The following is a 114,959-nucleotide window of genomic DNA, read 5'->3' on the forward strand; positions in this document are numbered from 1 at the left end:
ACGGCTCCTCGTGCCGGTTGCTGGACATCCAGGAGCTGCTGTCGGACACCGGCATGGGCCGCGAGATGCATGTCATCGTCGGCCAGGGCCAGCTGGACGCGGTGCTGCGCGCCACGCCGGACGACCGCCGCGGCTTCATCGAGGAGGCGGCGGGGGTCCTCAAGCACCGGCGCCGCAAGGAGAAGGCGGTGCGCAAGCTCGAGGCGATGCAGGCCAACCTCACCCGGTTGACCGACCTGACCTCGGAGATCCGCCGCCAGCTCGGGCCCCTGGGGCGCCAGGCGGAGATCGCTCGCAAGGCGGCGACCATCCAGTCCGACGTGCGTGACGCGCGGGCCCGGCTGCTCGCCGACGACCTGGCGCAGCTCACGGCGGCCCTCGAGCAGGAGATCGCGGACGAGACCGCGGTGCGCGAGCGCCGCGAGCAGGTCGAGACGGAGCTGGCGCAGGCCAGGGCTGCTCTCGCGGACCTCGAGGCCGCGGCGGCAGCCGCTGCCCCTGAGCTGTCCGCGGCGAACGACGTGTACTACCGGATGTCCGCTGTGCGTGAGCGGCTGCGCGGCCTGGCCACCCTGGCCGACGAGCGCACCCGGCTCCTGGCCGCGTCGCAGACCGACGCCCCCTCGGGTACGGACCCGGACGACCTGGACGCCCAGGCGGCCAGGGCCCGCGCGGCCGAGGGCGAGCTGGCCGGTGAGGTCGACCTGGCCAAGGCGGCGCTGGAGGAGGCGGTGGCTCGTCGCAGCGAGCTCGAGGGTGCGGCGGCCGGGGCCGAGCGCCGGGTCGCCGAGCTGCAGCGCGCTGCCGCCGACCGTCGCGAGGGCCTGGCACGGCTCGCCGGCCAGGTCGCGGCTCGCCGGACCCGGCTGGAGGCGACCGAGGCAGAGATCGGCCGGCTCCAGGAGACGGTGGCCGAGGCCGAACGCCGCGGGCACGCCGCGGGTGTCGAGTTCAGTGCGCTGGAGTCCACGGTCGCGGGGGCGGAGCAGGGCGAGGAGGGCCTGGACGCCGAGCACGAGGAGGCCGTCGCCGCGCTCGAGGACGCGACCGCCGCCGTCGCCGAGCTCGAGCGCACCGAGCAGACCGCCGAGCGGGATCGGGCCACCTGGCACGCCCGGGTCGAGGCGCTGGAGCTCAGCCTGCAGCGCAAGGACGGCGCTGGGGCGCTGCTCGCCACGGACACGCTGTCCGGGGTGCTGGGCTCGGTGGCCGCGCTGCTGGGCGTGGAGCCCGGCTACGAGGACGCGATCACCGCGGCGCTCGGGCCCCTGGCGGACGCGGTGGCGGTCGAGTCGGTGGACACCGCGGTCGATGCGCTGCGGCACCTGCGCGCTGAGGACGCCGGGCGCGCGACGCTCCTGGTGGGCGGTGCCCGACCCGGGCCGGCCGACGCGTCGGTCGACCTGCCCCAGGGCGCGGTCAGGGCCCTGGACCTGGTGCGCCCCGCCTCCGCGCTCGGAACCTCCGTCGCAGCGACGCTCGCCGGCGTGGTCGTGGTCGAGGACCTGGCGCGGGCCCGCGCGCTCGTCGCGGCGCGCCCCGAGCTGGTAGCGGTCACCCGGGCGGGGGACCTGCTGGGTGCCGGCCGCGCCTGGGGCGGCTCCAGTGGCGGCCCCGGCAGCCTCGAGCTCCAGGCCGCGCTGGACGACGCCCGGACGAAGGTCGACGAGGCGGCCGCGACCGGGGAGCGCACCCGGTTCGCGCTGGTCGCCGCGCGCCGCGCGCAGGAGGAGGCGCAGGCCCGGCACGACGCGACGCTCGAGAGGCTGCACGAGTCCGATGCGGCGCTGGCTGCGGTCGCCGAGCAGCTGGGTCACCTCGGCTCCGTGGCCCGTGCCGCGCGTGCCGAGGCGGAACGGGCGGCCACCGCCCTCGCGGCGGCCCACGAGCGGCTCGCGTCGGACCAGGCCGAGCTGACCGAGCTGGCCGACCGGCTGCAGCGCGCCGAGGCCGACCCGGCCGAGTCGGAGGCGGACCTGGTCGAGGCGGTCACGGTCCGTGATGCGGCGGCCGCCGAGGCGTCCTCCGCCCGGTCCCGCGAGACCGAGGCGCGGCTGACCCTGCGCACGGGCGAGGAGCGCATGCGCGCCGTCGCCGGGCGGGCCGAGTCGCTGGAACGTGCGGCGGCCGCGGAGCGCCAGGCCCGGGAGGTCGCGCAGCGCCGCGCCGAGCAGCGCGCCGTGCAGGCACACCGCGCCCGGCAGGTCGCGGCCTCGGCCCGCCACGTGCTGACCCTGGTGGAGGCGTCGCTCACGGAGGCGGACGACGCCCGGCACGCGGCGGAGACCGCACGCGCGGAGCGGGACGCGGCGCTGGTCGCGCGCCGGGGGGACGCCGACCGGTGGAGCGGCGAGCTCGCCCGCCTCACCGACGCTGCCCACCGTGACGAGGTCGCCCGGGCGCAGCAGGTGCTCCGCATCGAGCAGCTCCAGGCCCGCGCCGTCGAGGAGCTCGGGCTCGAGCCGGAGGCGCTCGTCGAAGAGTACGGCCCGCACCGGCCCGTACCGGTGCCCGTCGAGGACGACGACGAGCCGACCGCCGTGCCGTACGTCCGTGCGGAGCAGGAGAAGCGGCTGCGTCGGGCCGAGCGTGCGCTGGCCCAGCTCGGCCGGGTCAACCCGCTCGCGCTCGAGGAGTACTCCGCGCTCGAGGAGCGCCACTCCTTCCTGACCGGGCAGCTCGCCGACCTGACCAAGTCCAGGACCGACCTGCTCCAGATCGTCAAGGACATCGACGAGAAGGTCGAGCAGGTGTTCGCCGAGGCTTTCGCCGACACCGCCGTGCAGTTCGAACGAGTCTTCGCCCGGCTGTTCCCCGGCGGTGAGGGTCGGCTGGTGCTCACCGACTCCGCCGACCTGCTGACCTCCGGCGTCGAGGTCGAGGCACGTCCGGCCGGGAAGAAGGTGAAGCGGCTGTCCCTGCTGTCCGGCGGGGAGCGCTCGCTGACCGCCGTGGCGCTGCTCGTGGCGATCTTCAAGGCCCGGCCCAGCCCGTTCTACGTCATGGACGAGGTCGAGGCAGCGCTGGACGACACGAACCTGGGCCGGTTGCTGGAGATCTTCACCGAGCTGCAGGAGGACTCCCAGCTCATCGTGGTCACGCACCAGAAGCGCACCATGGAGATCGCCGACGCCCTGTACGGCGTCACGATGCGCGGTGACGGCGTGACCACGGTCGTGAGCCAGCGGTTGCACGCCGAGGACTGACGCGGCCGCGACCGGCGTGTGGAGGTTTGGTGGCGATCAGGGGTGGAGGCTGGTTAGCCCGTCCGGGTGACGCGGCGCGCACGCCGATACTCGCCGTATGGGACCTGTGCTGACCGCCCTCGTGCTCGCCGTCGTCGCTGCCGCCGTGGTGCTCGTCGTCGCGTCCCGGGCGGCCTCGGACGAGACGGGAGAGTCCTTCGTGTCAGCGCTGCGCGCCGGCCTGCACCACGAGGACGGGGTCGCCAGGGTCGGGGTGTTCGCCGCCGCCCGGCGTGAGCTCGCCGAGTCCGCCGACGCCGACGGCAGCGGGCTCGAGGACCTGTTCCGCTCGGCGAGCACCGAGCACCCGGCCTACGTCGCCCCGACGGACCTGATCGCCCGGGTCCGGCCGCGCGCGCACGGCTGACGTCGCGCTCCGGGCCGCGGTGCGCACCGCGGCGGGCCCGACTGGCAGACTGCTCGGGTGAACGAGCTCCAGGACATCCTGTTCATCGGGCTGCCCACCCTTGCGTTGGTCGCCGCGGGCGTGGGCGTCGCCGTGCGCTCCCGGCGCCGGGCCGCTCCGTCCGACACCACCCCTGGTGCCCAGACCTCCACGCCGCAGGCTCCGGCCACGGCCGAGCCCCCGGCCAGCGCGGCTCCCGAGGCGCCGGCGCCCGCGGCCGGGCGGATGGTGCGGCTGCGCGAACGGCTCGCCCGGTCCGGTTCACCCCTCGGCGCCAGGCTCCTGGCGGTGCTGTCCCGCGACCACCTCACGGAGGCGGACTGGGAGGAGATCGAGGAGACCCTGCTCGTCGCCGACGTGGGTGCTGGGCCCAGTGCCGAGCTCGTCGACGCGCTGCGCGAGCGGGTCCGGGTGCTCGGTGTCCGCGAGCCCGGCGCGGTCCGCGAGCTGCTGCGCGAGCAGCTGCTGGCCCTGGTCGACCCGACGATGGACCGCAGCCTCGCCACCGAGCCGGTGATGCTCACCGGGGAGGGGCAGACCGGTGTCCAACCCGCCGTGCTGCTCGTGGTGGGCGTCAACGGGACCGGCAAGACCACGACCATCGGCAAGTTGGCCCGGCTGCTGGTCGCCGAGGGCCGCAGCGTGCTGCTGGGCGCCGCGGACACGTTCCGCGCGGCTGCCGCCGACCAGCTCGCGACCTGGGGTGGCCGCGTCGGCGTCCCGGTGGTGCGGTCCGACAAGGACGGCGCCGACCCCGCGTCGGTGGCCTTCGAGGCGCTGGCCGCCGGGCGCGAGCACGGGGTCGACGTCGTGGTGGTCGACACGGCGGGCCGCCTGCAGAACAAGGCCGGGCTGATGGACGAGCTCGGCAAGATCGGCCGGGTGCTGTCGCGGCAGGCCCCGATCAGCGAGGTGCTGCTCGTCCTGGACGCGACCACCGGGCAGAACGGGCTCACCCAGGCCCGGGTGTTCGCGGAGGTCGCGGGCGTGACCGGGATCGTGCTCACCAAGCTGGACGGGACCGCCAAGGGCGGGATCGTCGTGGCCGTGCAGCGCGAGTTGGGAGTGCCCGTCAAGCTGGTCGGGCTCGGCGAAGGCCCCGACGACCTGGCCGAGTTCGACCCCGAGGCCTTCGTCGACGGGATCCTCGGCTAGGAGCCGCGTCCCGGGCGGCCGAGCGGCCAGCCGCCGGCTGGGGCGTGTCCCAGCCGGGCGTCGTGCACCGCGCGAAACCGGACGTTCACATCGGCGCAGCGCTCGTCACCACGTCGTAACGGTGCACGAGCCGAGCGGAAACCTGCTCCCGAGATCGTGGTCCCCTTCCAGCCGCCCGGCTGGCGAGGGGAGAGGCGAGCTCTATGGTTCAAGCAGACGCCACGTCGGACATCGCTGCGGCGCTGTCGGCGGGCAACACCGCGTGGATCCTGACGGCCTCCGCGCTCGTGCTGCTGATGACGCCGGGTCTGGCGTTCTTCTACGGCGGCATGGTGCGGGGCAAGACGGTCCTCAACATGATGATGATGAGCTTCATCTCGATGGGCGTGGTCGGCGTCATCTGGGTCCTGTGGGGATTCCCGATGGCGTTCGGCACGGACGTCGGCGGGTTCATGGGCAACCCCTTCGACGGGTTCGGCCTGGGCAACATGATGACGACGGACGGGTCGGCGCCCCTGACGAACATGGCGTTCGTGGCCTTCCAGGCGACGTTCGCGATCATCACGGTGGCGCTGATCTCCGGTGCGATCGCGGACCGCACGAAGTTCGGTGCGTGGGTCGCGTTCACCGGGATCTGGATCACCCTGGTGTACTTCCCGGTCGCGCACTGGGTCTGGGCCGCCGAGGGCTGGATCTACCGGCTCGGGGCCATCGACTTCGCGGGTGGCACCGTCGTGCACATCAACGCGGGCATCGCCGGTCTCGCGCTGGCGCTCGTCATCGGCAAGCGGAAGGGATGGGGCAAGGACCCCATGCGCCCCCACAACCTCCCGTTCGTGATGCTGGGCGCTGGGCTCCTGTGGTTCGGGTGGTTCGGCTTCAACGCCGGCTCGGCGCTCGCGGCGGACAACACCGCGAGCGTGGTCTGGGTCAACACGATGGCCGCAACCTGCGCGGCGATGCTCGGCTGGCTGATCACGGAGAAGATCCGCGACGGCAAGGCCACCTCGCTGGGCGCGGCCTCGGGCGTCGTCGCCGGCCTCGTGGCGATCACCCCCGCGTGCTCGTCCGTGAGCCCGGTCGGAGCCGTGGTGCTCGGCCTGGTCGCGGGCGTGGTGTGCGCCCTCGCCGTAGGCCTGAAGTGGAAGCTCGGCTTCGACGACTCACTCGACGTGGTCGGCGTGCACCTGGTCGGCGGTCTGACTGGCACGCTGCTGATCGGTCTCCTCGCCACGTCCGCGGCCCCCGCCGGGGTGGACGGCCTGTTCTACGGCGGAGGCCTCAGGCAGCTCGGCATCCAGGCGGCAGCGGCGTTCGCCGTGCTCGGCTACTCGCTCGTGCTCACGCTGATCATCGGCTTCGCGATCAGGCTGACACGTGGGTTCCGGGTCCCCGACGAGGTCGAGTCGACGGGGGTCGACCTGGCCATCCACGGTGAGACCGCGTACGAGGCGCTCGGCACCGGTCGGGTCGCTCAGGAGGTGAAGGCATGAAGCTCGTGTGCGCAGTGATCCAGCCCCACCGGCTCGACGACGTGAAGTCCGCCCTGGAGGCGGCCGGCGTGCGGGGCATGACCGTGAGCGAGGCGAGCGGCTACGGCCGCCAGCGAGGTCACACCGAGGTCTACCGCGGCGCGGAGTACCAGGTCGACCTGGTTCCCAAGGTCCGGATCGAGATCCTCGTCGCCGACGAGGACGCGGTGAGCGTCACGTCGGTCGTGGTGGGCGCCGCCCGGACCGGCAAGATCGGAGACGGGAAGGTCTGGACCCTCCCGGTCGAGGACGTGGCCCGGGTGCGGACCGGTGAGCACGGTCCTGACGCCCTGTGAGCACGGGTGGAGGTCCCGCGCGTGGACGCGGGACCTCCACCTGACGCCGGGCCGGTAGGGTCCGCAGCCGGGTCGCCGGCCCTGCGCCGCCCGGCCCGTCCCCGACGGCGCGACAGGACAGGGCGGCACGGATGGACACCTTCGTCATCGACCCGGCGAACACCGCATGGGTGCTGCTCAGCGCGGCCCTGGTGCTCCTGATGACTCCGGCTCTCGCCCTGTTCTACGGCGGGATGGTCCGCTCGAAGTCCGTGCTCAACATGATGCTGATGAGCTTCTCCGCGCTCGGTGTGGTCGGGGTGGTCTACCTGTTGTGGGGGTACTCGATGAGCTTCGGCTCCGACGTCGGCGGCCTCGTGGGGAACCCGCTGCAGCTGTTCGGCGTCGCGAACCTCGCCGACGGCGACCCGTCCGACCTCATGGCGGGGCACGGCGTGCCGGCGTACGCGTTCCTGGCGTTCCAGGCCACCTTCGCGATCATCACGGTCGCACTCCTGTCCGGCGCCGTCGCCGACCGGCTCCGGTTCTCCGCGTGGCTCCTGCTGACCCTGGTGTGGAGCACCCTCGTCTACTTCCCGCTGGCGCACATGGTCTGGGGCGGCGGGCTGCTGTCCGGGGCGGGGCCGATCGGGCACCTGGCCACCCCGATGGACTTCGCCGGTGGATCCGTGGTGGAGATCGGCGCCGGTGTCGCGGGTCTCGTCCTGGCCGTCGTGCTGGGCGCCCGCAAGGGCTTCGGCAAGGACCCGATGCGGCCGCACAACCTGCCGTTCACCATGCTGGGCGCCGGTCTGCTGTGGTTCGGGTGGCTCGGGTTCAACGCCGGCTCCGCCGGGGCGGCGGACCACCAGGCGGCGATCGCCTGGGTCAACACCACGGCCGCGGCCTGCACCGGGCTCCTCGGGTGGCTCGTGGTGGAGCGGGTGCGCGACGGCAAGGCGACCTCGTTGGGCGCGGTCTCCGGTGCGGTGGCGGGCCTCGTCGCCGCGACGCCGTCGTCCGGGTACGTCGCGCCGCCCGGCGCGCTCGTGCTGGGACTGGTCGCGGGGATGCTGGGCGCGGGCGCCGTCGGCCTGAAGTTCCGCCTCGGGTACGACGACTCCCTGGACCTGGTGGCGGTGCACCTGGTCGGGGGCCTCGTGGGCACGATCGGCATCGGCCTGTTCGCTACCGGGCCGGACCTGCTCGACGGGGCCCGGCGGGGGCTGTTCTACGGAGGCGGGCTCGCCCAGCTGGGTGCGCAGACGGCGCTAGCGCTGGCAGCCCTCGCGTTCTCCGCGGTGGTCACCGCGGCGATCGCGGTCGCGCTGCGGCGCGTGATGGCCCTGCGGGTGCCGGCGGAGCACGAGATCGGCGGCGTGGACCTGGCGCTGCACGGCGAGACCGCGTACGAAGGGATCGCATCCGGCCGGCTGGCTTCGGGTGCCTGAGCCGCATCGCGGCGGAGTGGAGGAGACATGAAGCTGGTCACGGCGGTCATCCAGCCCCACCGGCTCGAGGACGTGAAGAACGCCCTGCAGGGCGCGGGGATCCGCGGTCTCACGGTGAGCGAGGCAAGCGGCTACGGTCGTCAGAAGGGCCACACCGAGGTCTACCGTGGCGCCGAGTACGTGGTGGACCTCGTTCCGAAGCTACGGCTGGAGGTCCTCGTCGCGGACGAGGACGCGGAGACGGTCACGGACGTGATCGTGCGCACCGCGTCGACCGGTTCGATCGGCGACGGCAAGGTCTGGACGGTGCCGGTCGAGGACGTGGTCCGGGTCCGCACCGGCGAGCACGGAACCGACGCGGTCTGAGCGTGTCCACGGAGGGCGGCGGGTCGGCGGCCGTCGCGCTGCGCGCCCTGAAGGCGGACCGGCTGGACCTCGCGGCGCGGATGACGGGGCCGGGGGCGGACGGCGCCGTCCGACGCGCCGCAGGAACCACGCTCGTCGCCGGCCGCCTCGCGGCGCTGTGGGAGGAAGCCGTCGCGTCCCTGGAGTCTCGCGAGGGCGTCGCCCTGGGTGCCGTGGGAAGCCTGGGCCGTGGGGACGCGAGCCCGGCCAGCGACCTGGACCTGCTGCTCGTGCACGACGGGCGCAGCCACTCCACCGACGAGGTCGCCGCACTCGCCGAGCGGCTGTGGTACCCGATCTGGGACGCCGGGCTCCAGCTCGACCACTCGGTGCGCTCGCTCGCCCAGTGCCGGCAGGTCGCCTCGCACGACCTGCCCGCCGCCGTCGGCCTTCTCGACCTGCGCCCGGTCGCCGGGGACCGCGCGGTCATCGCGAAGGCGACGTCAGCCCTGCTGACGGACTGGCGGTCGGCCGCACGGCGCCGTCTGCCGGAGCTCCTGTCCTCCACGCGGGCCCGGGCCGAGCGCTCCGGTGAGCTCGCCTACCTGGCCGAGCCGGACCTCAAGGAGGCTCGGGGCGGGATCCGGGACGCGGTCGTGGTGTTCGCACTCGCGGCGACATGGCTGACGGACCGGCCGCACGGCGCCGTCGACGCGGCCTACGGCCACCTGCTCGACGTCCGTGACGCCCTGCACGTCGCGACCCGCCGGACGACCAACCGACTGCTCCGCGTGGACCAGGACGCGGTCGCACAGATGGTGGGAGCCGAGGACGCGGACGACCTGCTCGCGGGCCTGGCGGAGGCCGGGCGCACCATCACGCACGCGCTGGACACGACGGTGCGCCACGCCCGGCAGGCGCTCGAGCGCCCGTCGCTGCGTCGCCCCGTTCTGGTCCGGGGCCGTCGGATGGCGCCGCGACTGCGCTCGGTCGGGGACGGCCTCGTCGAGCACGACGGTGAGCTGGTGCTGGCCGCCGGTGCCCGGCCGGAGGACGACGCCCTGCTCGGGCTGCGGGCGGCGGCGACGTCGGCACGCACGGGACTGCCGCTGTCCCCGGTGACCGTGAGCTCGCTGGCCCGGACTCCCGACCTGCCCGAACCCTGGCCCGCCGTGGCCCGTCAGCACCTGCTCGCGCTGCTCGGCTCCGGCCAGGCTCAGGTGCCGGTGTGGGAGACGCTCGACCTTGCCGGGGTCGTCACCCGGTGGATCCCGGAGTGGGCGGCGGTGCGCAACCGCCCGCAGCGGTCGCCGATCCACCGGCACACGGTGGACCGGCACCTGGTCGAGACCGCAGTGCGCGCCGGGCGGCACACGAGCGGACCCGAGCTGCGGCGCGACCTGCTCCTGGTCACGGCGATCCTGCACGACATCGGCAAGGTCAGGGGAGCCGCCGACCACAGCGCCACGGGGTCGCAGATCGCCCCGGTCGTGGTGCGCAGGATGGGGTTCGCGCCGCAGGAGGCCGACGACGTCGCGCTCCTGGTGCGCCACCACCTCACGCTCGCCGGCCTCGCCACCCGGGCCGACCCGGAGGATCCTGCGACCGTGGCCGCGCTCCTGGACGCCGTCGACCACCGTCGGGATCTGCTCGAGGTGCTGCGCGCCCTGACCGAGGCGGACGCGTCCGCGGCCGGGCCGACCACCTGGACGCCGTGGCGGGCCCGGCTGGTCGACGACCTCACCGCCCGTGCGAGATCGGTGCTGTCGGCCTCCTGACAGGGGCCGGCCGGGCCGCCGCCGCGTCCCCGGGCCGCGACGGCGTGCGTGCCGCGGGTACCCTGTGGGGGCCCGTGCCCCGCACCAACGGTGAGGTCTGAGTGTTCGCCACCCTGTCCGACCGCCTGTCCGCGACGTTCAAGAACCTGCGGAGCAAGGGTCGGCTGTCCGAGGCCGACATCGACGCGACGATCCGCGAGATCCGTCGCGCGCTGCTCGACGCGGACGTCGCCGTGCCGGTGGTCAGGGAGTTCGCCGGCACCGTGCGCGAACGTGCGTTGTCCGCCGAGGTCTCGCAGGCGCTGAACCCGGCCCAGCAGGTCGTCAGCATCGTGCACGAGGAGCTCATCGCGATCCTCGGCGGCCAGCAGCGCCCGTTGCACCTGGCCAAGAACCCGCCGACGGTCGTCCTCCTCGCGGGCCTGCAGGGCGCCGGCAAGACGACGCTCGCGGGCAAGCTGGCCAGGCACCTTCGCGAGGAGGGCCACACCCCGCTGCTCGTGGCTGCGGACCTGCAGCGCCCCAACGCGGTGACCCAGCTCCAGGTGGTCGGCGAGCGTGCCGGGGTGCCGGTGTTCGCCCCTCATCCGGGGGCGTCCGACGACGGCACGGTCCCCGAGGAGGGGCGGCGCTGGTGGGAGCGGTCGAAGAAGGCCGACCCCGTCGCGGTCGCGCGGGACGGTGTCGAGGAGGCCCGCGCCAAGCAGTACGACGTCGTCATCGTCGACACCGCGGGTCGGCTCGGCGTGGACGCGGAGATGATGCAGCAGGCCGCGGACATCCGCGACGCCGTGCACCCGGACGAGACGCTGTTCGTGGTCGACGCGATGATCGGCCAGGATGCGGTGACCACCGCGCAGGCCTTCTCCGACGGTGTCGGGTTCACCGGCGTGGTGCTGTCCAAGCTCGACGGCGACGCGCGCGGTGGCGCCGCGCTGTCCGTCGCGTCGGTCACCGGACGGCCGATCCTGTACGCGTCCACCGGCGAGAAGCTCACCGACTTCGAGGTCTTCCACCCGGACCGGATGGCGTCGCGCATCCTCGACATGGGCGACGTCATGACGCTCATCGAGCAGGCGCAGAAGGCGTGGGACGCCGAGCAGGCCGAGCAGATGGCCGGCAAGCTCGCGGCGGGCGAGGACTTCACCCTCGAGGACTTCCTGGTGCAGATGCAGCAGCTGCGCCAGATGGGTTCGATGAAGAAGATGCTCGGCATGCTGCCCGGCATGGGCCAGATGCGGGACGCGATCGAGAACTTCGACGAGCGCGAGGTGGATCGCATCGAGGCGATCGTGCGATCGATGACCCCCACCGAGCGCCGCACGCCGAAGATCATCAACGGCTCGCGCCGGGCCCGCATCGCGCGCGGGTCGGGCACCACGACCACAGAGGTCAACCAGCTGCTCGAACGCTTCGCCGGTGCGCAGAAGATGATGAAGCAGATGGCCAAGGGTGCTGGGATGCCGGTGCCCGGGATGGGCAACCTCCCCGGCATGGGCGGCAAGAAGTCCAAGGGCCGCCAGCAGCCGCAGCGCAAGGTCAAGGGCCGCTCGGGCAACCCCGCGAAGCGTGCGCAGCAGGAGCGCGAGGCCGCGCAGCGCAAGCCGTCGGCGCCTGCCGGGTCGGCCTTCGGGCTCGGCGGCGGGCCGGACGGTGCCGAGCAGGAGCCCGTGGAGCTGCCGCCCGGCCTCGACAAGTTCCTGGGCCGCTGAGGCCCGAGGCCCGAGCCGGCGTGATGTCTGCGCCCGCGTCTGGCACAATGACCCGCTGTACTCGATCCGGTCGGCCCCTCTACCCGCCCGTGGTCGCGTCCCCGGTCCGCTCGGCGCCCTCGCCCCACGGGGAGGCCGTCCGGACCACCACGCCAGAACCAGGAGAGACCACTCAGTGGCCGTCAAGATCCGTCTCAAGCGCCTCGGCAAGATCCGGGCGCCGTACTACCGCGTCGTCGTCGCCGACTCCCGCACCAAGCGGGACGGTCGGGTGATCGAGGAGATCGGCAAGTACCACCCCACCGAGGAGCCCTCGTTCGTCGAGATCCGTTCCGAGCGGGCGCAGTACTGGCTCGGCGTCGGCGCGCAGCCGACCGAGCAGGTCCTCGCCCTGCTCAAGCTCACGGGCGACTGGCAGAAGTTCAAGGGCCTGCCCGGCGCCGAAGGCACCCTCAAGGGCCGCTCCGCCGAGGTGAACGCCGCCGAGGCCGTCAAGGCCGCCGCGGACGCCGCGGAGAAGGCCAAGGCGAAGGCTGCCGAGAAGGCGGCCAAGGCCGAGTCTCCCGCCCAGGAGCCTGAGGCCGCCGCCGAGGAGACCGAGGCCTGATGCTCGCCGACGCGCTCGAGCACCTGGTGCGCGGGATCGTCGACCACCCCGACGACGTGCGGGTCGCTTCGCGGTCCGTGCGTCGCGGCGAGGTGCTCGAGGTGCACGTGCACCCCGATGACCTCGGACGCGTCATCGGCCGGTCGGGCCGCACCGCTCGTGCACTGCGCACGGTGGTCGGCGCACTGGCCACCGGGTCGGTGCGGGTGGACGTCGTCGACGTCGACCGGCGCTGACGCCACCAGCCTCCGGGCCCGGCCCCTGCCCTGGGGCCGGGCCCGATCCACATCGGGAGGGTGCAGTGCAGCTCGCAGTCGCAACGGTGGGGCGTGCACACGGTCTGCGGGGCGAGGTCGCCGTGGACGTGCGCACGGATCAGCCCGAGGCGCGGTTCACCGCCGGCAGGACGCTCAGCTCGGAGCGTGGCGCGCTCGTGGTCTCGGGAGCGCGACGCCAGGGCGAGCGCTGGTACCTGACGTTCGAGGGCGTGACGGACCGGACCGCCGCCGAGTCCCTGCGCGGCACGGAGCTGCGCGTCGAGGTCGACGAGGACGAGGAGCCGGACGCCTGGTACCCGCACGAGCTGGCCGGGCTGCGCGCCGAGCTGGCCGACGGGACGGTGGTGGGCGCGGTCGTCGGCCTCGAGCACCTGCCTGCCCAGGACGCCCTGGTCGTGCGAGAGCCCGACGGCACCCGTTCGCTGGTGCCGTTCGTCACCGCGATCGTCCCGGTCGTCGACGTGCCTGGCGGTCGCGTCGTGCTCGACCCCCCGGCCGGCCTGCTGGCCGCGGTCGGGGAGGCCGACGTGGATCTCCCGGAGGACTGAGGTGCGGGTCGACGTCGTCACCATCTTCCCCGAGTACCTCGCGCCACTGGGCCTGTCGCTCGTGGGCAGGGCGCGCGAGCAGGGCCTGCTCGACGTCGCGGTGCACGACCTGCGGGACTGGACCTCCGACCGGCACCGGACCGTGGACGACGCGCCCATGGGGGGCGGCGCCGGCATGGTGATGCGGCCCGACGTGTGGGGGCGGGCCCTGGACGACCTGCTCACCGACGGCAGCGAGCTGGTCATGCCCACGCCCTCCGGAGAGGTCTTCACGCAGCGGACCGCCGAGCGGCTGGCCGGCGTCGACCACCTGGTGATCGCCTGCGGACGCTATGAGGGCATCGACGCCCGGGTGGCCGAGCACTACCGGACGCGGGGTGTGCGGGTGTCCGAGCTGTCGATCGGCGACTACGTCCTGGGCGGCGGCGAGGTGGCGGCGCTCGTGGTCGTCGAGGCCGTCGCGAGGCTGCAGCCCGGGGTGCTGGGCAACCCGGAGTCGCTGGTCGAGGAGTCCCACGGCAGCGCCGGTCTGCTCGAGTACCCGGTGTACACCCGTCCGCCGTCCTGGCGGGGCCTGGACGTGCCGGAGGTGCTGCTCTCCGGCCACCACGCGCGCATCGCCCGGTGGCGGCGGGACATGGCGTTGGAGCGCACGGCGCGGCGACGTCCGGACCTGGTGGCCGGCCTGGAGCCGGACGCGTTGGACGCCGCGGACCGGGCCGTGCTGTCGTCCGTCGACGAGGCCGCGCGGGACGGCGAGGCCGGCCGGGCCTGACGGGGACGTCGCAGCCGCCCGCGCGGCTGTGGCAGACTTGTGGGTCGGTGTGCGCCTGCCGTGCCTCTGCCACAGGGGAGGCGGCCTGCTTCGGCGCCACCACACCGCACGAGCCGGGGCGATCCCGGCCTGACACGCGCGTCTGACCTGTGGCAGGGGTGCAAGGAGAGCCATGAACATCCTCGACGCCGTCGACGCGGCCTCGCTGCGCGACGACATCCCCGCCTTCCGGCCCGGCGACACCGTCAAGGTGAACGTCAAGGTCGTCGAGGGCAACCGCTCCCGGATCCAGGCCTTCCAGGGCGTCGTGATCCGTCGTTCGGGTGGTGGCGTCCGCGAGACCTTCACCGTCCGCAAGATCAGCTTCGGCGTGGGCGTCGAGCGCACGTTCCCCGTGCACTCCCCGTCGATCGACTCGGTCGAGGTCGTCACCCGCGGTGACGTGCGCCGTGCGAAGCTCTACTACTTGCGCAAGCTGCGCGGCAAGAAGGCCAAGATCAAGGAGAAGCGCGAGACCACGTCGCGCTGAGTCCTGGACGGGCGGCCACCTCGACGGTGGCCGCCCGTCGTCGTACCGGGGCGCGCGTCGCACCGCGCCGCGGGACCGGTCGGCTGGCGGGTGCACGTAGGTCGGCATGGCAGAGTGGGCGCGTGACCGACGAGCCCACGCGTGAGCATGCTGCGGCCCACCGGACGAAGAGCGCCCCGAGCGGGTGGTGGCTCGTGGTGCGCGAGACGGCGATCATCCTGGTCAGCGCGATCGTGCTGTCCCTGGTCGTCAAGACCTACCTCGCCCAGGCGTTCTACATCCCCAGCGGCTCGATGGAGCAGACCCTCGAGATCGGCGACCGGGTCATGGTGACGAAGCTCGCCCCGGGCCCGCTCCAGGTGCACCGCGGGGACATCGTCGTCTTCAAGGACCCGGGCGGGTGGCTCCCTCCGCCCCCGCCGCCGTCCGGTTCCGCACCCGTGCGCACGGTGCGGACGCTGCTCACCTACATCGGCCTGCTCCCTCAGGACTCCGGTGAGCACCTCATCAAGCGGGTGATCGGCGTCGGTGGGGACCACGTGACGTGCTGTGACGACCGGGGTCGGCTCACCGTGAACGGCACCGCGATCGACGAGCCGTACCTGGCCGCGGGCGACGTGCCGAGCGAGATCCAGTTCGACGTCACGGTCCCCCAGGGTTACCTGTGGGTCATGGGGGACAACCGGCAGAACTCCGAGGACTCGCGCTACCACCAGGGCAACCCGGGCGGGGGGGCCGTTCCGATGTCCGACGTGGTCGGCGTGGCGTTCGTCACGTTGTGGCCCCTGGACCGCGTCAGGTTGCTGCGCAACCCAGGCCCGACCTTCGCGGACGTCCCGAGCCCGACGGGACCATGACGCCCCCTCGCCCCGACCTGCGCGTCGAGCGCGGGCTGCTGCGCACCGGCGCCCGGGTGGTCGTCGGGATGGACGAGGTCGGCCGCGGGGCGCTCGCCGGTCCCGTGAGCGTCGGCGCCGTCGCCGTGGACCTCACGACGCGGACGGGACCACGCGGTGTGGCGGACTCCAAGCTGCTCACGCACGCGGCGCGCGAGGCGCTCCTGCCGGCGCTGGGACGGTGGGGTCTCGCCCGTGCCGTGGGGCACGCCTCGGCGCGCGAGATCGACGCCGTCGGGATCGTCGCCGCCCTGCGGCTGGCGGGCCTGCGGGCCCTGGCCGCGCTCGAGCTGGACGTGGACGTCGTGCTCCTGGACGGTTCGCACGACTGGCTGACCGGGGCAGGTCAGCTCGACCTGTGGCAGGCGCCTCCGGTGCCCGCGGTCCGGACCCGGGTCAAGGCCGACCTGGCGTGCTCCTCGGTCGCTGCCGCGAGTGTCCTGGCCAAGTGCGAACGAGATGCCCTCATGGTGGCGTACGCCGTCGACCACCCCGGGTACGGGTGGGCCGAGAACAAGGGCTACGGCGCCCCGGGGCACCTGGCGGCGCTGCGCGAGCTCGGCCCGAGCCCGCTGCACCGCCGTAGCTGGCGCCTGCCGTGCGCCGAGCCGGCAGGCGCCGACGAGGCGGGGGAGCTACCCGCCGCGCGAGAGGACCGCGCGTCATGGTCCATCATGGAGCCGTGAGCGCAGAGGACCTGGAGAACTACGAGACCGAGATGGAGCTCGCGCTCTACCGCGAGTACCGCGACGTCGTGGGGTTGTTCTCCTACGTGGTGGAGACCGAGCGCCGGTTCTACCTGGCCAACCAGGTGGACCTGCAGGTGAGGTCCGCGGCGGGCGAGGTGTACTTCGAGCTCACCCTCGGCGACGCCTGGGTCTGGGACGTGTACCGCTCGGCTCGCTTCGTGCGTGCGGTGCGCGTGGTGACGTTCAAGGACGTCAACGTCGAGGAGCTCGCCAAGGCCGACCTCGACGTCCCGGACGGTGGGTTCCGCCGGTAGGGCCAGTTCTCCCCAGGCCGCCGGCACCTGGTCGGGTCCCCAGGTTCGACGGACCCGCCCGCGGGGCCCCGCCGATCCCCGGCACGGTGGGGGCGGAGGTGGTGGTCCGTGGCAGCGAAGGACGATCTGGGGCGGTACGGAGAGGAGCTGGTCGCACGGCGGCTGGCCGCCGCGGGCTGGCAGGTGCTGGACCGCAACTGGCGCGGGACCCGTGGTGAGCTCGACCTGGTGGCGATGGACGGCTCGGAGCTGGTCGTCGTCGAGGTCAAGACCCGCAGCGGCCCCGGCTACGGCCACCCGGCCGAGGCGGTCACCGCGGCGAAGCTGGCCCGCCTGCGCCGCCTGACGGGCCAGTGGCTCGCCGAGCACGACGTGCGTCCGGCGTCGGTGCGGGTGGACGTCGTGGCCGTGCGCACCGACCGCGACGACGCGCGCGTCGAGCACCTACGGGGCGTGCTGTGACGCTCGGACGCGCGCTGTCCGTCTCGCTCGTCGGGCTCACCGGCCACCTGGTGGAGGTCGAGGCCCAGCTCGCCGGAGGCATCCCCGGGCTGAGCCTGGTCGGTCTGCCGGACGCGGCGCTGAGCGAGGCGCGGGACCGGGTCCGGGCCGCGGTGACGTCGTGCGGGCTGGACTGGCCGAGCCGCCGCATCACCGTCAACCTGACACCCGCCGCGCTCCCCAAGGCCGGATCGGGCTTCGACCTGGCGATCGCCGTCGCCACGATGGTCGGGGCGCGCGCGTGCCCGGCGCAGTCGGCCGCGCGCACGGTGCACCTCGGGGAGCTGGGGCTGGACGGCCGGCTGCGTCCGGTCCGCGGTGTGCTGCCGGCCGTCGCTGCTGCCGTCGCCGCGGGGTACCCGCGCGTCGTCGTCGCGGCCGCCGACGCCCCCGAGGCGGCCCTCGTGCCGGGCGCGGACGTGGTGGCCGCCGTGTCGCTCGCCCAGGTCCTGCGGGAGTACGGGGCGGACGTCGCGGTCCCCGGCGCCACCGCCGTCGCGCGCCTCGAGCCGGACCGGGGTCGCGACACGGCCCGTGGTGACCTGTCCGACGTGGTGGGACAGCATGCGGCACGGCACGCCCTCGAGGTGGCCGCGGCCGGCGGCCACCATCTGCTCATGACGGGACCGCCGGGGACCGGGAAGACCATGCTCGCCTCCCGGCTGCCCGGGCTGCTGCCGGACCTGGACGACGCGGACGCGGTCGAGGTGACGGCGATCCACTCCGTGGCCGGGACCTTCCGGCCCGGTGACGGGCTCCTGCGGCGCCCCCCGTTCGAGGATCCGCACCACACCGCCACGCCGGCGGCGGTGATCGGCGGTGGTTCCGGACTGCCCCGGCCGGGCGCGGCGTCCCGGGCGCACCGAGGTGTGCTGTTCATGGACGAGGCTCCGCAGTTCGCCCCCCGCGTCATGCAGACCCTGCGGCAGCCGCTCGAGCACGGCGAGCTGGTGCTGCACCGCGCCGGCGGGACGGCCCGCTACCCGGCGCGGTTCCAGCTCGTGATGGCCGCCAACCCGTGCCCGTGCGGCAACGCGGTGGGCAAGGGACTGGACTGCACGTGCCGTCCCGTGGAGCGACGCCGCTACTTCGCCAGGCTCTCCGGGCCGCTGCTGGACAGGGTGGACCTCCAGGTCGACGTGCTGCCCGTGACGAGGCTCGACCGCCGGTCGGGGCCGGGCGAGTCGACGGCTGAGGTGGCCGCGCGCGTCGCCGAGGCCAGGGCCAGGGCGGCGCGACGCCTGGCCGGGACGGGTTGGCGCAGCAACGCGGAGGTCTCCGGACGGTGGCTGCGCGGCCCGGGCGCGCCGGGGGACACCCGCGCGGTCGACCAGGGGTTGGACCGTGGCACGCTCAGCCTGCGGGGGGCGGACCGGGTGCTGCGGGTCGCGTGGACGCTCGCCGACCTTGCCGGCATCGCCGCTCCCCGCGACCGGGAGATCACCCGTGCGGTCTCGTTGCGCACCCGCGGACAGGCGCTGTGAGCGTGGGCGAGGTCCCCCAGGACCGTCTCGCACGGGCGGCGTGGAGCGGGCTCGCCGAGCCCGGCGACCCCGTGGCCGGTGCGCTGGTCGAGGTACTGGGACCCTCGGAGGCGCTGGCCCTCGTCGCGGACGTCGCGGCCGATCCCGGCGCCATGCCCGCGCTGCCTCCTCTCGGGTCCGCGAACCAGGACCGGGTCAGGCGCAGCCTGCTCGGCTGGGCCGCACGGTGGCAGCCCGGCGCCGCCCGGGACTGGGCGGACTGGGTCACGAGGCTGGGTGGCAAGCTCGTGGTGCCGGGGGACCCGGGGTGGGCGACGCGCCTGGACGATCTGGGCCACGCCCGCCCGATGTGCCTGTGGGCGCAGGGCGACGACTCCGCAGAGCTGTGGGACAGGACCGTCTCCGTGGTCGGGGCACGCGCGGCCACGGGTTACGGCGAACACGTCACGGCCGAGCTGGTCGCGGGCCTGGTGGACGCCGGCGTGACCGTGGTCAGCGGCGGTGCGTTCGGGATCGACGCCGTGGCGCACCGGGCCGCCGTCGCGGCCGGTGGGCGCACCGCCGCGGTCCTGGCCGGAGGCCTGGACCGCCCCTACCCGGCGGGCAACGCGCGGCTGCTGTCCGCGGTCGCCGCCTCGGGTACCGTGGTCTGCGAGGTCCCGCCGGGCCGGCACCCCACCCGGCACCGGTTCCTGCTTCGCAACCGGGTGATCGCCGCGGCGGGCGCGGTCACCGTCGTCGTGGAGGCTGCGTGGCGGTCCGGTGCGCTGAGCACCGCTGGGCACGCGGTCGGTCTGCTGCGGCCGGTGGCGGCCGTGCCCGGGCCCGTGACCTCCGCGGCATCCGCAGGCTGCCATCGTCTCCTGCGGGACGGGGCCGTGTGCGTCAGCGATGCGGCCGAGGTCCTCGAGCTGCTGGACGGCACGCCGTCGTGCGCGCCGCCCACCGGGCCGCCGCCGGGACCTCACGAGCGCATGGTGCACGACGCGCTGCCACTGCGCGGTGAACGGTCCGTCGAGGCACTCGGCCGGGAGTGCGGCCTGGCCGCCCCGGACGTGCTCGAGGCGCTCGGTTCGCTGGAGCTGGCCGGGCGGGCGACGTGTCGGGCAGGCCGCTGGCGACGGGCCTGACCTGCGCCGACCCAGGCCGTCACCTTGTGACACGGCGTCGGACACGCCACGGTAGGGGCATGCAGAACGCAGCGTCGGCCGGCAGCAGGGCGGACCACGCCCTCGCGCGCTTCGCGGAGCACCTCTCCGCCGGGCGTGGCCTGTCGCCGCACACCGTGCGGGCCTACTGCGGCGACGTCCGCCACCTGACGGCCTTCGCGTCCCGCCGTGGGGTGGCCTGGGACGAGGTCGACCTGGCCCTGCTGCGCTCGTGGTTGTCCTCGATGGTCGGTGCGGGGACCAGCCGCTCGACGATCGCGCGCCGTGGCGCGGCCATCCGGAGCTTCTACGCATGGGCGGTCGACGAGCGGCTGGTCGACCACGACCCCGCCACCCGACTGGTGACGGCCCAGCCCAGGCCCGCTCTTCCGGGCGCCCTGGCCGTGGGGCCGGCGGTCCGGCTCGTCGAGGCCGCGCGGGACGCGGCCGGGGACGGCGACCCCGTCACGGTGCGCGACTGGGCCCTGGTCGAGCTGCTCTACGCCAGCGGCATGCGCGTCGGCGAGGCCGCGGGGCTCGACGTGGACGACGTGGACCTGGCCCAGCGCCTCGTGCGTGTGATGGGCAAGGGTGCCAAGGAGCGCGTGATCCCGATCGGGGCGCCGGCGGCACGGGCCGTGCACGCCTGGCTCACCACCGGCCGCCCGGCCCTCGCCGGTCCGGACTCCGGGCCGGCGCTGCTGCTCGGCGCTCGAGGGCGCCGTGCGGACCCGCGCCAGCTGCGCTCGGCCGTGCACGCTGCAGCGGCGCGGGCCGGTGTCGACGACGTCGCACCGCACGGGTTGCGGCACACCGCCGCCACCCACCTGCTGGCGGGCGGCTCGGACCTGAGGTCCGTGCAGGAGCTGCTCGGGCACGCGAGCCTGGCGACCACCCAGCGGTACACGCACGTGACGGCGGACCGTCTCCGCGCGTCCTACCAGCAAGCACACCCCCGAGCCTGACAGGATCAACGCATGTCGAGCGAGGCCCGCGCCGGACGCGGCGAGCCGCCGTCCCCGGACGGCGCGTCGCCGGACGTCGTCGACGACGCGCGCCAGGACCCGATCGCGGCGACCTGGGAGACCTTCAAGGCCACCGGGGACCGCGGGGCCCGCGAGGAGCTGATCCTGCACTACGCCCCGCTGGTCACCATGGTCGCCAACCGGGTGGGAGCCGGGCTCCCGACGTCGGTCGAGCAGTCCGATCTCGTCTCCTACGGCATGTTCGGCCTCATCGATGCCATCGAGAAGTACGAGACCGGCCGGGCGGTGAAGTTCGAGACCTACGCGAGCTCGCGGATCCGCGGCGCCATCATCGACGAGCTGCGTGCGATCGACTGGATCCCTCGGTCGGTGCGGACCAAGGCCCGCGCGGTCGACCGGGCGTTCGCCGAGCTCGAGTCCCAGCTGCACCGGGCGCCCACCGAGGACGAGGTGGCCGAGCGGCTCGCCATCAGCGTGCACGAGCTGCGCGGGGTGTTCTCCCAGCTCGCCACCGTCAACGTGGCAGCCCTCGACGAGCTCCTCGGCGCAGGGGCGGAGCGCGGTGAGTCGCTCTCCCTGCTCGACACCCTGGAGGACACCGGCGCGGTGGACCCGCAGGGCAGCGTCGAGGCACAGGAGACCAAGCTCCTGCTGGCCCGGTCGATCGAACGGCTGGGCGAGCGCGAGAAGATCGTCCTGGTGCTCTACTACTACGAGAACATGACCTTGGCGGAGATCGGACGGGTACTCGGGGTGACCGAGTCCAGGATCTCCCAGATGCACACCGCTGCCATGCTCCGCCTGCGCACCTACCTCCAGGAGGCGGAGCGCGCCTGAGGCGGCGTCAGGCGGCGTCCACGGGCAGCAGGACGACCGCGCGGCCCGGCAGCAGGTCGAGCGGGTCGAGGTACCGGGTCCCGACCCGGACGCCCCAGTGCACGCCGCGGTGACCGGGCCGGCTCTGCAGCGTTCCCAGCACGGCGCCGGCGCCGACCACGTCCCCGACCCGCACGGAGGGCTCGACCGGCTCCACGCTCGAGCGCAGGCCATCCGTGTGGCGCACGGTCACCACGCCGCGTCCGGCGACCGCGCCCGCGTACGTCACCACGCCGTCGGCCGGCGACCGGATGGTGTCTCCGACGGCTGCGGCGAGGTCGACGCCCCGATGTCCCCGGGCCCACGGGACCTCCGGGGGGTCGAACAGCGCGGTCACCGGGCCGGGGGTCGGCGGCCGGCAGCACGACGACGTCGGGGCAGGCACCGCTCCCGGCGTGGGGGCACCGGCCTGGATCGTGCAGGCGGCAGCAAGCGCGACCGCAACGGCCGCTCGTCGTGTCACGACCACGATCCTTGCGGCAGGCGACCGGTGGCGGGCCGGCCGCCCTCAGGCCCTGTGGGTGGGGCCGTGCCGGGGCGGGCTGTGGGTGCACACCGGGTGGGCTACCATGGTCCACGCACCCGGTCCATCCCGGGTGACATCGCGTGCCCTCATCCCGCCACCACGCCGGACCCCGGCGGTGGGAGCGAGCGCCGGCAGCGGTCCGCCTCACGGCGGCGCCGTCCTCGCGGGGCACCAGGGGCGTTCGATCACCGGATCGCGCGCCGACAACCCGGTTCGGGTCGCCCAGGCGGCCCCTGGCACTGCGCGGCCCGTGGCCGCGCCGGAAGGACGCGTCATGGCCGTCGTGACCATGCGCCAGCTGCTCGAGAGCGGCGTCCACTTCGGGCACCAGACCCGTCGGTGGAACCCGAAGATGAAGCGGTTCATCCTCACCGAGCGCAACGGCATCTACATCGTCGACCTCGAGTCGACCCTCCACCACATCGATCGCGCGTACTCCTTCGTCAAGGAGACCGTGGCCCGCGGCGGCACCGTCCTGTTCGTCGGCACGAAGAAGCAGGCGCAGGAGCCGGTCGCCGAGCAGGCTGCGCGCGTCGGCATGCCGTACGTGAACCAGCGGTGGCTGGGCGGCATGCTCACCAACTTCGCCACGGTCAACAAGCGGCTCCAGCGGCTCAAGGAGCTCGAGGAGATCGACTTCGACGACGTGGCGGGCAGCGGCTTCACCAAGAAGGAGCTGCTCATCATGCGTCGCGAGAAGGACAAGCTCGCCAAGACGCTGGGCGGCATCCGTGACATGGCCAAGGTCCCGTCGGCCGTGTGGATCGTCGACACCAACAAGGAGCACCTCGCCGTCGACGAGGCCCGCAAGCTCGGCGTCCCGGTGGTCGCGATCCTCGACACGAACTGCGACCCGGACCTGGTCGACTACGCCATCCCGGGCAACGACGACGCGATCCGCGCCGTGACGCTGCTGACGCGCGTGGTGGCCGATGCCGTGGCCGAGGGCCTGATCGCCCGGCACAGCGCGCGGACCGCCGCGGCTGAGGGCGAGACGACGGCGGAGGCGGAGCCGCTCGCCGAGTGGGAGCGGGAGCTCCTCGCCGGTGCCGGGGACGCCGCCGCCCAGACCGAGCCCAGCGCGCCGGCCACTGCGGCCGACGACACCGCGGCCGCCCCGGCTGCGACCGACCCGATCGAGGCCATCGGCACCGACACCGCCACCGCGACCGCCCCGGGCGCGCAGCCCGCCGGCGCCGAGGCGGCCCCGGCGTCCGAGGCCCAGCCGGAGACCGTCGAGCCCGCGCCGGCCGACGACGCCACGCCGGCCACGCAGGCCCCGGACGCCGAGGCCGAGCCCACCGAGAGCTGACCACCGACAGACAGGAAAGAACCCACTCATGGCGAACTACACCGCCGCCGACATCAAGGCCCTGCGCGAGCGCACGGGCGCCGGGATGCTCGACGTCAAGAAGGCGCTCGACGAGGCCGAGGGTGACGCAGAGAAGGCCCTCGAGATCATCCGGGTCAAGGGTCTCAAGGGCGTCGCCAAGCGCGAGGGCCGAGCCGCGTCGGACGGCCTCGTGGCTGCCCACGTCTCCGACGACGCTTCCGGCCAGACCGGCGTGCTCATCGAGCTGAACTGCGAGACCGACTTCGTCACCAAGAACGCCGCGTTCGTCGAGCTGGCGGACTCGGTGCTGGCCGCAGTCGTCGCGGCCGGGGCCGCGGACGCGGAGTCGGCGCTGACGGCCGACCTCGACGGTCGCACGGTGGCGGACGCGATCACGGAGACCGCGGCCACCATCGGCGAGAAGCTGGTCCTGCGCCGGGTCGCCCGGGTCAGCGCTCCTGCCGTCTCGGTCTACCTGCACAAGGTCAACAAGGACCTGCCTCCGCAGGTCGGCGTCCTGGTCGGCACGGACCCGGCGGGTGCCGCGGTGGCGCACGACGTCGCCATGCACATCGCGGCGTTCTCGCCGGCCTACCTCACGCGCGACGACGTGCCCGCTGACGTCGTCGCCGACGAGCGCCGGATCGCTGAGGAGACCTCGCGCAACGAGGGCAAGCCCGAGGCGGCCCTGCCCAAGATCGTCGAGGGTCGGATGAACGGCTTCTTCAAGGAGAACGTCCTGCTCGACCAGGCGTTCGCCAAGGACCCGAAGACGACGGTCGGCAAGGTCGTCGCGAGCGCGGGCGGGACCGTGACCGGTTTCGCCAGGTTCCGCGTCGGGGCCTGAGTTCTCGCCGGTGGCGGCCCTGCGGGGCCGCCACCGGTCTGTCCGGACGGTGTGGCACCCTGAACCCCGGCGGGTCGGGGGACGAGCGAGGAGGGCGCAGTGAGCGACGAGCGCAGACGGGTGCTGCTGAAGCTGTCGGGGGAGACCTTCGGTGGCGGTGGTGTCGGGGTCGACCCCGTCGTCGTGCGCCGGGTCGCCGAGGAGATCGCCGTCGCGGTCCGTGAGGGCGTCCAGGTGTCGATCGTCGTCGGCGGCGGGAACTTCTTCCGGGGTGCGGAGCTCGCGCAGGCCGGGATGGACCGGGCACGCGCCGACTACATGGGCATGCTCGGCACCGTGATGAACTGCCTGGCCCTCCAGGACTTCCTCGTCCAGGCCGGGGTCGACACCCGCGTCCAGACCGCTATCACGATGGGCCAGGTGGCCGAGCCCTACATCCCGCTGCGCGCGATCCGGCACATGGAGAAGGGTCGGGTCGTGATCTTCGGGGCCGGCGCCGGGTTGCCGTACTTCTCCACCGACACCGTCTCCGTGCAGCGGGCCCTGGAGACGCACTGCGACGAGGTGCTCATGGCGAAGAACGGGGTGGACGGCGTCTACACCGCCGACCCCCGGTCCGACGGCTCGGCCCGCTTCCTGTCGCACCTGACCTTCACGCGGGCCATCGTCGACGACCTCGGCGTCATGGACACCACTGCGCTGTCGCTGTGCCGGGACAACGAGATCGTGATGCGGGTGTTCGGCATGGGTGAGGCGGGCAACGTCACGCGAGCCCTGCGGGGTGAGAAGATCGGCACGTTGCTCACCGCCGCGGAGGCCGACGGTGAGCTGGCCAGGGCGTGACCACGACGAAGGAGCAACGGTGATCGACGAGACCCTCCTCGAGGCCGAGGAGAAGATGGACAAGGCCGTCGACGTGGCCAAGGAGGAGTTCGCCGCGATCCGCACCGGCCGGGCGAACCCGGCGATGTTCACCAAGCTGATGGTGGACTACTACGGGTCGCCCACCCCGATGCAGCAGCTCGCGTCCTTCGCGACGCCCGAGGCACGCACCGTGCTGATCTCGCCGTTCGACATGTCGGCGATGCAGAACATCGAACGCGCCATCCGCGACTCCGACCTGGGTGTGAACCCCACCGACGACGGCAAGGTGATCCGCGTCGTGCTCCCCGAGCTGACCACGGAGCGTCGCAAGGAGTACGTCAAGCTCGCCAAGCACAAGGCCGAGGAGGCGCGCGTCTCGGTGCGCAACATCCGTCGGCACGCCAAGGAGACCCTCGACCATCTCGCGCGGGACGGCGAGGCGGGCGAGGACGAGGTCGCCCGGGCCGAGAAGGAGCTCGAGGCCCTGACCAAGAGGCACGTCGACCTCATCGACCAGCTGCTCTCGCACAAGGAGAGCGAGCTCCTCGAGGTCTGATGGCTGAGACCGCCGGGACGAGCGTCGCCGTGCTCACGCCGAGGGCAGGCCGGGACCTGCCGATCGCCATCGGAGTGGGTCTCGGCCTGCTCGCGCTCGCGGTCGGGTCGTTGGTGTGGCGCAAGGAGATCTTCATCGCCTTCGCCGCGCTGGCGTGCGGCGCGGCGCTGTGGGAGCTCGGGCACGCGTTCGGCCGTCGGCAGATCCACCTGCCTCTGGTGCCGATGCTCGTGGGCACCGTGGGGATCCTCGTGTCGGCCTACACGGCGGGCGCCGAGGCCATGCTCGTCGCGTTCCTGCTCACCGCCGGCGGATCGGTGATCTGGCGCGTGCTGGACGGCGCCGGGCCGGCGGCGCTGCGGGACGCGTCGGCCGCGACCTTCGCACTGGCGTACGTGCCGTTCCTGGCCGGGTTCGTGATGCTGATGCTCGCGCAGCCCGACGGCGCCATGCGGGTGGGACTCTTCGTGCTGCTGGCGGTCGCGAACGACACCGGGGGCTATGTGGCGGGAGTGCTGATCGGGCGTCACCCGATGGCGCCGAGCGTCAGCCCCAAGAAGTCCTGGGAGGGGCTCGGAGGCTCGCTCCTGCTGGCCGGGGCGGTCGGCGCGGTCGGTATCCGATGGGGCTTCGGCGGCGCGTGGGAGATCGGCGTCCTGCTCGGGGTGGCCGCAGTGGCTACCTCCACCCTGGGAGACCTGTCGGAGTCCCTGCTCAAGCGCGATCTGGAGCTCAAGGACATGGGGCGTCTGCTCCCGGGTCACGGTGGGGTGATGGACCGGCTCGACTCCCTGCTGCTCAGCGCGCCGCTCGTGTACAGCCTGCTGCTCGTGCTCGTGCCCGGAGGTGCCGGATGAGCCTGCCACTGACGTTCACCGCGCCCCGGCGCGGCAAGCCACCGCGCCACCTTGCCGACCTGACGCCCGGGGAGGCCGCCGACGTCGTGACCGGGCTCGGTGAGCCCGCGTTCCGTGCGCGGCAGATCGCCACGCACTACTTCCGCCACCTGGAGGCCGACCCGGCCGCGATGAGCGACCTGCCGGCCTCGACCAAGGAGGTCCTGGCCGGTGCGCTGCTGCCTGAGCTGCTGCGCCCTGTGCGGGCCCTGACCGCCGACCGAGGCACCACGGTCAAGACGCTGTGGGCGTTGCACGACGGGGTCAAGGTCGAGTCCGTGCTGATGCGCTACCCGGACCGCGCCACGCTGTGCGTGTCCTCCCAGGCCGGCTGCGGCATGGCGTGCCCGTTCTGCGCGACCGGACAGCAGGGCTTGACCCGGAACCTCTCGGCCGGTGAGATCGTCGAGCAGGTCCGTAGGGCGGCGCGTGCGATGGCGTCCGGCGAGATCGCCGGCGGACCCGCCCGGCTGACCAACCTGGTGTTCATGGGCATGGGGGAGCCGCTCGCGAACTACAAGGCGGTGCTCGCCGCGGTGCGGCGATTCGTCCAGCCGCCCCCGGACGGGTTCGGCGTCTCTGCGCGCAACGTCACGGTGTCCACCGTCGGTCTCGTCCCGGCGATCGACAAGCTCGCAGCGGAGGGGCTCCCGGTGACCCTGGCCCTGTCCCTGCACGCGCCGGACGACGAGCTCCGCGGAGAGCTGGTGCCCGTCAACACCCGGTGGAGCGTGGATGAGGCGCTGGATGCCGCGCGACGGTACTTCGAGGCCACGGGGCGCCGGGTGAGCATCGAGTACGCGCTGATCCGGGACATGAACGACCACGCGTGGCGCGCCGACCTGCTGGCCCGCAAGCTCAACGAGCGGGGCCGCGGTTGGGTGCACGTCAACCCGATCCCCCTGAACCCGACCCCCGGGTCGATCTGGACCGCGAGCGATCCACGGGTCGAGGCAGAATTCGTCTCCCGGCTCCGGGTCGCGGGCATCCCCACCACGATCCGGGACACTCGGGGCAGCGACATCGACGGCGCCTGCGGGCAGCTGGCAGCGGAGGAGGCTTCATGACCGGGATGTTCCGGACCGCCGGGCGACTGCGCACCGGGTACGACCCCGACCAGGTCGACGAGTTCTTCACGCACGCCCGCAAGGTGTACGAGGGTGAGGTCAACGAGCCGTTGTCCGGCTACGACGTCCGCCGGGTCGCCTTCGACCTGGTGCGTGGCGGGTACCGTCCGGCCGCGGTGGACGCCGCGCTGGACCGCCTCGAGCGCGCGTTCGTCAGCCGGCAGCGCTCGGAGTACGTCGGCACGCACGGGCAGCAGGCGTGGCTGGAGCATCTCGCCGGCCAGGCGCGCACGCTCTACGGGCGTCTGGCGCGGCCGGACGGGGAACGCTTCGCGCGCGCCAAGCGCGGCGAGGAGGCCTACGACGTCGACGACGTCGACGACCTGTGCCACCGGCTGATCGAGTACTTCGACCAGGGGCAGCCGCTCACCTCGGAGGAGCTTCGTCAGGTGACGTTCGCCCGCCGCCGGGGTGCCGACGGGTACGCCGAAGGTCCGGTCGACGCGTTCGTGGATCGTGCCGTCGAGGTGCTGCTCGGGGTGGAGTGAGCGAGGCCGGTGCGGCGACGCTGCGGGCGGACTGCTCGCGGTGCGTGGCGTTGTGCTGCGTGGCCCCCGCCTTCGAGCGCTCCGCCCAGTTCGCGATCACCAAGGCGGCGGGCGTGCCCTGCCCTCACCTGACCGGTCGGCTCTGCTCGATCCACGGCGAGCTGAGGGCCCGGGGCTTCTCCGGCTGCGCGGTGTACGACTGCTTCGGCGCCGGCCAGCGCCTGACGGCGGAGCTCGTCGACGGTGACGCGGGCTCGTTCTCCGCGGCGGGCGCGTTGCTCGCCTCGGCCCGGGCCTGGCACGAGATGGCGTGGTACCTGGACGCCGCGGCCCGCCTGCCCGAGGCGGACGTCCTGCGTGCGGACCTGCGGGCCGCTCGGGACGACGCCCTGGCCGTGGCGGTGCAGCGCCTCGACCCCGGTGCAGCCGCCGACCGGCGTGCCGCGATGACGGCACTGCTGCGTCGAGCCTCCGAGCGGGCCCGGCAGGGATACCCCGGGCGACGAGCCCTGCGGGCTGGGGTGGGTGCCCGGCTGCGGGACGCGGACCTGCGCGGTGCGGACCTGCGCGGGGCGGTGCTCGTCGGTGCGGACCTGGGTGGGGCGTGCCTGGCCGGGGCAGACCTCACCGGTGCCGACCTGCGCGGTGCGGACCTGGGCGGTGCGGACCTGCGCGATGCGCTGTTCGTCCACCAGACCCAGCTCGAGTCAGCGCGGGGTGACGGTGCGACCACCCTCCCACCGGGGACGACGCGGCCCCGTCACTGGCGTGGGCCCGCGATGGCGAGCGGCGGTTAGGGCGCATCCCGTCCGGTGTCGTCGCCGCCGTCAGTGCCTGCCTCGTCGGACACCGGTGGGTTGCCCTCCGCGGGGATCTCCTCGCGCAGCAGGAGCTCCTGGACCTGCAGGATGCGACGCTCGAGGTGCGCGACGTCCGTCAGCTCGACGTCGCTGGTCTCGCCGGCGGTCTGCACGATGAGCGTCCCGCAGCCCAGCATCCGCTCCAGCAGCGTGCGACGGTAGGTGACGGACTGCACGCGCTCGATAGGGATCTCGCGCCCCTCCCGGGACAGCACTCCCCGGCGGCTGATCAGGCGTCGGGTGGTCAGCGTGTCCGTCGACGCGAACCACGCCAGGGCGGGCCACAGCCCGAAGGCCACGGCGAGGGCGGTCGCCAGGACCGCCACGGTCCACCGCTGCCATGCCTGGGTCGCGGGGTCGGGCAGCCACACGAGCAGGGCGAGCAGCAGCACCGCGAGGGCGAGGAGCGTCACCAGCACCGGCACCACCAGGTTCTTCCAGTGCGCGTGTGCGGTGAAGATGACCTTCTCGCCGCGTGCCAGCATCGACTCCTTGACCATGGTTCCGATCCTTGCACCGGCACTGCCGGGTCGCCACGGGGTGACGCGTCCGCGGCGCGACGCTGGCAGGATGCGTGCGTGAGCCCCCGAACCGTGACCCTGCTCGGCTCGACCGGATCGATCGGCACCCAGGCGCTGGACGTCGTGGCCCACCACCCGGACCGGTTCCAGGTGGTGGGGCTCGCCGCGCACGGCTCCGACCCGGAGCTCCTCGCCCGCCAGGTGCTCGCCACGGGGGCGACGACGGTCGCCGTGGCCGATCAGCACGCCGCGGCGGCGGTGCGAGCGGCCACCGAGACCCGTGCGGCCACCCGGGGGTTGCCCGTGCCCGCTCTGGACGTCCTCTCCGGGCCGGACGCGGCGCGGCGGCTGGCGGGGATGGGTGCCGACGTCGTCCTGAACGGCATCACCGGGTCGGTCGGGCTGGGTCCGACGCTCGCGGCGTTGCGCGCGGGTTCAACCCTGGCGTTGGCCAACAAGGAGTCACTGGTCGTGGGCGGGCCCCTGGTGCGCGCCGCCCAGGTGCGCCCCGACCAGATCGTCCCCGTCGACTCCGAGCACTCGGCGATCGCCCAGTGCCTGCGCGGAGGGACCCGGCCCGAGGTCCGGCGGATCGTGCTGACGGCCTCGGGCGGCCCGTTCCGGGGCCGGACCCGTGTGGACCTCGTGGACGTGACGGCCGAGCAGGCGCTCGCGCACCCGACCTGGTCCATGGGGCCCGTGGTGACGGTGAACTCCGCGACGCTCGTCAACAAGGGGCTCGAGCTCATCGAGGCGCACCTGCTGTTCGACGTCCCCGTCGAGGACATCACGGTGGTGGTGCACCCGCAGTCCGTCGTGCACTCCATGGTCGAGTTCGTCGACGGCTCGACCCTGGCTCAGGCGTCGCCCCCCGACATGCGGCTGCCGATCGCCCTGGGGCTGTCCTGGCCCGAGCGGCTCGACCCCGTCACGCCGCCCTGCACCTGGGCGTCGCCGACGGTCTGGACGTTCGAGCCGCTGGACGAGGACGTGTTCGCGGCGGTGCGGCTGGCTCGGGCGGCCGTCGCGGCCTCGGCGACGCATCCGGCGGTCTACAACGCGGCGAACGAGCAGGGGGTCGCAGCGTTCCTCGCCGGGCGCATCGGCTTCTGCGACATCGTGGACACCGTCGAGCGCGTGCTGGAGGAGCACCGTGGGACGGCCGCCGAGGCCGTGACGCTGGACGACGTGCTGGCGGCGGAGCGATGGGCGCGCGGGCGGGCGGACGCGCTGCTCTCCGACCGCTGAGGGCCGCCTTCACCGTCGCTGCACGCGTCGTCCTGCCGATCTCCAGGTTGTCGGGGGATGATTGAGCCGGAGAGGAGCGTGGTATGGCGTATGTGGTGGGCCTGGTGGTCCTGCTCGTCGGGCTACTGGTGTCGATCGCGCTGCACGAGGTCGGTCACATGGTGCCCGCCAAGCGCTTCGGCGTGCGGGTCAGCCAGTACATGGTGGGCTTCGGGCCAACCGTCTGGTCGCGGGTGCGCGGTGAGACCGAGTACGGCGTCAAGGGCATCCCGCTGGGCGGTTACGTCCGGCTCATCGGGATGTACCCGCCCAAGGAGGCGCTCGGCCGTCCCCCGCGCGCCGGCCGCTTCGCGGAGCTCGTGGACGGGGCACGCCAGGCCAGCGCCGAGGAGATCCGTCCGGGCGAGGACACCCGGGCCTTCTACCGCCTCAGCGCGCCCAAGAAGATCGTGGTGATGCTGGGCGGCCCGATGATGAACCTCGTCATCGCGGCGGTTCTGCTCACCGTGATCATGGCGGGCATCGGGCTGCCCGGATCGCAGGCCACGACGACCGTCGGCTCGGTCGGCCAGTGCGTCACGACTCAGCCCACCGACTCGTGCACCGCCGCCGACCCGCGCTCGCCCGCCGTGCAGGCGGGGCTGCGGCCCGGGGACCGCATCGTGTCCTGGGGCCCCCGGCAGATCTCGTCCTGGTCCGACGTGCAGACCGCGATCAAGGACGTCCCCGGCGAGAACATCCCGGTCGTCGTCGAGCGGGACGGCCGGACGGTCACGCTGCACGTGAGCCCGGTGGTCGCGAACCGACCGGTGTTCGGTCCGGACGGTACCCCCAAGACGGACGCCAACGGCACGCTCGTCGTCGAGCCCACCCGCTACGTCGGGTTCAGCCCGACGGCGGCGATCGAGCGGCAGCCGCTCACGGCCGTGCCCGCCGCGCTCGGCAACGCGCTCGGCCAGACCGTGGCCATCGTGGCGACGCTGCCCGGCCGGTTGGTCGACGTGACCAAGGCCGCGCTGGGGATGCAGGCCCGTAGCCCGTCCTCCGTCGTGGGAGTCGTGGGCGTGGCCCGGCTCGCCGGCGAGATCGGTGAGGCGCCGATCGGGCTGAGCCAGCGCATCGCGGGATGGCTGTCCATCCTCGCCTCCCTGAACATCGCACTGTTCGTGTTCAACCTCATCCCGCTGGTGCCCCTGGACGGCGGCCACGTGGCCGGCGCGATCTGGGAGGGTGCGCGGCGGGCGTTCGCTCGCTGGCGCGGCCTGCCTCGGCCGGCGCCGTCCGACGTCGCCCGGATGGTGCCCGTCGCCTACGGGGTGTTCCTGGTGCTCGTGGCCATGAGCCTGGTCCTCGTCGTGGCCGACCTGGTGGCGCCCGTCAGGATCTGACGTGGCCGCTGAGGGCTGCTCACCGTCTGCGGCCGCCGGCCGCCCAGTCCTGTGCGACCGCATGCACGAAGCTGGTCTCCCCGGACAGCGCCCAGGGCCACACGTCGAGGTGCTCGAGCGTGCGCGCGAGGTGGGGGAGCGCCGCCTGCCTGTCGCCTGCCAGCCAGGAGAAGTACGCCAACGTGTTGTGGGCACGTTCGCGGTTCACGGGTGAGGGGCCCTGTGGTCCGGACCGCCACCGTCGCACGGCGTCCGCAACCTCCTGCCGCACGGTCTCGGAGGCCAGGTAGCGGCGCGCCTGCCGGGCGGACCCGGTGGCCAGGGTCAGGTAGTGCTCGAGGTGGGCCGTCACGACGAGCAGCGCCAGAGCGTTGCCGGGCGGTGCCGACGCGGCGGCCGCCCTGGCTCGGGCGAACATGGCCTCGGTGCTCCCGCACCACTTCGCGGAGAGGTACTGCAGCTCAGCCTCGTGGCCGCCGTGGTGGTGGGGTGCCAACGCGTAGAGCGCTCGCGTGCGGGCACGGAGCTCGGCAAGGTCGACCTGCTGGCCGCGCGCCAGCTCCACGAGCACCGCGCGCGGTGTCGGGTCGGTCGGATCGTTGTCGATGGCTGCACGCGTCAGCTCCTCGGCCTCCTCGAGCGCCGCGAGGAACGCGAGCCGGTCGCGGGGTTCTGCGTCCGGTCCGCGCAGCTCCCAGGCGCGCCGTACCTCGAGCATCGCCCGGGTGGCCAGGGCGTGGGGGTCCGTGGGGCGTCGTCGCACCCACTCCTCGAGCCATCGGCCGCGCTGCAGGGCGTGGATCGCGAGCTGAGTGGTTCTCGCGTAGCGCTGGTCGTGGTCGGGGGACGACGCCAGCAGGTCCGACGCCGCGTGCCAGACGCCGCGCTCGGCGGCGGCCCGGGCGGCGATCAGGCTCAGGTCGCCCAGTGCACCGTCCGGCTGGACGAACCAGATGGGGTCGGGCGGAACCTCCTCCCGTGGGTCGTCGACGATCTGGGTCGCCAGGCGCGCGGCGCGCGGGCCGGTGGTGCCGACGAGCGCGGCGACGAGCAGCCCCGCCAGGGCCCACGCGAGAAGCTGGCGGTGCAGCGCGCCGGCGACCGCGAGCTGGGTAGCCGTCCCCGCGGCGACCAGCAGGCCCAGGTAGGCGGCGAGCAGCCCGTGGGCCCGCATCGCGGCCGGCGTGCTCCACCACGGCGCGTCGGGGCGCCGGCCACGTGCGGTCGCGCGTCCGGTGCGCGCGACCGTGATGGTGGCCAGCCCCACGACGACGATTGCGCCCGAGGCGATCAGCGTGTGGCCGGCGCCTGTGCTGAGGTCCACCCGTGCGATGGTCACACGTCCCCCGTTCGGGGGATAGATGCCGCTGGCCCGAACGGGTGACGCGGTGTCCCTGCACGTCACCCGTTCGGTCGGGCGCCGGACGCGTCGTCGCACGTGGCCGTTCGCCGCGAGCCGGTGCGGCCCGTGCTGCTGCACCGTCATCGGCGGGGGATAATGGCGCGGTGAGCACCTCGATTCCCCTCGGCATGCCCCAGGCCCCACCCCCCGTGCTGGCGCCACGTCGGCCAACCCGCAAGATCCGGGTGGGGAACGTGGAGGTCGGTGGGGACGCGCCGATCAGCGTCCAGTCGATGACCACGACGCCGACCACGGACATCAACGCCACGCTGCAGCAGATCGCCGAGCTCACCGCCGCGGGCTGCGACATCGTGCGCGTCGCGGTGCCCACCCAGGACGACGCGGACGCGCTGCCGGCGATCGCGCGCAAGTCGCAGATCCCGGTGATCGCGGACATCCACTTCCAGCCGCGCTACGTGTTCGCGGCGATCGACGCGGGCTGCGCGGCGGTTCGGGTCAACCCGGGCAACATCCGCAAGTTCGACGACCAGGTCAAGGAGATCGCGCAGGCGGCCTCCGACGCCGGGGTGTCGCTGCGGATCGGCGTCAATGCCGGCTCCTTGGACAAGCGCTTGCTGGAGAAGTACGGCAAGCCGACGGCCGAGGCCCTCGTGGAGTCCGCGGTGTGGGAGGCCTCGCTGTTCGAGGAGCACGACTTCCACGACTTCAAGATCTCCGTCAAGCACCACGACCCGGTGGTCATGGTCCGCGCCTACGAGCTGCTCTCCGAACGGGGCGACTGGCCCCTGCACCTCGGCGTCACCGAGGCCGGTCCGACCTTCCAGGGCACCATCAAGTCCGCCACCGCGTTCGGTGCGCTGCTCAGCCGCGGCATCGGCGACACGATCCGGGTGTCGCTGTCCGCGCCGCCGGTCGAGGAGGTCAAGGTCGGGATCCAGATCCTGCAGTCCCTCAACCTCCGCCCCCGCAAGCTCGAGATCGTCTCGTGCCCGTCCTGCGGACGCGCCCAGGTGGACGTCTACGAGCTGGCCGAGCGCGTGACGGCCGGCCTCGAGGGGATGACGGTCCCCCTGCGCGTGGCGGTGATGGGGTGCGTCGTGAACGGTCCCGGCGAGGCCCGCGAGGCCGACCTCGGCGTCGCCTCGGGCAACGGCAAGGGACAGATCTTCGTCAAGGGCGAGGTGGTCGCCACGGTGCCGGAGGCCCGCATCGTGGAGACGCTGATCGACCAGGCGATGCGGATCGCCGAGTCCATGGAGCAGGTCGAGGGCGAGGGCCCGGTCGTCAGCGTCGGCTGAGCTCGTGTGCCCCAGGCGCCGTGCTCGGCATCGTCGGGCCGCCAGGTGCGCGGCTCGGGAGTGCATCTCGCGTCCGCGTCGTGGACGGGCTCACGGAGGACCGGCGGTCGCCGCGGCGTAGGTGTGGGGCGCCGCGGGCGGGCGGGGCCCGATCAGACGGCCGACGCGGTGGATCTCGTCGCGGTGGCGGGGCGCCCCGCACGGTCCCGGGTGACGTGGTGCACAATCGCCGCATGGCTGGTTGGCGGATCGACGCGCCGACCCGGCGCGCCCCCGGGAGTGTCGACCTGGCCGACGCTGCGCGGCTGTGCGCCGAGGACCCGGTCGGGTCCGTGTTGGCGGCCGCCCGGATCGAGGCCGCACTGGCCGGCCGGGCCCGGCGTGGCGGCCCCCAGCTGTGGGGGGTCGAGCGTGGTGGAGAGCTGGTTGCGGTCGCGTGGGCCGGCGCCAACCTGGTCCCGGTGGTCCGACCCGGCGACGAGCAGGCCCTGGACGTGCTCGCCGAGACCGCCCTGAACCACGGCCGGCGTTGCTCGTCGATCGTCGGCCCGGCGGAGGCGGTGCTCGGCGTGTGGCAGCGGATCGAGCCGCACTGGGGGCCAGCCCGGGAGGTCCGCGCGGACCAGCCATCGATGGTGATCGACGGGCCGCCTGCTCGAGATCCGGACCCACAGGTGCGACTGGGCACACCGGCCGACCTCCCGGCGCTCATGCCGGCGTGCGTCGCGATGTTCACCGAGGAGGTCGGGTACTCGCCGTTGGAGGGCAGCCCGGGCTCGTACGAGGCGCGGGTGCGCGGCCTGGTGGACGAGGGTCGATCGTACGTCCGCATGGCGCACGGCCCGAGCGGCCCAGAGGTGCTCTTCAAGGCCGAGCTGGGAGCGGTCAGCTCAGCGGTCGCCCAGGTGCAGGGCGTGTGGGTGCCCCCTGAGCACCGCAGCTCAGGCCTGGCGACGGCAGGCATGGCAGCCGTCGTGGGGCATGCCCTCGCGACGGTCGCCCCCCGCGTCTCCCTGTACGTCAACGACTACAACGCCCCGGCTCTGCGGGTGTACCGGAAGGTGGGCTTCCGCCAGGTCGGCACCTACGCCACCGTCCTCTTCTAGCCCCCCAGCCCCGCCCGCCCCCACCCCCGCTCAACCCGCGGCCCCCGCCCAAACCGCGGCCCCCGCCCCCAACCCGCGGCCGCCCAACCCGCGGCCGCCCAAACCGCGGCCGCCCAACCCGCGGCCGCCCAACCCGCGGCCGCCCAACCCGCGGCCGCCCAACCCGCGGCCGCCCAACCCGCGGCCGCCCAACCCGCGGCCGCAGTCGCAGAATGCGGCTTCGAGTGCCAATCGCGGCGCCCCGCCGGCCGCGGTCTGCGCGGGGCGCCGCGTTGTGGGCGGGGTGCCGCGTTCCGTGTCGCCTGCTGATTCGCCTGTGGCGTGCGCCGTGCCGCGAGCTGCACCGGGGTGGCGCGGGCCCGGTCTAGGTGGAGCGCAGGAGCGGTGCCAGCAGGCCGTGCAGGAGGTGGGGATGCCGCAGCTCGGTGGTCGTCCACCGGGCGACCGAACGGCGACCGCCCGCCCGGAGCCGGTCCTCCCGCCGCTTCTCGTCCCAGAGCACGGCTTCCGGAGCGCGCCCGGAAGGGTTGGTCCGCCCGTACTTGACGCGACCGTCGAACTCTCCCACCACGCTCTGCTCGGGCCACCAGAAGTCCGAGCGTCCGATCAGGCCCCGCCCGTCGAGGTGCTCGTGCTGGCGCGCCGGCGCGGGCAGTCCCAGGTCGTCGATGACGACGGCGGACCAGGACTCCCCGGGACTCTCCGACTCGGGGTTCGCGAGCCGCACGACGCGACGCGCGCGACGCACGCCCGTCCGGCCTGCCAACGACGCGCAGGTCTCCTCCAGCGCCGCGCGGGACACCAACCTGCACCGCAGTGCGGCGTCGGCGGCGACCACCCCGCTGGCAGCGCCCATGAGGCGGGCGGTGTCGAGGACGGCACGCGCGGGCGACGCGACGGCCCACCGTCCCACCCGGACGACGTCGTCCGGGTCGAGCGGCCCCATCGGGTGCAGGTGGCGCCCCGGCTTGCGGCCGTGGCGCTGCGCCACGGCGACGTGGACCACGGACGGTGCGGCTCCCAGCAGCGGCAGGCCGTGCAGCACGACCGCCGCCGGCCCGGCCACGACGGTGTCGGGCAGACCGGTCAGGACCGCCTCGACCCACCGGCGGTAGCGCTCCTCCGGCGTCAGCTCCGTAGCGACGGCGTAGACACCGCGCGCGACGCGAGTGAGCGCACCGCGCCGGAGCCAGGCGTCGAGGTCCGACCGCGACGCGCCTACGCGCCGTGCCGACGCAGTCGTCACGACCCCCTGCGCGGCGAGGGCGGCGAGCACCTCGGGCGGGAGGTCCGGTGCACGCATGCCGCCACCCTGCCCTGCCGAGCCCGACGCTCGAGGCCGCCCCCCATCCCCTCAGTGGACGGACACCCCGCGCCATCGCCTGTGGACGGACCGCGCCATCACGCGCAGGTCGCGGCGTCACGCGCAGGTCGCGGCGTCCCGAGCGCCGCGATCTGGTCCGGGCGCCGCGACGTGGACCGGGCGCCGCGACGTGGACCGGGCGCCGCGACGTGGACCGGGCGCCGCGACGCGCCTTGTGCCAGGGACGGGCTGTCAGCGCAGGAGGCGGGACAGGCGGCGGTCGGCCAGTGGCTTGCCGTCCGTCTGGCACGTGGCGCAGTACTGGAGCGACGAGTCGGCGAAGGACACCTCGCGAACCACGTCACCGCACACCGGGCAGGGTTCGCCCGTCCTGCCGTGCACCTGCATCCCGCGGCGCTTGGCGTCCTTGAGCTCGGCCGCAGGGCGGCCGGACGCCTCGGCGACGGCCGAGGTCAGCACCTGCCGGATCACGTCGTGCAGGCGCCCCACGGCTACGGCGTCCAGCCGCGCGGAGAGCGCGAACGGGCTCATCCGGGCCGCGTGCAGGATCTCGTCGGAGTACGCGTTGCCGATGCCGGCGATCGTGCCCTGGTCCCGCAGCAGCCCCTTGATCTGCTGGTTCCGCGCCGCGGCGAGCTCGGCGAGCCGGTCCGGCGTGAACTCGTCCGAGAGCGGGTCGACGCCGAGCGTGGCGACCTGTTCGACATCGGTCGGCTCGCTCACGACGTGCACAGCGAGCCGTTTGCGCGTGCCGTACTCGGAGAGCTCGAAGCCCGCTCCGTCGTCCAGCCGGACGCGTAGCGCCAACGGCGAGCGCCCCGGCCTGACCGGCGCCGTCGAGACCTTCTCCGACCACTTCAGCCAGCCGCCCCTCGACAGGTGCATGAGCAGGTGCGGTCCGGTGGTGACCAGGTCCAGCCACTTGCCGTGCCGGGAGGCGCCGGTGACCTCCTGGCCGACGAGGGCCTCCAGCGGCGGGTCGAACGTCTTCAGCGCGCCGATCGCCCCGACGCCGACCCCGGCGATCGTCCGGCCGACGGCGCGGGCGGTCAGGAACCGGGCGAGTCCTTCGACCTCGGGGAGCTCTGGCACGCGTTCATCGTGCCGCGCCGGGGCCGTTCCCGACAGGTCAGCGGTGCCTCAGGACGCGGATCCGGCCGCCCGGGGCGGCCGTCGTCGGCCACTAGGCTGGCGCCCATGCTGCTGCGGATGTCGACCCTGTTCGTGCGCACCCTGCGGGAAGACCCCGCGGACGCCGAGGTCCCGAGCCACCGGCTCCTGGTCCGGGCCGGTTACATCCGGCGTGCTGCTCCCGGCATCTACACCTGGCTACCGCTCGGCCTGAAGGTGCTGGCGAAGGTCGAGCAGGTCATTCGCGAGGAGATGGACGCGATCGGCGCGCAGGAGGTGCACTTCCCGGCCCTGCTCCCGCGCGAGCCGTACGAGCGGACCGGGCGCTGGACCGAGTACGGCCCCAACCTGTTCCGGCTGCACGACCGCCGGGAGAACGACTACCTCCTGGCTCCCACGCACGAGGAGATGTTCACGCTCCTGGTCAAGGACCTGTACTCGTCCTACAAGGACCTACCGCTCGCGCTCTACCAGATCCAGACCAAGTACCGCGACGAGGCGAGGCCGCGTGCGGGCCTGCTCCGCGGGCGTGAGTTCGTCATGAAGGACGCCTACTCCTTCGACGTCGACGACGCCGGGCTGGACGCCGCCTACCTGCGCCAGCGGGAGGCCTACCAGCGGATCTTCACCCGGCTGGGGCTGGACTACGTGGTCGTTGCGGCGATGTCCGGTGCGATGGGCGGGTCGCGCAGCGAGGAGTTCCTGATGCCGACGCCGGTCGGCGAGGACACCTTCGTGCGGTCGCCGGGCGGGTACGCGGCCAACGTCGAGGCCGTCACGACGCCGGTGCCGGCCCCGGTGCCGTTCGACGACGCCCCTGACGCGCACGTCGAGGACACGCCGGACACCCCCACGATCGAGAGCCTGGTGGCCGCCGCGAACGAGCGCTTCGCACGCCCGGACAGGCCGTGGACGGCGGCGGACACCCTGAAGAACGTCGTCGTGGCCGTGGTCGCCCCGGACGGTACTCGCGAGCTGGTCGTCGTCGGCGTCCCGGGCGACCGCGAGGTGGACATGACGCGGCTCGAGGCCGCGCTCGCGCCCGCCAGCGTGGAGGCCGCGGGGGAGGCGGACTTCGCGGCACACCCCGAGCTGGTCAAGGGCTACATCGGTCCCACGGTCCTGGGCGTGGCGAACACCGGTCGGCCGGACGCCGTGCGGTACCTGCTCGATCCCCGCGTCGTGCCGGGCACGCGCTGGATCACCGGCGCCAACGAGCCGGGCCGCCACGTGTTCGACCTGGTCGCTGGGCGCGACTTCGCCGCGGACGGCGCGGTCGAGGCCGCCGAGATCCGCGCCGGGGATCCGGCGCCGGACGGCTCCGGTCCGCTGGAGCTGGCCCGAGGGATCGAGATCGGTCACATCTTCGCCCTGGGCCGCAAGTACGCCGACGCTCTCGGTCTGTCCGTCCTGGACGAGAACGGCAAGGCCGTCACCGTCACGATGGGCTCGTACGGGATCGGGGTGTCGCGCGCGGTGGCCGCCCTGGCCGAGACCAACCACGACGGGGCGGGCCTTGCCTGGCCCGCTTCGGTGGCACCGGCCCACGTGCACCTGGTGGCGGCCGGCAAGGACGAGGCCGTGCGGACCGCGTGCGAGGAGCTCGCGGCGGACCTGCAGGGGCAGGGCGTGGAGGTGCTCTACGACGATCGTCCGCGGGTGTCACCCGGTGTGAAGTTCGCCGACGCGGAGCTGCTGGGCCTGCCGATCATCGTCACGGTCGGCCGGAGCCTGGCCGACGGTGTGGTCGAGGTGCGCCTGCGGCGTCCGCAGGACGCCGGTCTCGCCGTTGGCGAGCGTCCCGAGGCCGAGCGGGTCCCGGTCGGCGACGCGGCCGCGCGGATCGGGGCGCTGGTCGCCGCGCTCGTGGAGGGCTGAAGGCCGGCCACCGGCCGGGGCGGGTCAGCCGGCGTCCGGCATGCCCGGCAGGTCCGGGACCGAGCCGGTGAGGCTCGCGGCGCGCTCCGCGGCGAGCGCGAAGGCGTCGAGCAGCGGTAGCCGCGCGCCCGGTGCGGTGCGGCTGGCCAGGTCGAGCCACAGGGCGCCGAGGGCTGTCTCGAGTCGCTCCAGGGCGGCGGAGCGATCCGCGGCGGTCGAGCTCACCGCGAGGAGCGCGGCGGGCAGGTCGTAGGAGGCGCGGCGTGGGTCGTCCGCGGTGCCCGCGAGGCCGGCCACCTCGGCCCAGGCCTGCGCACGCGATCGGTGGTCGGCCGCGATGGCCGCCGCCGCGGTGCGTGGCGATCCGTCGGTCCGCGCCGCCTCGACCTCCCACGCAAGGCCGAGGGCGTCCTCGGAGACGATCGCCGGCACCAGGGCCGGGGCGGACAGCCCCGCCGGAACCTGATCGGGACCGACGGCGGGCCGGGAGTCGGGGGTCGTCAGGCCGGCTGCGGACGCGAGGTGCACTGCCAGCAGCCTGCGCGAGACGCCGATGGACGCGAGCAGCCTCGCCAGCCGGCCGTCGACGGCCGTCGCCGCGTCCGCCTCGGCGCTCGCGCTCGCGGCGACCAGGCGCTCCACGACGTCGGCGGGGGACACCTGGGCCTCGTCGCCCGGGCCCGTCGCTGCGCTGTCGGACGGGAAGGGCACCCAGACGCCGCCGAGCTCGGTCAGGTGCCGGTCCGACGCCGACGAGACGGCGCGTAGCGTCGTCGAGACCGGGTCGACGGCGCGTCGTGCGGCGTCCGTCGCCGCGCGCGCGATGTCCCGAGCGGCGACCGCCTGCCGTTGCCGGGCCTGCTCGAGCGCACCGGCGCTGGGGGTGGTTCGCTCCCCGGACTCGACCCGCAGTGCGGCGCAGCCCGCTAGTGGTGCGCCGAGCAGCGTCGCGGCGAGCACGAGGACCAGTGTCCGGCGGGCGCGCGTGCGCGGTGAGGTGTGCCTGGCGTCCATCGCGGGTGATCCTGCCACGTCGGCAGTGCGCGGCCGGGGGGCCGCGGACTCGTTACGCTGGGCTCGACAAGTCCACAGGGTCGTCCAGGCAGGCCCGACACGACCCACGGGAGGCGACCATGGCCCCGCACACTCCTCAGGAGCGCGTACGCGCAGCGGTCGAACCGGCCGTCGCCGGGGTCGGGCTGCTCCTGGAGGACGTCGTGGTGACCCGGGCGGGTCGCCGCTCCGTGGTGCGGGTCGTGGTCGACCTGCCCGACGGTCCAGGCGGGGTGGACTCCGACAGGTTGGCCGACGTCTCGCGAGCCGTGTCGTCCGCGATGGATGTGGCCGACCCGGTGGCCGGCCCCTACCTGCTCGAGGTCTCCACGCCGGGCACGGACCGGCCGCTCACCGAGGGCCGGCACTTCCGCCGCGCGGTGGGACACCTCGTGCGCCTGACGCTGGTGGACGGCGCGACCCGTCACGGGCGGCTGGTCGCCGCGGGGAGCGAGCTGACGCTGGAGGCTGCGGACGGTTCGACGGCATCGGTCCCTGCCGACCAGGTGGTCCGCGGAGTCGTCGAGGTCGAGCTGTCCCGCTCCGCCGACGAGGAGGGAGACGTCTGATGGACATCGACATGACCGCGCTGCGCCTCGTCGAGCACGAGCGGGGCATCAGCCTGGACACCTTGGTGGGCGCGATCGAGCAGGCGTTGCTCTCGGCGTACCACCGGACGCCGGGTGCGTACACCTCCGCCCGCGTGGAGGTCGACCGCCGCACCGGGCACGTCGCGGTGTGGGCCCGTGAGCCCCTGCCGGTGGAGGAGGGCGCGGAGCCGGCGTGGTCGGAGGAGTTCGACCACACCCCTGAGGGCTTCGGCCGGGTCGCCACCGCGACCGCGCGTCAGGTGATCGTGCAGCGGCTGCGTGACGTCGAGGACGAGCAGGTCCTGGGGACGTTCCGCGGTTCGAAAGGCGAGCTCCTGGCCGGCGTGGTCCAGCAGGGGCGGGATCCGCGCACCGTCCTGGTCCAGGTCCGGGGCACGGAGGCCGTGCTGCCGCACCACGAGCAGGTGCCCACCGAGCGTTACGTGCACGGTGAGCGGCTGCGCGCATACGTCCTGGACGTGTCCCGAGGGCCCAAGGGGCCGTCGATCACGCTGTCGCGCACCCACCCGGCGCTCGTGCAGAAGCTGTTCGAGCTCGAGGTCCCGGAGGTCGCCGACGGGTCGGTGCAGATCACCGCGATCGCGAGGGAGGCTGGCCACCGGACCAAGATCGCGGTCCGCTCCACGGTCCAGGGGCTCAACGCCAAGGGGGCGTGCATCGGACCCATGGGCGCTCGGGTGCGCGCGGTGATGGCCGAGCTCAGGGGCGAGAAGATCGACATCGTCGACCACAGCGACGACCCCGCCACGTTCGTGGCCAACGCGCTGTCGCCGGCCCGGGTCAGCTCGGTGACCGTCGTGGACGAGGCAGCCCGGGCCGCACGTGTCGTGGTCCCCGACTACCAGCTCTCGCTCGCGATCGGCAAGGAAGGTCAGAACGCCCGGCTCGCGGCCAAGCTCACCGGGTGGCGGATCGACATCCGGTCCGACGAGGCGCCGGCCGTCGAGACCTCCGCGCAGGGTGGGTCGGCGGGACCCGACACGCCCCCGACTCACGGTTCGTGACCGGGCGCGCTAGACTCGGTGCCGCTGGGCCGCGGGCCCGGCTCCCCGAGCACGTGCACGACGGCGCCGCCGTCGAGGGTCGTGCTGCGGCCGGCGGGCCTAGCGGTCCGGTGCGGACGTGTGTGGGGTGCCGGGGGCGTGGTCCGCGCCACGCCCTGGTCCGAGTGGTCCGGGTCGAGCGGGACGGTCAGCTCCGTGCCGAGGTCGATCCGGGTCGGTCGCGCCCAGGACGGGGCGCGTGGTTGCACGACGACCCGCACTGCCTGGAGCTCGCCGAGAGGCGCCGGGCGCTGCAACGGGCTCTGCGTGCTCCGACGCTCGACGTGTCGGACGTACGCCGGGCGTTCGGCGTGGACCACGGCTAGCCGTCATGTCGTTCACCGAGTTGGGAAGCGGGTTGGAAGCCGATGGGCACCCGATGAGTACCTGGCGATGAGCACTCAGCACTAACGACGGTCCACCCTGTCCCGGGCGGGCCGAGACAGGAGAGTTGTGGCAAAGGTCCGCGTCTACGAGCTCGCCAAGGAGCTCGGCGTCGAGAGCAAGGCCCTGATGGCCAAGCTGAACGAGCTCGGAGAGTTCGTGCGCTCGGCGTCCTCGACGATCGAACCCCCGGTCGTGCGCAAGCTGCGCGACCTGTATCCGGCTGGGGCAGTTGCTCCCGCCCCCAAGACCCCGAAGAAGCCCGCACCGGCGCCCGCTCCCGCGGCGCCGGAGGCACCTGCCGCTCCGGCTGCACCCGTCGAGTCCACCCCCCCGGCCGAAGCGCCGGCTGGCCAGACCCCGAGGCCTGCACCCGCGCCGAAGCCCGATCGGCCCGAGCCGGAGGAGTCTCCGGCCGCGTCCCGTGGCCAGAGCGACGGCGGCTCCGCGGAGCCGGCTCCGACGGAGCGTCAGGCCCCGACGCCCGGTCCCCGCCCCGCCCCGCGGCCCGGCGCGCCGCGGCCCGGGAACAACCCGTTCGCGTCCAGCCAGGGCATGCCCCGGCGGGACGGCGGCCCGCGTCCCGGTGGCCCGCGTCCTGGTGGCCCGCGTCCTGGTGGCCCGCGTCCTGGCAACAACCCGTTCGCCCCGAGCCAGGGCATGCCCCGCCCGGGCGGCGGTGAGCGCACCGGCGGCGGCGAGCGGTCGGGCGGGCCGCGCCCCGCAGGCCCGCGTCCCGGCGGTCAGCGGCCGAACCCCGGCATGATGCCGGGCCGGACCACCGTGGGTCGTCCGGGTGCCGGCGGCGGCGGTGCTGGCGGCGGCGGTGGTGGCCGTGGCGGCCGCGGCGGCGGTCCCGGTGGCGGCGGTCCCGGTGGCGGTGGCGGCGGCTTCCGTGGCGGGTTCGGCGGTGGCGGCGGTCGTGGCCGCGGTGGCGCCGGGCGCGGGAGCACGCAGGGCGCCTTCGGTCGTGCCGGCGGCAAGCCGGTCCGCGGCCGCAAGTCGAAGCGCGCCAAGCGCCAGGAGTTCGAGCAGATGCAGGCGCCGTCGATCGGCGGCGTGCAGGTCCCCCGTGGAGACGGCAAGACCGTGGTGCGGCTGCGCCACGGGTCGTCGCTCAACGACTTCGCGGACAAGATCGACGCGAACCCCGCCAGCCTGGTGACGGTGCTCTTCCACCTCGGTGAGATGGCCACGGCGACCCAGTCCCTGGACGAGGACACGTTCGGCACGCTGGGGGCCGAGCTCGGCTACCGCATCGAGATGGTGTCCGCCGAGGAGGAGGACCGCGAGCTGCTGGGCTCGTTCGACATCGACCTGGAGGCCGAGGAGGCCGCCGAGGACGACGAGGACCTGCAGCCCCGGCCGCCCGTGGTCACCGTCATGGGCCACGTCGACCACGGCAAGACGAAGCTCCTGGACGCGATCCGGTCGGCGGACGTCGTGGCCGGTGAGGCGGGCGGCATCACCCAGCACATCGGCGCCTACCAGGTGCACGCCGAGCACGACGGCACCGACCGTGCGATCACCTTCATCGACACCCCGGGCCACGAGGCGTTCACCGCCATGCGTGCCCGTGGTGCGCAGGTGACCGACATCGCGATCCTCGTGGTGGCCGCGGACGACGGCGTGATGCCGCAGACCATCGAGGCGCTCAACCACGCCCAGGCGGCCGGCGTGCCGATCGTCGTCGCGGTCAACAAGGTGGACAAGGAGGGCGCCAACCCGGCGAAGATCCGCCAGCAGCTCACCGAGTACAACCTGGTGGCCGAGGAGTACGGCGGCGACACCATGTTCGTCGACATCTCTGCGCTCAAGCGGATGGGCATCGACGAGCTCCTGGACGCGGTCCTGCTGACCGCGGACGCGGCTCTCGACCTGCGGGCCAACCCTGACAAGGACGCGCGCGGCGTGGCCGTCGAGGCGAACCTGGACAAGGGACGCGGAGCCGTGGCCACGGTGCTGGTCCAGTCGGGCACCTTGCGGGTCGGCGACGCGATCGTCGCGGGGACCGCGCACGGTCGCGTGCGTGCGCTGTTCGACGAGCACGGGGAGACCCTCCCCGAGGCCACGCCGGCCCGTCCGGTCCAGGTGCTCGGCCTGACGTCGGTGCCCCGCGCCGGTGACACCTTCCTGGTGGCGCCGGACGACCGCACGGCTCGGCAGATCGCCGAGAAGCGTGAGGCCGCCGAGCGGGCCGCCCTCCTGGCCAAGCGCCGCAAGCGGATCAGCCTCGAGGACTTCACCCAGGCCCTGCAGCAGGGCAAGGTCGAGACCCTGAACCTGGTGCTCAAGGGCGACGTGTCCGGTGCCGTCGAGGCTCTCGAGGACGCGCTGCTCAAGATCGACGTGGGCGAGGAGGTCGCGCTGCGCGTCATCCACCGCGGTGTGGGTGCGATCACGCAGAACGACGTCAACCTCGCCACCGTCGACAACGCGATCATCTTGGGCTTCAACGTGAAGTACGCCGAGCGCGTGGAGGACCTCGCGGAGCGCGAGGGCGTCGACGTGCGGTTCTACTCCGTCATCTACCAGGCGATCGAGGACGTCGAGGCGGCTCTCAAGGGCATGCTCAAGCCGGAGTACGAGGAGGTCCAGCTCGGTACGGCCGAGGTGCGAGAGATCTTCCGGTCCTCCCGCGCCGGCAACATCGCCGGTTCGCTGGTGCGCTCCGGGACCATCCGGCGCAACGCCAAGGCGCGCGTGCTGCGCGGAGGTACCGTGCTCGCCGAGAACCTGTCGATCGAGTCGCTCAAGCGGTTCAAGGACGACGCGACCGAGGTCCGCGAGGGCTACGAGTGCGGCATCGGGCTCGGGTCCTACAACGACATCGCGATCGACGACGTCATCGAGACCTACGAGATGCGCGAGAAGCCGCGCTCCTGAGGTCTCCCGTCGGGTGGGCTGCGGGCCGGGCAACCGGGGCGCAGCCCACCCGACGCCCTCCTTCGTCGGGCGTCCCGCCAGGCCCACCAGGGCCGCGCACCGGCCGCCAGGCCCGATCCCTCCGGCTCACCGTGGGTACCCGCGCGGAGCCATGACACCTCGGAGGAACCAGATGGTCGATCACCCACGGGCGAGGAAGCTCGCCGACCGGATCCAGGAGATCGTCGCGCGGATGCTCGACACCCGGATCAAGGATCCGAGACTCGGGTTCGTCACCGTCACCGACGTGCGGGTGACGGGCGACCTGCAGCACGCGTCGGTCTTCTACACCGTGCTCGGTGACGAGGCGGCGCGAGAGGACAGCGCCGCGGCGCTCGCGAGCGCCACCGGAGTGATCCGGTCCGAGGTGGGGCGGCAGACGGGTGTGCGGCTGACGCCGACGCTCGAGTTCGTGCTCGACGCCGTCCCGGACACCGCCGCCCACCTGGAGGACGCGCTGCGGGTCGCAGCCCAGCGTGACGCCGAGGTGGCGGCGCTGGCCGCGTCCGCGCAGTACGCCGGCGAGATCGACCCGTACCGCCACCCGGTCGAGGACGACGACGACGGCTCCGACGAGGGCTGATCGGCCCCGGCCAGCGCGCCGCAGCCGGAGCACTAGCCTGTCCGGGTGGCGCGCACGCAGGACGGACCCGACGGCATCGTCGTGATCGACAAACCCGCCGGCATGACGTCCCACGACGTCGTCGCGCGGGCACGGCGGCTGCTGCACACCCGCAAGGTCGGCCACGCAGGGACCCTGGACCCGATGGCCACGGGGGTGCTCGTGCTCGGGGTCGGGCGCGGGACGCGGCTGCTGACATACCTGGTGGGGGCGGACAAGGAGTACGTCGCGACGGTGCGACTGGGCCAGGCCACCACCACCGACGACGCCGAGGGCGACGTGACCGACTCGCCCGGCCTGATGGAGCTGGCGCCCGGCGCGCTGCGTGGGGCGGTGGCCTCGCTCACCGGCCCGATCGACCAGGTGCCCAGTGCCGTGAGCGCCGTCAAGGTGGACGGTCGGCGCGCCTATGCCCGCGTGCGAGCGGGGGAGCACGTCGAACTGGCCGCGCGCCCCGTGGTCGTGCACGCCTTCGACGTGAGTGAGCCGCGGACCGCGCGCGCGGACGACGGGACCGCGGTGATCGACCTCGAGGCGCGGGTGGTCTGCTCGTCGGGGACGTACGTGCGCGCGCTGGCGCGGGACCTCGGCAGCGCGCTCGGGGTCGGGGGGCATCTCACCGCGCTCCGCCGCACCCGGGTCGGTGGGTACGGGCTCGACGTGGCGGTCCCGCTGCCGCCGTCCGAGCACGCGGACGCCCCGGTCGGTGCGGGTGGGCTGCGCCTTCTGCCGCTCGCGGACGCGGCCCGGTCGGTGTTCCCGGTGCGTGAGCTGACCGCCGAGGAGGCCCGCGAGCTGTCCTTCGGGCGGTCGATCGCCCTGCCCGCGCCCGCGTCGGCCGCGGGCGCCCCCGGTCCGGCCACGTCGGACCCGGCCGGCACGGCCGAGGCGCCGGCCGCGGGCATCTCACCGGACGGCGTGCTGGTCGCCCTCCTCGCCCGGCGCGGCGACCGGGTGCGGCCGGTCCTGGTCCTCGCGCCCGCATAGTCGCCTCGCGTGCGGCGCAGCTCGCCGGTCGTGGCAGGCTTGTCCCGGCAGTCCGAGCAACGAGGAGGAGCGGCGTGGAGCGCTGGACCGACCTGGGCCAGGTGCCTGCGCTGACGCGCTCGGTCGTCACGATCGGCAACTTCGACGGCGTCCACCGCGGTCACCGCAGTGTGCTCGGTGCGATGGTGGCCGACGCGCGGCGGCTCGGTGGCACGTCCGTGGCGGTCACGTTCGACCCCCACCCGGCCCAGGTGCACCGACCCGAGGAGGCGCCACCGCTCATCACCGGCCTGGCCGATCGCCTCGAGCTCCTCGCCGAGACGGGCCTGGACGCCACTCTGGTGGTGCACTACACGCCCGAGTTCGCGGCGCAGGAGCCCGAGGTCTTCGTCCGGCGCTACCTGGTCGACGCGCTGCGGGCCGCCGTGGTGGTGGTGGGCAGGGACGTGCGGTTCGGGCGCCAGAACTCGGGTGACCTGGCGACCATGGTCGCGCTGGGCGAGACGTACGGCTTCGAGGTCCAGGTCATCTCCGACGTGCACGGTGGCCCGGACCCGGCGCGGCGGTGGTCCTCGACGTGGGTGCGCGAGCTGCTCGCCGTCGGAGACGTGGGCGGCGCCGCCGAGATCCTGGGGCGTCCGCACCGCGTGCGGGGCGTCGTGGTGCGCGGTGACGCCCGCGGGCGCGAGCTCGGCTTCCCGACAGCCAACCTCGGGGCCGACCTGCAGGGCATGGTGCCCGCCGACGGCGTCTACGCCGGCTGGATGCGGCGCGTCGGCCACCCTGCCGACGCGCCTGACGGGTACCTTCCCGTCGCCGTGTCGATCGGCACCAACCCGACGTTCGACGGCCATGAGCGGCGCGTCGAGGCCCACGTGCCCGACCGCACCGACCTCGAGCTGTACGGCGAGGAGGTGGTGCTCGAGCTCGTGGAGATGCTCCGTCCCACCTGGCGGTTCGACTCGGTCGAGGCGTTGGTCGCGCAGATGCACGACGACGTGGCGCGCACGCGCGCCCGGCTCTCCGGGGGTCCCCTGCGCACGGGGAGTGCCGAACCGGGCTGGTGAGGGCCGACGAGGCCCCGCGCCGGCGCGCCTGCCCGGATCGTGCAGGTTCGGGTCGCTGGTCCCCGACTGGTACGATGCCGACTGCCGTAAGACCGGCCGCGGACCCAGAGCGCCCGGGTGGACATGCCCCGGAGCACCGCGCAACGAGATCATCAAGGAGAGCCCGTGCCCCTCGACGCCGCCACCAAGCAGCAGATCATGTCCGAGTACGCGACGTCCCCGAACGACACGGGCTCGCCCGAGGTCCAGATCGCACTGCTCAGCCAGCGCATCAAGGACCTCACCGAGCACCTCAAGGAGCACAAGCACGACCACCACTCGCGTCGTGGGCTCCTGCTGCTCGTCGGCCAGCGCCGCCGCCTGCTCGGCTACCTGCAGAAGGTCGACATCGAGCGCTACCGCAGCCTGATCGAGCGGCTCGGTCTGCGTCGCTGACCCCCAGCCCGGGCCGTGAGGCCCGGGCACGTTCATGTTCACCACCCCGGACCGGCGGCCGGTCCTCGGTAGTGGCTCGCGGACCGGGTGTCCGCGAACCTCGATCGAAGACCGTCTGGCAGGGCGGGGCTTCGTAGAGAGGGGCTCCCGTGGAGGGACCCGAGATCCAGTTCGCCGAGGCCACGATCGACAATGGTCGCTTCGGCACCCGCACCATCCGGTTCGAGACCGGGCGCATCGCCAAGCAGGCCGCCGGCTCCGCCGTGGCGTACCTCGACGGTGAGTCGATGCTGCTGTCCGCCACCACGGCCGGCAAGCACCCGAAGGAGCAGTTCGACTTCTTCCCGCTGACGATCGACGTCGAGGAGCGGATGTACGCCGCCGGGCGCATCCCGGGCTCGTTCTTCCGCCGCGAGGGCCGTCCGTCGACCGAGGCGATCCTGGCCTGCCGGTTGACCGACCGCCCGCTGCGCCCGCTGTTCGTCAAGGGCCTGCGCAACGAGGTCCAGGTCGTCATCACCGTGATGGCCCTGCACCCGGACGACGCCTACGACGTCGTCGCCATCAACGCGGCGTCGATGTCCACGCAGCTGTCGGGCCTTCCGTTCTCCGGCCCGGTCGGCGCGGTGCGGATCGCGCTCATCGACGGCCAGTGGGTGGCCTTCCCGCGCTACTCCGAGCGCGAGCGCGCCACGTTCGACATGGTGGTCGCTGGCCGCGTCGTCGGTGACGACGTCGCGATCGCGATGATCGAGGCCGAGGCGCCCGAGGGTGCCTGGAACCTCATCAAGAACGAGGGTGCCGTCGCGCCGTCGGAGGACCGCGTGGCCGAGGGCCTCGAGGCCGCCAAGCCGTTCATCCGCTCGCTGTGCGAGGCGCAGATCGAGCTGGCGGGCAAGGCCGCCAAGGAGACCCGCGAGTTCCCGACGTACCCGGACTACCAGGCCGACGTCTACGAAGCCGTCGAGGCGGCGGCCGAGGGTCGGCTGGGCGAGGCGCTGTCCATCGCGGACAAGCAGGACCGCGAGAACCGGATCGACGAGCTCAAGGTCGAGGTCCAGGCCGAGCTCGCGCAGTCGTTCGAGGGGCGCGAGAAGGAGATCTCCGCTGCCTACCGCGCCGTGCAGAAGAAGGTCATCCGCCGCCGCATCCTCACCGACGGCTTCCGGATCGACGGCCGTGGTCTGCGCGACATCCGCACGCTGTCCGCCGAGGTCGAGGTGCTCCCGCGGGTGCACGGCTCGGCGTTGTTCGAGCGCGGTGAGACCCAGATCCTGGGCGTCACCACGCTGAACATGCTCCGCATGGAGCAGCAGCTCGACACGCTGTCGCCCGAGACCCGCAAGCGCTACATGCACAACTACAACTTCCCGCCCTACTCGACCGGCGAGACCGGCCGGGTCGGCTCGCCCAAGCGCCGCGAGATCGGTCATGGCGCGCTGGCCGAGCGTGCTCTGATCCCGGTCCTGCCGACCCGCGAGGAGTTCCCCTACGCGATCCGGCAGGTCTCCGAGGCGCTGGGCTCCAACGGCTCGACCTCGATGGGCTCGGTCTGTGCCTCGACGCTGTCGCTGCTCAACGCGGGCGTGCCGCTGCGGGCACCGGTCGCGGGCATCGCGATGGGTCTGGTGTCCGACGTGGTGGACGGTCAGCCGCGGTACGCCGCGCTGACCGACATCCTCGGTGCCGAGGACGCGTTCGGTGACATGGACTTCAAGGTCGCCGGCACGCGCGAGTTCGTCACGGCCATCCAGCTGGACACCAAGCTCGACGGCATCCCCGCCGACGTCCTGGCCGACGCACTGACCCAGGCGCGCGAGGCTCGGCTGTACATCCTCGACGTGATGCACGAGGCGATCGACGCCCCCGACGAGATGTCGCCCACCGCTCCGCGCGTCATCACGGTCAAGGTCCCGGTCGACAAGATCGGTGAGGTCATCGGCCCGAAGGGCAAGATGATCAACCAGATCCAGGAGGAGACCGGCGCCGACATCACGATCGAGGACGACGGCACGGTCTACATCGGCGCGACCGACGGTCCGTCGGCCGAGGCCGCGCGGGCGCAGATCAACGCGATCGCCAACCCGCACATGCCCGAGGTCGGCGAGCGCTTCGTGGGAACGGTCGTCAAGACGACCTCGTTCGGCGCGTTCATCTCGCTGACCCCTGGCAAGGACGGGCTGCTGCACATCTCGCAGATCCGCAAGCTCGTGGGCGGCAAGCGCATCGACTCGGTGGAGGACGTGCTCTCGGTCGGCCAGAAGGTGCAGGTCGAGATCGGCGAGATCGACCCGCGCGGCAAGCTCTCGCTGCACGCGGTGGTCCAGGAGGACAAGGACGAGGCGGTCTCGTCCGAGGACGAGGGCACCCAGGACTGAGGTGCCCGTCGATCTCCCGCTGGAGCCCGGTCACGCGCTGACCGCCGGGCAGGACGGGGGCGCCATCGTGCGCCGCTCCGTCCTGCCCGGCGGCGTCCGGGTCCTCACCGAGTCCATGCCCGGGCTCCGGTCTGCGACGATCGGGGCCTGGGTCGGCGTCGGCTCGCGTGACGAGCGGGACGGGCACCACGGCTCGACGCACTTCCTCGAGCACCTGCTGTTCAAGGGCACGGAGCGTCGAACGGCCATGGACATCGCCGAGGCGTTCGACGCCGTGGGCGGTGAGGCCAACGCGGCGACCGGCAAGGAGCACACCTGCTACTACGCGCGGGTGCTCGACGCCGACCTGCCGATGGCGGTGGACGTCATCGCCGACATGGTCACCTCGGCGCGGCTCGATGCCGGTGAGCTCGAGATCGAGCGCGGGGTGATCCTCGAAGAGCTGGCGATGAACGACGACGACCCGAGCGACGTGGCACACGAGGCGTTCGCGACGGCCGTGCTGGGCGACCACCCGCTCGGTCGGCCGATCGGCGGGACGCCGGACACGATCCGCGCGGTACCCCGAGATGCGGTCTGGGACCACTACCGCGAGCACTACACGCCGTCCTCCCTGGTGATCACCGCGGCCGGCGGCGTGGACCACGGCGTGCTGTGCGACCAGGTCACGGGTGCGCTCGAGGTCGGTGGCTGGTCCCTGGGGCCCGGGGCCGCGCCTGCGGCGCGGCGGATCGCCGACGCACCGTGGGTGCCGGGTGCCGGCACCGAGCTCGTCGTGCACCGGGCGACCGAGCAGGCGAACGTCATCGTCGGCGGCGTGGGCCTGACGGCGACCGACGAACGGCGGTACGCGATGTCCGTCCTGGGAGCGGTGCTCGGCGGGGGGATGTCCTCCAGGCTCTTCCAGGAGATCCGCGAACGACGCGGACTTGCCTACGCGGTCTACTCGTTCTCCTCCGGGCACGCCGACACCGGCCTGTTCGGCCTGTACGCAGGCTGCACGCCGGACAAGGTCGAGGAGGTCGAACGCCTCATGATCGAACAGGCGGAGCGGCTCGCCGGTGAGCCGATCACGGGCGCCGAGCTGGATCGCAGCATCGGCCAGCTGTCGGGGAGCCTCGTCCTGGGCATGGAGGACACCGGGTCCCGGATGAACCGCCTGGGCAAGGCCGAGCTCGTCCAGGGTGAGCTGGTCAGCGTCACCGAGGCGCTCGAGCGCATCCGGTCGGTCACGGCCGCGGAGGTCACCGACCTCGCCGCGGAGCTCCTCGCCCGTCCGCGCTCGGTGGTCCGGGTCGGGCCGTTCGGGCGCGGGGCCGGTGCCAGCTAGGCTGGCGGCCGTGGAGACGCTGCGGGTGGCCGTCCTCGGCGCTGCGGGCCGGATGGGGCGCACCGTGTGCGCCGCCGTCGAGTCCGCGGATGGCATGGAGCTGGCCGCCCGCCTGGACGTCGGGGACGAGGTCGCCGACGTGCGGGGCGCTGCCGACGTCGCCGTGGACTTCACGGTGCCGAGCGCGACCGAGGCCAACGTGCACGCCCTGCTGGACGCCGGCGTGCACGCGGTGGTCGGGACCACCGGCTGGGACGGGCCGGCGCTGGATCGTGTGCGCGAGCATCTCGCGCACACGCCGGGGCTGGGGGTGCTCGTGGCACCGAACTTCGCGCTCGGGGCCGTGCTGGCCATGGCGTTCGCCGCCAAGGCCGCGCCGTGGTTCGAGTCGGTCGAGGTGGTCGAGCTGCACCATCCGGACAAGGTCGACGCACCTAGCGGTACGGCTCGGCACACGGCCGCGGGGATCGCGGCGGCACGCCGGGCCGCGGGCCGGGGCGCGATGCCGGACGCGACGCAGACCGGGCTCGACGGTGCGCGCGGTGCGGACGTGGAGGGTGTGCGGGTGCACGCGGTGCGGTTGCGCGGGCTCGTCGCACACGAGGAGATCCTGCTGGGCAACCCCGGTGAGCAGCTGACGCTGCGTCACGACTCCTTCGATCGGGTGTCGTTCATGCCGGGGGTGCTGCACGCGGTGCGGACGGTCGCGTCGCACCCGGGGCTGACGGTGGGCCTGGACGGGTATCTGGACCTGTGAGCGGAGAGCGGTCGTGAAACGTGGGCTGATCGGTGCGGTGCTGGTGACCGCGCTGCTGGTGGTGTACCTGGTCGCGGTCGCCGGGCGCGGCGTGGCGCTGATCGGCTCGGGGCAGCCCATCGGGGTGGCGCTCGGGATCGCGGTGCTCGTGCTGCCGGTCCTCGGCGTCGTGCTCGTGGCGCGCGAGTGGTGGCTCGCGCACCAGGTGCAGCAGATGGCCGACGAGCTCGCCGCGGCCGGCGGCCTGGACAGCGACACCCTGCCGCGCAGCCCTGGGGGCAGGGTGGATCGAGATGCGGCCGACGCGCAGTTCGGCGTCGCCCGGGCAGCGGTGGAAGCCTCACCGGAGGACTGGGGCGCGTGGTTCAGACTGGGCTTCGCCTACGACGCCGCGCGCGACCGCCGTCGCGCGCGTGAGGCCCTGCGCACCGCCGCCCGGCTGCACCGCGAGGCCCGCGCCGTGAGCTGAGGGCAGCCGTCCGCGCCGGTCGCGGCGCTCTCGGGCCGGTCGCGCGACCCGGTGCGGATGGCCCGGCGCCGCGGTCCGGCTAGAGCTGCGCGATCCAGCGGCGCTCGGTGACCTCGCGGCCCGGTCCGGTCGCCAGCGTACGAGTGCTGCCGTCCGGGCCGAGGCCGGCGCCGCCGAGGAACTGCTCGCGGGCGAGGTCGCCGTCGAGCACCCAGGTGCTGACCACGGTCGCACCGCGCTCGCGGCCCAGGTCGACGCATGCGGCGAGCAGCCGGGAGCCGTGGCCCGACCGCTGGTGGTCGGGGTCGACCTCGAGGGCGGTCAGCTCGATGCCGTCCTCGACGGGAACGCTGGCCGCCACTCCCACCACGCGCGGGCCGTCGCACGCGACCAGCACCCGGTGCTCCGGGGACGGCGCCTCGGTGATGGCGGACGTCCAGCGTTCCCGGACCGCGCCCGCGTCGATGAGGTCCAGGACGTCGGTGCCCAGGACCTCGACGTGGTCGGTGCGCCAGGCGCGCAGCTGGGTCCCGGCGATCGCGACGGCGTCCTCCCGGACGGCCGGTCGCACGGAGACGTCGGCGGACTCGGACGGCGTGAGCAGGGGCACGCCACCAGGCTAGGCGTGCTGGGCGGCGGTGACGAACGCGCGGCCTCAGCCCACCGCACGCAGCAGGGCCGCGACGGCGGCGGCGAGGATCACGACCACGATGAACGGCGCCCGCAACGCCAGCGCCACGGCGGCCACGGCGAGCGCGACCACGCGGGCGTCCAGCACGAGTGCACCGCCGGAGGTGAACGTCTGGACGCCCACGAGGGCGGCCAGCAACGCGACCGTCACCAGCGCGGACACGCGCGCCACGCGCGGCTGCGCGAGCCAGTGCGCCGGGACGCGGTGCCCGGCGAGCTTGGTGAGGTAGCAGGCAGCGGCGCCCCCGAGCACCGCCCACCAGGTCGCGCTCACGTGTCCTCCACGGTCGCTCGGCTGGCCGCCGCAGGGATGCGCCATCCCACCACGACCGCGACGACCGCTGCGGCCAGCACGGGCACACCGGCAGGCGTCACGGGTGTCAGGGCGAGGGCGACCACCACCGCACCCGCCGCCACGACCTGCGCGCGGCGCGCCGCCAGCCGGGGCCAGAGCAACCCCAGGAACGCCGCGCCGGCCGCGGCGTCCAAGCCCCACCTGCGGGGATCGCCGAGGGCGTCACCCACCACGGAACCGACCAGCGTGCAGGCGTTCCAGAGCACGAACACCCCGAGTCCGGCCCACCAGAACCCGAGGCGTGCCGTCTGCGGATCACGCTGGGCCGTGGAGACCGCGGTGGACTCGTCGATGGTGACGTGCGCGGCAGCGAGCCGGCGCAGGCCGCGGACCTGGAGGAACGGGGAGACCACCGCACCGTACAGCGCGTTGCGTGCGCCGAGCAGCGTGGCCGTGGCCGCGGCCGCCAGGCCGCCCCCGCCCGCGCCGACGATGCCGATGAACGCGAACTGCGACCCCCCGGTGAACATCAGCACGCTCAGCGCCTGCGCCTGGAGCGTGCTCAGGCCCGCCGTGACCGCGAGCGCGCCGAAGGAGATCCCGTACAGCCCGGTCGCCACCGAGACGGAGGCCGCCTGGCGCAGGGCGCGGCGCCGGTCGAGGTCAGGCACGCGCGCCAGGCTAGCGAGCGGTCAGATCGCCACGTACGTGGTGTCCAGGTACTCCTCGATGCCCTGCTCGCCACCCTCGCGGCCCAGGCCGGAGGCCTTGATCCCGCCGAACGGTGCCGACGGGTCCGAGACCAGGCCGCGGTTGAGCCCGAGCATCCCCGCCTCGACCTGCTCGGCCAGCCGGAACGCGCGACCCACGTCGCGCGTGTAGGCGTAGGCGACGAGCCCGAAGGGCGTGGCGTTCGCGAGCCGTAGCGCCTCGTCCTCGTCGGCGAACGTGACGATGGGCGCGACCGGGCCGAAGATCTCCTCGGTGGACGCCCGGGCGTCGGCGGGCACCCCGCGCAGGACCGTCGGGGTGTAGAAGTACCCGGCCAGGTCCGGTCGCGTACCGCCCCGGACCACGCGCGCCCCGCGGTCCACGGCGTCGGCGACCACGGCGTCCACCGAGTCCACCGCGGACGGCCGGATCAGCGGGCCCACCGTCGTGCCCTCGTGCCAACCGGGCCCGACGACGAGCTCGTCGAAGGCCGCGGCGAGCTTCTCCGCGAACGCCTCCGCGACCGACGCGTGGACCAGGAACCGGTTGGCGGCCACGCAGGTCTGCCCGGAGTTGCGCATCTTGGCCACCATCGCCCCGGTGACCGCGTCGTCCAGGTCGGCGTCCTCGAACACCAGGAACGGGGCATTGCCGCCCAGCTCCATCGAGGTGCGCAGCACCTGCCGGGCCGCGCCGCGCAGCAGGCCGCGACCCACCTCCGTCGAGCCCGTGAAGGACAGCTTGCGCAGCCGGGGGTCCGTCAGCAGCGGCTCCGTGAGCGCCGCCGGCTCCGACGTCGGCACGACGTTGATGACACCCGTCGGGAGGTCTCGCTCGGCCAGCACCTCGCGGACGACCTCGGCGAACAGGAGGGTCGTCAACGGCGTGTAGCCGGCCGGCTTGATCACCACGGGGCACCCGGCGGCCAGGGCGGGCGCCGCCTTGCGCGTGGCCATCGCGAGCGGGAAGTTCCACGGCGTGATGAGCAGCGCGGGGCCCACCGGCCGGTGCAGCACCATCTGGCGGTTCGCGCCCCCGGGCGCCGTGCGGACCGTGCCGGTGATCCGCACGGCCTGCTCGGAGAACCAGCGCACGAACTCCGCGCCGTAGGCGGTCTCCGCACGGGCCTCGGACAGCGGCTTGCCGCCCTCGGCGGTGATGAGGGCCGCGAACTCCTCCGTCCGAGCCGTGATGCGTTCCCACACCTCGCGAAGCACCTCGCTGCGCACCCGCGGCGGGGTGGCGCGCCAGGCCGGCCAGGCGTCGTGCGCGGCGGCCAGTGCAGCGGTGCCGTCCTCGGGCGAGGCATCGGCCACCTCGGCGATCGGTGCGCCGGACGCCGGGTCCAGGACCTCGAAGGTCCTCCCGGAGCCGGAAGGCCGCCACGTCCCACCGATCAGCAGGTCGGTGCGCAGCGACGGTGGGACGGGTGCGAGCTCGACAGGAACCATCCGGCCAGTATTCGCCGCGCCGGGGCGTCGCGCGCCCCGGAGAAACGCCGCTGCGCGGCCTACGATCGGGCGCATGGCTGCCGGCCCGATCCCCACGCCCTACGAGGACCTGCTGCGACACGTCATGGAGCACGGGACGCCCAAGACGGATCGAACGGGCACCGGGACCCGCTCCGTGTTCGGCCACCAGCTGCGTTTCGACCTGAGCGCCGGGTTCCCGCTGGTCACGACCAAGCGGGTGTTCATGCGTGGCGTCGCCGAGGAGCTCTTCTGGTTCCTGCGTGGCGAGCGCAATGCGCGCCCGCTGCAGGACAAGGGCGTGCACATCTGGGACGAGTGGGCCGGCGACGACGGCGACCTGGGGCCGATCTACGGCGTCCAGTGGCGCTCCTGGCCCGCCCCGGACGGGCGCCACGTGGACCAGATCGCCCAGGTGCTGGACACCTTGCGGTCCGACCCGGACTCGCGCCGGATGATCGTCTCGGCGTGGAACGTCGCGGACATCCCGAGCATGGCGCTTGCCCCGTGCCACGCGTTCTTCCAGTTCTACGTCGCCGAGGGGCGGCTGTCCTGCCAGCTCTACCAGCGCTCGGCCGACCTCTTCCTGGGTGTGCCGTTCAACATCGCGTCCTACGCCCTGCTCGTCCACATGGTGGCCCAGCAGACGGATCTCGAGGTCGGCGAGTTCATCTGGACCGGCGGTGACTGCCACGTGTACGACAACCACGTCGAGCAGGTGCGCGAGCAGCTGTCCCGCGAGCCCTACCCGGCTCCCACGGTGCGGTTGCGCAAGGCTCCCGCGATCGACGCGTACACCTGGGAGGACGTCGAGATCGTGGACTACCGCCACCATCCGGCGATCGCAGCTCCGGTGGCGGTGTGAGCCAGGGGATCGGCCTGGTCTGGGCGCAGTCGACGGACCGGGTGATCGGGGTGGACGGCGGCCTGCCGTGGCGGCTCCCGGAGGACATGGCGCACTTCCGCACCGTCACCGCCGGCGCCGTGGTGGTCATGGGCCGCACGACCTGGTGCTCCCTGCCTGCGCGGTTCCGCCCGCTGCCGGGCCGGATCAGCGTGGTCCTCAGCCGCACGGGGGGGCTGGAGCTCCCGGGGGCGATCGTGGTGCCCGGAGTGCGCGAGGCCCTCGCGCTCGCCCGTCGCACGGACCGGCCGGTGTGGGTGGCCGGCGGCGGCGAGGTCTACGCGGCCTTCGAGCCGCACGCCGAGCGCGCCGAGCTGACCGAGGTGGACGTCACGGTCGGGGAGGGGACCCCTGCTCCCGTGCTCGGCGACGGCTGGCAGGTCACCGCCGGGGAGCCTGCCGAGGGTTGGGCCACCTCGAGCGCCGGTCTGCGCTACCGGTTCCGCACGCTGAGCCGTCGGGAGCCGCGTGCGGAGCCCGGCCGGGCGGGGGCCGCCGACCGGACGCCGCCGGGCGCGCCGGCGTCGGGAGAGTAGGTTGGCGCCCATGGTCAGGACGGACACCCCGGGACGCCCGTTCGGCTCCCTGCTCACGGCCATGGTCACGCCGATGTCGCCCGACGGCTCGGTCGACATCGACGCAGGGGTCGCACTTGCGCGGCACCTGGTCGACCACGGCAGCGACGGGCTGGTCCTGAACGGCACGACAGGTGAGGCGCCCACGACGCACGCACCGGAGAAGGCCGACCTGGTGTCCGCCGTCGTCGAGGCCGTCGGGGACCGCGCGCACGTGCTGGCCGGTGCGGGCTCGAACGACACCGCGCACGCGGTTCGGATGGCCGAGCAGGCGGCGGAGGCCGGGGCCCATGGCCTCCTGGTCGTCACCCCGTACTACTCGCGGCCGTCGCAGGCCGGCGTCTACGCGCACACCGCCGCGGTCGCCGACGCGACCGACCTGCCTGTGATGCTCTACGACGTCCCGGGTCGCACGGTGGTCCGTTACGCCCCGGCCACCCTGGACCGGCTGGCCGAGCACCCGCGGGTGGTGGCGGTCAAGGACGCCACCGGAGACACCCAGGCCGCGCTGCGCGCCGCCGCCCGCACCGGCCTGGCCTGGTACTCGGGCGACGACGGCCTGCTGCTGCCGTTCCTCGCCGTCGGCGCCGTCGGTGTGGTGAGCATGGCTGCCCACCTGGTGGGGGACCAGCTGGCCGCCGTGATCCGCGCCTGGGACGCCGGCGACCACGACGCGGCCCGGCGCCGGTTCGTGGACCTGGTGCCCGTGGTCGACCTCATCGCCGGCAGCGGCAACGGTGCGCTGCGCTGCAAGCTGACGCTCCACCTGCTCGGGCGGCTGCCCAGCGCCGCCATGCGGCTGCCGCAGGTCGAGGCTGACGAGACCGAGATCGCCGAGGTCCGTGACGCGCTGGTCGCGACGGGCCTGCTCGAAGGAGACTGATGTCCCACCCGCACCCCGACCTGGGCCTTCCCCCCGCGCTCGAGCGCGGAACGCTGCGCATCGTCCCGCTCGGCGGGCTCGGCGAGATCGGCCGCAACATGTCGGTCCTCGAGCTCGACGGCCGGCTGCTCATCATCGACTGCGGCGTGCTCTTCCCCGAGGACCACCAGCCCGGGGTCGACCTGATCCTGCCGGACTTCGACTACATCGCCGACCGCCTCGACCAGGTGGAGGCCCTCGTCCTGACGCACGGGCACGAGGACCACATCGGTGCGGTGCCCTACCTGCTCCGGCTCCGCCCGGACATCCCCGTGATCGGTTCTCAGCTGACCCTCGCCTTCGTGGAGGCGAAGCTCAAGGAGCACCGGATCACTCCGCTCACGCTGGCGGTGCGGGAGGGGCAGCGCGAGCAGCTCGGACCGTTCGACTGCGAGTTCGTGGCGGTCACCCACTCGATCCCCGACGCACTCGCCGTGTTCGTGCGCACCTCGGCGGGCACGGTGCTGCACACCGGCGACTTCAAGATGGACCAGCTCCCGCTGGACGGCCGGATCACGGACCTGCGCGCCTTCGCGCGCCTCGGCGAGGAGGGGGTCGACCTGTTCATGGTCGACTCCACCAACGCCGAGGTCCCCGGTTTCGTCACGCCGGAGCGGGAGATCGGCCCGGTGCTGGACGGCGTCTTCGCGGGTGCCGAGCAGCGCATCATCGTCGCCTCGTTCGCCTCGCACGTGCACCGCGTGCAACAGGTGCTGGACGCGGCGCACTCGCACGGCCGCAAGGTGGCGTTCGTCGGCCGGTCCATGGTCCGCAACATGGGGATCGCCGCCGAGCTCGGGTACCTCGATGTGCCGGACGGGATCCTCGTCGACGCCCGGGAGGTCGACGCGTTGCCCCCGCACCGGGTGGTGCTGATGTCCACGGGCTCCCAGGGCGAGCCGATGGCGGCCTTGGCCCGCATGTCCAACGGTGACCACCCGGTCAAGATCGGTGCCGGCGACACCGTGGTGCTCGCCTCTTCGCTCATCCCGGGCAACGAGAACGCCGTCTACCGGGTGATCAACGGGCTGATGCGGCTCGGTGCGACGGTGGTGCACCAGGGCAGCGCGCGGGTGCACGTCTCCGGGCACGCCGCCGCGGGCGAGCTGACCTACTGCTACAACATCCTGCGGCCACGCAACGTCATGCCGGTGCACGGCGAGGTTCGGCACCTGGTGGCCAACGGCGCAGTCGCCCGCCGTACGGGGATCCCGGCCGAGCGGGTCCTGGTCGCCGAGGACGGCGTGGTGGTGGATCTGCGCGACGGGATCGGCGAGATCGTCGGTGCCGTGCCGTGCGGGTACGTCTACGTCGACGGATCGAGCGTGGGCGAGCTCACCGACGTCGAGCTCAAGGACCGCCGGATCCTGGGCGAGGAGGGGTTCATCTCCGTCTTCGCGGTGGTCGACTCCGCGACCGGCAAGGTCCTGGCGGGCCCGCAGGTCCACGCGCGGGGCGTGGCGGAGGAGGACGCCGTCTTCGACGCGATCCTGCCCGACATCGCCCGGGCCCTGGAGGATGCCGCGGTGGGCGGTGCGTTCGACACGCAGCAGCTCCAGCAGGTGATGCGCCGGGTGATCGGTCGGTTCGCCTCCAACAAGCTGCGCCGCCGCCCCATGATCATCCCGGTCGTGGTCGAGGCGTAGGGGGCCGCGCGGCCACGCCTCCCGGTCCTGCGGGCACCGTCCGGGTACGGTGAGCAGCATGGCGACCCGTACCTCCGGTCGCGGAAAGTCCGCGTCCCAGGCCTCCGCCCGCGGTGCCGCGCGGGGTGGGTCGCGCGCGCCCCGACCCGCTCCCAGGCAGCGCTCGTTGCCGGTTCGGATGGTCCGGGGCACGTGGTTGGGGGCAGCCCACCTGGTCGGCGGCGCCGGGCGCCGGATCGGTCAAGGGGCGCGCGACCTCGACCCTGCGCACCGGCGTGACGGCGCAGCCCTCGGCCTGCTGGGCCTCGCGGTGGTCGTCGCGGCGCGGGAATGGTGGGGGCTGTCCGGAGGCGCGGGCGTCGTGATCCACGACGTCGTGGCGGGTACGTTCGGCGTGGTCGGTGTCGCGATCCCGCTCGTGCTGCTCGCGGTCGCGATCCGTCTGATGCGCCACCCGGACCGGGTTCGCACCAACGGACGGCTGGGCATCGGCCTCGGCACGCTCCTGCTCGCCACGTGCGGCATGGCGCAGCTCGCGGATGGAGCCCCCACGCTCGACCTCGGCGTCGCCCGGCTGCACAGCGCCGGCGGCGTGCTGGGCTACCTGCTGGCCGAGCCCCTGGACAGCCTGCTCAGCGCCTGGGTCGCCTGGCCGCTCCTGGCCATCCTGGCGTTCTTCGGGCTCCTGGTCCTGACCGCCACCCCGATCCACCAGATCGTCCCTCGGCTGCGCACGGCCCACCGTCGCCTGACCCGCGCGGACCGCGGGGAGGACGAGGAGAACCTGGCCGCCCTGCCGACCATGGCCGAGCAGCAGGTCGCGCCGCGGCGGCGCCGTCGCCGCCGCGGCGGCGAGACGACCCCTGGTCCGGACGCGGGTGCGCGCGCCGGTGACGAGGCCTTCGAGCGCGCTGCGGTCACCGAGCCCGGCCCGGGCGACCCGGACGCCCCGACCGAGGTCGTACCCACGGCGCAGGAGGGCGTGATCACCTCGGAGACGGAGGTACTGGTCCCGCAGGAGCCCACCGCGCCGCCCACGTCCGGCGTCCCGCGCGGGGAGCAGCCGATGCTCGACGGCGAGGTCGTGTACACGCTGCCCGGCGACGAGGTGCTGTCCAAGGGCATGCCGCACAAGGTGCGCTCCGCCGCGAACGACCGCGTCGTCGAGGCGCTCACCAGCGTGCTGGAGCAGTTCGAGGTCGACGCCCAGGTGACGGGCTTCAGCCGTGGCCCGACGGTCACGCGCTACGAGCTCGAGCTGGGACCCGGCGTGAAGGTGGAGCGGGTCACCGCGCTGTCCCGCAACATCTCCTACGCCGTGGCCAGCGCCGACGTACGCATCCTGTCGCCGATCCCCGGGAAGTCGGCGATCGGCGTGGAGATCCCGAACTCCGACCGCGAGACGGTCTCGTTGGGCGACGTGCTGCGTTCCTCGGCCGCGCGGCGCAGCGAGCACCCCATGGTGATCGGGGTCGGCAAGGACGTCGAGGGTGGTTACGTGGTGGCCAACCTCGCCAAGATGCCGCACCTGCTCGTCGCGGGTGCCACGGGCTCCGGCAAGTCGAGCTTCGTGAACTCGATGATCACGTCGCTCCTCATGCGGGCCACGCCGGACGAGGTGCGGATGGTGCTGGTCGACCCCAAGCGGGTCGAGCTGACCATCTACGAGGGCATCCCACACCTCATCACGCCCATCATCACCAACCCCAAGAAGGCCGCCGAGGCCCTCGAGTGGGTGGTGCGCGAGATGGACGCCCGCTACGACGACCTGGCCACGTTCGGGTACAAGCACATCGACGACTTCAACGCCGGCGTGCGATCGGGCAAGGTCAAGCCGCTACCGGGCAGCGAGCGCAAGATCGCGCCCTACCCGTACCTGCTGGTCGTGGTGGACGAGCTGGCCGACCTCATGATGGTCGCCCCGCGCGACGTCGAGGCGTCCGTGCAGCGCATCACGCAGCTCGCCCGCGCGGCGGGCATCCACCTGGTCCTGGCGACCCAACGGCCGAGCGTCGACGTGGTGACGGGGCTGATCAAGGCGAACGTCCCGTCCCGCCTCGCGTTCGCGACGTCGTCGCTGACCGACTCGCGGGTCGTGCTCGACCAGCCCGGCGCGGAGAAGCTCATCGGCCAGGGCGACGCGCTGTTCCTGCCGATGGGCGCCGCCAAGCCGATGCGGGTGCAGGGCGCCTGGGTGTCCGAGAGCGAGATCCACGCCGTCGTGGAGCACGTCAGGACCCAGCTCAAGCCCACCTACCGGCCCGACGTTCTCGCGCCCGCGGCCAAGAAGCAGGTCGACGAGGACATCGGTGACGACCTGGACCTGCTGCTGCAGGCCGCCGAGCTCGTCGTGACGACCCAGTTCGGGTCCACGTCGATGCTGCAGCGCAAGCTGCGGGTCGGGTTCGCCAAGGCCGGTCGGCTGATGGATCTGCTCGAGTCGCGGGAGATCGTCGGCCCGTCGGAGGGCTCCAAGGCGCGCGACGTGCTGGTACAGCCGGACGACCTCGCAGGCACCCTCGCGCTGCTGCGTGGGGAGCCGGACGCCGGCCCGGATCCGAGCGACGACGAAGAAGGATGGGAGACGCCCTGACCGGGATCCTGCCGTGGGCGGCAGCGGCCCTGCTGGGTGGCCTCGCCGCCTGGCTGGCCCGTGCGTGGGGGCGGTCCAGGGTCGAGGCGGCCGTCCACCGCCGTGAGCTCGGGGTCGCGGTGCGCCGCGCTGCCGGGATCATGGCCGTCGGTCGTGACGGAATCCTGGTGCATGCGCCCGACGGCCGGATCCTGGACATCAACGAGGCCGCCTGCCAGGTGCTGGACAAGGCGCGCAGCGAGCTGCTCGGCACGCGTGTGGGCGAGCTCCCGGCGTCCTGGATCAACGAGGAGAACCTGCCGGTCGCCCCGGGCGCGGTCTTCGCGGCGCCGGCGGCCGGTCTGCCCGGTGAGCAGGAGCCCTTCCTGGTGGGCGTCGTCCCGGCCACCGGGGCCGCCGTGCGCTGGGTCCAGACCAGCACCCGCGCGGTGCCGGGAGCGGAGGGCGGTCACGAGCTGGTGACCACGTTGGCCGACGTCACCGGGCCGCGACAGATCCGCGCCGCGCTCGCGCGGTCTGAGACGCAGTTCCGGCTCGCCATGGAGAACGCCCCGATCGGCATGGTGCTCACGGACCGTCAATGGCGGCTGGTCGAGGTCAACGCTGCGTTCGCGCAGATGCTCGGCGTGCCGCCCGAGGCCCTGGTGGGCCGCGACCTGTCCGCCTTGTCCCACCCCGCGGACCGTGCAGCCGAACGCGCCCACGTCCAGCAGGTGCTCGCGGGCGTCGGGACCCGGTTCACGCTGGACAAGCGCTACCTGCGTGCCGACGGCCAGACGATCTGGGCCGTGCTGGATGCGGTGCTGGTGCGTTCGCCGTCCGGTGAGCCGGACCAGTTCGTCGCCCAGGTCCGGGACGCGACGGAGGCCAAGCTGCAGTCCGAGATGCTCGCGCACCGGGCCTCGCACGACCCGTTGACCGGGTTGGGCAACCGGGCGGCGATGCAGGAGGAGCTCTCGGAGGCCCTCGGCCTGCCGGATGCGGCCGACCGGGTCGCGGTCATCCTGGTGGACCTCGACGAGTTCAAGGAGATCAACGACCGGTACGGTCACGGGGCGGGTGACGACGTGCTGGTCCACGTGGGCGGCGTGCTCCGCGCGGCGTGCGGCGGCCGCGGCACGGCATTCCGGCTCGGCGGCGACGAGTTCGTGGTCGTGGTCCGCGACCCGCAGGCCGGCCGCGCGGCGTTCGAGATCGCCACGGCGGTGCACCGGGCCCTCGCCAACCCGGTGCGTACCCAGCAGCGGCGGTTCCCGGTTCGCGCCAGCCTGGGTGTCGCGGTGGTCGATGACGCTCTGCTCGCCACCGGGATGTCCGGCGTGCTCGCTGCCGGCGACGCCGCGCTGTACGCGGCCAAGGGCGCGGGACGCAGCCGGACCGAGGTGTACTCCCCGGAGATGGACGTCCCGGAGGTGTCCCGGCACGGGCTGCACCACGACCTGACCCGCGCGATCGAGCACGGGGAGCTGATCCTGCACTTCCAGCCTGTCGTGGACCTGGCGACCCAGGCCGTGGTCGGCCACGAGGCGCTGGTGCGCTGGGAGCATCCCGAACGCGGCCTGCTGCTACCGGGATCGTTCCTGGACGCGGCCAGCGAGACCGGACTGGCGGTGCCGCTGGGCCTGGAGGTGGTGCGCCTCGCGGTCGCGCACCTGGTCCGGACCCGTCCGGCCGGACGGTGGGTCTCGGTGAACGTCGCCGCGGACCAGCTCGGCGACGGTCAGCTGGTCGCGGCCATCCGCGGGGCGATGGCTCAGTACGACCTGGCCCCGGGCCGGCTGATGGTCGAGCTGACCGAGACGAGTCTCGACCCCAGTCCCCGGGTGCGTCAGGACCTGGTCGACCTGCACGCCGCCGGGGTGCCGGTGCTCATCGACGCGTTCGGCACGGGGGTTCCCCCGTTGCCGTACCTGCGCGACCTCCCGCTGGCCGGGATCAAGCTCGACATGTCCTTCACCGCGGGGATCCCCGAGGACCCTGCTGCCGCCCGGGTGGCACGCGGCCTGGGCGCGATGGCTGCGGCGATGGACCTGATCAGCGTGGCTGAGGGCGTGGAGACCTCCGAGCAGGCCACCCACCTGAAGGCCGGTGGCTGGCGGTACGGTCAGGGCTGGCTGTTCGGCGTCGCCCGAGCGACGGACTGAGACGTCCCGCAGCGTGATGCCGGTGCCGCGGGCGGTCAGCCGGCCGCGACCGAGGGCTGCTCGGACGGGGTCGTCGGCGGCGTCGCAACGCGCTCGGTGACGGGGCCGGGGCCGGACGGCTCGGGGGGTGTCAGGAGCTCGGGGGCCGCGGTGCCGACCACAGCCGTGACCCGGTCGTGCCGCGCCTGGATCTCGGCGGGCGACAGGCTTCCCACACCCTTCCCGGCCGCGGCGAGCGACGACAACGGCTCGACCTGGTGGCCGTCGGCAAGGTCGACCGTGACGGACGTCCACCCGAGCGCCTCGACCCGGGCAGGCCCTCCGGCCGGTTGTCGAATGGTGGCCTCGATGACCAGGCCGGAGTCGGTGCGCGGGGTGCAGCAGTGGGCCCCTTGGTTGGAGATGAAGTTGCCCAGCCCGTACGCGACCCACATCCCGGTGCCGTCGGGGCCTCCGGTCAGGTGGGCGATGGGCTGCGGTACGTGTGCATGGTGGCCGATCACCAGGTCGACCTCGCCTGAGTCGGCCAAGGCCTGGGCGATCTGGATCTGCTCCGGCGCGGGGTCGGAGGAGTACTCCACACAGCAGTGCATCGAGACGACCACCACGTCAGCCCCCGCCGCACGGGCGGCCCGTGCCTGGGCGACGATCCGTGCAGCGTCGAGACGATCGACGCTGTAGTCGGCCGGTACGGGCATGCCGTTCGTGCCGAACGTTGCCGCGATGTGCGCGACGGTCACGCTCTGGCCCTCGCGCTGGAACCGGTACATCTGCGTCGTGGCGGCCTCGGCGGCCGTGCGTGCCGTGCCCGCGTGCCCCAGTCCGGCGGCGTCGAACGCGCTCAATGTCGCGGCAAGTCCGGCCTCGCCCTGGTCGACGCTGTGGTTGGACGCCGTCGAGCAGCCGTCCCAGCCGGCTTTCGCCAGGTCCGGGACCAGCGCGGCCGGGGCGGCGAACAGGGGGTATCCGTGCGGCTTGACGCCGGCCGGGGCGACCGGTACCTCCATGTGGCAGATCGCGAGGTCGGCACCTGCGATCCATGGCTCCACGGGCGCCATCTCGCGCGTGAAGTCGTAGCCGGACGCAGTGCGTGCGTCGGCCACGACCCCGAGGTGCGGGAGGACGTCGCCCGCGGCGACCAGCGTCAGTACCGCGTCGGGTGGCGGTGTCGGACTCGGGGTTGTCGACGCCGAGATGGGCGTCGACGTCGAGGTGGGCGTCGACGGGGGAGCCACTGACGCGCCGCTGGGTCTGGCGCCGTCCGCCGCGGCGCCCGCTACCCCGGCGCCCGCCGTGAGCACGATCGCAGCGGCCACGCCCAGCGCGCGCATGCCGCGGGGTCGCTCAGACCGGGCGTGTCGGCTCACGCGCGGCAGACTACCGCCGGCGCAGCACCGTTCGGTCCACGCCAGCGGTACCAGAGTACTGCCGGTGACCGAGCCACGCCCCGCGCGCCGTAGGCTGAGGGGGTGACGAGGACGCCGATGGTGTGGAACGCGGCCAACATCGTCACCCTGGTCCGCTTTCTTCTCGTGCCACTGGTGGTTGTCGCCGTGCTGCTCGACGACGGCGGCGGGGGGTGGCGGTGGGTGGCGGCCGCGCTCTTCCTGCTCGCCGCTGCGACCGACCGCCTGGACGGCTGGCTCGCCCGCCGGACCGGGCAGGTCACGGACTGGGGCAAGCTGGTCGACCCCATCGCCGACAAGGCGCTGGTCGGGGCGGCGCTCATCACGCTGTCCGCACTCGGGGACCTGCCGTGGTGGGTGACGGTCGTGATCCTGGTACGGGAGCTCGGCGTGACGGCGCTGCGGTTCGCTGTGCTGCGCTACACCGTGATCGCGGCATCGCCCGGCGGCAAGGCGAAGACGGTCCTGCAGACCGCCGGGATCGCGGTGTTCCTGCTCCCGCTGGCATCGCTGCCCACCGCTGTGACGGTCGTCGGCTGGGTGCTGATCAGCGCCGCCGTGCTGCTCACCGTGGTGACCGGGGTGGACTACCTGCGGCGCGGCCTCGCGGTGCGCGCGGCGGCCTCGTGACCGCGCAGGCGCCCGCCGAGGCCCTGGTCCGCCGGCTGCGCGAGGGGGGCCGGACGATCGCCGTCGCCGAGTCGTTGACCGGAGGCGCGGTGCTCGACGCACTGATCGCCGTGCCGGGCGCATCGGCCGCCGTGCGCGGCGGGGTGGTCGCCTACGCGGCGGACGTCAAGCAGCGCGTGCTCGGGGTGCCTGCCGAGCTCCTGGCGCGGCACGGGACCGTGCACCCGGACGTCGCGAGGGAGATGGCCTCGCGGGTTCGCGTCCTCATGTCTGCCGACCTGGGGCTCGCCACGACTGGTGTCGCCGGCCCGGACCCCGTGGACGGCCACCAGCCCGGTGAGGCGTACGTCGCCGTCGTCGGCCCGGGCGGGGAGCGGCTCGTGTCGTTGCTCGGGTGCACGGGTTCGGACCGCGCCACGATCCGCAGCCGCACCACGGATCTCGCTCTCGCCACGGCGCTGCGCCAAGCGGGTGACCTGCTCGGCTGACCTCTTGCCGAGGCCGCCCCGCTGTCGATGCGGCGTGGGAGGATCAGTAGTACGAGAGGCCCGCGGGAACATCGTGGGGTCGCCCGGCGTTCGTCATGACGTGACACGAACCGGCCGTGACGGTCGACAAGATCCCCACCGTGCCCCTGTCCGACCCGGGGGGTACGGTAGGGCAACCTCGGGACGCCTGATGGCTCCGGGGCCCAGATCGGAGCAGAAGGGAGGGTCGGCGATGATCGTGCTGCGACGTGAGATCGGTGACGTCCTGCGGGCTGCCCGTCAGCGCCAGGGCCGGACCCTCCGCGAGGTGTCGTCGGCCGCCCGGGTGTCGTTGGGCTACCTCTCGGAGATCGAGCGCGGCCAGAAGGAAGCGTCCTCGGAGCTGCTGGGTTCGATCTGCGAGGCGCTCGACGTGCCGATGTCGCTGGTGCTGCGTGACGTGAGCGACCGCATCGCGGTTGCGGAGGGCGTGGCCATCCCGGACACGGTCCCTGCGGACCTCGAGCGGAGCGTCGTCCACCGAGCCGGCGGCTGGTCGCCGCGGGGCGAGCTCGTGCGCGCGGGCTGAGGCTCGCTCGTGGGCCGGAGAGGCCCCTCAGACCCTGTGTCGGACCCCGTCGTGCCACTCGGCCGGCGGGGTCTGGCACGTCGGGCACCAGAAGATGGGGCGTTCGTGCGGCGGCCTCCGCGCCGTGCCGACCGCGATCGGTGTGCCGCACCGCACGCACGGTGCCCCTGCGCGGCCGTGCACGCGCACCGGTTGCTGGCTGAGGACCGAACGGGCCATCAGCTCGCGGGCGGTCATCACCAGGCTTGCCGGGTCGCGGAGGTCACCGGCGGGTGTCCACGGCCAGACGTGCCGGGCGAAGAGTCCCTCGGCGGTCCAGATCGTGCCGAAGCCCGCCTGGACGGTCTGGTCCAGCAGGACCTCGCACGCCGGGCGTCCCTCGCCGGCCCACCGGTCCAGCACGGCGGCTAGCCCGGTGGTCGCGAAGTCGGAGACGAGCACGTCCGGCCCCAGGTGGTGGAGCAAGAGATGCTCGTCATCCGTGCGCACGACGTCGAGCATCCCCAGCCTCAGGCCCAGAGCCGTCCAGTCGGGCCCCACCAGAACAGCGCGCACCCACGGGTCGCGCTCGGCCCGCTCGGTCGCGCCAGTGTGGGCGACCCGCCAGGAGCCGTCCATGCGCAGGTGCGTGCGCAGCGTCCGTCCGTCGTCCAAGCGCGTGAGCAGGTGCTTGCCGTAGGCGGTCGTACCCAGCACCGTGCGGCCGGTGAGATCCGCCGTGGCGTCCGGCCACCGCAGCTCGGCGCGAGCCAGCACGGTGCCGGCGAGCGCCTGGTCGAGCCGTGCCGCCGTCCGTCGCAGGACGTCGCCCTCCGGCATCAGCCGAGCCTCAACCCGCGCGGCGTGGCGGCGAACCCCGCCGTGGTCAGTGCCTGCGCCACCGGCCCGGCGAGGACCTCGCGGTCCAGGACCTCCGCCCCGTCGACGCGCCGCAGCGTCACGCGTCCCAGCCGTCCGGTGCGCACCAGGTCTGCGAGGCAGCGCGCCCCGGCCGCGAGGTGGTCGAGGCCGGGCGCCTCCTCGGTCGGGAACGAGAGGACGGTCCGCCCGCCTCGCTCGAGGTAGAGCACGAGGTCGCCGTCGACCAGGACCACGAGTGCGCCGGCCGTCCGCCCGGGTCGATGGGCCGTGACGCCCGACGGCCACGGCAGCGCGGCGCCGAACGGGTTGGCCGGGTCGGTGGCCGCCAGTGCCACCGCATGGTGGCCTCCGGGAGACCGCCTCAGCTCGTCCACCGCGCCCGGCAGGGCGAACTGCGAACCGCCGAGGTGCTCCACGAAGTACCCGCGCCGGACCGATCCACTCTCCTCGAGCGCCGCGAGTACGCGGTACACGGCTCCGAACCGGTCCGCGACGGCCTCGGTGCCGGCCACGGCGCGGGTGAGCACGCCGTGCCGATCGAGGAGCTGGGCCGCCGTGGCCCTCGCCTGCACCGTGGGGTCGGTCTCGCGGGCCGGCAGCAGGGACCACCGTCCCGCGACGTCCGGGCGCCCCGGACCGACCGCGCGGGCCGAGGGCCGCAGCGGGATGCCGGTGCGCAGGGATGGCGCGCGCGGTGGCCGGCCCCGGACGCGGTGCACGGTCCGGCCCGGTCCGCCGAGCCGTGCGCGCAGCGGGCTGACGCCGTCGTTGGTCACCTCGGCGGCCCACACGAGGTCCCACAGGGCGTCCGCGACCGCTCCGGGGTCCGCCGCGTCACCCGTCAGCTCGGCGACACGCGCGACGAGGGGGTCGAAGAACCACCCGCCACCCGACGACAGGGCCGTCCGCAGGGCGTCGAGCACGCGGGTCGAGGCGGGTGTCGCGGCCGCAGGCAGGGTGAGGTCAGCGGTCGCGGCCGGGTGCAGGCTGACCAGCCCGTCCCGTGCTGCAAGGGCCGCGTGCCCGGCCCACACCACCTCCCCGGCGGAGGTGAGCTCGTCGAGCATCGCGGGGGAGTAGTCCGTCACCCGCGCGGGCAGGACAAGGCTCTCCAGCGCCGAGGCGGGGACCGGGAAGCCGGCGAGCTGCTCGATCACCCTGGCCAGGCCATCCACGCCCCGCAGGCCCCGCCCGGGGACGCGGCGTGGTTCGTCGTCCCCGAGCGTCAGGGCGCTCACGTGCTGCCACTCGGGCAGGAAGCGCGCCAGTGCGCGAGGCGGGACGGGCTCCACCTCGGAGCGCAGGGCCGCCAGCGAGCGGCGCCGCATCCGACGCAGCACGTCCACGTCGCAGTGGTCCTCGCCGGTCCCGCCGATGGACTCGGGCCGCAGCCGCCCGACCGCGACTGCGCCGTCCCGCTCCAGCCGGCGCAGCACCTCGACGACGGCCGGCCCGGGCAGGGCGAAACGCTCCGCGACGTCTGCCACGGTGAACGGTCCGTGCGTGCGGGCGTGCCGCCGGACCAGGTCCCCGAGGGGGTCGGGCACGGGCTCGGCCAGCTCCGCGGGAACCCCGGACGGCAGCGCCACCCCCAGCGCGTCCCGGAGCCGGGCCGCGTCTTCGGCGACTGCCCACTGCTCACGGCCCGCGCACCGCACCCGAAGGATCCGTCGGGCGTGCACGAGCGAGGCCAGCCAACCGGGCACCGCGTCGTGCTGCTCGGGCACCGTGCGGTCCCGCACCTCGGCCAGGTCGAGGGGTCCGTGCCGGCGGAGCACGTCCACCAGCTGCTCGAGGTCAACGGCCCTGCGGTCCGGGGCGGTGCGGGAGACCTCCGCCTCCACGGACTGCACGGCCGCCGGGTCGAGCAGGTCCGCCAGTGGCGTGGCGTCGCCCGCGAGCAGCTCCGCCAGCAGGGCGGGATCGAGGGTGAGGGCGGCGGCGCGTCGCTCTGCCAACGGTGCGTCGCCGTCGTAGAGGAACTGCGCGGTGTAGCCGAACAGCAACGACTGGGCGAAGGGTGACGGGGTCGGTGTGGTCACCTCCACGACGGATACCCGCCGTGCTGCGACATCGGCCATCAGGGCGGTCAGCCCGGCGGTGTCGAAGTCGTCCTGGAGGCACTCCCGCGCGGCTTCGAGCAGGATCGGGAAGTCGGGGTGCGCGGACGCCACCTGGAGGAGCTGGGCCGACCGGTGCCGCTGCTGCCACAGCGGTTGGCGACGGTCCGGTCGCCGGCGGGGCAGCAGGAGGGCGCGCGCCGCCGCCTCACGGAACCGCGCCGCGAAGATCGTCGAGGACCCGAGCTCCGCCTGCACGGCGCCCACCACGTCCTCGGGGACCACCAGCAGATCCGCGAGGTCGACCGGCGGTGCCTCGGCCGCCGACCATGCCGCGGCGCTGGCGTCCCACGTGGCCTCGCCCGCCGCGACCGCGTCGGGCAGGCGGAGCACGATCCCGTCGTCGGAGTGCATGACGGCCGCATCCAGCCCGTACCGATCACGCAGCCGGCCGGCGATCACCAGGGCCCACGGGGCGTGCACCCTGGCGCCGAACGGCGAGTGCACCACGACCCGCCAGTCGCCGAGCTCGTCGCGGAAGCGCTCGACGACCACCGTGGTGTCGTCCGGGAGCCGTCCCGTGGCCTCGCGCTGCTCGGCCAGGTAGGCGACGAGGTTGTCGGCCGCCCACGGGTCGAGGCCGGCCGCCACGGCGCGCGCGAGGGCCTGATCGGCCGGCAGCGCGGCGGTCTCGCGGAGCCAGGCCCCGATCGCGCGCCCCAGCTCGGCCGGGCGCCCGGGGCTGTCGCCCTTCCAGAACGGCAGCCGGCCCGGCAGCCCGGGCGCCGGGGTGACCAGCACGCGATCGGGCGTGATGTCCTCGATCCGCCAGGTGCTCGACCCCAACGTGAACGTGTCGCCCACGCGCGACTCGTAGACCATCTCCTCGTCGAGCTCGCCCACCCGCAGGCCACCCCGTGCGGTGCGCTCGCGATCCCCACCGGCGAGGAACACTCCGTACAGTCCGCGGTCCGGGATGGTGCCCCCGCTCGTCGCGGCGAGTCGCAGCGCGCCGGGCCGGGCGCTGAGCCGGCCCGTGGAGCGGTCCCAGACGAGCCTCGGGCGCAACTCCGCGAAGTCCTCGCTGGGGTAACGACCGGCGAGCATGTCGAGCACGGCGCGCAGGGCGCCGTCCCCGAGAGTGGCGAACGGCGCCGCGCGCCGCACCACGGAGGCGAGCTCGTCGACGTCCCAGTCCCGCGTGGCGACCATCGCCACCACGTGCTGCGCGAGCACGTCCAGGGGGGTGCTGGGGAGCCGCAGCTCCTCGATCTGCCCGGCCCGCATCCGCTCGGCGATGACCGCGGACGGGACCAGCTCGCCGCGGAAGGTGGGGAACACGACGCCATGGGACACCGCCCCGACCTGGTGCCCGGCCCGGCCGATGCGCTGCAGCCCGGAAGCGACCGACGGCGGCGCACCGACCTGGACGACGAGGTCCACCGCGCCCATGTCGATGCCCAGCTCGAGCGAGCTGGTCGCCACCACAGCGGGAAGTCGGCCGGCCTTGAGCTCGTCCTCGGTGTGCACGCGCTCGGCGCGGCTCATCGAGCCGTGGTGCGCGCGGGCGAGCACGCCCGGGGCGCCGACCGCCGTGCCGGACTGCGCGGTGGCCTCGGCCGCGACGAGCGCGCCGTGGTCGGGGAGCTCGTCGCCCTGGCGTGCCGCCCAGACCTCGTTCATCCTCGCGGTCAAGCGCTCGGAGGCGCGGCGCGAGTTGGTGAACACCAGGGTCGAGCGGTGTGCCGTCACGAGATCGACGACCCGTTCCTCGACGTGCGGCCAGATCGACGGCCGCCGGGGTCTGGCCGCCGCGGCTCCGGCCAGGTCGGGCTCGCCGACATCCGTGCCGGGAGCACCGGGGAGGTCGGTGAGGTCGGGCACCGGGACGACGACGTCCACCTCGACCTGCTTGCTCGACGGCGGCTGGACCACGCGGACGCCGCGTCCGCCGTGCGCCGGTGACCGCGCGCCAGCGAGGTACTCGGCCACCGCCTGGACCGGGCGTACCGTCGCGGACAGCCCGATCCGTTGGGCCGGTCCGTCGTGCTCCTCGAGCAGGGCGTCCAGCCGCTCCATGCTCACAGCGAGGTGCGCGCCGCGCTTGGTGCCGGCCACCGCGTGGATCTCGTCGAGGATGACCGTGCGGACGCCGGCGAGGCCCGCCCGGGCCGCCGAGGTCAGCACCAGGAAGAGGGACTCCGGGGTGGTGATGAGGATGTCGGGCGGCCGGGTCGCGAAGGCGCGCCGCTCGGCCGCGGGGGTGTCCCCGGTCCGGACGCCGACGCGGACGTCTGGCAGGTCCCGACCGTGCCGCGCGGCCGCTCGACGGATGCCCACCAGCGGGGCGCGCAGGTTGCGCTCGACGTCCGCGGCCAGCGCCTTGAGCGGCGAGACGTACAGCACACGGCAGCGCAGCCGGGGATCCTCGGGTGGCGGCTGGGTGAGCAGCCCGTCCAGGGACCAGAGGAACGCGGCGAGGGTCTTGCCGGATCCCGTCGGGGCGACGACGAGCGCGTGCTCACCGGCGCCGACGGCGTCCCACGCCTCGGACTGCACCGCGGTCGGAGCCGCGAACGCCTGCGCGAACCAGTCGCGGGTGGGCCCCGAGAACCCGTCCGGCACCGACGGGTCGGGGCCCGCAGCGGTGTCGCCCAGCCCGGTCTCGCTCACCCCGGCATCGTGGCAGCCGGCACCGACGCTCGCAGGAGGTCGGTGCCGGCTCTCGGCCGCCCGGGGCTCAGCTCCACCGCATGAGCACCTTGCCGCACCGACCCGAGGCCATCGTCGCGAACGCCTCGGCGTGGTCCGTCGCGTCGAACCGGTGGGTGATGACCGGCCGCACGTCCAGCCCTGACTGCAGCATGGCGGCCATCGTGTACCAGGTCTCGAAGATCCGTCGGCCGTAGATCCCGGCGACGGTGAGGCCCTTGACGATCACCTCGTCGACATCGACGCGCACCTTGTCCGGTGGCAGACCGAGCAGGGCGACCCGGCCCCCGTGGTTCATCGCGTGGACCATCTGGTCGATCGCAGGTTCAGCGCCGGACATCTCCAGGCCGACGTCGAAGCCCTCGGTCATGCCGAGGGCGGCCGCCACCGCGTCGAGGTCCTCGGTCCGCACGTCGACCGCCCGGTCCGCGCCCATCGCGGAGGCCATGTCGAGCCGGTAGGGGTTGACGTCGGTGACCACGACGTGACGGGCGCCGACGTGGCGTGCGATGGCGGTGGCCATCACGCCGATCGGCCCGGCGCCCGTGATCAGGACGTCCTCGCCCACCAGCGTGAACCGCAGGGCCGTGTGCACGGCGTTGCCCAGTGGGTCGAGGACCGCCGCGACGTCGTCGTCGATGTGGTCGGGCAGCGGGAAGACGTTCTCCGCCGGGATGACCAGCAGCTCGGCGAACGCTCCTGCGCGGCTGACGCCCACGCTGCGGTGGTGGTGGCAGAACTCGCGACGCCCGCCCCGGCAGTTGCGGCAGTGCCCGCAGGTGACATGCCCCTCGCCCGAGACGCGCTGACCGACGTGCAACCCTTCGACCTCGCCGCCCAGCGACTCGATCACGCCGGTGAACTCGTGGCCGACCACCAGCGGTGTGCGGATCGTCGCCTGGGCCCACGGGTCCCAGCGGTGGATGTGCAGGTCCGTGCCGCAGATCGAGGTCTGCGTGACGCGGATCCGCACCTCGTGCGGGCCCGCTTCGGGCTCGGGAACGTCGGTGAAGGTCAGGCCGGGCGCCGCCTCGGCCTTGAGCAGGGCCTTCACGCGATCACCCCGAGGCGCTTGCCGACCGTGGCGAAAGCGTCCACGGCGCGGTCGATCTGGTCGTCGGAGTGCGCCGCGGACATCTGGGTGCGGATCCGCGCTGCGCCGTCCGGCACGACCGGGTAGGAGAACCCGATGACGTAGACGCCGGCGTCCAGGAGCTCGTCGGCCATCCGCCCGGCCAGGGCGGCGTCGCCGAGCATCACCGGGATGATCGGGTGGCCGGCACCCGCGAGCGTGAAGCCGAGCTCGGTCATCGCGGTCCGGAACCGCTCGGCGTTGTGCACGAGGCGCTCGCGCAGGTCGTCGGAGCGCTCGAGCAGGTCCAGCGCGGCGAGCGTGGTGGCGGCCACCACGGGCGCGACGGAGTTGGAGAACAGGTAGGGCCGTGAGCGCTGCCGCAGCCACTCGACGAGATCGCGCGGCCCGGACGTGTAGCCCCCGGATGCGCCGCCGAGCGCCTTGCCGAGGGTCCCGGTCAGGACGTCGACCCGCGACCCGGTCCCGGTGGCCTCGGGCGTGCCGCGGCCGTGCGCGCCGACGAAGCCCACCGCGTGCGAGTCGTCGACCACGACGAGCGCGTCGTGGGAGTCGGCGAGGTCACAGATCCCGGGCAGGTCGGCGACCACGCCGTCCATCGAGAACACCCCGTCGGTCACGACCACCCGGTGTCGGGCGTCGGCGGCCTCGACCAGGCGCTGCTCGAGGTCGGCCATGTCGGAGTTGGCGTACCGCAGCCTGCGTGCCTTGGACAGCCGCACGCCGTCGATGATCGAGGCGTGGTTGAGAGCGTCGGAGATGATCGCGTCGTCCGGGCCGGTGATGGTCTCGAACAGGCCGGTGTTCGCGTCGAAGCACGAGGAGTACAGGATGGTGTCCTCGGTGCCCAGGAAGGCCGAGAGCCGCTCCTCGAGCTCACGGTGCACGCTGCCCGTGCCGCAGATGAACCGGACGGACGCCATGCCGTAGCCGTGCTCGGCCACCGCCTTCCCGGCCGCCTCGACCAGCACGGGATGGTCGGCGAGTCCCAGGTAGTTGTTGGCGCACAGGTTGACCACCTGCCGGCCGTCGGCGAGCCGGATCTCGGCTCCCTGCGGCGAGGTGATCACCCGCTCGGGCTTGTACAGGCCCCGGTCGCGCAGCTCGGCGGTCTGCCGGGCCAGCTCGGGGATCAGGTCGGTCCTCATGGTCCGACGCTAGTGCGTCGGGCCCGCCGGGTGGCGACGACCCCGGGTCGGGGTGTCAGGCTGTGCCCGTGCGCTACAGCGAGTTCTGGGATGCGGTCACCGACGTGTTCGGCACGTCGATGGGGCGGGTGGTGGTCGCCGAGCAGGTGATCGGGGCGCTGGGCGACCGCACCGCGGCCGAGGCGATGGCTGCCGGGGAGGACCTGCGCCGGGTGTGGTGGGCGCTGTGCGACCAGATGCAGGTTCCCGCCGAGCGACGCTGGGGGCCGGACCGCCCGTCACGCTGAGGACACGCCCGGCGTGTCCGGGCGCGGGTGACGAGGGTCGAACAGATGTTCGGCTACTGTGGTCCCCAGGTCGCACGACGGACTGCTCATCCACACCTCGCCGGACCAGGTCCGGGGGATGTCGGTGGTGGGACGTAGCGTTCCTGACGTGGCGACGTGCCGACACAGACCCGACAGGCGGATCTCCCGCCCAGCAACGACGAGGTGACCCGATGCCCGCTCCAGCAGACCGCAGCAAGGCCCTGGAGGCCGCGCTCGTCCAGATCGACCGGCAGTTCGGCAAGGGTTCGATCATGCGCCTCGGCGATGACGGTCGCGCCCCCGTCGAGGTGATCCCCACCGGGTCGATCGCTCTCGACGTGGCGCTCGGCATCGGCGGCCTGCCGCGTGGCCGGATCGTCGAGGTGTACGGCCCGGAGTCCTCAGGCAAGACGACCGTGGCCCTGCACGCCGTCGCCAACGCCCAGCGCGCCGGCGGCATCGCGGCGTTCATCGACGCCGAGCACGCCCTGGACCCGGAGTACGCCAAGGCGCTCGGAGTGGACACCGACGCCCTGCTGGTCTCCCAGCCGGACACCGGAGAGCAGGCGCTGGAGATCATGGACATGCTGATCCGGTCGGGCGCCATCGACATCGTGGTGATCGACTCGGTCGCTGCGCTGGTGCCCAAGGCCGAGATCGAGGGCGAGATGGGCGACAGCCACGTCGGCCTGCAGGCCCGTCTGATGTCCCAGGCCCTGCGCAAGGTCGCGGGCGCGCTGAGCCAGTCCGGCACCACGGCGATCTTCATCAACCAGCTTCGCGAGAAGATCGGGGTGTTCTTCGGCTCCCCGGAGACCACGACGGGCGGCAAGGCCCTGAAGTTCTACGCATCGGTCCGGATGGACATCCGGCGCATCGAGACCCTCAAGGAGGGCACCGACGCGGTCGGCAACCGGACGCGGGTCAAGGTCGTCAAGAACAAGATGGCCCCGCCCTTCAAGCAGGCAGAGTTCGACATCCTCTACGGTCACGGGATCTCCCGGGAGGGCAGCCTGATCGATCTCGGGGTCGAGCAGGGTCTGATCCGCAAGTCCGGTGCCTGGTACACCTACGAGGGCGACCAGCTGGGACAGGGCAAGGAGAACGCGCGCGGCTTCCTGCGCGACAACCCGGACCTGGCCGAAGAGCTGGAGAAGAAGATCAAGGAGAAGCTCGGTATCGGCGCCCACGTGGACACCCCTGCGGACCCGGCCGCGGGCGTCGACTTCTGAGGTGACGGGCGCGCGGCGTCCGGGGCGCAGGTCCGGGCGAGCTCCAGAACCGCCGGACGTCGGCGCTGCGGCGGTCGACGCCGAGCCCGACCCGGAGCAGCTGGCGCGCTCGATCGCACTTCGGCTGCTGACCGCGGCGCCCCGGAGCCGGCAGCAGCTCGCCGAGGCCATGGCACGTCGCGACGTGCCGGAAGCAGTCACCGAACGCGTGCTGGACCGGTTCACGGACGTCGGTCTCGTGGATGACGCCGGGTACGCCGAGGGGCTCGTGCGAGCCAAGCACGAGTCCCGGGGCCTGGCCCGTCGCGCCCTCGCGGTCGAGCTGAAGCGCAAGGGCGTCGGGGACGAGGACGCGCGCGCGGCGCTGGCACAGATCGACGACGCGGACGAGGAAGCCGCCGCACGCGAGCTTCTCGCCCGGCGCTGGCGGCGTGACCTCGACCCGGTCGTGCAGAGCCGCCGGTTGCTCGCGATGCTCGGACGCAAGGGTTACTCGCCCGGCATGGCGGCTCGCCTCGTGCGCGAGATGGTGGACGATAGTCGCGCCCAGTCCTCGGACCAGCCCGGTTCTGACCTCGACTGAGGCGGGAGGAGGGCGCGTCGTGGGGTGGGGCGAGGCGGGCACCGTGCTGGTGCTGCTGCTGGCCAGTCTGATCGCCTTGGTCCTGGTGATGATCGCCAGGCGGGAGGCCGACGTCGCGCGGGCACAGGCCGAGCAGGACGTCGCGCAGATCCGCGACGAGACCCGGCAGGCCGTGCTGGACGTGGAACGACGCGAGGCGCGCGCGGCCGAGCGCGAGGCCGAGACGCGGGCCGAGCGCAACGAGGCAAAGGCGCTGCGGGCCGAGGCCGCCGACCTGCTGGCCGTGGCCGCCGAGCAGGAGAAGGCGGCCCGGGGGGCCACCGAGGCAGCACGCACCGAGGCGGCCGAGCTGCTCGCGTCGCTGTCGGGGTTGACCGCGGAGCAGGCACGCAAGCGGCAGCTCGAGCTCGCCGGGCAACGCGTCGCGCACGAGGTCGCGGCACTCGAACGCCGCGCGGAGGCCTCCGCGCGAAGGAACGCTGACGACGCGGCCCGGCGAATCCTTGCGACCGCGGCACAGCGTCTGGCCGCGGCGACGAGTGCGCAGACGACCGTGACGGTGGTCCCGTTGCCGGCCGAGGAGATGAAGGGTCGGATCATCGGCAAGGAAGGTCGCAACATCCGGGCTTTCGAGGCGCTCACCGGCGTGAACGTCATCATCGACGAGACACCCGACTCCGTGACGCTGTCCTGCTTCGACCCGGAGCGACGCGAGATCGCCGGTGTGGCGCTCGCGAGCCTCGTGGCCGACGGGCGGATCCATCCGCAGCGGATCGAGATCGCCTACGCCGAGGCTCTGGCAGGCGCGGCTGAGCGAACCCGCGCCTCGGGCCACGACGCCGCGGAGCGGGCCGGGGTCACGGGGCTGCACCCGGAGCTCGTGGAGACGCTCGGCAGGCTCCGGCTCCGCACGAGCTACGGCCAGAACGTGCTCGAGCACCTGGTCGAGTGTGCCCAGGCGGCGGGCATGGTCGCCGCGGAGCTGGGCGCCGACGCCGACCTCGCCCGGCGTGCCGCGTTCCTGCATGACGTGGGCAAGGCCCTCACCGCCGAGGTCGGGGGCACGCACGCAGCTGTGGGAGCGGACCTGGCGGCGCGCTGCGGCGAGAGCGCCGAGGTGGTCAACGCGATCGCGGCCCACCACGACGAGGTTCCCAAGGAGACCGTTGAAGCGGTCGTCGTGCAGGCGGTGGACGCGCTGTCGGCCGCGCGCCCCGGCGCGCGCCGGGAGGAGCTCGACCAGTATCTGGAGCGGATGGAGAACCTCGAGGCACTGGTTGCCGAGCACCCCGGGGTGCGCCGAGCGCTCGCGATGGCCGCCGGGCGGGAGGTGCGGGTCGTGGTCGAGCCCGCAGCCGTCAGCGACGAGGACCTCCCGGGGCTGGCCCGCACGATCGCGCAGCACATCGAGAAGGACCTGTCGTTCCCGGGCGAGATCGTCGTGACGGTGGTGCGCGAGCTGCGCGCGAGCGCCACGGCGGGATGAGCGCGCCGGCGGCTTACCCTGGTGCGCGATGACGAACACCTCGACGACGTACGCCCCTGACGGCGACGGGTCCTTCATTTCCGCGGCCTCCACCACGCCGTCCGGCACCTCCACGTCCGGCACCGCCGCGGATGCCCCGTCCGCGCAGCCCGGCCCGGATCGGCGCACCTATCTGGTGCGCACGCTCGGGTGCCAGATGAACGTGCACGACTCCGAGCACATGGCCGGGCTCCTCGAGGCGGCCGGTCTGGTGGCAGCCGACGCTGAGGACGCCGCGGCATGGGCAGCCGACGTCGTCGTGCTCAACACGTGCGCCGTGCGCGAGAACGCCTCGACCAGGCTGTACGGCAACCTCGGTCAGCTCGCCGCGCTCAAGGCCGACCGACCCGGGATGCAGATCGCCGTCGGCGGCTGCCTCGCCCAGAAGGATCGGGGCGAGATCCTGCGGCGTGCTCCGTGGGTCGACGTGGTGTTCGGCACCCACAACATCGACGTGCTGCCCCGGCTGCTGCAACGGGCCCGCCACAACGAGCGGGCCCAGATCGAGATCGCCGAGTCGCTCCAGGTCTTCCCCTCCACGCTGCCCACCCGGCGGGAGTCGGTGTACGCCGGCTGGGTGTCGATCAGCGTCGGCTGCAACAACACGTGCACGTTCTGCATCGTGCCGTCGCTGCGGGGCAAGGAACGCGACCGGCGGCCGGGGGAGATTCTTGCCGAGGTCGAGGCCCTCGTGGCGACCGGGGCGGTCGAGGTGACGCTGCTCGGGCAGAACGTCAACACCTACGGGGTCGCGTTCGGTGACCGCACGGCCTTCGCCGACCTGCTGCGCACCGTCGGTGCGGTGCCCGGCATCGAGCGCGTGCGGTTCACGTCCCCCCACCCTGCCGCGTTCACCGACGACGTGATCGCGGCGATGGCCGAGACCCCCACGGTGATGCCGTCGCTGCACATGCCCCTGCAGTCCGGCTCCGACCGGGTGCTGCGCGCGATGCGCCGCTCCTACCGCTCGGCGCGGTTCCTGGGCATCCTCGACCGGGTGCGTGAGGCGATCCCGAACGCCGCGATCAGCACCGACGTCATCGTCGGGTTCCCTGGTGAGACCGAGGAGGACTTCGAGCAGACCCTTCGGGTGGTCGAACAGGCCAGGTTCTCCTCCGCCTTCACGTTCCAGTACTCGCCGCGGCCCGGGACGCCGGCCGCGGACCTGCCCGACCAGCTGCCCAAGGAGGTGGTCCAGGAGCGCTACGACCGGCTGCTGGCTCTCCAGGAGCGCATCTCCGCCCAGGAGAACGCCGCGCAGGTCGGCCGGACGGTCGAGGTGCTCGTCGCCGAGGGCGAGGGGCGCAAGGACACGGCGACGCACCGCATCAGTGGCCGGGCGCAGGACAACCGCCTGGTCCACCTCGCGCTGCCCGCCGAGCTCGCGGGCTCTGAGCCCGGGGCGCCGGGCGTGCCCCGACCGGGCGACGTGGTGACGGTCCGGGTCACGCACGGCGCGCCGCACCACCTGGTCGCCGACTCCGCGTTGGACGGCGGCCCGTTCGAGGTCCGCCGAACCCGGTCCGGTGACGCGTGGCAGGCGGCCCGCGACGAAGCGCACGAGCATGCGACCACGGTGACCGAGGGCCCCGTCCCGCTCGGCATGCCGGCGCGCCGCTGAGCCGGTCAGGACTCAGCCCGGCTGTGCCGGGGCCGTGGCACGGAACAGCTGGATGCTGGTCGCCAGGCCGCAGTCCAGCAGCAGCGCCAGCTGGGCATCGGTGACACCGTGCTCGAGGTCGACCGACATCTCCCCGTACAGGGCCAGCCCGTCGTCCTCCTCGCGCAGGTAGGCCTTGGGCCAGATCCGGTCCCGGTTCCAGTCGTTGACTGCCAGGAGCGCCGCGGAGCGCCGCTCCACCGGCAGCACGTGCTCGGCCCGCCCTCGCACCTGGAGCACCTCGTCCCGCTCGCCGAGCAGGATGAACCAGAACCGGTGCCCGTTCCACACGCCCGTGACGTCCCCGTCCTCGTCGGCCCGGGTGTGGTAGCCCTCAGCCTGCAGGTAGGCGGCGATCCGCTCGCGCGTGACCGGGGTCGGTCGCTCGGGCCGGGCCGGCGGCGCGGCGCTCATGACGCCTGCCCCGCAGGGTCGGGGTAGCGCAGGTCGAGCTCGTCGAAGAACGCGCCGGAGGACGCGAGGCCACACTCGATGAGCTGACCGAGCTGCTCGTCGGTCACCCCGGCGCCCAGCTCCGTGGCGACCTCGCAGATCGCGTGCACGGAGCCGTCGTCGCGGACCCGCAGATACGCCTTGGGCCAGACCTTCTCAGCGTTCCATGTGTTGCAGATCTCGAGCACCTCGGTGAGCCGCTCGATGCTGAAGGAACGGTTCCACTGCCCGCGGATCTGCAGGATCTCCTGGTCCTCGCCGAGCGCGAAGAGGTAGTAGAGCCGCCCGCGCCACAGGCCCCCGGTGTCTCCGTCCCGGTCCACGAACCACGCGTAGCCCCGCCCGTCCATCCAGGCGCGGATGCGCTCAGCACTGAGCGGCGGGGTCGCCGTCGCGTCCGGCGGCGGCTCCCGCCGCGCCTTCGTGAACCAGCCCATCGTCGACCAGGGTAGCGCCGCGCGCGGTGGTGGTCGTCCGTGCGGGCTACCGTCTACCCGTGCTCGTCGCCGCAGCCCTGCTCCCGCCCACGGCCCTGCTCGTGCCGGGGGTGGCAGGGCGCGCCGACCCGCTGGCCGCCGAGCGCTCGGCCGCCCTGGCGGCCACGGCCTGCGTGCTCGCGGCGGCGCCGGACGCCCTCGTGGTCGTCGTCCCGGGGACGCTGCGTGCTGAGGGCCGGCTGCGGCCCGTGTTCACCGCAGCGGGCGTTCCCGACGTGCGGCCCCACACGGCCGGGGATGTCGACGACGTGCCCGCCGCGGTCGGCCTGTGGCTGGCGCTCGAGGCCGGGTGGGCGGGGTCCGTGCGGGCCCTCGGCGCCGTCGACCCCGGGGCGGTCGCCGCAGAGCTGGGGGGCCCCGAACGGGTGGGGGCGCTGCTGGTGGGGGGCGGCAGCGTCCGCCGCGGACCGGATGCGCCACTACCCGAGGACGCGCGGGCAGAGTCCGCCGACGACGCCCTGGTCCGGTGGGTACGCTCCCTGGACCCGTCGCAGGCCCCGGACCGGTCGCTCGCCGCCGAGCTCGGCATGAGCGCCGTCGAGCCGGTCGCGGCCCTCGCCGCGCTCGGTGCGCCGCTGCGGTGCACCGCGGTCGCCGCGACGCTGCCCCTGGGCGCCACGTACGTCGTCGCGACCTGGGAGGCGGCGTGAGGGTCGCCGTCGTGGGTCCCACGGCCACGGGCAAGTCGGACCTCGGCCTGGACCTCGCCCGTGCCCTGCGCGGCGAGGTGATCAACGCCGACGCGATGCAGCTGTACCGGGGCATGGACGTCGGGACCGCGAAGCTCGGGCCCGCGGAGCGCCGCGGGATCGCGCACCACCAGCTCGACGTGCTGGACGTCGGCGAGGAGGCGTCCGTCGCGGCCTACCAGCGGCACGCGCGGGTCGACGCTCAGCGGATCGAGGCGCGAGGCCGCCGGGCGGTGGTCGTCGGAGGGTCGGGGCTGTACGTGCGGGCGCTGCTGGACCTCATGGAGCTGGCGCCCACCGACCCCGAGGTGCGCGCCCGGCTCGAGGCACGCGCACGCGAGGAGGGGCCGGGGGTCCTGCACGACGAGCTCACCCGGCGCGACCCGGGCGCGGCGGCGGCGATCGGGGCGACCAACGCCAGGCGGCTGGTTCGTGCACTGGAGGTCCTCGAGCTCACCGGGCACCCGCCACGCCCTGCGCTGCCCGAGCCGGAGTACCTCGTGCCCGCGCTCCAGATCGGCCTGGACTGCCGCCGCGGGGTGCTCGACGCGCGGATCGAGGCCCGCGTCGAACGGATGTGGTCGGCCGGTCTGGTCGACGAGGTGCGGGCGCTGGCCGGCCGGATGGGGCGCACGGCAGGGCGCGCCGTGGGTTACGCGCAGGTCCTCGCCCTCCTGCGCGGTGAGGTCGACGAACGGGGGGCCAGGGAGTCCACCGTCGTCGCGACCAGGCGTCTCGCGCGCCGCCAGATGAGCTGGTTCGGTCGCGACCCGCGCGTGCACTGGCTCGACGCGACGGACCCGGACCTCGTGGCCCGAGCACTGGAGCTCGTGGCGGCCGCTGACGCGGGACGGCTGCCCGAGCCGCGCGCCGGGCGCCGTACGCTCGGGTCATGACCGCTCCGCTCGCCGTGACCAAGGGTCACGGCACGCAGAACGACTTCGTGCTGCTCGACGACCGCGACGGCGTGATGGACCTCGACGCGGACCTGGTTCGAGCGCTCACCGACCGGCGGGCCGGGATCGGTGCCGACGGCGTGCTGCGGCTCGTGGGCAGCGGCCGCCTGGAGGCCGGCGCCGCGGCGCTCGCCGAGGACCCGGCCGCGACCTGGTTCATGGACTACCGCAACGCGGACGGCTCCGTTGCGGAGATGTGTGGCAACGGGGTGCGCGTGCTCGCGGCGTTCGCGGAACGGCTGGGCGTGTGGGACGGCACGGGTGAGCTCATCCTGGGCACGCGTGCCGGGGTGCGCAGGGTCCGCAGGGTCACCGGACCGCCGGCCGCGGCCACCTGGTACGCCGTGGACATGGGCGTGTGGTCGTTGCCCCGGGCGGACCGGGCCGTCGCGGACGGCGCGGATGCCGAGGTCACCGTGCCGGGCCTGGCCGTGCCGCGGCCCGGGCTGAGTGTGGACGTGGGCAACCCGCACACCGTTCTCGCGCTGCCAGGGGTGGACGAGCTGGACGCAGCCGACCTGACCACCGCACCGCGGGTGCTCCCCGTCCCGCCCGCCGGCACCAACGTGGAGCTCGTGGTCCCCCTGGGGGAGCGCCGCACGGACGACGGCGTCGTGGGGGCGGTGCGCATGCGGGTGCACGAACGTGGTGTCGGGGAGACGCGGTCCTGCGGGACCGGGGCGTGCGCGGCGGCGCTCGCGGTGCGGACCTGGGCCGGCGCAGGTGCGCCCGACGTCTGGCAGGTGGAGGTGCCGGGCGGCGTGGTGCGCGTCACGGTGTCCGGGGACCGCGTCGAGCTCGCGGGCCCCGCAGTCCTGGTCGCGGACGCCGTCGTGGACCTGGAGGCTCTGCGCTGAGCGCTCACCTCCGGGGTTCGACGCGGAGCACCCGGTACCCCTTGGCGCTGGCTGCCTTCGAGGTCGCGAAGCCCTGCCCCCGCAGCCAGTCCGCGAGCGAGTCCGACCCCAGGGTGCGCTGCACCACCAGCCACGCCTCACCGTCGGCGTCCAGGCGGTCGAGCCAGCGCGTCAGCATCGCGTGCAGCGCCTCCTTGCCGACCCGGATCGGCGGGTTGGACCAGATCGCGGCGAACGACACATCGTCCGGGACGTCGTCCGGCTCGACCACGTGCAGGTTCGCCAGGCCCAGGCCGTCGGCCGTGCGTCGGAGCAGGTCGAGCGCACGTCGGTTGACGTCCACCGCCCAGACGGTGGCCCCGGGAGAGTCCAACGCCAGGGTGAGCGCGATCGGGCCCCACCCGCACCCGAGGTCGAGCAGGTGCCCGGTGGCCGGCGGCGTCGGCACACCGCGCAGCAGCACGCGGGTGCCGAGGTCCAGCCGTCCCGCGGAGAAGACGCCGGGAGCGGTGTGCACGACGACGGGGCGACCGGCGAGCTCGACGGTCAGCGTGCTGCGCTCGTCGGCCGACGCGGGTTCGGCGGTGAAGTAGTGCTCGACCACCCGCGCACCCTACCGAGGGGGTCGCTCGGTGCGGGCTGACCGAGCCACCGGGCCGCTCCGACCGGCCGGATCGACGATGGGCGGCCAGGGCGCCAGCGGTCGCCGCTGCGCCCGTGGTGAAATCACTCGCTGCGCCGGCATCGAGGTGCCAGGCTTGACCACGACGAAAGGTGCGCATGACTCCCACTTCCTCCGAGCACGGTGCGTCGCGGGCTCCCCGCGACCCCGCGGACCTCGCCGACGACGTCGTGGCGCGGGTGCTGGCCAGGGCCGGGCGGAACACCGTCGACGAGACCCTGACGGACGCCGACGGTGAGCAGCTCGACCGCGCCGAGCGTGCAGCGCTGCGACGGGTCGCGGGGCTGTCGACGGAGCTCGCGGACGTCACCGAGGTCGAGTACCGGCAGCTGCGCCTGGAGCGCGTCGTGCTCGTCGGCCTGCAGACGGGCGGCGACCCTGCCGAGGCTGAGGTCTCGCTGCGCGAGCTCGCGGCGCTCGCCGAGACGGCCGGCTCGGAGGTGCTCGACGGCCTGCTGCAGCGCCGTGCCCACCCGGACGCCGGCACCTACCTGGGTTCGGGCAAGGCCGCCGAGCTGGCGGACCTCGTGGCGGACACCGGTGCGGACACCGTGATCGTGGACGGGGACCTCACGCCGTCCCAGCGTCGTGCGCTCGAGGACGTCGTGAAGGTGAAGGTGGTCGACCGGACCGCGCTGATCCTGGACATCTTCGCCCAGCACGCCAAGTCCAGGGAGGGCAAGGCACAGGTCGAGCTGGCCCAGCTGGAGTACCTGCTCCCGCGGCTGCGCGGCTGGGGTGACTCGATGTCGCGGCAGGCCGGTGGTCGGGTCGCCGGTGGTGCGGGCATCGGGTCCCGTGGTCCCGGCGAGACGAAGATCGAGCTGGACCGCCGCCGGATCCGGACCCGGATGGCCAGGTTGCGGCGCGAGATCGCCCAGATGGGCCCGGCGCGCGCGACCCGACGGTCCGGCCGGCAGCGCCACCACGTTCCCGCCGTGGCCATCGCCGGCTACACCAACGCCGGCAAGTCGAGCCTGCTGAACCGGCTGACCGGCGCCGGCGTCCTGGTCGAGAACGCGCTGTTCGCGACCCTGGACCCGACCGTGCGGCGTACCCAGACCCCCGACGGGCGGACGTACACCCTCAGCGACACCGTGGGCTTCGTCCGGTCGCTGCCGACCCAGCTGGTCGAGGCATTCCGGTCCACGCTCGAGGAGGTCGGCGAGGCGGACGTGCTGCTCCACGTGGTCGACGCCTCTCACCCGGACCCCGAGGGCCAGATCGCCGCCGTGCGCGGCGTGCTCGGCGAGATCGAGGGCATCGAGCACGTGCACGAGATCGTGGTGCTCAACAAGTCCGACGCTGCCGATCCGGACGCGCTCGCGCGCATGGTGCGGCGTGAGCCGGGTGCCGTGGTCGTCTCGGCCCGTACGGGTGCGGGGCTGACCGAGCTCCGCGAGCGCATCGCCGAGGCCCTGCCCCGGCCGCAGGTGGACGTGGCCGTCGTGGTGCCGTACACACGGGGCGACCTGGTCAGCCGTGCGCACGACGAGGGCGAGGTCAGTGTCGAGCACACCGCCGACGGCACCCTGGTCCGCGGACGCGTCGCGCCGGACCTCGCCGCCGCTCTGCACAGCGCGGCGGACCGCGCCCCGAGTCGCGGCGCCTGAGCACCTAGGCTGCCGGGGTGGATCCGGCCGAGCTGCTCGACGAGGCGGTGCACGCCCTGGGTGGGGTGCGGCGCGAGGGGCAGCGCAGGATGGCGACCGCGGTCGCGGCTGCGTTCGAGGCCGGCGAGCACCTGCTGGTCCAGGCCGGTACGGGGACCGGGAAGTCGTTGGCGTACCTGGTGCCGGCGGTGCGGCACGCCGTCCTCGCGGACGAGCGGGTCGTGGTCTCGACCGCAACCCTGGCGCTGCAGAGGCAGGTCATCACGCGCGACCTCCCCCTGGTCGCGGCCGCGGTCGCCCCTCATCTGCCCCGGGCGCCGCAGATCGCCCTGCTCAAGGGCTGGCACAACTACGTGTGCCGGCACAAGCTCGAGGGCGGCTACCCGGCGGACGAGCCCGCCGCGCTGTTCGACCTCGGTGACGTCCCCGGGGCCGCGGACCACCCGCAGGCCCAGGCGTCCGAGCTTGGCCGCCAGGTGGTGGCCGCGCGGGAGTGGGCGCAGGAGACCACGACGGGGGACCGGGACGACCTCGTCCCGGGCGTGAGCGACCGCGCCTGGCGGCAGGTCTCCCTCACGGCGATGGAGTGCCTCGGGCAACGCTGCCCGCTGATCGACGAGTGCTTCCCGGAGGCCGCCCGGCGTCGGGCTCACGAGGCAGACGTGGTGGTCACCAACCACGCCATGCTCGGGATCGCGGCAGCCGGCTCTGCCGGGGTGCTGCCCGAGCACGACGTCCTCGTGGTCGACGAGGCGCACGAGCTCGCGGACCGGATCACCACGCAGGCCACGGCGGAGATGTCGCCGGCCGTGGTGCTGCACGCGGCCGGTCTGGCGCGACGGTTCGGCGGAGCGGACGTGGAGGCACTGGAGGGCGCCGGGCAGGCGTTGGCCGTCGAGCTGGGCGCCGTACCCGAGGGGCGGTTCGCAGGCGGGCTGCCTGCCGGTCTCGGTACGGCGATCGCGACGGTGCGGGACGCTGCGCGCGCGACGCTCACCGCCCTGCGGCCGGCGTCCGGTCAGGTACCGGACGGTGGCCTGACCATGGCCACGTCGACCGTGACGGTGCTGCACGAGGTCGCCGAGCGGATGCTTGCCGAACCCAGCCCCGACGTCATGTGGTGCAGCCGCGACGAGCGGCCCGGCCAGCGGGGTTCCGGCGGCCCGCGGGTGCTCGCCGCGCCCCTCGACGTCGCGGGCCTGGTGCGCGGTGGTCTGCTGGCCGGGCGCAGCGCCGTGCTCACGTCCGCCACGCTGACCCTCGGTGGCAGCTTCACACCACTGGCGATCGCCGTCGGGCTGTCCGCTCGGGACGAGGTGCGCGAGCCGGGGTGCGACTCGCGAGGGGCCGGGCCGCCCGGGGCCGCGGAGGACGGACCGGACGGCGGAGCGTCACCCACCGGGCAGCCCTGGCGGGGCCTCGACGTCGGGAGCCCGTTCGACCACGGGCGCGCGGGCATCCTGTACGTCGCGCGCCACCTGCCGCCGCCGGGTCGGGAGCCGGCCACCGAGGCCCAGCTCGACGAGATCACCGCGCTCGTCGAGGCGGCCGGTGGGGCCACCCTCGGGCTGTTCTCCTCGCGCCGGGCGGCCGAGACGGCCGCCGTGGCGATGCGTGAGCGCCTGGACGTCCCGGTGCTGTGCCAGGGCGACGACCAGCTGCCCACGCTCGTGGCGCGCTTCGCGGAGGATGAGTCCACCTGCTTGTTCGGCACGCTGTCGCTGTGGCAGGGCGTGGACGTGCCCGGCCGTGCGTGTCGCCTGGTGCTCATCGATCGCATCCCGTTCCCGAGGCCGGACGACCCGGTCAGAGCCGCGCGCACGGAAGCCGTGGAGGCAGCGGGCGGCAACGGGTTCATGGCCGTCTCCGCCACGCACGCGGCGTTGATGCTCGCCCAGGGGGCCGGTCGCCTGCTGCGGACCGATGCCGACCGCGGCGTCGTCGCAGTCCTCGACCCCCGCCTCGTCACCGCGCGATACGGCGAGTTCCTGGCCCGCTCGCTGCCGCCGTTCTGGCGCACCACGGACGGCGGCGTGGCGCGTGCCGCTCTGAGCCGGCTCGCCGCGCGGCCTCCGGAGGTCGCCCCCTAGGCTGTCGGGCACCTGACGGGGAGGGGTGTCGCGTGAGCGAGGAGACCAGGCCGGGCGTCGACCGGCGGACCACCAAGCTGGCCGTCGTCGGCGCCGGGAGCGTGGGTGCGACCGTCGCGTACGCGGCCCTGATGCGGGGTGTGGCGCGCACCGTCGCGCTCTACGACATCAACGCCGCCAAGGTCGAGGCTGAGGTCCTCGACCTCGGCCACGGCATCCAGTTCATGCCGATGGCGCAGGTGATCGGTTCCGACGACCTGGCCGTGTGCGCGGACGCCGACGTCGTGGTCGTCACCGCTGGTGCGAAGCAGAAGCCCGGTCAGACCCGCCTCGACCTGGCCGAGGCGACGATCGGCCTGGTCAACAGCCTCATGCCGAAGCTCGTCGAGGTTGCACCGGACGCCGTCTACATCATGGTGACGAACCCCGTGGACATCGTCACGCACGCGGCCATCCGGGCCTCCGGGCTGCCGGACGGTCAGCTGTTCGGATCCGGAACCGTGCTGGACTCCAGCCGGCTGCGCTGGCTGATCGCGCACCACTGCAACGTGGCGGTGCAGAACGTGCACGCCTACATCGCCGGCGAGCACGGCGACTCCGAGATCCCGTTGTGGAGCTCGGCCTCGGTGGGCTCCGTCCCGCTGCTCGAGTGGCGCGGCACCAAGACGGGCAACGGTCCGTTCGACGAGGCGACCAGGAGGCGCATCGCCGAGGACGTGGTGGGGTCCGCCTACAAGATCATCGAAGGCAAGGGGGCGACCAACTACGCGGTCGCCCAGGCGGCGACCCGGATCATCGAAGCGGTGCTCAAGGACGAGAAGCGCGTGCTGCCGGTGTCCTCCATGCTCCAGGACTACTACGGGATCGGGGACGTGTGCTTGTCCGTTCCGTCCGTCGTCGGGCGTCGCGGTGTCGAGGCGCGGCTCGAGGTGCCGATGTCGGACCAGGAGCTTGCGGGACTCCAGGACTCAGCGCGCTCCCTGCACGCGGTCGCGGAGCGCTTCGGGCTCTAGCGACGCAGGAGCTCGAGCCGCGCCACCCGACGAGGTGGCTCACAGGCTGCGCAGCACGCTCACGACGCGTCCGAGCACCACGGCGTCGTCGCCGTCGATGGGGGAGTACGCAGGGTTCTGTGGGAGCAGCCAGACGTGGCCGTCCGCGCGCTTGAGCGTCTTGACCGTCGCCTCGCCGTCCAGCATCGCCGCGACGATCTCGCCGTTCTCGGCCACAGGCTGACGACGCACCACGACCCAGTCGCCGTCGCAGATGGCGGCGTCGATCATGGAGTCGCCGACGACCCTGAGCAGGAAGAGGTCACCGTCTCCGACGAGCTGACGCGGGAGGGGGAAGACGTCCTCGACGAGCTGGTCGGCGAGGATGGGCCCGCCGGCAGCGATACGGCCGACCACTGGGACGTACGAGGGCGTCGGGCGCTCGGTGGCGTCCTCGGCGACCGGGGCGGAGAGCTGACCGATGGACCGCGAGTCGTCCGGCTGGACGATCTCGATGGCCCGCGGGCGGTGCGGATCCCGGCGGAGGTAGCCCTTGCGCTCGAGCGCCTGGAGCTGGTGCTTGACCGATGACGGGCTGGTCAGCCCGACGGCGTCGCCGATCTCCCGCATGCTCGGCGGGTACCCCCGCTGCTCGACGCTGGACCGGATGGTCTCCAGGACCAGGCGCTGGCGCGGCGTGAGCCCGTCACCGTCGGCCGGCCCGTCGGGCAGGGTGTGCACGCTCGCGAGGTCGCCCTCGGGCTCCGTCGGCGGCGTGGTGCTCGATGCCACGGTCTCCTCCAGGTCTCCGGGCCGCCCCGGTCGTGTCGGTGGTCGGTGATGGTCTGTCCTCGTGCCACTCAGCGTAGGGCGGCGCAGCACCCGGATCAAACATCTGTTCGAGCGTGTCTCGACAAGCGTCGGATCGCCGTGCTAGACATCGTACAGATGTATGACGAACGTGTGTTCGAGATCGACGAGGAGCGAGCGAGATGACCGCCATGACGTGGGAGGCGCCCATCGGCGCCGGGCCGGCTCAGCGGGCTGCCGCACCGATCGGACGGGCCATGCTGGGCGGCCGCAGCCGGCCGAGTGGGGCGCAGCTCCGGCTGACGAGGCGTGGCCGGGTCGTCCTTGCCGTCCTGGCACTGCTGGTCGTCGGTCTGTGGACGATGCGGCCGGACGGGGCCGCCGCCGGCGGTGGCGCGGAGGCGGTCCCGGTGGCTGTCGTGACGATCTCCCCCGGGCAGACCCTGTGGGGCATCGCTGCCGGGGTTGCGGCGCCCGGCCAGGACGTCCGCGACGTCGTGGCGGAGCTGATCTCGTTGAACGGGCTGGCCAGCTCCCAGGTCCGCGCCGGCCAACAGATCCTGGTGCCCCAGGACTGAGGTCGACGCGCCTGAGCACGGCCCCGTCGTCTCACGTGCACCTGGCGGTGGCTGAGCGAGTTGGGGATCCTTGCCCAGCCGAGTGCCCGGCCGTACGGTGACCCCGGGGTACCCGCGGGGTGTCCTGGGAGGGGAGCGCCGGTGCACTGTCCGTTCTGTCGGCACAGCGACTCGAGGGTCGTGGACTCGCGTACCTCGGACGACGGTGCGTCGATCCGTCGCCGTCGTCAGTGCCCCCAGTGTCAGCGGCGGTTCACCACCATCGAGACCGCGAGCCTCGCGGTGGTGAAACGATCCGGCGCCACGGAGCCGTTCAGCCGGGAGAAGATCATCAACGGCGTCCGCAAGGCGTGCCAGGGCCGGCCCGTGAGCGAGGACGACCTGGCGTTGCTCGCCCAGGGTGTCGAGGAGACGCTTCGTGGCACGGGCAGCGCCGAGCTCGACGCACACGAGATCGGCCTCGCCATCCTCGGGCCGCTGCGCGAGCTCGACGTGGTGGCCTACCTCCGGTTCGCGAGCGTCTACCAGGCGTTCGACTCCCTCGACGACTTCGAGGCGGCGATCGCCACGCTGCGCGCCGATCGGCTCGAGCGGCCCGAGGTGACCGCGGACTGACGGGGCGAGAGGACCGCCCGTCCGGTGGCTGCCTCTGCGCGACCCGGCCCGGTCAGCCCCGGTCGATCAGCTGCTCACGGACGACGCGGCGCAGGACCTTGCCGATCTGGGACCGGGGGAGGTCGGGCAGCACCACGAGGTCGCGCGGGTGCGCGTAACGGGCCAGGGCGCGGTCGCTCCAGGCGCGGACGGCGGCCAGCTCGACACGAGAGGTGCCCTCCGCGAGCACGATCGCTGCCACGACGCGCTCGCCCAGATCGCCACCCGGCAGTCCGACCACGGCCACGTCGGCGATCTCCGGCATGGTGCGCAGATGGTCCTCGACCTGGGAGGGGTACACGTTGTAGCCGCCCGTGATGATGACGTCCTTGATGCGGTCCACGAGCCGGAGGAAGCCCCCGTCCTCACGAACCACCACATCGCCCGTGCGCAACCAGGTCCGCCCGTCGATCTCCACGAGCACCGCAGCAGACTCCTCCGGCCGGTTCCAGTAGCCCGGGAACACCTGCGGTCCGGAGACCAGGAGCTCGCCTCTCTCGCCGGGCGGCACGGGACGGGTCGGGTCGTCCGGGTCGACGACCCTGGCGTACGTCGAGGGGAACGGCACCCCCAGGGTGCCGGGCCTGCGGTCCGGGGACAGCGGGCTGCCGAGGGCCACCGGAGAGGTCTCGGTCATCCCGTAGCCCTCGATGAGCAGGCCGCCCGTGGCGCGCTCCCACGTCTGCGCCGTCTGGGCCGGCAAAGACATGGCCCCCGAGATGCCGTACCGGATCGACCCGAGGTCGACCCGGGCGTCGGCGGCGGCAGCCGCGAGGCGCTCGAACATCGGTGGGACGCCAGGAACGAAGGTGAGCGGACGACGCCGCTGGGCGTCGAGCACCAGCTCGGTGTCGAAGCGTGGTACGACGACCAGCGTCGCAGCGGTGCGCGCCGCATAGCTCAGGCACAGGGTCATGCCGAAGGCGTGGAAGAACGGCAGCGCCCCGAGGATCGTCTGCGAGCCGCGCTCGTGCCCGGTCCATGCCTGTCCCTGCGCGGCGTTCGCCGCGAGGTTGCGGTGCGTGAGGACGGCGCCCTTCGGGGTCCCGGTGGTCCCGCCCGTGTACTGCAGCAGGGCCGTGTCGTCCAGCTCGGGGTGCGGGTGCTCGGAGGGCAGGGCGGTGGCGTGACGGACGATCCGGTCCCACCGGGGCACCCCGGCGGGCACCCGATCGCGCATGGAGGCGCGGGTCTGGCGTGCCTGACGAACCGGCAGGTGCAGCGCCGCGCGCTTGACGGCCGGCAGGTCGGCGGCCAGGTTGACCGCGATCACGTGGCGCAGCGCGGTCTGATCGCGCACCTGCACGACACGCGCCACAGCCTTCTCCCACACGAGCGCGAGCGTCGCGCCGGAGTCGGCGAGCTGATGGGCCAGCTCGGTCGCCGAGTACGTGGGGTTGTGCTCCACGACGATGGCTCCCAGCCGCAAGGCCGCGTGGAAGAGCACGACGTGCGTGGCGCTGTTGGGGAGCACGAGCGCGACGCGATCCCCGCGCCGCACACCCATCGCCGCGAGCGCGCCCGCCGCACGTGCGACTCGCCTGGCGAGGGCGTCGTACGTCGTGACGGCGCCCAGGAAGTCCGTCGCGATCCGTGCTGGGAAGTCGCGCACGGCCTCGTCGAGCATGCGGGTCACCGGCTGGTCCACGGTCACGTCCGCGGGCACGCCGGGCGCGTACGACGCGAGCCAGGGGCGGGGGTCGTCTGTCACGGCTCCAGAGTAACCTACGGGTGCGTAGGTTACGACGGCGTAACTAGGACAGCACGCGTAGCCGGATCGTCTGGTCCATGTTCTCCAGGACGGTGACGGCATCGGGCGCCAGGCCCGCCGCGACGTCCGTGACGACGTAGCCGTAGTCCCCCTGGGTCGCCAGCAGCTGGCCGTCGATGTTGACGTCGTGGTCGGCGAACACCCGGTTGATGCCTGCCAGCACACCCGGGGTGTTGCGGTGCAGGTGGGTGAGGCGGTGCGCCCCCGTGCGCGCGTCCAGCGCGAGGTTGGGGAGGTTGACGCTCAGCATGGTCGAGCCGTGCCGGATGTAGTCGCGCAGCTTGTTGGCCACGAACTGCCCGATCGCCTCCTGCGCCTCCTCGGTCGACCCGCCGATGTGCGGCGTCAGGATGACGTTCGGGAGGCCACGCAGGTCCGAGGTGAACGGGTCGCCGCGGCGCTTGGGCTCCTCGGGGAACACGTCGATGGCCGCACCGCCGACGTGCCCGGACTCGATCGCCTCACGTAGGGCGGTCGGGTCGACCACGAAGCCGCGGGAGAGGTTGAGGAACAGGGCGCCGGGCCGCATCTTCTCCAGCTGTGCCCGGCCGAACAGCCCCGCGTTGCCCGGCCGGCCGTCCACGTGGAGCGTGACCACGTCCGCCACCTCGAGGAGCTCGTCCAGCGAGCCCATCCGTCGCGCGTTGCCCAGGGCCAGCTTCTCCGCGGTGTCGTAGAACACCACGGACATCCCGATCGACTCCGCCAGCACGGACAGCTGGGTGCCGATGTTGCCGTACCCGACGATCCCCAGGGTGCGGCCGCGCACCTCGTGCGCGCCTTCGGCTGACTTGTCCCACACGCCGGCATGCAGGGACTTGTCGCGCTCGGTCAGGCGGCGGGTCAGCGCGATGATCTCCGAGACCGCGAGCTCGACCACCGATCGCGTGTTGGAGAACGGGGCGTTGAACACCGCGATGCCGCGCTCGGCGGCCGCGTGCAGGTCGATCTGGTTGGTGCCGATGCAGAACGCACCGATGGCCACCAGGTCGTGGGCCTGCTCGAGCACCTCACGCGTCACGTGCGTCTTGGAGCGGATCCCGAGCAGCTGCACCCCCGCGAGCGAGCTGCCGAGCTCCTCGGTGTCCATGGCGCCGGTCCGCGCCGTGACGTCGACACCGTCGGACGTCAGCAGGCTGGTGGCGAGCGGGTGGAGGTTCTCGAGCAGGAGGGCGTTCAGCACGGACTCATCGTGGACCCGGTCGTCCCATGTGCCAAACGGCGCCCGTCTGGCGGACGGCCGGTAGGTCGCCCGACCGGCTCTCGGCGCAGCGTACCGACGCTGACATGCTGGTGTCGTGGGCGTGGGGGACGAGCTGAGGTCACGCCGGGTGCAACGACAGATGGCGCACGCGGCGCGTCGTCGGCGATCGTCGCTGCCCGGCCTCCTGGTCGTGGCGCTGGTCTGTGCCGTCGCACTGGTGGCCGTGGCGCACGCCCGGGGGCTGGACCTGAGGCGGCCCGGCGACCTGGCGGCGCTGTTCCGGCCGCAGGTCGTGGTGCAGGTGGACGGAAAGGCCTACGCGGTACCGCGCCCGGCCCCTGCGCACGGTCGGCTGCTCCCGGCCGTCCCGGTGACGACCACGGGCAGCTACGCCTTCCTCCACACCGTCGACGCGGGCCCGGTCGGGTACGACCCGTGCCGCCCCGTGCGCTACGTCGTCCGGCCGCAGGGCGCCCCGCCCGGCGGCGAGGAGCTGGTGACCCGCGCGGTCGCGGAGATCTCGGCCGCGACCGGTCTGGAGTTCGTCGACGCGGGGACGACCGACGAGGCGCCGACCGTCGACCGTCCGCTCCTGCAGTCCCGGTACGGGCAGGACTGGGCCCCGGTGCTCATCGCCTGGTCCACTCCCCGGGAGCTGCCCCAGCTCGCGGGCGACGTGGCGGGGATCGGCGGCTCGGCCGCTGTCCCGGGTGCCGACGGTCGGGGGACCTGGCTGGCGGCCGGGCGCCTCGCGCTGGATGCCGGCGACCTCGGCAGGATGATCCACGCGGGGCGGGCCGACGCCGCCGAGGCCGTCGTGCTGCACGAGCTGTCGCACGTGGTCGGGCTCGACCACGTGGACGACCCGGACGAGCTGATGTACCCGACGACGTCGCGTCGCGTCGACCTCGGTCCGGGCGACCGCGCAGGGCTCGCCCTGGTGGGTCAGGTCGCCTGTCAGCCCTGACCGTCCGACCGAGCCTCGTCGCCCGCACCGGTACGCGTCAGGCCGTCGGGCAGCTCGCCCTCGGTGACCACGTCGAGCGACCGCGTCGGTCGGGTCATCGCGACGTAGAGGTCGGCAGGGGCCATCGCAGTCGGCTCGACCAGCACGACCGCGTCGTACTCCAGCCCCTTGGTCGACCGCGGTGGCAGCACCACGAGGCGTGCGTCGAGGTCGTTTCGGCCCCGACCCGGCAGGTGGTCCGCGAGCTCGGTGGCCCCGAGCGCGGCGAGCAGTGCCGGGACTCGCGGTTCCGGCGCCACCACGGCCACCCGCCCACTGCCGTCCTGCGGCAGGGCCGCGACGGCCGCACGCGTGGCCGTCGCGGCGGTGGCCAGGAGCTCGCCGGTGCGGATCCGCAACGAACCCGGCACGCGACGCGCCGACGTCAGCTCCCCGAGCGGCAGCGCGGCCGCGCGCGCGACCGAGGCCGCAGCGTCCGCGACCTCGGCGGGGGTCCGGTAGTTGACCGTCAGCTCGGCGAGCCGCCAGGTGCCGCGCAGCACGGGGTCGAGGGCGGCGGACCAGCTGCGCGCGCCGGCCGCGGCAGCGGTCTGGGCGACGTCCCCGACGATCGTCAGCGACCGGGTCGGCACGCGGCGCAGCACGGTCCGCCACGCCATCGCGGAGAGCTCCTGCGCCTCGTCCACCACGACGTGGCCGTATGTCCACGCGCGGTCCGACGCGGCGCGCTCCGCCGTGGACAACCGCGGGCCGGACTCGGCGAAGCGCTCGGCAAGCAGCTCGGCCGACACCAGGCCGCCACCCGCGCCCGACCCGTTCAGCACGTCGCGCGCGTACTGCAGCTCCTGAGCGCGGCGGCGGGACTCCGACGCGGCCTGGGCGCGGGCGGCCTGGTCGTCCTCGCCCAAGAGCTCGGCGGCCTCGTCGAGGAGGGGGACGTCGGCCGGTGTCCAGGGCGCGCCCGGCTCGCGCCGCAGCGCGGCACGCTCCTGCTCGTCCAGCCAGGGCGCCGCTTGGGCGAGCCGCCAGGGCTTGGCCCACAGGTCCTCGACGAGCTTGTGCGGGGTGAGCGGCATCCAGGCGAGGTTCAGCGCGATGCGCACCTCGCGTGTGGTGCGCAGGTCCTCGATCACCTCTGCCCGTTCGTCGGGGGGCAGGGGCTGGTCCAAGACGGCTGTGTACTGCTCCGCAAGCCTGCCGAGCATCTCGCGGACGAAGCCCACGCGGGCCAGGTTGTGCGGCTTGCCGGTCCGCCGCGCGTGGGCGATCGCCTGTCGCACGTCGGCGGGCCGGACCTGCAGCCGCCGACCGTCGAGGTGCACCTCGACGGGTTCGGCGGGGACCCGCTGCCGAGCCTGCACCGCCGACTCGATCGCCCGGGCCATGCGCGCGTCACCCTTGAGCCGCGCGACCTCCTCCGGTTCACCGCCGTTGGCGACCACGCCCGGCACGAGGTCGGCGATGGTCGCCGTGACGACCCCGGTCTCGCCGAGCGAGGGGAGCACCTGGTCGATGTAGCGCAGGAAGGTCCGACTCGGCCCCAGCAGGAGAACCCCCGAGCGTTCCAGGGTCGTGCGGTGCGCGTAGAGCAGGTAGGCCGCGCGGTGCAGCGCCACGGCCGTCTTGCCGGTACCCGGCCCGCCCTGGACGACGAGCGCGCCGGTCATGGGAGCACGGATGATCGCGTCCTGCTCGGCCTGGATGGTCGCCACGATGTCGCCCATCCGACCGGTGCGCCCCGCGGACAGCGAGGCGAGGAGGGCGCCTTCGCCGGACAGCGTCGGCAGGTCGCTCTCGTCGACCCTGCTCAGGTCGAGGACCTCGTCCTCCACGCCCGTGACCGTGCGCCCACGCGTGACCAGGTGGCGGCGCCGCACGACGTCGTCCGGGCGCGCGGCCGTCGCGCGGTAGAACGCCTGCGCCGCCGGGGCGCGCCAGTCGGTCAGCAGCGGGGAGTGCTGGTCGTCCGTGAGGCCGATCCTGCCGATGTAGCGGGTCGAGCCGTCCTCGAGATCGAGCCGGCCGAAGGTCAGTCGCTGCTCGACGCCCTCGAGCTGGGCGAGCCGGTCCTCGTACAGAGTCGCGAAGGCGTCTCGCTCCGAGCGGTTCTGCGGCGAGCCGGACGGGCCGCTGCGGCGGACCTCCGCAAGCCGTGCCGCGGTCTGCTCGCGCAGTGCGTCCAGCCTGCGGTAGCGGACGTCCACGGCGGTCTGCTCGACGTCCACCTCGCTGCTGCGTCCCACTGAGCACCCTCCGGCTGAGAATCGGCCGTCCATTATCCGTCCTGCTGCCGCTCGCGCGCGCCGGTGTCCACGTCGCGCGCGCCCTCGGCCCCGGCGGGGCCACCGTCGAGCACCTAGGGTCGAGCACATAGGATCATCGCCGGGGTGAGGACGTGACCGAGATCACGACGTCGACGATCACCGTGCTCGTGGTCGGCGAGGACGACGCGGACGCCGAGCAGCTGGGGCTGCTCCTCGCGGACGCGCCGGTGGAGCTGCGCCGCGCGCGCACGGCCGACGAGGCCGTGGGTGCGCTCGACGTGGACTGCGTCCTGCTCGACCTACCGGCCTCCGAGGCCGAGAGCCTGTCGACGTTGCGGTGGTTCCTCCGCCAGCCCGGTACGCGCGCCGTCGTGGTGTGGACCGCGCAGCCCGAGCCGGGACTGGGCCTGCGGGTGATCGCCGCCGGCGCCCAGGACCTCCTGGTCAAGGGTGAGATGGGTGGCGCGACGCTCTACCGGGTGCTCCGCTACGCCGTCCAGCGGCGCCAGGCCGAAGTTCAGGAGCGTGAGATGTACCGGGCCCAGGTGCGTGACTACGAGGCCTCCCGCCTGGAACGCGCGCTGCTGCCGTCGCCACTGGTCGGCGACGGCTCGGTCGAGGTGCTCGTGGGCTACCGTGCGGGGCGCGACGGGCTGCTCGGTGGCGACTTCTACGACGTCGTCGAGCGCGCGGACGGCTCGATCGCCGCGGTCGTGGGGGACGTCGCGGGGCACGGGCCGGACGAGGCGGCCCTCGGGGCGACGTTGCGCACGGCGTGGCGCACCGCGACGCTCGCCGATCTGTCGCCACCTCGGGTGCTCGACGTCACCGAGCAGATCCTGGCAGCCGAGCGCGGCCGGCCGGAGATCTTCGCCACCCTCGTCATGGTCGTCGTCGGCCCGGACCGGACGTGGCTCGACCTGTACCTGTGCGGCCATCCGGCGCCGTTCCTCATCGGCCGGCCGACCGTGCCGCTGCCGTCCGACCGGCGGGGCAGGGCACTGGGCATCCCCGCCCTGGGCGGCTGGCAGGCGCGGCGTGTCGAGCTGCCCGATCGCTGGCGGGTCGCGCTGTTCACGGACGGCATGCTCGAGACCACCGTGGACGGCACCGACCATCGGCTCGGCGAGGACGGCCTGGCCGAGCTCATCGCCGACCAGGTGCGTTCGGAGCAGGCGCGTCACCGAGGCGGGGCGGGCGGGGCCACCATCGTGGACCGTGTCATGGAGGCCGTCTCGGTGCGGCACGGCGGGAACCTGGTCGACGACACGGCCTTGGTGGTGCTCGGCTGGGACGGCGGGCGCTGACCGTCGCCGGGGGAATGGTGCCGCGGACCGATGCGTTGCACCGACAAGAGGAAGACGACAGGAGGCCCCCCAGATGCGTGACCCGGACACCCTGTACACCGTGAACGAAGAGGTCGCCGAGCAGGTCGGCGACGCTCCGGTCCTGGTGCACCTGGTGCGCGGCTTCGTGGATGCCGGCGCCGCCGGACAGGTGGCCGCCGAGCACCTGACCGAGCAGTTCACCCCGCAGCGCCTGGTCACCTTCGACGTCGACGAGCTCGTGGACTACCGGTCCCGGCGCCCCATGATGACCTTCGACCGCTCCACCTGGAACGAGTACGACGAGCCGGAGCTCGCGATCGATCTCATGCACGACCGTGAGGGAGCCCCGTTCCTGCTGCTGCACGGCGTCGAGCCGGACATCCGGTGGGAGTCCTGGGTCGCCGCGGTCCGCAGGATCGTCGAGCGGTTCGGCGTCCGGCTCGTGGTGGGCGTGCACGGGATCCCGATGGGGGTGCCGCACACCCGGCCGCTGGGCTTCACCGCTCACGCGACCCGGTCCGACCTGGTCGAGGAGCACCCGATGTGGTTCGGGTCCGTCCGCGTCCCGGCGAGCGCGAGCGCCCTGCTCGAGCACCGTCTCGGTCGCTGGGGTCACGACGCGATGGGCTTCGCGGTGCACGTTCCGCACTACCTGGCCCAGTCGGCCTACCCGCAGGCGGCGATGGTCGCCCTCGGGCAGCTCGAGAAGACCACCGGGCTCGACCTGGCGTCCGGGGCCCTGGAGTCCGCCGCGCGGGAGGCGGCGGCGGAGATCGAGCGCCAGATGGCGGGTTCGCCCGAGGTGGCCTCGGTCGTGCACGCGCTGGAGAAGCAGTACGACGACGCCGTCCGGGCGATCGACGGTCCTGGCCTGCTCGGCGAGGACCTGCCGACCGCGGACGAGCTCGGCGCCGAGTTCGAGCGCTTCCTTGCCCAGCAGGAGGATGGCGGCGAGGGCTGACGGCGCGCTGGGCTAGCCTGCGCGGATGAGCGAGGCCGAGACCCACGCCGGTGCCGGGCGCGGGTCGGCGCGTGCCTGGACGGTGTGGCTGGCCGCGCTGGTGGCCTACGCCGTGGCGGTTCTGCACCGCACCTCGTTCGGGGTCTCGGGCATCGAGGCGGCCGACCGTTTCGGTGTGAGCGCGACGGTGCTGTCGACCTTCGTCATGGTGCAGCTGACCGTCTACGCCACGATGCAGATCCCGTCGGGGATGCTGCTGGACCGGTTCGGCTCGCGGGCGATGATCGCCGGCGGGGCGGTGCTCATGGCCGCCGGGCAGGGCCTCCTGAGCGTGACCCACGCGATCGGCGGCGCCTACCTCGCCCGCATCCTCATCGGTGCGGGCGACGCGGCGACGTTCATCGCGGTGGTCCGGCTCGTCGCGATGTGGTTCCCGGCCCGACGCGTACCCCTGCTGACCCAGCTCAGCGGGGTGACGGGGCAGGCCGGGCAGGTGGCTTCGGCCCTGCCGCTCGTGGCGGTGCTGCACGCACGCGGGTGGACGACGGCCTTCGGTGGGCTGGCGGCGATCGGCCTTCTCGCCGCGGCCCTGGCCTTCCTCGCCGTGCGTGACTCGCCCTCCGGCCACGAGCGGCCCGAGCGCTCCGGTGGTGTGCTGGCTCCGGTGCGCGCTGCGGCCAAGGAGCCCGGCACGTGGCTGGGTTTCTGGAGCCACGCGTTGTCCCAGTTCCCGCTCAACCTCTTCTTGCTGGCCTGGGGGTACCCGTTCCTGCTGGCCGAGGGGCTCTCGTCCGAGGCGGCCGGCGGGGTGATGACCGTCGCGGTGGTTGCCAGCGTGGTGTCCGGTCCGGTGATCGGCGAGCTCACCGCTCGCCATCCGCTGCGGCGGTCCTGGATCGTGCTCGGCACGGCCACGACCGTGGCCGCCGTCTGGCTCGCCGTGCTCGTGCAAGCGGGTCCCGCCCCGACGTGGATGCTGGTCCTGCTGGCCGCGGTGCTCGGAGTCGGGGGCCCGTCGTCGCTGGTCGGGTTCGACTTCGCGCGGTCTTTCAACGATCCGGCCCGGCTCGGCACCGCGACCGGGCTGGTCAACGGTGGGGGGTTCGCGTTCGCGGTGGTGGCGATCCTGGCCGCGGGGGTCGCGCTCGACACGCATCCCGGCCCGGAGCTGTCGCTGGGTGCATTCCGCGTCGCGTTCGCGATCCAGGGAGTGCTGTGGCTCGTCGCTGCCGCCGGCCTGCTCGTCGCCCGGCGGCGCACCCGCCGGCTCATGGCGTCCCGCGGGGTCGTGGTCCCGCCCGTGCGGGAGGTGCTGGCGCGGCGGCGGGACGGCCGCGCGACCGAGGTCTTCAGCCGGTCGCGTCGCGGTTGACACGACGGTGCCAAGAACCCTGGCGCCGGTGGCACCGCACGTGGGAGAGTATCGGTCGTTGCAGTGACGGCACACGTATGACCGCCTGCCCGACCCGTCGGGAGGGACCGTCATGGCCTGTTCTTCGCGGACCAGGACGTGGGACAGCATTGCGGCATGACATGCCGGGCGACCGACCCGGTGACGACGTCCCAGGTTGGACGAGGAACGAAGGAACAGCATGGCGCAGGGATCTGTGAAGTGGTTCAACGCTGAGAAGGGCTACGGCTTCATCGCGCAGGACGGCGGCGGCGCCGACGTCTTCGTGCACTACTCGGCGATCGAGACCCAGGGCTACCGCACGCTCGAGGAGGCCCAGCGGGTCGAGTTCGAGATCACGCAGGGCCCCAAGGGTCCGCAGGCGGAGAAGGTGCGCCCGCTCTGAGCGACCTGACCTGACTCGACGGGGCCGCACCGGGTGCGGCCCCGTCGCATGTCCGGGGCGGGCCGCTCCGCGCTGCGGTCACTCGATGGGGCGCGCGGACCGGGCGAAGTCCGCCGACTCGCCCGGGTCGAGCAGTCTGGCCGGCACGGCCAGGACCCGCAGCGCACGGGCGAGCCGACCCAGGTCGAAGCCCGGGCCGCCGGCCGCGAGGACCACGTTGCCGTACCGGCGTCCGCGCAGCACCGCGGGCTCGGCGACCACCATGACAGGGCCGACAGCCTCGGCCAAGGTTGCGGCCTCGGCCCGGGCGAGCGGGAGCGGTGGCCGGTCGACGCAGTTGACCAGGTAGAGGCCCTCGGGGCGCAGGACCCGGCGGACCTGCTCCGCTGCGGACCGGGTGGTCAGCTCACGGGGAGTCGCATCCCCCGCGAAGACGTCCCGCACCACCAGGTCCCACGAGCGTTCCGCCATGCCCGAGAGCGTCGTCAGGGCGTCGGCCGCGCGCACGCGCAGCGCGGGGGACCGGGGCAGCTCGAACCACTGGCGCACGCGCCGGACGAGCACGTCGTCGACGTCCACGGCAAGCTGGTGGGATCCCGGCCGGACCGAGTCCAGCCACCGTGGGAACGTGCAGGCGCCCGCGCCCAGGTGCAGTGCACGCAGCGGGCCGGGTGGCAGCAGGTCCACCACGGCGGCCATCTGCTGGTGGTACTCGAACTCCAGGTAGCGGGGGTCGTCGAGGTCCAGGCAGGAGCTGGGCACGCCGTTGACCAGGAGTGTCACCAGCTCGGGGCGCTCGGCGTCGACCACGAGCTGCGCGCTGCCGGTCGCGATCGGCACGGCCTCGACGGGCAGCAGAGCACGGGTGGCGCGATGGCGACGGGAGGGCACCGTGCCACGGTAGGGCAACGAAGGCTTGACGAAGGTCGAACAGATGTTCGACACTGGTCCGGTGACGAGACGGAGCACCACGGGTGGTCGCCCGGCGGCGGTGCCTGCCGGCGGGCGCCTGGGCGAGCCCTCCCTCCGGGTGCGCGAGCTCCTTGCGCGCAGTGACGCGGAGCTCATCGCCGCCGACCTCGCCGGCAGTCCTGACGAGCGTTTCGTGCACGGGCACCTGGCAGCACTGCGCGCCGGCGCTGCCGTGGTGGCGGCACGAGACCGTCTCGCCGGGCGCCGCCGTGGCCCTCGCCCGGTGTGGGAGCTCGCGGCTGCTGCCGCCCCGGAGCTCGCCGACTGGACGGCACGGTTCGCCGACGCGGCACCGCTGCGCGCCGCGGTCGAGACCGGGCGAGCCGACGTGGACGAGGAGCGTGCGGACCGCGCCGTTGCGGAGGCCGCCGACTTCGCCGCGGCCGTGCGCACTCTGCTCGCGGCGGACGAGTACCAGCAGCTGCGGGCGTCGTGAGTCGCTGGCAGGTGCCCGCGTCAGTCCGGCGCGGGTGGGGGGACGACGACGACGGATGCTCCATCTTGCACGTGGACATGGACGCGTTCTTCGCCTCGGTGGAGCTCCTGCGGCGCCCTGAACTGCGAGGACTGCCTGTGGTCGTCGGCGGGGACGGGCGATCGGTGGTGCTGGCCGCCACGTACGAGGCTCGCGCGTTCGGCGTGCACTCGGCGATGCCGATGGCCGCAGCCCGGCGACTGTGCCCGCACGCCGTAGTCATCCCGCCCCAGCGCGCTGCGTACAGCGCCGCATCGCGACAGGTCATGGCGGTCCTCGCCGAGGTGACGCCGATCCTCGAGCAGGTCAGCGTCGACGAGGCCTACCTCGACGTGTCCGGTGCGCGGCGCCGGCTGGGTCGGCCGGCCGAGATCGGGGCGCAGATCCGGGCCCGGATCCGCAGCGAGCTGGGTCTGGCGTGCTCGGTCGGCGTCGCGACCAGCAAGGCCGTGGCGAAGCTGGCCTCCGGGATGGCCAAGCCGGACGGCCTGCTCGTCGTGCCCCGGGCGGCGACCGTCGAGATGTTGCACGCCCTGCCGGTCGAGGCGCTCAGTGGGGTGGGGGAGGCGACTCGCGACCGGCTCGCCCGGTGGGGCATCGTCTCGGTCGCCGACGTCGCGGCCACCGACCTCGCCCTCCTGCAGCGGATCCTCGGGAGCGCGGGGGGCAGGCACCTGCACGACCTCGCGTGGGGGCGTGACCCCCGCCCGGTCGTGCCGAGTCGGCCCGAGCACAGTGTCGGCGCAGAGACGACCTTCGAGGCCGACAGCACGGATCTCGGCTGGGTCGAACGGAGGGTCCTGGAGCTGGCGGACCGCACGGCACGTCAGCTGCGTGAGCGGTCGACGCTGGCCCGCACCGTCAGCCTCAAGGTGCGGACGGCGGACTGGCAGACCCTGACACGCTCGCGGACCTTGACTGCCCCCACGGACGTGGCGCAGGAGATCTTCGGCGCCGCGCGTGCCCTCCTGGCCGGGGTGGACCTGTCCGGCCGCGCGGTGCGGCTCGTCGGCGTGCGAGCCGAGGGCCTGGTGCCGGCAGGGAACCGCCAACCGACCCTGGAGGAGGCGGCGGGCGGCGCGGATCGGGCGGCGGCCGAACGGGCCATGGATCAGGTGCGTCGGCGTTTCGGCGACGACGCGCTGACTCCCGGCACATCGATCGGTGAGCGGGACGCCTCCTCAACTACCGGACCCCGCGTCGCCGATCTATCCTGATGGTGTCCTGTCCCGCCGGCCTACGGAGGTAGCGATGCCTCTGTCCGAGTACGAGCAGCGCGTGCTTGAGCAGATGGAGCGCCAGCTGCGCTCGGACGACCCGAAGCTCGCCTCGACCCTGTACGGGCGTGGCGGGAGTCCGGTGCGCCGGTGGGTGCTCGCCGCGCTGGCCGGTGTTGCGGGTCTCGGCATGTTGATCGGGGGTGCGGCCGCTCCACTGCCGGTGCTGGGCATCCTCGGGTTCGCGGTGATGTTCGGCGCCGTCCTGCTGATGTTCTCCGCGCCACGACGCGGGTCCCGTGCCCCGTCGGGTGCATCCCCGCGGCCGGCGGCCCCCAAGAAGCAGGGCATGCTCAGCCGCTTCGAGGAGCGCTGGGAGCGTCGGCGCGGCGAGCAGCGCTGAGTGCGACGCTGATCGTCCTGACCCAGGTCGCCAGCTCCGCCGGGTTCACGGGGTCCGGAGCGGGCGCGTAGCGGTGCGCCTCGAGCGCCGCCACGATCCGGTCGACGGCTCCGTGCGCGTCGCTGACAGGGGTCGCCTGATCCGTGGCGGGCAGTGCGGCGTGCAGCAGCACGGCCACCTGCCGTGGGGTGCTGGCGTCGGTCCAGTCCACTCCCCACCGCGCGACCTCGCTGCGTAGCCGCAGCCACGCCTCCTCGGGTCCCCATCGTGTCGGGCTGCCACGCCGGCGGCGCCGCAGCGCGATCGCCGCCGCCGCGCCGGCCAGCGCGACCGCGACCAGGGTCCATGGCAGGAGTGCGGACCGCGGCGTCCGCACCGTCCCGGGTGTTGCCGTGCCGGTCCGCGGGGCCGTGCTGGGCGCGGTGCCCTGGGACGGTGCGCCGGAGGGCACGAGGTTGCCGGGATCGGTCGGCTGGACGGAGGTCGACAGCGGGTCGGCATAGCTGGGCGGGGCACCGGTCTGGACCGCAGGGGTTGGCTCGAACCGCACCCACCCGGCCCCGGCGAACCACAGCTCGGGCCACGCGTGAGCGCGGTCGCCGGTCACGGTGATGGTCCCGTCCGCAGCACGGTTGCCGGGGAGGAACCCGATCCCGACGCGAGCCGGGATGCCGAGGTCCCGCGCCATGATCGCCATCGCAGTGGCGTACTGCACGCAGTACCCGGCGCGAGCTGTGAGGAAGTCCCACAGCGGGTCGGACGTCTGGGCCGGCGGCAGGTTGGTCTCGTAGCGGAAGTCCGAGGCCCGGAAGTACGACTGCAGCGCCATCGCCTGGTCGTAGGCGGTGGGGGCGTCACCGACGACCTGACGGGCCAGGTCGGCGATCCGACCGGCGAAGGGCGTGTCCGGCACCGCGAGCTCGGGAGCACCGGAAGGCAGCTGCGCGGCGTGGTCGGCTCGCAACGACTCGGCGCTGAGGTCGCGCGGCCAGACGGTGAGCTGGTAGCTCATGCCTGGGTGCGTGCTGCCCACCACCTCGTCGCGCGCCGGGTCGTAGCTCCAGGCACCGCCGATCGACAGCTCGCGCGGGTCGGTGGTGATGGGCAGGTTCGCCTGGTCGAGCCGCACCAGGGAGACCTGCACCGTCCCGTCCGGCGCGGCGCTGGTGCTGTCCGGCCACAGCAGACCCGAGGCGGGCCGCACGTCGCCTGCAGGGGCCGGGTGCCACCGCTGGCCGTCGAAGGACATCAGTGTCGCCGTGCGCAACGGGCCGACTCGGGAGAGGTCCGTCGTGTAGCGCAGCACGACGCTGCCAGGCTGGGCGCCGAGGTCGGAGCGCAGGTTGAGGTTGTCGGACAGACTCAGGCTGTTCGGCGCCCCGCCGATGCCGGGCCCCCACGTCGCGGGCAGCCGCACGGTCCCGTAGCCGGGCAGAGCGGAGGCGAGCGGTCCGACGAGCACGGCGCCGACCGCCACGGTCGCCGTGAGGGCGAGCGCCGTCGGTGCTTCCCGCCACAGGCCGCGTTCCGGGCCTCGGGTGGCCCGGGTCAGCCAGAGCAGGAGGAGCCAGCACGTCGCCCCCACGAGGAGGCTCGCCGTGGAGGGCGGGTGCTCGAACACCAGGGTGGGGGCCCACAACGACGCCAGGACCGCCCCCGCCAGCCCCGCCATCCGCATGGCCAGCGCGAGGCCGTCGAGCACGACGGCCACCAGCGCGGTCGCGGCGACCACGATGAGCTCGAGGCCCCGATCCGCGTGCACCGGGATCTGACCCTCGTTGATGGACGTGATCCCGGTGCCGACGAGATCGGCCAGCCGGCCGGGCGTGCCGAGGCCAGGGATGCCCGGTCCGTCGCCGGCGGCGCCGTAGCCCACCGCAACCACCAGGGCGGCCGTGCCGAGCGCGGCGGCGGGCGCCCACTCGGACGCGCCGAACGCGCGGATCAGCGCCGCGACACCGAGCACCACGGCGGCCGCGACAGTCGCGGCCGTCAGCCACGGCCCCGGCGCGAGCAGTACTCCCAGGGTGCCGAGCCCGGCACGTACGGCGACCAGCAGCACGAGCGCGCCCAGCCAGACCCGGTGGCCTGCTACGGGGCCCTGGAGCGGCGCGGGGAACCTCATCGGTGCGCCCCCAGCGCCAGGTCGCCGGTGGCGCGTAGCCGCTGCCACGCCGTGCGGACCGGCTCCCCGGTCCTGGCGAGGCTCGCCGTCCAGCCTGCGCGCCGCAGGGCCTGCAGCGTGCGCTCCTCGGGCAGCGTGGTCTCGTCACCCGTGCGCACCATCGCCCAGGCGTCGTGCACCGCCGCGATCCGGGCGAGATCGGCCTGCGCATAGGGATCCGACGCGCCGAGGATCGCCACGACGAGCTCCGAGCCCGCGCCTCGTGCGGTGAGGTCACCGATGGCGGCGAGCAACCACCGGCGCCCGGTGACCGGGTCCGGCGCGGCGACGAGGTCGACGGCCTGGTCCAGCATGGCCTCAGCGGCGAGCTCGTCGCTGCGGTGCCGGTCGGGGAGGCGCGCGCCGGCGAGCATCCGTACGCGGTGGCCGGACTCGAGGAGGGAGATCGCTACCGACACTCCGGCGGCGATGGTCCACTCGAGCGGTTCGTCCTGGGCGGGCAGGTCGAGCAGCACGGTCGCGGGCCGCCGACCGGCGCGCTCGTCCTGGCGCACCACCAGCTCGCCGCGCCGCGCGGTGGACCGCCAGTGCACCCGGCGGGGATCGTCCCCGGGACGGTAGTCGCGGAGCGCCGTGTCGTCCGGCGACGGGCTACGTGAGCCGAGCGCCGCCCGGGTGTCCAAGGAGGCGCTGCCGCCGGCGGAGTGCAGCGGCGTGACCCGTGGCCGCACGGCGACCTGGCGCGTGCTGCCGAGCTCACCCGACCACCGCACCGTGCCCAGCACGTCCCGCAGGTGGATCTGCAACGGGCCGGCAGACCACCGCCCGCGGCGCGCCGGGGTGATCGAGTACCGCAGCTGGACGCGGTTGGCCGAGCGGGTGACCTTGGCGCGCAGTGGTCGCCCGCCGCTCAGCTCGCGGGCCGCCCGCTCGCTCAGCCGTGCCCTGTCCAGGCCCGCGCGCCCGGTCACCTCGATGGTGACCGTCGCCGTCTCGTCGACGGTCACGGGGTGAGGGTGCACCGTGCGGGTCACCCGCAGGGCGCGACGGTGCGGTCCCGCGACGTCCGCGACCACGGTCGCGGCCCCCGCGAGCACGGCGAGCACCGCGAGCAGTCCGGCCTGCACGAGGGCTGGTACCCCGATCCCCACGCCGAGCGCGGCCAGAGCGACCCCGCTGACCGCGAGCACCGAGCCTCGACCGGTGGGCCGCAGCGTGCGGAGCCGGGCGCTGAGCCCGGCTGCCGCTCCGCCCGGCCCGGGGCGGTCCCGCGGTGTGCTCACCCGGTCGCGCGACGCCCGGGACGGTGGGCCGCGGCGCCGGCGGGGACGGGGGTGGCCGCCACGACCGACTGCACGGTCTCCGCGACCGTGCGACCGGACAACCGCGCGTCCGTGCTGGGCAGCAGCCGGTGGGCGAGCACCGGGACGGCGAGCTCCTGGACGTCGTCGGGCAGCACGTGGTCGCGTCCGCTCATCGCGGCGATCGCCTTCGCCCCGCGCAGGAGCTGGATGGCGGCGCGGGGTGAGGCCCCCAGCCGTAGCATCGGATCCGACCGGGTGGCCGAGGCGAGCGCCACGACATACTGCTTGACGGGCGCGGAGGCATGCAGGCGCCGCACCACGGCGGTCAGGTGCTGAAGGTGGGAGCTGGTCGTGACGGGCCGCAGGTCGCCCAGCGGGTCGGCATCCTCCTGGCGCTCGAGCATCTCCAGCTCCGCTGCGGCGGACGGGTAGCCGACGTGCAGCCGGGCCATGAAACGGTCCCGCTGCGCCTCGGGCAGCGCGTACGTGCCCTCCATCTCGACAGGGTTCTGCGTGGCGATGACGAGGAAGGGTCGGGGGAGCGGGTGGCTGACGCCGTCGACCGTGACCTGCGCCTCCTGCATGCACTCCAGCAGGGCCGACTGCGTCTTGGGTGAGGCGCGGTTGATCTCGTCGCCGATCACGACGTTGGCGAACACCGGGCCCGGCCGGAACTCGAACTGCTGGTCGGCCTGCCGGTAGACACTCACGCCGGTCAGGTCGCTCGGCAGCAGGTCAGGGGTGAACTGGATGCGTCCGACCGTCCCGTCGATCGCGTGCGCCAGCGCCTTGGCCAGGGTGGTCTTGCCCACCCCGGGCACGTCTTCGATGAGGAGGTGCCCCTCGGCGAGCAGGACCGCGACGGTGTGCCGGACCAGGTCGGGGCGGCCGGTGATCACGGTCTCCATGCCGGCCCGGATCCGTGCCGCCGTCTCGGCCAGGTCCGCGATCTCGTCGGACGCGGGAAGTGCGTGGACCATCGTGTCCTTTCCCTCGCTGGCCTGAGCCTACGTGACCGGGCGCTCGTGCGCTGGCGGCTCCGCGTTCGGCCGACACCCCCATCTCGCTCCACCTGGCGCCCGCTCGGCGTCGACCACGCCTCCTCGCCTCGCGGCTGGACGGCTCGCTCGCGTACGGCGCCGCATGGTGGGCAGGCGGCGTGAGACCGCGCGTGGTCGGGCGTGGCTAGACCCTCCACTTCGCTCCACCGCAGTGACCTGCATGATTGTTTCCAATCACCCGACCGGAGGCGCGTGGGGGCCTTGTCAGTGGAGCAAAGTGGAGTACCGTGGGGCCACCGGGAGGAGGGTGGGCCTTCTCCGGGGACCGGGGGAGGAGGGGCTCGTGGGCTTCTTCCTCGGCACCTACACCCCCAGGCTGGACGACAAGGGTCGGCTGATCCTGCCGGCGAAGTTCCGGGCCCAGCTGGCCGAGGGACTCGTGCTCACCCGTGGCCAGGAGCGCTGCCTGTACGTCTTCCCGCTGACCGAGTTCCAACGGCTGCACGAACGGGCCCAGTCCGCCCCGGTGTCGAACAAGCAGGCGCGCGACTACCTGCGCGTGCTGCTGTCCGGCGCGCACGACGACGTCCCGGACAAGCAGGGCCGGCTCAACATCCCGGCCGAGCTGCGCAGCTACGCCGGGCTCACCAGGGACGTCGCGGTGATCGGGACCGGGGCGCGTGCCGAGATCTGGGACGCAGCCGCATGGGAGGCCTACCTGGCCGAGCAGGTCGACACCTACTCCGAGACCAGCGAGGAGGTGTTCCCCGGTGCCCTGTGAGTGATGGCCGGCCCGAGGCCGCACGACGAGGTCTCTCCCCGCCCGCTCTGGCGTACTTCCCCGACGCCAGAGGGACAGCGGAGGGAGTCCTGGTCGGGTGGAGGAGGGCCACCCGACCGCCAACCGCCCCACCCACCCGCAGGAGAGCAGATGGACCAGCGGCACGTGCCCGTGCTGCTCGACCGGTGCGTCGAGCTCCTGTCACCGGCTCTGGTGGCACCCGATGCGGTGCTCGTCGACATGACCCTGGGCATGGGTGGGCACTCGGAGGCGCTGCTCGAGCGCCTCCCGCACCTTCGCGTGGTGGGGCTCGACCGAGACCCGCAGGCGATCGAGCTGGCCTCGCACCGCCTGGCACGGTTCGGGGCCCGGTTCACTGCTGTGCACGCGGTGTACGACGAGGTCCTCGACGTGGCTGCCGACGTCGTCGGAGCGCCCGTCCAGGGCCTGCTCGCCGACCTCGGCGTCTCCTCGCTCCAGCTCGACGAACCAGAGCGCGGCTTCGCCTACGCCCAGGACGCGCCCCTGGACATGCGGATGGACGCGACGACCGGCCCGAGCGCCGCGGAGCTGCTGGCCACCGTGGACGAGCGCGAGCTCGCCAGGATCCTGCGGCAGTACGGCGAGGAGCGGTTCGCGGCGCGCATCGCGGCGCGGGTCGTGGCCGCGCGCGCCGCCGCACCGCTGACCCGCACCGGGCAGCTGGTGGACCTGGTCCGTGCGGCGATCCCCGCAGCGGCCCGCGCCACGGGCGGCCACCCGGCCAAGCGGACCTTCCAGGCCCTGCGGATCGCCGTCAACGCCGAGCTCGAGGTGCTCGAGCGCGCCCTGCCGGCCGCGATCGAGACGCTCGACGTGGACGGCAGGATCGTCGTGCTCGCGTACCACTCGCTCGAGGACCGCCTGGTCAAGCGCGCGCTCGCGCGGGGCGCGAACTCCAGCGCTCCCGCAGGCCTGCCGGTGGAGCCGGAGACCCACCGCCCCTACCTCGAGCTGCTCACCCGAGGTGCCGAGACCGCGACGCAGACCGAGACGGCGGCGAACCCGCGCTCGTCGTCGGTGCGCCTGCGCGCCGCGCGCCGCACCCGACGCACGCCGGACCACCTGCGCACCGTGACGGCGAGGTGGGCCGCATGAGCGCCGCGCAGTCCGCGGCCGTCCGGGCCCCTGCACGTCCGGTCCCGCGTCCGGCTCCGGCGCCGCCACGGCCGCGGCTGCGTGTCGTGCCGGCGCCGCACCGGGCCCGCACCCGGGTGCCCTTCGTGGTGCTCTGCATGGTGGTGCTGGCCGCGTCCCTGCTCGGGGTGCTGCTGCTCAACACCGCGATGGCGCAGGGCGAGTACGAGCGCTACGGGTTGGCGACCCGGCTGGCCCAGGCGGCCCAGCGCCAGCAGGAGCTGGTCACGCAGCTGGACCAGGCGGCCGCACCCGCCGAGCTCGCCCGGCGTGCCCAGGCGCTCGGCATGGTCCCGTCGACCACGGGCGGGTACCTGCGGTTGTCGGACGGTGCGGTGCTCGGCACCCCGACCCCGGCCGGTCGGGGATGACCGCGCCGCGCGTGCGCGCCCGTGCTCCGCAACGGGCAGCGGGTCGCTCCACCGGCACCGTGCGTCGCCGACCGCCCGCGGGTACGCCCACCCGACGCGGCGCAGGCGGCCCGGGCGGTCCACCTCTCGGGCCGGGACGGCGGCACGCCGTCCTGCTCGGGGGAGTGCTCCTGGTCCTCGCGGGCTTCGTGGTCCGGCTGGCCTACGTGCAGGGCCTGGACGCCTCGCCCGTCGCCGCCAAGGCGCTCGCCAGCCGGCTGCACACCGTGACCATCCCCGGCGACCGGGGTCGGATCCTCGATGCGCACGACATCGTCCTGGCGAGCTCCGTCGAGCGGTACAACATCGACGCGAACCCGCGCCAGGTCGCGAGCTGGAAGCCCCAGGACTCGGCGGCCAAGGCCGCCGAGCTGCTGGCCCCGCTGCTCGGCACCACGGCGCCCGAGCTCGGCGCGACGCTGGTGCGGGACACCACGTTCGTGTACCTCGCCAAGGATGTGGCCCCCGACGTCTACCACGAGGTCATGTCGCTCGGGATCGACGGGATCTGGGGCGAGCGCACCACGCAACGGGTCTACCCGTCGGGGAGCACCGCCGGGAGCCTGCTCGGCTTCGTCGGGACCGACGGGACGGGGCTCGCCGGGCTCGAGCAGACCTACAACTCGGTGCTGTCGGGCAAGCCCGGCAAGGAGACCTACGAGCAGGGCGCCAAGGGGCAGCGGATCCCGGGCGGCACCGACGACGTCGTGCCGGCCGTCCCCGGCCGCGACGTGCAGCTGACCATCGACCGCGACCTGCAGTACGTGGCGCAGTCGGCGCTCGACAAGCGCGTCAGGGAGACCGGCTCCGAGTGGGGCACGGCCGAGGTGGTCGACGTGCGCACCGGGGAGATCCTCGCGCTGGCGGACTCGGGCTCGATCGATCCCAACCACCCGGCCAACGCCGATCCCAGCCGGGCCGCGGCCAAGGTGTACGAGCCCGGGTCGACGGCCAAGGTGATCACGATGTCCGCGATCCTCGAGCGCGGGATCGCGACACCGACCTCGCAGTTCACCGTGCCGTACGCCTACCAGGTGCCCAACGGCGAGGTGTTCCACGACTCGCACCAGCACGGTGACCTGCACCTGACCCTCAACGGCATCCTCGCCGAGTCGTCGAACGCCGGCACCGTGATGGTCGGCCAGAACATCCCGCCCCAGGTGCGACTCGACTACCTCGCCAAGTTCGGGTTCGGACGCACGACGGGGTCCGGCCTGCCTGGGGAGTCGGCGGGTCTGCTGCACACCCTCGACGACCCGCAGTGGAAGGGTGACGGTCGTTCGCCCTACACGATCCTGTTCGGGCAGGCGGTGTCGGTCACCACGCTCCAGGCCACCCAGGTCTTCGCGACCATCGCCAACCACG

At 73.7% G+C, this 114,959-nt stretch carries 107 protein-coding genes (2 of these 107 only partly in view); 81 read left to right on the forward strand and 26 right to left on the reverse strand.

Features of this window, described 5'->3' with window-relative positions:
• The 22 genes from smc to whiG form a co-directional block, all read left to right on the forward strand.
• Positions 1-3,206, forward strand: partial view of a chromosome segregation protein SMC gene (gene smc / locus Q6348_RS08935; protein WP_304600947.1) — the 3' portion only. The gene continues 343 nt to the left of window position 1, outside the view; 3,206 of the gene's 3,549 nt are visible here — the last part of the coding sequence; the start codon falls outside the window, past its left edge; the stop codon is at positions 3,204-3,206.
• A gap of 97 nt (positions 3,207-3,303) precedes the next feature.
• Entirely contained in the window at positions 3,304-3,612 is a 309-nt protein-coding gene (locus Q6348_RS08940) for a hypothetical protein (RefSeq protein ID WP_304600948.1), read from the forward strand.
• A 57-nt stretch (positions 3,613-3,669) separates the two neighbouring features.
• The gene (gene ftsY, locus Q6348_RS08945) at positions 3,670-4,806 is read left to right on the forward strand and encodes a signal recognition particle-docking protein FtsY (protein WP_304600949.1); all 1,137 of its coding nucleotides are present in this window, start codon (positions 3,670-3,672) and stop codon (positions 4,804-4,806) included.
• A 203-nt stretch (positions 4,807-5,009) separates the two neighbouring features.
• Entirely contained in the window at positions 5,010-6,299 is a 1,290-nt protein-coding gene (locus Q6348_RS08950; RefSeq protein WP_304600950.1) for an ammonium transporter, read from the forward strand.
• Entirely contained in the window at positions 6,296-6,634 is a 339-nt protein-coding gene (locus tag Q6348_RS08955; RefSeq protein WP_304600951.1) for a P-II family nitrogen regulator, read from the forward strand. The genes Q6348_RS08950 and Q6348_RS08955 overlap by 4 nt, the downstream gene beginning before the upstream one ends.
• Positions 6,635-6,765: 131 nt before the next feature.
• A complete protein-coding gene (locus Q6348_RS08960; RefSeq protein ID WP_304600952.1) occupies positions 6,766-8,064 on the forward strand; it encodes an ammonium transporter in 1,299 nt (432 codons plus the stop codon).
• 27 nt (positions 8,065-8,091) lie between these two features.
• Positions 8,092-8,430, forward strand: coding sequence for a P-II family nitrogen regulator (locus Q6348_RS08965; RefSeq protein ID WP_304600953.1), 339 nt, complete (start codon positions 8,092-8,094; stop codon positions 8,428-8,430).
• Positions 8,431-8,432: 2 nt separating this feature from the next.
• Positions 8,433-10,187, forward strand: a complete 1,755-nt coding sequence (locus Q6348_RS08970; RefSeq protein WP_304600954.1) for a [protein-PII] uridylyltransferase — start codon at positions 8,433-8,435, stop codon at positions 10,185-10,187.
• A 101-nt stretch (positions 10,188-10,288) separates the two neighbouring features.
• Complete coding sequence (gene ffh / locus Q6348_RS08975; RefSeq protein WP_304600955.1) at positions 10,289-11,899, forward strand: signal recognition particle protein; 1,611 nt, start codon at positions 10,289-10,291, stop codon at positions 11,897-11,899.
• A 175-nt stretch (positions 11,900-12,074) separates the two neighbouring features.
• The gene (gene rpsP, locus Q6348_RS08980; RefSeq protein WP_304600956.1) at positions 12,075-12,506 is read left to right on the forward strand and encodes a 30S ribosomal protein S16; all 432 of its coding nucleotides are present in this window, start codon (positions 12,075-12,077) and stop codon (positions 12,504-12,506) included.
• Positions 12,506-12,742 carry an RNA-binding protein gene (locus Q6348_RS08985; RefSeq protein ID WP_304600957.1) on the forward strand — a complete coding sequence of 79 codons (237 nt, stop codon included), beginning with the start codon at positions 12,506-12,508 and terminating at the stop codon, positions 12,740-12,742. Before rpsP ends, Q6348_RS08985 begins: the two co-directional genes overlap by 1 nt.
• Positions 12,743-12,807: 65 nt before the next feature.
• Entirely contained in the window at positions 12,808-13,332 is a 525-nt protein-coding gene (gene rimM, locus Q6348_RS08990) for a ribosome maturation factor RimM (protein WP_304600958.1), read from the forward strand.
• 1 nt (position 13,333) lies between these two features.
• Positions 13,334-14,107: a tRNA (guanosine(37)-N1)-methyltransferase TrmD gene (trmD, locus tag Q6348_RS08995; RefSeq protein WP_304600959.1), complete on the forward strand. Its 774-nt coding sequence runs from the start codon at positions 13,334-13,336 to the stop codon at positions 14,105-14,107.
• A gap of 172 nt (positions 14,108-14,279) precedes the next feature.
• Positions 14,280-14,636 (forward strand): 50S ribosomal protein L19, encoded by a 357-nt coding sequence (gene rplS, locus Q6348_RS09000; protein ID WP_304600960.1) that lies wholly within the window; start codon positions 14,280-14,282, stop codon positions 14,634-14,636.
• 122 nt (positions 14,637-14,758) lie between these two features.
• A complete protein-coding gene (lepB, locus tag Q6348_RS09005; protein ID WP_350339655.1) occupies positions 14,759-15,493 on the forward strand; it encodes a signal peptidase I in 735 nt (244 codons plus the stop codon).
• A complete protein-coding gene (rnhB, locus tag Q6348_RS09010) occupies positions 15,490-16,218 on the forward strand; it encodes a ribonuclease HII (RefSeq protein WP_304600961.1) in 729 nt (242 codons plus the stop codon). Before lepB ends, rnhB begins: the two co-directional genes overlap by 4 nt.
• Positions 16,215-16,535, forward strand: coding sequence for a DUF2469 domain-containing protein (locus Q6348_RS09015; RefSeq protein WP_304600962.1), 321 nt, complete (start codon positions 16,215-16,217; stop codon positions 16,533-16,535). The genes rnhB and Q6348_RS09015 overlap by 4 nt, the downstream gene beginning before the upstream one ends.
• A gap of 108 nt (positions 16,536-16,643) precedes the next feature.
• Positions 16,644-16,997 carry a YraN family protein gene (locus tag Q6348_RS09020; protein WP_304600963.1) on the forward strand — a complete coding sequence of 118 codons (354 nt, stop codon included), beginning with the start codon at positions 16,644-16,646 and terminating at the stop codon, positions 16,995-16,997.
• Positions 16,994-18,520, forward strand: coding sequence for a YifB family Mg chelatase-like AAA ATPase (locus tag Q6348_RS09025; protein WP_304600964.1), 1,527 nt, complete (start codon positions 16,994-16,996; stop codon positions 18,518-18,520). Before Q6348_RS09020 ends, Q6348_RS09025 begins: the two co-directional genes overlap by 4 nt.
• Complete coding sequence (dprA, locus tag Q6348_RS09030) at positions 18,517-19,650, forward strand: DNA-processing protein DprA (RefSeq protein WP_304600965.1); 1,134 nt, start codon at positions 18,517-18,519, stop codon at positions 19,648-19,650. Before Q6348_RS09025 ends, dprA begins: the two co-directional genes overlap by 4 nt.
• A 59-nt stretch (positions 19,651-19,709) precedes the next feature.
• Positions 19,710-20,633 carry a tyrosine recombinase XerC gene (locus Q6348_RS09035; protein WP_304600966.1) on the forward strand — a complete coding sequence of 308 codons (924 nt, stop codon included), beginning with the start codon at positions 19,710-19,712 and terminating at the stop codon, positions 20,631-20,633.
• A gap of 12 nt (positions 20,634-20,645) precedes the next feature.
• Positions 20,646-21,491 carry an RNA polymerase sigma factor WhiG gene (whiG, locus tag Q6348_RS09040; RefSeq protein ID WP_304600967.1) on the forward strand — a complete coding sequence of 282 codons (846 nt, stop codon included), beginning with the start codon at positions 20,646-20,648 and terminating at the stop codon, positions 21,489-21,491.
• A gap of 7 nt (positions 21,492-21,498) precedes the next feature.
• Here the strand turns inward: whiG and Q6348_RS09045 are convergent, their stop codons facing one another.
• Entirely contained in the window at positions 21,499-21,993 is a 495-nt protein-coding gene (locus Q6348_RS09045) for a murein hydrolase activator EnvC family protein (RefSeq protein ID WP_304600968.1), read from the reverse strand.
• Between the two features lie 337 nt (positions 21,994-22,330).
• Between Q6348_RS09045 and rpsB the strand changes: the two genes are divergently transcribed.
• From rpsB to Q6348_RS09085, 8 genes are all read left to right on the forward strand, one after another.
• Positions 22,331-23,368 (forward strand): 30S ribosomal protein S2, encoded by a 1,038-nt coding sequence (gene rpsB / locus Q6348_RS09050; RefSeq protein ID WP_304600969.1) that lies wholly within the window; start codon positions 22,331-22,333, stop codon positions 23,366-23,368.
• A 28-nt stretch (positions 23,369-23,396) separates the two neighbouring features.
• Entirely contained in the window at positions 23,397-24,236 is an 840-nt protein-coding gene (gene tsf, locus Q6348_RS09055) for a translation elongation factor Ts (protein WP_304600970.1), read from the forward strand.
• A 99-nt stretch (positions 24,237-24,335) separates the two neighbouring features.
• Entirely contained in the window at positions 24,336-25,079 is a 744-nt protein-coding gene (pyrH, locus tag Q6348_RS09060) for a UMP kinase (protein ID WP_304600971.1), read from the forward strand.
• A gap of 19 nt (positions 25,080-25,098) precedes the next feature.
• The gene (gene frr / locus Q6348_RS09065; protein WP_304600972.1) at positions 25,099-25,656 is read left to right on the forward strand and encodes a ribosome recycling factor; all 558 of its coding nucleotides are present in this window, start codon (positions 25,099-25,101) and stop codon (positions 25,654-25,656) included.
• Positions 25,656-26,513 carry a phosphatidate cytidylyltransferase gene (locus Q6348_RS09070; protein ID WP_304600973.1) on the forward strand — a complete coding sequence of 286 codons (858 nt, stop codon included), beginning with the start codon at positions 25,656-25,658 and terminating at the stop codon, positions 26,511-26,513. The genes frr and Q6348_RS09070 overlap by 1 nt, the downstream gene beginning before the upstream one ends.
• Positions 26,510-27,619, forward strand: a complete 1,110-nt coding sequence (gene rlmN, locus Q6348_RS09075) for a dual-specificity RNA methyltransferase RlmN (RefSeq protein ID WP_304600974.1) — start codon at positions 26,510-26,512, stop codon at positions 27,617-27,619. Before Q6348_RS09070 ends, rlmN begins: the two co-directional genes overlap by 4 nt.
• Positions 27,616-28,167, forward strand: a complete 552-nt coding sequence (locus tag Q6348_RS09080; RefSeq protein ID WP_304600975.1) for a DivIVA domain-containing protein — start codon at positions 27,616-27,618, stop codon at positions 28,165-28,167. The genes rlmN and Q6348_RS09080 overlap by 4 nt, the downstream gene beginning before the upstream one ends.
• Positions 28,164-28,964, forward strand: coding sequence for a pentapeptide repeat-containing protein (locus tag Q6348_RS09085; protein WP_304600976.1), 801 nt, complete (start codon positions 28,164-28,166; stop codon positions 28,962-28,964). Before Q6348_RS09080 ends, Q6348_RS09085 begins: the two co-directional genes overlap by 4 nt.
• Here Q6348_RS09085 and Q6348_RS09090 read toward each other — a convergent pair.
• Entirely contained in the window at positions 28,961-29,527 is a 567-nt protein-coding gene (locus Q6348_RS09090) for a PH domain-containing protein (protein WP_304600977.1), read from the reverse strand. The genes Q6348_RS09085 and Q6348_RS09090 overlap by 4 nt on opposite strands.
• A gap of 78 nt (positions 29,528-29,605) precedes the next feature.
• On the opposite strand from Q6348_RS09090, the gene dxr reads away from it, so the two are divergent.
• Both dxr and Q6348_RS09100 read left to right on the forward strand, forming a co-directional pair.
• Positions 29,606-30,796 carry a 1-deoxy-D-xylulose-5-phosphate reductoisomerase gene (dxr, locus tag Q6348_RS09095; RefSeq protein ID WP_304600978.1) on the forward strand — a complete coding sequence of 397 codons (1,191 nt, stop codon included), beginning with the start codon at positions 29,606-29,608 and terminating at the stop codon, positions 30,794-30,796.
• A gap of 83 nt (positions 30,797-30,879) precedes the next feature.
• A complete protein-coding gene (locus Q6348_RS09100; protein ID WP_304600979.1) occupies positions 30,880-32,184 on the forward strand; it encodes a M50 family metallopeptidase in 1,305 nt (434 codons plus the stop codon).
• Between the two features lie 19 nt (positions 32,185-32,203).
• On the opposite strand, the gene Q6348_RS09105 is transcribed toward Q6348_RS09100, so the two are convergent.
• The gene (locus Q6348_RS09105) at positions 32,204-33,508 is read right to left on the reverse strand and encodes a hypothetical protein (protein ID WP_304600980.1); all 1,305 of its coding nucleotides are present in this window, start codon (positions 33,506-33,508) and stop codon (positions 32,204-32,206) included.
• A gap of 206 nt (positions 33,509-33,714) precedes the next feature.
• On the opposite strand from Q6348_RS09105, the gene ispG reads away from it, so the two are divergent.
• Together ispG and Q6348_RS09115 are read left to right on the forward strand one after the other, a co-directional pair.
• Complete coding sequence (gene ispG / locus Q6348_RS09110) at positions 33,715-34,845, forward strand: flavodoxin-dependent (E)-4-hydroxy-3-methylbut-2-enyl-diphosphate synthase (protein ID WP_434062019.1); 1,131 nt, start codon at positions 33,715-33,717, stop codon at positions 34,843-34,845.
• Positions 34,846-35,078: 233 nt separating this feature from the next.
• Positions 35,079-35,951, forward strand: coding sequence for a GNAT family N-acetyltransferase (locus Q6348_RS09115; RefSeq protein WP_304600982.1), 873 nt, complete (start codon positions 35,079-35,081; stop codon positions 35,949-35,951).
• A 364-nt stretch (positions 35,952-36,315) separates the two neighbouring features.
• On the opposite strand, the gene Q6348_RS09120 is transcribed toward Q6348_RS09115, so the two are convergent.
• Both Q6348_RS09120 and Q6348_RS09125 read right to left on the reverse strand, forming a co-directional pair.
• A complete protein-coding gene (locus Q6348_RS09120; protein WP_304600983.1) occupies positions 36,316-37,254 on the reverse strand; it encodes a type IV toxin-antitoxin system AbiEi family antitoxin domain-containing protein in 939 nt (312 codons plus the stop codon).
• A 252-nt stretch (positions 37,255-37,506) separates the two neighbouring features.
• Positions 37,507-38,367: an Fpg/Nei family DNA glycosylase gene (locus tag Q6348_RS09125; RefSeq protein WP_304600984.1), complete on the reverse strand. Its 861-nt coding sequence runs from the start codon at positions 38,365-38,367 to the stop codon at positions 37,507-37,509.
• 105 nt (positions 38,368-38,472) lie between these two features.
• Here Q6348_RS09125 and Q6348_RS09130 point away from each other — a divergent pair, with 105 nt between their 5' ends.
• Positions 38,473-40,284, forward strand: coding sequence for a proline--tRNA ligase (locus Q6348_RS09130; RefSeq protein ID WP_304600985.1), 1,812 nt, complete (start codon positions 38,473-38,475; stop codon positions 40,282-40,284).
• Between the two features lie 24 nt (positions 40,285-40,308).
• On the opposite strand, the gene Q6348_RS09135 is transcribed toward Q6348_RS09130, so the two are convergent.
• A complete protein-coding gene (locus Q6348_RS09135; protein WP_304600986.1) occupies positions 40,309-41,298 on the reverse strand; it encodes a DUF4439 domain-containing protein in 990 nt (329 codons plus the stop codon).
• A 119-nt stretch (positions 41,299-41,417) separates the two neighbouring features.
• Between Q6348_RS09135 and rimP the strand changes: the two genes are divergently transcribed.
• The 12 genes from rimP to Q6348_RS09195 all read left to right on the forward strand — a co-directional run bounded on the left by rimP (position 41,418) and on the right by Q6348_RS09195 (position 54,345).
• The gene (gene rimP / locus Q6348_RS09140) at positions 41,418-41,906 is read left to right on the forward strand and encodes a ribosome maturation factor RimP (RefSeq protein WP_304600987.1); all 489 of its coding nucleotides are present in this window, start codon (positions 41,418-41,420) and stop codon (positions 41,904-41,906) included.
• Positions 41,906-42,952 (forward strand): transcription termination factor NusA, encoded by a 1,047-nt coding sequence (gene nusA / locus Q6348_RS09145; protein ID WP_304600988.1) that lies wholly within the window; start codon positions 41,906-41,908, stop codon positions 42,950-42,952. The genes rimP and nusA overlap by 1 nt, the downstream gene beginning before the upstream one ends.
• Before the next feature lie 164 nt (positions 42,953-43,116).
• Positions 43,117-43,317, forward strand: a complete 201-nt coding sequence (locus tag Q6348_RS09150) for a DUF448 domain-containing protein (RefSeq protein ID WP_304600989.1) — start codon at positions 43,117-43,119, stop codon at positions 43,315-43,317.
• A gap of 127 nt (positions 43,318-43,444) precedes the next feature.
• Positions 43,445-46,261 carry a translation initiation factor IF-2 gene (gene infB, locus Q6348_RS09155; RefSeq protein WP_304600990.1) on the forward strand — a complete coding sequence of 939 codons (2,817 nt, stop codon included), beginning with the start codon at positions 43,445-43,447 and terminating at the stop codon, positions 46,259-46,261.
• A gap of 172 nt (positions 46,262-46,433) precedes the next feature.
• Entirely contained in the window at positions 46,434-46,883 is a 450-nt protein-coding gene (gene rbfA / locus Q6348_RS09160) for a 30S ribosome-binding factor RbfA (protein WP_304600991.1), read from the forward strand.
• A 45-nt stretch (positions 46,884-46,928) separates the two neighbouring features.
• Positions 46,929-47,909: a tRNA pseudouridine(55) synthase TruB gene (truB, locus tag Q6348_RS09165; protein WP_304600992.1), complete on the forward strand. Its 981-nt coding sequence runs from the start codon at positions 46,929-46,931 to the stop codon at positions 47,907-47,909.
• 74 nt (positions 47,910-47,983) lie between these two features.
• Complete coding sequence (locus tag Q6348_RS09170; RefSeq protein ID WP_304600993.1) at positions 47,984-48,976, forward strand: bifunctional riboflavin kinase/FAD synthetase; 993 nt, start codon at positions 47,984-47,986, stop codon at positions 48,974-48,976.
• A 165-nt stretch (positions 48,977-49,141) separates the two neighbouring features.
• The gene (gene rpsO / locus Q6348_RS09175; protein ID WP_304600994.1) at positions 49,142-49,411 is read left to right on the forward strand and encodes a 30S ribosomal protein S15; all 270 of its coding nucleotides are present in this window, start codon (positions 49,142-49,144) and stop codon (positions 49,409-49,411) included.
• 149 nt (positions 49,412-49,560) lie between these two features.
• Positions 49,561-51,789: a polyribonucleotide nucleotidyltransferase gene (locus Q6348_RS09180; protein WP_304600995.1), complete on the forward strand. Its 2,229-nt coding sequence runs from the start codon at positions 49,561-49,563 to the stop codon at positions 51,787-51,789.
• Position 51,790: 1 nt separating this feature from the next.
• Positions 51,791-53,119: a M16 family metallopeptidase gene (locus Q6348_RS09185; protein ID WP_304600996.1), complete on the forward strand. Its 1,329-nt coding sequence runs from the start codon at positions 51,791-51,793 to the stop codon at positions 53,117-53,119.
• 10 nt (positions 53,120-53,129) lie between these two features.
• Positions 53,130-53,876, forward strand: a complete 747-nt coding sequence (dapB, locus tag Q6348_RS09190) for a 4-hydroxy-tetrahydrodipicolinate reductase (RefSeq protein ID WP_304600997.1) — start codon at positions 53,130-53,132, stop codon at positions 53,874-53,876.
• Positions 53,877-53,889: 13 nt separating this feature from the next.
• Positions 53,890-54,345, forward strand: a complete 456-nt coding sequence (locus Q6348_RS09195) for a hypothetical protein (protein WP_304600998.1) — start codon at positions 53,890-53,892, stop codon at positions 54,343-54,345.
• A gap of 79 nt (positions 54,346-54,424) precedes the next feature.
• On the opposite strand, the gene Q6348_RS09200 is transcribed toward Q6348_RS09195, so the two are convergent.
• Genes Q6348_RS09200 through Q6348_RS09215 form a run of 4 tightly spaced genes read right to left on the reverse strand, consistent with a single transcriptional unit; the run spans position 54,425 to position 57,492 of the window.
• On the reverse strand, positions 54,425-54,955 hold the full coding sequence (locus tag Q6348_RS09200) for a GNAT family N-acetyltransferase (protein WP_304600999.1): 531 nt from the start codon (positions 54,953-54,955) through the stop codon (positions 54,425-54,427).
• A gap of 45 nt (positions 54,956-55,000) precedes the next feature.
• Positions 55,001-55,309 carry an AzlD domain-containing protein gene (locus Q6348_RS09205; RefSeq protein ID WP_304601000.1) on the reverse strand — a complete coding sequence of 103 codons (309 nt, stop codon included), beginning with the start codon at positions 55,307-55,309 and terminating at the stop codon, positions 55,001-55,003.
• Positions 55,306-56,010: an AzlC family ABC transporter permease gene (locus Q6348_RS09210; protein WP_304601948.1), complete on the reverse strand. Its 705-nt coding sequence runs from the start codon at positions 56,008-56,010 to the stop codon at positions 55,306-55,308. Before Q6348_RS09210 ends, Q6348_RS09205 begins: the two co-directional genes overlap by 4 nt.
• A 12-nt stretch (positions 56,011-56,022) precedes the next feature.
• The gene (locus Q6348_RS09215; RefSeq protein ID WP_304601001.1) at positions 56,023-57,492 is read right to left on the reverse strand and encodes an NAD-dependent succinate-semialdehyde dehydrogenase; all 1,470 of its coding nucleotides are present in this window, start codon (positions 57,490-57,492) and stop codon (positions 56,023-56,025) included.
• A 73-nt stretch (positions 57,493-57,565) separates the two neighbouring features.
• Here Q6348_RS09215 and Q6348_RS09220 point away from each other — a divergent pair, with 73 nt between their 5' ends.
• From Q6348_RS09220 to Q6348_RS09245, 6 genes are read left to right on the forward strand one after another with little or no spacing between them, the layout of a single operon-like run.
• Positions 57,566-58,375 carry a thymidylate synthase gene (locus Q6348_RS09220; RefSeq protein WP_304601002.1) on the forward strand — a complete coding sequence of 270 codons (810 nt, stop codon included), beginning with the start codon at positions 57,566-57,568 and terminating at the stop codon, positions 58,373-58,375.
• Positions 58,372-58,950 carry a dihydrofolate reductase gene (locus Q6348_RS09225; RefSeq protein WP_304601003.1) on the forward strand — a complete coding sequence of 193 codons (579 nt, stop codon included), beginning with the start codon at positions 58,372-58,374 and terminating at the stop codon, positions 58,948-58,950. Before Q6348_RS09220 ends, Q6348_RS09225 begins: the two co-directional genes overlap by 4 nt.
• Positions 58,951-58,960: 10 nt before the next feature.
• Positions 58,961-59,872, forward strand: a complete 912-nt coding sequence (gene dapA / locus Q6348_RS09230; RefSeq protein ID WP_304601004.1) for a 4-hydroxy-tetrahydrodipicolinate synthase — start codon at positions 58,961-58,963, stop codon at positions 59,870-59,872.
• Entirely contained in the window at positions 59,872-61,557 is a 1,686-nt protein-coding gene (locus tag Q6348_RS09235; protein WP_304601005.1) for a ribonuclease J, read from the forward strand. Before dapA ends, Q6348_RS09235 begins: the two co-directional genes overlap by 1 nt.
• A gap of 58 nt (positions 61,558-61,615) precedes the next feature.
• Positions 61,616-64,150, forward strand: a complete 2,535-nt coding sequence (locus Q6348_RS09240) for an FtsK/SpoIIIE family DNA translocase (protein WP_434062048.1) — start codon at positions 61,616-61,618, stop codon at positions 64,148-64,150.
• Positions 64,135-66,294, forward strand: coding sequence for a sensor domain-containing protein (locus Q6348_RS09245; RefSeq protein ID WP_304601006.1), 2,160 nt, complete (start codon positions 64,135-64,137; stop codon positions 66,292-66,294). Before Q6348_RS09240 ends, Q6348_RS09245 begins: the two co-directional genes overlap by 16 nt.
• Positions 66,295-66,329: 35 nt before the next feature.
• Here Q6348_RS09245 and Q6348_RS09250 read toward each other — a convergent pair whose 3' ends face one another.
• Positions 66,330-67,661, reverse strand: a complete 1,332-nt coding sequence (locus Q6348_RS09250) for a CapA family protein (RefSeq protein WP_304601007.1) — start codon at positions 67,659-67,661, stop codon at positions 66,330-66,332.
• Between the two features lie 102 nt (positions 67,662-67,763).
• On the opposite strand from Q6348_RS09250, the gene pgsA reads away from it, so the two are divergent.
• From pgsA to Q6348_RS09265, 3 genes are all read left to right on the forward strand, one after another.
• Positions 67,764-68,330, forward strand: a complete 567-nt coding sequence (gene pgsA / locus Q6348_RS09255; RefSeq protein ID WP_304601008.1) for a CDP-diacylglycerol--glycerol-3-phosphate 3-phosphatidyltransferase — start codon at positions 67,764-67,766, stop codon at positions 68,328-68,330.
• Positions 68,327-68,818, forward strand: a complete 492-nt coding sequence (locus Q6348_RS09260) for a CinA family protein (protein ID WP_304601009.1) — start codon at positions 68,327-68,329, stop codon at positions 68,816-68,818. Before pgsA ends, Q6348_RS09260 begins: the two co-directional genes overlap by 4 nt.
• Positions 68,819-69,050: 232 nt before the next feature.
• On the forward strand, positions 69,051-69,386 hold the full coding sequence (locus Q6348_RS09265; RefSeq protein WP_304601010.1) for a helix-turn-helix domain-containing protein: 336 nt from the start codon (positions 69,051-69,053) through the stop codon (positions 69,384-69,386).
• A 27-nt stretch (positions 69,387-69,413) separates the two neighbouring features.
• On the opposite strand, the gene Q6348_RS09270 is transcribed toward Q6348_RS09265, so the two are convergent.
• From Q6348_RS09270 to Q6348_RS09285, 4 genes are all read right to left on the reverse strand, one after another.
• A complete protein-coding gene (locus tag Q6348_RS09270; protein ID WP_304601011.1) occupies positions 69,414-70,205 on the reverse strand; it encodes a DNA-formamidopyrimidine glycosylase family protein in 792 nt (263 codons plus the stop codon).
• Positions 70,205-74,980, reverse strand: a complete 4,776-nt coding sequence (locus Q6348_RS09275) for an ATP-dependent helicase (protein ID WP_434062049.1) — start codon at positions 74,978-74,980, stop codon at positions 70,205-70,207. Before Q6348_RS09275 ends, Q6348_RS09270 begins: the two co-directional genes overlap by 1 nt.
• A 67-nt stretch (positions 74,981-75,047) precedes the next feature.
• Positions 75,048-76,073: an L-threonine 3-dehydrogenase gene (gene tdh / locus Q6348_RS09280; protein WP_304601012.1), complete on the reverse strand. Its 1,026-nt coding sequence runs from the start codon at positions 76,071-76,073 to the stop codon at positions 75,048-75,050.
• Positions 76,070-77,260 carry a glycine C-acetyltransferase gene (locus tag Q6348_RS09285; protein ID WP_304601013.1) on the reverse strand — a complete coding sequence of 397 codons (1,191 nt, stop codon included), beginning with the start codon at positions 77,258-77,260 and terminating at the stop codon, positions 76,070-76,072. Before Q6348_RS09285 ends, tdh begins: the two co-directional genes overlap by 4 nt.
• Positions 77,261-77,328: 68 nt before the next feature.
• On the opposite strand from Q6348_RS09285, the gene Q6348_RS09290 reads away from it, so the two are divergent.
• The 5 genes from Q6348_RS09290 (at position 77,329) to miaB (ending at position 82,529) form a co-directional block, all read left to right on the forward strand.
• Positions 77,329-77,547, forward strand: coding sequence for a DUF3046 domain-containing protein (locus tag Q6348_RS09290; RefSeq protein WP_304601014.1), 219 nt, complete (start codon positions 77,329-77,331; stop codon positions 77,545-77,547).
• A 212-nt stretch (positions 77,548-77,759) separates the two neighbouring features.
• A complete protein-coding gene (gene recA, locus Q6348_RS09295; protein ID WP_304601015.1) occupies positions 77,760-78,800 on the forward strand; it encodes a recombinase RecA in 1,041 nt (346 codons plus the stop codon).
• A 1-nt stretch (position 78,801) separates the two neighbouring features.
• Positions 78,802-79,383 (forward strand): regulatory protein RecX, encoded by a 582-nt coding sequence (locus Q6348_RS09300; protein ID WP_304601016.1) that lies wholly within the window; start codon positions 78,802-78,804, stop codon positions 79,381-79,383.
• 19 nt (positions 79,384-79,402) lie between these two features.
• Positions 79,403-80,869, forward strand: coding sequence for a ribonuclease Y (gene rny, locus Q6348_RS09305; protein WP_304601017.1), 1,467 nt, complete (start codon positions 79,403-79,405; stop codon positions 80,867-80,869).
• Between the two features lie 28 nt (positions 80,870-80,897).
• Positions 80,898-82,529, forward strand: coding sequence for a tRNA (N6-isopentenyl adenosine(37)-C2)-methylthiotransferase MiaB (miaB, locus tag Q6348_RS09310; protein ID WP_304601018.1), 1,632 nt, complete (start codon positions 80,898-80,900; stop codon positions 82,527-82,529).
• Between the two features lie 12 nt (positions 82,530-82,541).
• Here the strand turns inward: miaB and Q6348_RS09315 are convergent, their stop codons facing one another.
• Both Q6348_RS09315 and Q6348_RS09320 read right to left on the reverse strand, forming a co-directional pair.
• Positions 82,542-82,982 (reverse strand): type III secretion system chaperone family protein, encoded by a 441-nt coding sequence (locus tag Q6348_RS09315; RefSeq protein WP_304601019.1) that lies wholly within the window; start codon positions 82,980-82,982, stop codon positions 82,542-82,544.
• Positions 82,979-83,458: a type III secretion system chaperone family protein gene (locus Q6348_RS09320; protein ID WP_304601020.1), complete on the reverse strand. Its 480-nt coding sequence runs from the start codon at positions 83,456-83,458 to the stop codon at positions 82,979-82,981. The genes Q6348_RS09315 and Q6348_RS09320 overlap by 4 nt, the downstream gene beginning before the upstream one ends.
• A gap of 59 nt (positions 83,459-83,517) precedes the next feature.
• Between Q6348_RS09320 and Q6348_RS09325 the strand changes: the two genes are divergently transcribed.
• From Q6348_RS09325 to dapF, 3 genes are read left to right on the forward strand one after another with little or no spacing between them, the layout of a single operon-like run.
• Positions 83,518-84,168 (forward strand): hypothetical protein, encoded by a 651-nt coding sequence (locus tag Q6348_RS09325; protein WP_304601021.1) that lies wholly within the window; start codon positions 83,518-83,520, stop codon positions 84,166-84,168.
• On the forward strand, positions 84,165-85,103 hold the full coding sequence (gene miaA, locus Q6348_RS09330; RefSeq protein ID WP_304601022.1) for a tRNA (adenosine(37)-N6)-dimethylallyltransferase MiaA: 939 nt from the start codon (positions 84,165-84,167) through the stop codon (positions 85,101-85,103). Before Q6348_RS09325 ends, miaA begins: the two co-directional genes overlap by 4 nt.
• Positions 85,100-86,020 (forward strand): diaminopimelate epimerase, encoded by a 921-nt coding sequence (gene dapF, locus Q6348_RS09335; RefSeq protein ID WP_304601023.1) that lies wholly within the window; start codon positions 85,100-85,102, stop codon positions 86,018-86,020. Before miaA ends, dapF begins: the two co-directional genes overlap by 4 nt.
• A gap of 4 nt (positions 86,021-86,024) precedes the next feature.
• On the opposite strand, the gene Q6348_RS09340 is transcribed toward dapF, so the two are convergent.
• Positions 86,025-86,624 carry a class I SAM-dependent methyltransferase gene (locus Q6348_RS09340; RefSeq protein ID WP_304601024.1) on the reverse strand — a complete coding sequence of 200 codons (600 nt, stop codon included), beginning with the start codon at positions 86,622-86,624 and terminating at the stop codon, positions 86,025-86,027.
• A gap of 176 nt (positions 86,625-86,800) precedes the next feature.
• Here Q6348_RS09340 and hflX point away from each other — a divergent pair, with 176 nt between their 5' ends.
• From hflX to Q6348_RS09355, 3 genes are read left to right on the forward strand one after another with little or no spacing between them, the layout of a single operon-like run.
• Positions 86,801-88,315, forward strand: a complete 1,515-nt coding sequence (hflX, locus tag Q6348_RS09345) for a GTPase HflX (RefSeq protein WP_304601025.1) — start codon at positions 86,801-86,803, stop codon at positions 88,313-88,315.
• Between the two features lie 17 nt (positions 88,316-88,332).
• A complete protein-coding gene (locus Q6348_RS09350) occupies positions 88,333-90,405 on the forward strand; it encodes an ATP-dependent DNA helicase (RefSeq protein WP_304601026.1) in 2,073 nt (690 codons plus the stop codon).
• A gap of 32 nt (positions 90,406-90,437) precedes the next feature.
• Positions 90,438-91,418: an L-lactate dehydrogenase gene (locus tag Q6348_RS09355; RefSeq protein WP_304601027.1), complete on the forward strand. Its 981-nt coding sequence runs from the start codon at positions 90,438-90,440 to the stop codon at positions 91,416-91,418.
• A 39-nt stretch (positions 91,419-91,457) separates the two neighbouring features.
• Here Q6348_RS09355 and lexA read toward each other — a convergent pair whose 3' ends face one another.
• Entirely contained in the window at positions 91,458-92,189 is a 732-nt protein-coding gene (gene lexA, locus Q6348_RS09360) for a transcriptional repressor LexA (RefSeq protein WP_304601028.1), read from the reverse strand.
• Positions 92,190-92,389: 200 nt separating this feature from the next.
• On the opposite strand from lexA, the gene Q6348_RS09365 reads away from it, so the two are divergent.
• Entirely contained in the window at positions 92,390-92,785 is a 396-nt protein-coding gene (locus Q6348_RS09365) for a LysM peptidoglycan-binding domain-containing protein (RefSeq protein WP_304601029.1), read from the forward strand.
• A gap of 141 nt (positions 92,786-92,926) precedes the next feature.
• On the forward strand, positions 92,927-93,400 hold the full coding sequence (gene nrdR, locus Q6348_RS09370) for a transcriptional regulator NrdR (RefSeq protein ID WP_304601030.1): 474 nt from the start codon (positions 92,927-92,929) through the stop codon (positions 93,398-93,400).
• A 52-nt stretch (positions 93,401-93,452) separates the two neighbouring features.
• Here the strand turns inward: nrdR and Q6348_RS09375 are convergent, their stop codons facing one another.
• Positions 93,453-95,066, reverse strand: coding sequence for an AMP-binding protein (locus Q6348_RS09375; RefSeq protein WP_304601951.1), 1,614 nt, complete (start codon positions 95,064-95,066; stop codon positions 93,453-93,455).
• A 127-nt stretch (positions 95,067-95,193) separates the two neighbouring features.
• A complete protein-coding gene (gene serA, locus Q6348_RS09380; protein WP_304601031.1) occupies positions 95,194-96,393 on the reverse strand; it encodes a phosphoglycerate dehydrogenase in 1,200 nt (399 codons plus the stop codon).
• Positions 96,394-96,508: 115 nt separating this feature from the next.
• Between serA and Q6348_RS09385 the strand changes: the two genes are divergently transcribed.
• On the forward strand, positions 96,509-97,381 hold the full coding sequence (locus Q6348_RS09385) for a matrixin family metalloprotease (protein ID WP_304601032.1): 873 nt from the start codon (positions 96,509-96,511) through the stop codon (positions 97,379-97,381).
• Here Q6348_RS09385 and Q6348_RS09390 read toward each other — a convergent pair.
• Positions 97,372-99,657 carry a HelD family protein gene (locus Q6348_RS09390; RefSeq protein ID WP_434061993.1) on the reverse strand — a complete coding sequence of 762 codons (2,286 nt, stop codon included), beginning with the start codon at positions 99,655-99,657 and terminating at the stop codon, positions 97,372-97,374. The two genes, Q6348_RS09385 and Q6348_RS09390, sit on opposite strands and share 10 nt — an antisense overlap.
• A gap of 119 nt (positions 99,658-99,776) precedes the next feature.
• Between Q6348_RS09390 and Q6348_RS09395 the strand changes: the two genes are divergently transcribed.
• The 4 genes from Q6348_RS09395 to Q6348_RS09410 all read left to right on the forward strand — a co-directional run bounded on the left by Q6348_RS09395 (position 99,777) and on the right by Q6348_RS09410 (position 103,730).
• A complete protein-coding gene (locus Q6348_RS09395; RefSeq protein ID WP_304601034.1) occupies positions 99,777-100,952 on the forward strand; it encodes a PP2C family protein-serine/threonine phosphatase in 1,176 nt (391 codons plus the stop codon).
• 73 nt (positions 100,953-101,025) lie between these two features.
• Positions 101,026-101,934, forward strand: a complete 909-nt coding sequence (locus Q6348_RS09400) for a PAC2 family protein (protein ID WP_304601035.1) — start codon at positions 101,026-101,028, stop codon at positions 101,932-101,934.
• A gap of 25 nt (positions 101,935-101,959) precedes the next feature.
• Entirely contained in the window at positions 101,960-103,306 is a 1,347-nt protein-coding gene (locus Q6348_RS09405; protein ID WP_304601036.1) for an MFS transporter, read from the forward strand.
• A 220-nt stretch (positions 103,307-103,526) separates the two neighbouring features.
• Positions 103,527-103,730: a cold-shock protein gene (locus Q6348_RS09410; protein WP_304601037.1), complete on the forward strand. Its 204-nt coding sequence runs from the start codon at positions 103,527-103,529 to the stop codon at positions 103,728-103,730.
• A 78-nt stretch (positions 103,731-103,808) separates the two neighbouring features.
• On the opposite strand, the gene Q6348_RS09415 is transcribed toward Q6348_RS09410, so the two are convergent.
• Positions 103,809-104,621, reverse strand: coding sequence for a spermidine synthase (locus Q6348_RS09415; protein WP_304601038.1), 813 nt, complete (start codon positions 104,619-104,621; stop codon positions 103,809-103,811).
• Between the two features lie 61 nt (positions 104,622-104,682).
• On the opposite strand from Q6348_RS09415, the gene Q6348_RS09420 reads away from it, so the two are divergent.
• From Q6348_RS09420 to Q6348_RS09430, 3 genes are read left to right on the forward strand one after another with little or no spacing between them, the layout of a single operon-like run.
• Positions 104,683-105,138, forward strand: coding sequence for an SAV_6107 family HEPN domain-containing protein (locus Q6348_RS09420; protein WP_304601039.1), 456 nt, complete (start codon positions 104,683-104,685; stop codon positions 105,136-105,138).
• Between the two features lie 11 nt (positions 105,139-105,149).
• Complete coding sequence (gene dinB / locus Q6348_RS09425) at positions 105,150-106,394, forward strand: DNA polymerase IV (protein WP_491535403.1); 1,245 nt, start codon at positions 105,150-105,152, stop codon at positions 106,392-106,394.
• A gap of 34 nt (positions 106,395-106,428) precedes the next feature.
• Positions 106,429-106,797 (forward strand): SCO2097 family morphological protein, encoded by a 369-nt coding sequence (locus tag Q6348_RS09430; RefSeq protein ID WP_304601041.1) that lies wholly within the window; start codon positions 106,429-106,431, stop codon positions 106,795-106,797.
• On the opposite strand, the gene Q6348_RS09435 is transcribed toward Q6348_RS09430, so the two are convergent.
• Genes Q6348_RS09435 through Q6348_RS09445 form a run of 3 tightly spaced genes read right to left on the reverse strand, consistent with a single transcriptional unit; the run spans position 106,748 to position 111,206 of the window.
• Positions 106,748-108,922, reverse strand: coding sequence for a transglutaminase TgpA family protein (locus Q6348_RS09435; protein ID WP_304601042.1), 2,175 nt, complete (start codon positions 108,920-108,922; stop codon positions 106,748-106,750). The genes Q6348_RS09430 and Q6348_RS09435 overlap by 50 nt on opposite strands.
• Entirely contained in the window at positions 108,919-110,205 is a 1,287-nt protein-coding gene (locus Q6348_RS09440; protein WP_304601043.1) for a DUF58 domain-containing protein, read from the reverse strand. The genes Q6348_RS09435 and Q6348_RS09440 overlap by 4 nt, the downstream gene beginning before the upstream one ends.
• Positions 110,202-111,206: an AAA family ATPase gene (locus Q6348_RS09445; RefSeq protein ID WP_304601044.1), complete on the reverse strand. Its 1,005-nt coding sequence runs from the start codon at positions 111,204-111,206 to the stop codon at positions 110,202-110,204. Before Q6348_RS09445 ends, Q6348_RS09440 begins: the two co-directional genes overlap by 4 nt.
• Before the next feature lie 364 nt (positions 111,207-111,570).
• Between Q6348_RS09445 and mraZ the strand changes: the two genes are divergently transcribed.
• The 4 genes from mraZ to Q6348_RS09465 all read left to right on the forward strand — a co-directional run.
• Entirely contained in the window at positions 111,571-112,008 is a 438-nt protein-coding gene (gene mraZ, locus Q6348_RS09450) for a division/cell wall cluster transcriptional repressor MraZ (RefSeq protein WP_304601045.1), read from the forward strand.
• Positions 112,009-112,158: 150 nt separating this feature from the next.
• Positions 112,159-113,145: a 16S rRNA (cytosine(1402)-N(4))-methyltransferase RsmH gene (gene rsmH / locus Q6348_RS09455; RefSeq protein WP_304601046.1), complete on the forward strand. Its 987-nt coding sequence runs from the start codon at positions 112,159-112,161 to the stop codon at positions 113,143-113,145.
• Positions 113,142-113,555 (forward strand): cell division protein FtsL, encoded by a 414-nt coding sequence (gene ftsL / locus Q6348_RS09460; RefSeq protein ID WP_304601047.1) that lies wholly within the window; start codon positions 113,142-113,144, stop codon positions 113,553-113,555. Before rsmH ends, ftsL begins: the two co-directional genes overlap by 4 nt.
• Positions 113,556-113,719: 164 nt before the next feature.
• A protein-coding gene (locus Q6348_RS09465; protein ID WP_304601048.1) for a peptidoglycan D,D-transpeptidase FtsI family protein crosses the window boundary here: on the forward strand, positions 113,720-114,959 show its 5' portion. 437 nt of this gene lie beyond the right edge of the window; 1,240 of the gene's 1,677 nt are visible here — the first part of the coding sequence; it begins with the start codon at positions 113,720-113,722; the stop codon falls past the right edge of the window.

It is taken from the genome of Actinotalea lenta, from assembly GCF_030586465.1.
In the GTDB taxonomy this organism is placed as follows: Bacteria; Actinomycetota; Actinomycetes; order Actinomycetales; family Cellulomonadaceae; genus Actinotalea; species Actinotalea lenta.

Excerpts from the sequence above, each read along its gene's own strand:
- Q6348_RS08940 (WP_304600948.1), top strand. The coding sequence starts at position 3,304 with ATGGGACCTGTGCTGACCGCCCTCGTGCTCGCCGTCGTCGCTGCCGCC.
- Q6348_RS08950 (WP_304600950.1), top strand. The coding sequence starts at position 5,010 with ATGGTTCAAGCAGACGCCACGTCGGACATCGCTGCGGCGCTGTCGGCG.
- Q6348_RS08955 (WP_304600951.1), top strand. The coding sequence starts at position 6,296 with ATGAAGCTCGTGTGCGCAGTGATCCAGCCCCACCGGCTCGACGACGTG.
- Q6348_RS08960 (WP_304600952.1), top strand. The coding sequence starts at position 6,766 with ATGGACACCTTCGTCATCGACCCGGCGAACACCGCATGGGTGCTGCTC.
- Q6348_RS08965 (WP_304600953.1), top strand. The coding sequence starts at position 8,092 with ATGAAGCTGGTCACGGCGGTCATCCAGCCCCACCGGCTCGAGGACGTG.
- Q6348_RS08985 (WP_304600957.1), top strand. The coding sequence starts at position 12,506 with ATGCTCGCCGACGCGCTCGAGCACCTGGTGCGCGGGATCGTCGACCAC.
- rplS (WP_304600960.1), top strand. The coding sequence starts at position 14,280 with ATGAACATCCTCGACGCCGTCGACGCGGCCTCGCTGCGCGACGACATC.
- rnhB (WP_304600961.1), top strand. The coding sequence starts at position 15,490 with ATGACGCCCCCTCGCCCCGACCTGCGCGTCGAGCGCGGGCTGCTGCGC.
- Q6348_RS09035 (WP_304600966.1), top strand. The coding sequence starts at position 19,710 with ATGCAGAACGCAGCGTCGGCCGGCAGCAGGGCGGACCACGCCCTCGCG.
- whiG (WP_304600967.1), top strand. The coding sequence starts at position 20,646 with ATGTCGAGCGAGGCCCGCGCCGGACGCGGCGAGCCGCCGTCCCCGGAC.
- rpsB (WP_304600969.1), top strand. The coding sequence starts at position 22,331 with ATGGCCGTCGTGACCATGCGCCAGCTGCTCGAGAGCGGCGTCCACTTC.
- tsf (WP_304600970.1), top strand. The coding sequence starts at position 23,397 with ATGGCGAACTACACCGCCGCCGACATCAAGGCCCTGCGCGAGCGCACG.
- Q6348_RS09070 (WP_304600973.1), top strand. The coding sequence starts at position 25,656 with ATGGCTGAGACCGCCGGGACGAGCGTCGCCGTGCTCACGCCGAGGGCA.
- rlmN (WP_304600974.1), top strand. The coding sequence starts at position 26,510 with ATGAGCCTGCCACTGACGTTCACCGCGCCCCGGCGCGGCAAGCCACCG.
- Q6348_RS09080 (WP_304600975.1), top strand. The coding sequence starts at position 27,616 with ATGACCGGGATGTTCCGGACCGCCGGGCGACTGCGCACCGGGTACGAC.
- Q6348_RS09090 (WP_304600977.1), bottom strand. The coding sequence starts at position 29,527 with ATGGTCAAGGAGTCGATGCTGGCACGCGGCGAGAAGGTCATCTTCACC.
- Q6348_RS09100 (WP_304600979.1), top strand. The coding sequence starts at position 30,880 with ATGGCGTATGTGGTGGGCCTGGTGGTCCTGCTCGTCGGGCTACTGGTG.
- ispG (WP_434062019.1), top strand. The coding sequence starts at position 33,715 with ATGCCCCAGGCCCCACCCCCCGTGCTGGCGCCACGTCGGCCAACCCGC.
- Q6348_RS09115 (WP_304600982.1), top strand. The coding sequence starts at position 35,079 with ATGGCTGGTTGGCGGATCGACGCGCCGACCCGGCGCGCCCCCGGGAGT.
- Q6348_RS09120 (WP_304600983.1), bottom strand. The coding sequence starts at position 37,254 with ATGCGTGCACCGGACCTCCCGCCCGAGGTGCTCGCCGCCCTCGCCGCG.
- Q6348_RS09130 (WP_304600985.1), top strand. The coding sequence starts at position 38,473 with ATGCTGCTGCGGATGTCGACCCTGTTCGTGCGCACCCTGCGGGAAGAC.
- Q6348_RS09135 (WP_304600986.1), bottom strand. The coding sequence starts at position 41,298 with ATGGACGCCAGGCACACCTCACCGCGCACGCGCGCCCGCCGGACACTG.
- rimP (WP_304600987.1), top strand. The coding sequence starts at position 41,418 with ATGGCCCCGCACACTCCTCAGGAGCGCGTACGCGCAGCGGTCGAACCG.
- nusA (WP_304600988.1), top strand. The coding sequence starts at position 41,906 with ATGGACATCGACATGACCGCGCTGCGCCTCGTCGAGCACGAGCGGGGC.
- rbfA (WP_304600991.1), top strand. The coding sequence starts at position 46,434 with ATGGTCGATCACCCACGGGCGAGGAAGCTCGCCGACCGGATCCAGGAG.
- Q6348_RS09215 (WP_304601001.1), bottom strand. The coding sequence starts at position 57,492 with ATGGTTCCTGTCGAGCTCGCACCCGTCCCACCGTCGCTGCGCACCGAC.
- Q6348_RS09220 (WP_304601002.1), top strand. The coding sequence starts at position 57,566 with ATGGCTGCCGGCCCGATCCCCACGCCCTACGAGGACCTGCTGCGACAC.
- dapA (WP_304601004.1), top strand. The coding sequence starts at position 58,961 with ATGGTCAGGACGGACACCCCGGGACGCCCGTTCGGCTCCCTGCTCACG.
- Q6348_RS09235 (WP_304601005.1), top strand. The coding sequence starts at position 59,872 with ATGTCCCACCCGCACCCCGACCTGGGCCTTCCCCCCGCGCTCGAGCGC.
- Q6348_RS09240 (WP_434062048.1), top strand. The coding sequence starts at position 61,616 with ATGGCGACCCGTACCTCCGGTCGCGGAAAGTCCGCGTCCCAGGCCTCC.
- Q6348_RS09245 (WP_304601006.1), top strand. The coding sequence starts at position 64,135 with ATGGGAGACGCCCTGACCGGGATCCTGCCGTGGGCGGCAGCGGCCCTG.
- Q6348_RS09265 (WP_304601010.1), top strand. The coding sequence starts at position 69,051 with ATGATCGTGCTGCGACGTGAGATCGGTGACGTCCTGCGGGCTGCCCGT.
- Q6348_RS09270 (WP_304601011.1), bottom strand. The coding sequence starts at position 70,205 with ATGCCGGAGGGCGACGTCCTGCGACGGACGGCGGCACGGCTCGACCAG.
- Q6348_RS09285 (WP_304601013.1), bottom strand. The coding sequence starts at position 77,260 with ATGAGGACCGACCTGATCCCCGAGCTGGCCCGGCAGACCGCCGAGCTG.
- recA (WP_304601015.1), top strand. The coding sequence starts at position 77,760 with ATGCCCGCTCCAGCAGACCGCAGCAAGGCCCTGGAGGCCGCGCTCGTC.
- miaB (WP_304601018.1), top strand. The coding sequence starts at position 80,898 with ATGACGAACACCTCGACGACGTACGCCCCTGACGGCGACGGGTCCTTC.
- Q6348_RS09315 (WP_304601019.1), bottom strand. The coding sequence starts at position 82,982 with ATGAGCGCCGCGCCGCCGGCCCGGCCCGAGCGACCGACCCCGGTCACG.
- Q6348_RS09320 (WP_304601020.1), bottom strand. The coding sequence starts at position 83,458 with ATGGGCTGGTTCACGAAGGCGCGGCGGGAGCCGCCGCCGGACGCGACG.
- dapF (WP_304601023.1), top strand. The coding sequence starts at position 85,100 with ATGACCGCTCCGCTCGCCGTGACCAAGGGTCACGGCACGCAGAACGAC.
- hflX (WP_304601025.1), top strand. The coding sequence starts at position 86,801 with ATGACTCCCACTTCCTCCGAGCACGGTGCGTCGCGGGCTCCCCGCGAC.
- Q6348_RS09365 (WP_304601029.1), top strand. The coding sequence starts at position 92,390 with ATGACCGCCATGACGTGGGAGGCGCCCATCGGCGCCGGGCCGGCTCAG.
- Q6348_RS09375 (WP_304601951.1), bottom strand. The coding sequence starts at position 95,066 with ATGCTCGACGAGGCCGTGCGCGACTTCCCAGCACGGATCGCGACGGAC.
- Q6348_RS09390 (WP_434061993.1), bottom strand. The coding sequence starts at position 99,657 with ATGGACGGCCGATTCTCAGCCGGAGGGTGCTCAGTGGGACGCAGCAGC.
- Q6348_RS09400 (WP_304601035.1), top strand. The coding sequence starts at position 101,026 with ATGCGTGACCCGGACACCCTGTACACCGTGAACGAAGAGGTCGCCGAG.
- Q6348_RS09405 (WP_304601036.1), top strand. The coding sequence starts at position 101,960 with ATGAGCGAGGCCGAGACCCACGCCGGTGCCGGGCGCGGGTCGGCGCGT.
- Q6348_RS09410 (WP_304601037.1), top strand. The coding sequence starts at position 103,527 with ATGGCGCAGGGATCTGTGAAGTGGTTCAACGCTGAGAAGGGCTACGGC.
- Q6348_RS09430 (WP_304601041.1), top strand. The coding sequence starts at position 106,429 with ATGCCTCTGTCCGAGTACGAGCAGCGCGTGCTTGAGCAGATGGAGCGC.
- Q6348_RS09435 (WP_304601042.1), bottom strand. The coding sequence starts at position 108,922 with ATGAGGTTCCCCGCGCCGCTCCAGGGCCCCGTAGCAGGCCACCGGGTC.
- Q6348_RS09445 (WP_304601044.1), bottom strand. The coding sequence starts at position 111,206 with ATGGTCCACGCACTTCCCGCGTCCGACGAGATCGCGGACCTGGCCGAG.
- rsmH (WP_304601046.1), top strand. The coding sequence starts at position 112,159 with ATGGACCAGCGGCACGTGCCCGTGCTGCTCGACCGGTGCGTCGAGCTC.
- ftsL (WP_304601047.1), top strand. The coding sequence starts at position 113,142 with ATGAGCGCCGCGCAGTCCGCGGCCGTCCGGGCCCCTGCACGTCCGGTC.